Raw genomic sequence first — 115,343 nt, 5'->3', positions numbered from 1 at the left:
GAACTTGGCAAACTTGATGACGCTGTTATCCTTGGTGGTATGAATTTACCAATGGCAATTACCTCAGCAGTTATGAAAGATATGCTTGAGGGTGATGCTTTTGTTCAAGCTGTTTTGCCAGAAGCTCAAGCAGCTCTTCAAGAATTCAAAATCGCTTCAGATGATGAAGAAGACGACATTTAATTAAAAAGGAGATTAACAATGACTGTTTCATTTGTACGTATTGACGACCGTATGATTCACGGACAAACCGTAACACGCTGGGCAAAAGAATACCCATGTGATGGTTTGATCGCTGTAAACGATGCTGCTGCAAGCAACAAAGTTTTGACACAAGCTTATAAAGGTGCTTCAGACAAGAAAACTTTTGTTTGGACAGTAGATGCCTTTGGTAAAAAATCACAAAAAGTTTTGGATTCAGATACAAAATATTTTGTGATTACTAAAAACCCAATTGACATGAAAAAACTTTTAGTTGACCAAGGTTTCGTTCCTAGCGACGTTAAGGAAATCATCGTTGGCCCATGCAACGACCGTCCAGGTGCTGTCAAACTTGGTAACAACCAATCAATCACACAAGAAGAAGCTGATGCAATTGAAGCAATCGAAAAAGCAGGTTACAAAGTTAAATTCCAACTTCTACCTGACGTTTCAATTGGTTACTGGTCAGATTTCAAATCTAAATTTGGTTATTAATAGTGACAGTTTATCCAGAAGCCAAGGTTTCTGATGACTTAATAAATTTTTTTAATAATATAGGAGAAGAAGTATTATGACAATTTCTTGGTTTCAAGCGGCCTTGTTAGGTTTGTTTGCATGTTTGTCTTCAATGCCAGGACTTGGTGGTACAACTATTGGTAACTATACTCTTGGTCGTCCTCTTGTCGGTGGTCTTGTCTGTGGTCTTATCCTTGGTGACATCAAAACAGGTGTTATTTGTGGTGTGGCCATGCAATTGGTTTACATTGCTCTTGTCACACCAGGTGGTACTGTTTCAGCCGATGTACGTGCAGTATCTTATATTGGTATCCCTTTGGCAATGGTAGCCATCCATTCACAAGGTTTGTCAGCTGACTCAGCTGATGCGGCTAATTTGGCTAAATCAATGGGGACTCTTGTTGGTACTGTTGGTACAGTGCTTTTCTACGGAACAGCAACAATGAACCTTGTTTGGCAACATATTGGTTGGCGTGCTGTTGAAAAAGGAAACTTTAAACAACTTTACAAAGTTGACTGGTTGTACCCATGGGTATCACACATTGTCTTTTCATTTGTACCAACATTAATCATGTGTAAACTTGGTGCAACTGCTGTTACTGCAATGAAAGATGCTCTTCCAATGGATGGTATCCCAATGAAAACCCTCTTCACAGTCGGTGCTTTGTTACCATGTGTCGGAATTGCCATTCTTTTGAAACAAATTGTTGAAAAAGTGACTGACTTTATTCCATTCTTTGTTGGCTTCACTTTAGCAGCTTCACTTGGTTTGAACTTGGTATCATGTGCAGTGATTTCATTAATCTTTGCCGTATTATTCTACGAACTTGAAATGGCTAAAACTGTAAGAGCAACAGCCACAGCAGCTGATGATTTTGATGACGATGATGAGGAGGATATCTAAAATGGCTCAAAAGAAATTAACAAAGAAAACCTTGATGAAATCTTTCCATCATTGGTATTATGGTAACCTTACTTGCTTCTCACAAGAGCATATGCAAACCTTTGGTTACTTGACATCAATGCTTCCAATCGTGGAAGAATTGTATGATAAAAAAGAAGACCAAGCACGTTCAATGCAAACCTATACAGCTTTCTTTAATACTGAACCTCAACTTGGTGCTCTTATCGTTGGTATCACAGCAGGGCTTGAAGAAGCGCGTGCTAATGGTTCAGAAGAAGTTGATGATGAAACAATCAATGGCCTTCGTGCAGGGCTTATGGGACCTGTGGCTGGTATCGGTGACTCTCTTGTTGTTGGTACATTGATTCCAGTTATCTTGGGTATCGCTCTTGGGCTTTCAACTGGCGGATCGCCAATCGGTGCTATCTTCTATATTCTTGTGTGGAACTTGCTAGCCTATTTTGGCATGAAATTTGCCTATTTCAAAGGTTATGAACTAGGTGATAAAGCTGTTGAATTCCTTGTCGGTGCCCAAGGTCAAGCTATTCGTAAAGCCGTGTCAATCGTCGGTGGTATGGTTGTTGGTGGTGTTGCCGCAACTTGGGTATCTGTTAAAACATCATTCCAACTTGGTAGTGCTAAAAACCCCTATTTGGTTCTCCAAGATAAATTGGATGCTGTTTATCCAGGTTTCCTTACAGCCTTATTTATTGTCTTTTGCTGGTGGTTGATGGCTAAGAAAAACATCTCACCAATTAAAGTAATGCTTTTGCTTGTTGTAATTGCTTTTGTTGGTGTTCTTGTTGGCTTCTTCAACCCTGGTCTATCTTACTAATATTCTTTGAAAATCACATTGTAACTAAGACATATTCCATTTCCAAAACGATAGAGGTTCCCCAAACCTTTAAAATGCTAATTTGTTTAGATGTGATTTTCACTGGGTAAAGATTTCAATGGGAAGGAAAAAATCATGACAAAATCAGAACTTATCAGAGGTTATGAAACTGAAATAGCGTATCAAAAACATATGCTAGAAAATTTAGGTCGTTGGATGACCTTGCTTCTAGCCGTAGCTAGTCTGGGATTTGTACTTATTTACTTTTTCCACAATACAAATATCATTTTGCTAATTATTGGTTTTGTCTTGATGATTTCTGGAAGCCTTGGAATGCTGCTATTTGGTTATGGCATTTACCGTGGTAGGAAAAATATTGCAAAAGTCATCAACGACTTTGAATTAAAACTCCAATCATTTTAAATTTAATGTGTAAACTCTTTTTAAATACTACTCTAAAATAACAATACAAAAAAATTACAATACTTACTCAAATATTCAATAAAAAGCTTCTAGTAGATAATCTCCTTACTAGGAGTTTTTTTTTATCTGTTTTTTCAGAATTTTAAAAAGATATTGACAAATAAAAAGAATAAGAGTAGACTAGTTTACAATCAAAAACAATTGATGCAAGTCAATACCTAGCACTCATTGATTTGTAAATCTTAACAGGAGAAGATAGTATGCTTAAAAACACGTCTATAACGACTGAAAAACTGAATCGATACTATTACTTTAGTTTCTTTAGATAGACGTTTGTAGCCAATCATGGATGCAAGCGTCACTCACGTTTGTATCTATGAAGCTAAAGCATTTTGACTGTTTTGAAAAAGCCGATTAGATACTCAAAAATCTAACTGGCTATCAAGTATTTCTACTTTTTTGCATACGCATAAAAACCAGTTAGTTTTTTGAACTAGCTGGTTTTTATTGTGATTGACTTAGGGATGCTCCCTAGTAGCGACATATTGTTATCTTGTTTTGTAGGTGTTACGGACAAGTAGGTAAAAAGTAGAGGTAGGTAAATTATGAAAAAACGTTTAACGGCTTTGATGGCTGTGATGTTAGCCGCACTCACCTTGGTTGGGTGTTCATCAGGGAAAAATGCAAATAAAGATGTTGTTCATCTTGGAATTCTTCAATACGTCGAACATCCGTCTTTGACGGCTGCACGCAAAGGTTTTGTAGATGAATTAAAAAAAGAAGGTTATGTTGATGGTAAGAATCTTAAGTTAGATTATGAAAATGCTCAAGGTGACCAGTCTAACCTTCAAACCATTTCAACTAACTTGATTTCTAACAATGATTTGGTTCTAGGGATTGCCACTCCAGCAGCTCAGACTTTGTCAAATCTATCAACAGATGTTCCAGTAGTCTTTACAGCTGTTACAGATCCTGTATCAGCTAAACTAGTAGATACTATGGAAACTCCTAACGGCATTGCGACTGGAACGAGCGATATGTCTCCTATCTCAAAACAGGTAGAATTGTTGCAAAAAGTTATGCCTGATGTGAAAAAAGTTGGGATTATGTACACAACTAATGAACGTAATTCAGAAGTTCAAGTTGAAGAAGCGCAGAAAGAATTTGCTAAAGCAGGCATTAATGTCATTACCAAAGGGATTTCATCAACTAATGATGTTCAAGACACTGCTAAAAGCTTAATGAGTCAAACACAAGTTCTTTTCATCCCAACAGATAATATGATTGTCAGCGCCATTTCATTACTTACAGAACTATCAAAAGAAATGAAAGTTCCAGTTGTTGGTGGTTCTGCAGACGTGGTTGACCAAGGTGTTCTTTTTACTTATGGTGCAAATTATGAAGCACTTGGTCGTCAAACGGCTAAGTTAGCTGTTCGTATTATTAAAGGTGAAGATGTAAGTAAGGTTGCTGCAGAATATCCTAAAGCTCTCAATGTTGTTGCTAATGATGATATGGCTAAAACGCTTGGTATTGATTTAAGTAGCATTGAAAATGAAACAACCGATGCTTCTTCTGAAGAGACAACAAAGACAAGTGCATCAACTGGCAGTCAAGAGAAATCTGCTGCTAACCAATCAAGCAAATCTGATAAATCAAGCTCAAATGCTTGGATTGATATCATTTTAACAGCTATTTCACAAGGTCTCTTGTGGGCTATCATGGCTATCGGTGTGTTTATTACTTTCCGTATTTTGGACATTGCAGATCTTTCTGCTGAAGGTTCATTCCCACTTGGTGCAGCTTCAACAGCTATTATGATTGTTAATGGCATTAATCCATTGCTTGCGACAATTGGTGGTTTTGTGGCTGGTATGTTAGCCGGTGCAGTTGCTGGCTTCTTGCACACCAAGATGAAAATTCCAGCGCTCTTAACAGGGATTATCGTGTTAACAGCTCTTTATTCTGTTAACCTTTTGGTTTTGGGTAGTGCCAATGTGTCACTAGCTGGTCAAGAAACTCTTGTAACAGTGATGACGTCAGCTCTCAGCCTTTCAAAACTTTACGCCGTGATTTTGATTGGTGTTATCTTTGTAGCTTTGGTCATTCTATTACTTGTGGTCTTGTTGAACACACAAATGGGACTTGCTCTTCGTGCGACAGGTGATAACCTTGCTATGGGTGAAGCTAACGGGATTAAAGTTGACCGTATGAAGATTCTAGGTTACATGATTTCAAATGGTTTGATTGCTCTTGCTGGTTCACTCTTAGCGCAAAATAACGGCTACGCTGATATGAATATGGGAACAGGAACAATCGTTAATGGCTTGGCTTCAATTATTTTGGCTGAAGTGATTGTCAAATACTTGCCACTTGGTAAACGCCTCTGGTCAATTGTTCTTGGATCAATTCTATACCGCTTGGTACTTGTTATTATCCTAGCCATGAATGTGGATGCCCAAATGCTTAAATTGGCCTCAGCAGTTCTTCTTGCTTTGATTCTCTATGTTCCAGAAATTCGCAATAAACTACACATTAAACCCTCAAAAACATTGACTCCAGGAGGTAACGACTAATGGCACTTTTAAGCTTATCAAATATTCATAAAACCTTTGAAAAAGGGACAGTTAACGAAAATCACGTTTTACGTGGCTTAAACTTGGACATCGAACAAGGTGATTTTATCTCAGTTATCGGGGGAAATGGTGCTGGTAAATCTACCTTGATGAACTCTATCGCAGGTGTGGTTGAGATTGACGAAGGAGATATTGTCCTAGATGGTCAATCCATTCGCAAAGCATCAGTTGCCGCACGTTCAAAAGACATTAGCCGTGTTTTCCAGGACCCACGAATGGGAACGGCAACTAATCTAACCATTGAAGAAAATATGGCCATTGCTTACCGTCGTGGCAAAAAGCGTAGCTTTTTCAAAAAATCAGTTACAGAAGCAGAACGTCAACTTTTCAAAGAGAAATTGGCTGAGCTAGGATTGGGACTAGAAAACCGTATGAAAACCGATGCAGCTTTCCTATCAGGTGGTCAACGCCAAGCGCTCACACTTGCCATGGCAACTTTAGTACGACCAAAAGTCTTGCTTCTTGACGAACACACAGCTGCTCTCGATCCCAAAACGAGTGATATGGTGATGCAACTGACTAAGAAAGTCGTTGAAGAGCAAGAACTCACAACCTTGATGATTACCCACAATATGGAACACGCTATTGAGTATGGTAACCGTTTGGTTATGCTTTACCACGGTAAAATCGTCGTTGACGTTCGTGGCGAAGAAAAGAAAAATTTAACTGTTGCTCAACTCATGGACCTCTTCCATAAAAATAGTGGTCAAGTCCTAAATGACGATGCCCTAGTGTTGGGGTAAAAAAGTGATTTACTCGAGGAAAAATCGTAAATGCAGGAGTGAAAACTCCTGTATTTTCTTTTGTTAGAAATAGTGTTTTTTTCTTGACTATTTCTGACCAAGTGTTAGAATAGTTTTTGTAGATATTAGCACTCTAACACAAGGAGTGCTAATCATAATAAAAATATTGGAGGCAAAAGCATGTTGAAACCATTAGGTGACCGTGTGGTCTTGAAAGTTGAAGAAGAAAAAGAACAAACAGTTGGTGGTTTTGTCCTTGCTGGCGCAGGCAAAGAAAGAACTCAAACAGCAACTGTTGTAGCTGTTGGTACTGGTGCCCGTACATTGACAGGTGAATTGGTAGCACCAAGTGTTGCAGCTGGAGATAAAGTTATTATTGAAACTGGTGCAGGTGTCGAAGTGAAAGATGGTGACGATACTGTTACTATCGTTCGTGAAGCTGAAATTTTAGCCGTATTGGCGTAAGATAGATTAATAAAATAGTATATTAATAGAAATCAAACAGAGGAATAGATATGGCAAAAGATATTAAATTTTCATCAGATGCACGCGCAAGTATGATGCGTGGGGTAGATATTTTAGCAGATACAGTTAAAGTAACCTTAGGCCCTAAAGGTCGTAACGTTGTTCTTGAAAAATCATTTGGTTCACCACTTATTACAAATGATGGTGTGACAATTGCCAAAGAAATCGAACTAGAAGACCACTTTGAAAACATGGGAGCTAAACTTGTTTCAGAAGTTGCCTCAAAAACAAATGACATCGCTGGTGACGGTACAACAACTGCTACAGTATTGACACAAGCTATCGTTCGTGAAGGTCTTAAAAATGTAACTGCGGGTGCTAACCCAATTGGTATCCGTCGTGGTATTGAATCAGCTGTTGCTGTCGCAGTTAACGAATTGAAAGAAATTGCTCAACCAGTTGCTAATAAAGAAGCGATTGCTCAAGTTGCTGCCGTTTCATCACGTTCTGAAAAAGTTGGTGAATACATTTCAGAAGCGATGGAAAAAGTTGGTAACGATGGTGTTATCACTATTGAAGAATCACGTGGTATGGAAACAGAACTTGACGTTGTTGAAGGTATGCAATTTGATCGTGGTTACCTTTCACAATACATGGTTACTGACAATGAAAAAATGGTAGCCAATCTTGAAAATCCATACATCTTGATTACAGATAAGAAAATCTCAAACATCCAAGATATCTTGCCACTTCTTGAAGAAGTGCTTAAAACAAGCCGTCCACTTCTCATCATCGCTGATGACGTTGATGGCGAAGCTCTTCCAACACTTGTTCTTAACAAAATCCGTGGTACTTTCAATGTTGTAGCTGTTAAAGCTCCAGGATTTGGTGACCGTCGTAAAGCAATGCTTGAAGATATCGCTATTTTGACTGGTGCTACAGTGATTACAGAAGATCTTGGTCTTGAGTTGAAAGATGCTAACATGGCAGCTCTTGGTCAAGCAGCTAAAGTAACTGTTGATAAAGACAGCACAGTTATCGTTGAAGGTGCTGGTGATGCAGATGCTATCGCTAACCGTGTCAACGTGATTAAATCACAACTTGTTTCAACAACATCAGAATTTGACCGCGAAAAACTTCAAGAACGTTTGGCTAAATTAGCTGGTGGTGTTGCTGTTATCAAAGTTGGTGCGGCTACAGAAACAGCTCTTAAAGAAATGAAATTGCGTATTGAAGATGCCCTTAATGCGACACGCGCTGCTGTTGAAGAAGGTATTGTTGCTGGTGGTGGTACAGCCCTTGTTAACGTCATTTCAAAAGTGGCTGAACTAGATCTTGAAGGCGATGAAGCAACTGGACGTAACATTGTCCTTCGTGCCCTTGAAGAACCAGTTCGCCAAATTGCTTTCAACGCTGGTTATGAAGGTTCAGTTATCATTGAACGTTTGAAAAACTCAGAAGTTGGTACAGGATTTAACGCTGCTAACGGTGAATGGGTTGACATGGTAGAAGCTGGTATCATTGACCCAGTTAAAGTTACACGTTCAGCTCTTCAAAACGCTGCTTCAGTAGCAAGCCTTATCTTGACAACAGAAGCAGTTGTTGCTAACCATCCAGAACCTGCTTCATCAACTCCAGCAGCTCCAGGTATGGATCCATCAATGATGGGTGGCTTCTAAACCAAAAGCTAAATAGATTAAAAAAACACCTCATTTGAGGTGTTTTTTTGTGATGTTATGAATTTCTAATATTCAGAAGTAATTTGATATAATGAAGAAGATATAAATTCTGATTAGGAAGAGGGTGTGTTATAGTGGACGAGAAAGAAATGATGAGTTTGGGTGAGTTGTATCGTGAGTTGCGCATGGCGCGTGGATTAAAACTAAAAGATGTTGCTGGCGAAAATTTATCAATTTCCCAGTTATCGAAATTTGAGAATGGGCAAACGATGCTTACTGCAGATAAGCTTCTAGTAGCTATCTCAGCTATCCACATGAGTTTTTCAGAATTTGGACATGCCCTTAATCACTATCAAGAAAGTAGTTATTTTAAGCTTGGTAATCAATTGGCTAATTTACAGGTTGCGGGTGATATCGATGGTTTAAAGGAGGTGCTTAAAAATTTTGAAGCTGATGAAAATTTTGACACCTATAATCGTTTGACACGGATTGATATTATTAGTGCTATTTATTCTCTTGATTCAAGTTATGAAATCAGTGAAGATGATAAGCAGTTTTTGACACATTATCTTTACAGTATTGAGCAGTGGACAGAGTATGAACTTTATCTTTTTAGTAATACTATGTCTATTTTATCTGATGCTGATCTGATTTTCTTAGGAAGAGCATTTGCTGAACGTAATGAATTTTATTTGTCTCTTTCTCAACATAAAAAGGCAGCGCAATTGACTTTTATTAACATTATTTTGGTTTTAATAGAACATCAGCAACTTTATTATACGAATTATTTTATGAATAAATTGGAAAGTATGATTAATTATCAAGATATGTTTACAGTGGTATTTTTAACCTTTTTAAGAAATACTTTGGCTTATTTGAAAGGTGATACTGATGATATTCAGCCAGTGAGAGATTGTATTGAAATGGTTGAAAAGCTTGGAAATCCCACGATGGCAAATCTCTTGGAAAAACATCTAGAACAATTTATCCAGCTATATAAAAAATAAAAACCAAGGGATTAAATCCCTTGGTTTTTAATTAGAAAGAACAAATTTTTGGTTAGGTTAAAAAGGCCAAATTCTAAGAGTAAGAAGAAGCGCTGTTAGTACGATAAGTTTCTTATACATTCTAATGACCTCCTATTACCTTTATTTTATCGTAAAAAACAGGGAAAACTTAAAATTATCATATATGAAAAAACAAAAATTGAATTTTCATATTTGCGAATTTTCTAAAAAGCTTTTTTTCCGTGGTATATTATACGTGTAAGTATTTTAAGTAGTGCTTACGGAGCAATATTATTCTTGGTTAGGCAAGATGTTTGACATATGAAGGGATCAATTGATTGGGAGCTTTTGATTTTTGGAAGTCATATGTTATAACGAGTATTGCTTCAAGGGAATGGATTTATATCCAGGAGAGTTAGCAATATGCTAATCTTGACACCTGAATTATTTGATTGAGGTGTATAAGTCATATCTTTTTTTCTTATTGAGCGACACCGTCTGTAGTATTAGTAGTATTATACGTTCAATTCAAAATTAGTACATTTCCGAGAGATATGACATGAGATAGGGTTTATTGAGAATGCCTAAGCTCTTTGATTGTTCACACATTAAAATCTTGGTATTCTTATAGACTTATTTATTTTGACATCGTATTTTCAGTTGGGGGCAGCTGAAAATATGCTGGTGCAGCTTGACTGTATAACTTTCTGAAAAGACTGACAGCTACACTAAAAAAACTTAAAGGAAAAACGAACTCTTTTGATTTGGTGGAGTTCGTTTTTTCTTTTTCTGAAAAAAGCAAATGCTGAAAAGATAAAAATAATCGTAAAAAAGCTGTGTCTGTAGTATACTAAGGTTAGAAAATGCTGGTTTAGTTTTATATATGCTTACTGGATGAAGGGAGTAGGCTTATGATGTTTTGGTTAGGTGTTACAGGTGCGGTTTTAGGTGCGATTTATCTTGTTATCATTGATAACAAAGATGATTTCTGAATAGTAAAAGGTGGTTTTTTAGAGCCGCCTTTTTTAGTTGTAATATGGTGTGATTTTTCTGTAATAGGTGTTTAAAAAGTTTTTGGTATAATGATAATTCAAGATTCGTTAAGATAGGGAGACTTAAAATGAAAAAGTTTAAACACACGTTAAAACGTAAAAAAATTTGGATTCCTAGTTTGATTTCAGCAACATTGCTAATCGTTTTTGTGGTGTGGGGAAGTTTTCACTATTCCAAAAAACAAGTGATTCGAGATTATGTCTCAGCGTATCAAAAATCTGGAGATACTTTTGATAATATCAAGGGCTATATTGTCTGGGCAGATAATGATGAAAAGGTGACAACTGATGAGGCTAAGTATGCCACATTTAGTAAACTTTCAAAAACAGAAGCTGACAAGCTAAGTAGTGAGTTGAAGAAAGCTGATGCTTCTGATGATGCTTATGTGAAAAAAATCGGTCATAAGTTTTTGATTTTCCCAAATTATCGCATTGCCTTGAAACCTTTGAATTTGACCATTAAGACTAATGTCAACAAGGTTGATGTTTTGCTAAATAAAAAGAAAGTTGCAATAAGTGATTCAGATGACTATCAAGTCAATCTTGAGCGTTTACCTATTGCAGATTATACCGCAAGTATTTCAGGTAAATACAATGGCAAGCCAGTTAAACTTAGCAAAGCCTATGATGGCAAGAATACTTTGCTAGATTTGTCAGTTAGTTTTAAGAACTTTAAAGTAACTAGTAATTTAGTAGATGGCGACCTTTATTTTGATGACACGCGCGTAGGTACTTTGGAAAATGGTGAGTACGAGGTTAGCGATTATCCATTAACCGATTCTGCACAAGCTTATGTTAAGAAAAAATTCTCAGACGGGGATTTAAAATCGCAAAAGCAAGCTCTTTCAAGTATTTCTGATGGGGATACGGTGGCTTTAAATGTCGATAATCTTTTAGATAATGAAACTGCTGGTAAAGTATTGGTATCTGCTTTTGATCAAATGATTCTCTATTTGAACGCTGGTCAGGATTCGCCAACAGTATCCACTGTTTTTGAAGATGGTGGGAACAATGAGTTTTATAAAGGGTTAAAAGAAAGTATCAAGGCTAAGATGCAAACAGACAGCCGCAAGGCAACAAGTCTAACAGTGCCTAATATTACATTGACTAGTCTTTCTCAAGTTGGTAAAGAAACTTATGTCGCAGGCTTTACAGCAACTTATGATTTCCATTACGATAAATCAACAGATCCTGAAAAGCAAACTTCTGGTGAAGTAATCCAAACGCTAGAAGGAAAATTGACCTTGAAAAAAGAAGGAACAAGCTATGTGGTTGCTAACTCAGGACAAAAGAGCATCACTGTGACCAATGAAGATAATCAAATTAAAGTCGATTCTCTCTTCCCAGAAGCCATGCTAGGAACATGGAAAGTGGATGATAAAAATGATACCTCATTTACTTTTGATGCTGATGGTACAGTCACTCAAACAACTAAAAATAATAAGAAACAAACTAAGATTACTGCTATCGAAGATAAAGGAAATAATGTTTATCACTTTGTTTATGGAGACGATGCTGATACAAGCGTCTTTGTAGTAAGTGGTTTAGGTGGTGTAGGTGTTAAGTATACATTTGGCATTAAGGTAGATGGTAACAAGCTTACTCTAGTGGTATGGCAAGCCAATAAAGATGCTGATTTTGATTATAGTAAACCAATGCTTGGAAAAACTTTAAGTAAGAAATAAAGTAAAAGTCTGAGACAAAAGTACCCAGCTTCTTTGTTTACATAGTTATTATTACAAGATGCAGTAGTTGAGTGGGTTCTAATACGCTGATAAATCAGCTTTTACAACCCTACTCAACCTTGCGGGGGTGAGACGACGAAATCAAGTTTCTGCGAAACTACTGATTTCTGTCTCACTCCCTTTTAATGTAATCCAGCTTCAAATGTTTTTGATTTTGCTTCAACGCTGATTTTTTCAAGAGTAAATGGGTGTGTGAAGCTGAGTTTATGCGCGTGGAGCATGAGGCGCTTAGCAGGAATATTACTGTATAATGGATCACCGATGATGGCATGGCCATGTGCGGATAAATGTACGCGAATTTGATGTGTGCGTCCTGTTTTTAGGCGGCATTTGACCAGCGACCCTTTTGGAAAGACCTTGAGGCGGTCTACAATAGTTAAGGCTGTTTGGCCATTTCTGCGGTCCACAACACGTTTTCTGCGATCATGTCGATCACGTCCAATTTTATCTTGGAAAACTTGATGTTTTGGCTCAAATTTTCCTTGAGCTAGTGCCCAGTATTCACGTGAAATGTCTTTATTTTCTAGCAGACGATTGAGAATTGGCAGAACAAAGGGGTTTTTAGCAAACATAACTGCTCCGCTAGTTTCCATATCTAAACGGTGGATGACGTAGCAAGTTTGTCCAACATAGGCTGAGACGTGGTTGAGCAGAGCAATTTCATTTGGCTCATTACCGTGCGTTTTCATGCCTTCTGGCTTGTTAACGATAATGAGATGTTCATCTTGGTAAAGACAATCAACCAAGTCGGCTTGTCCGAAAGGAATTTCTTTTTGGGGATAATCTTCGTCATCAAAAATTAAATGAATCTTGTCGCCGGTTTTCACCAGACTTTGCCAATTGATGGTTTCGCCGTTGATTAGTAAGTGTTTTTTTGTGCGCAAAAAGTGGCGAATTTTTCGTGGAATAAGCAAATGCTCTTCTAATAGTTCCTTAACGGTACAATCTGGGTAAGGATTTTTAAGCGTAAATGATAAAGTCATAATGTTATTATAGCATGAGTGCAAGTAAAAACGCACCATATCAGGCGCGTTAGTGGTTTATTTTTGATCGTTTTCGTGTAACCAATCATGGTATTTTTCTAAAAGGTTAACTGCCATTTGTGTCGCGACAGCCATTGAATAAGCTTCTGTGCCTTCAGCTTCACTTTCAGAAACTTCGAGTTTGGTTTCATCATAAACTGCTTTTAAACTATCGTGTGACAATGTTTTTTTGAATGCTTCAAATCCTTTATTCATGGTAAAATCCTTTCTAATACTCAAAACGAGTATCGTGGACAAGAGTAACAACCAGATTAGTTGTGAACGTTTTATTGATACTTTTATTTTACCATAAAAGAGATGAAAACGTTGTATCCAAGATGAAATCCCTTTTCATCTGACGATTTTAAAAAGAACTGTTATAATGTGGGTATGACAAAATTTAAAATGATTAAAGAAAAAGTTCTTTCTTTTTTAAATCAAGTAAAGAAAGAACTGCCTTTCAAAAATCACACCAGCCAGGACAGTGAAAAAGAAGATAGTTTGGATGATTATCTGGCTGATGATTTAAGTGACTTTGAAACTGAAAACATTGAAGAGCCTAAAGCTCCAACTTACCAACGCAGTAAAGGATATCATGAGAAAGCAAAGAAACAGCCAGCTTGGATGCAAAAAATTTCTCGCTTTATGCCATCGCCAAAGAATCCCATTAGACGTTTTTGGCGTCGTTACCGAGTTGGAAAAATCCTACTAATCTTAGTTGGAATTACAGTTCTAGCAATTGGTTCTTATCTATTTGCGGTTGCCAAATCAACCAATGTCTCGGATTTGCAGGACGCTTTGAAAGCTACAACAGTTATCTATGACAAAGATGAGAATCAAGTCGGTTCCCTTTCAGGGCAAAAAGGAACTTACGTTGAGTTAAATGCTATCAGCGATAACATGAAAAATGCAGTTATTGCTACAGAAGACCGTTCATTTTATAAAAATGGCGGGATTAATTACTCTCGTTTCTTCTTGGCTTTGTTTACCATGGGACATTTTGGTGGTGGGTCAACCATCACACAACAATTAGCTAAAAATGCTTATTTGACTCAAGAACAAACCATCACACGTAAGGCAAAAGAATTTTTCCTAGCGATTGAATTGACCAAAAAATACAGTAAAGATGATATCTTGACCATGTATTTGAACAATGCTTATTTTGGAAATTCTGTTTGGGGTGTCCAAGATGCCAGTCGTAAATATTTCGGAACAGATGCTGCAAATCTGACAGTTGAACAATCAGCCATCTTAGCGGGGATGCTAAAAGGACCTGAAATTTACAATCCTTATTATTCTATAGAAAATGCGACTAACCGTCGCAATACCGTCTTAAGTGTTATGGTGGATGCTGGCAAGATTACACAAGCAGAAGCTGATCAGGCTAAGCAAGTCAATATTGCTAATGAGTTGAATGATACTTATACTGGTAACTCAGATGATTATCAATATGGTTCTTATTTTGATGCGGTGATTCAGGAAGCTGAGAAAAAATATGGTTTATCTGAAAATGATATTGTCAATAATGGTTATAAGATTTACACAGAGTTAGACCAAAACTACCAAGCTAACATGCAAGCTGTTTTTGATAATACGGCTTATTTCCCAGTGTCTGATTATGACGGTCAAACTGCTCAAGGTGCTAGTGTGGCGATGGATCCATCGACTGGTGCGGTACGTGGTTTGGTGGGTCGTGTTAGTCCAAGTTCAGCAACTTTCCGTAGCTTTAACTATGCGACACAAGCTTCACGTAGCCCAGGTTCAACTATTAAGCCTCTGGTAGTTTATTCACCAGCTGTTGCTTCAGGCTATGCTATTACGACTGATTTGCCAAATACTCCTAGAGATTATGATGGTTATTCACCAACTAACTATGCAGGTATTGAAACAGCAGACCTTCCAATGTATCAAGCTTTAGCAAATTCATACAACATTCCAGCCGTTTATTTGCTTCATAAAATCGGTGTAAGCAAGGGAATGAGTTATGGTCAGAAATTTGGTCTTAACATGAAAAATGTTAAGGAAGAATTGGGTGTGGCCCTCGGTGGTGGAGTGACAACCAATCCACTTGAAATGGCTCAAGCTTACGCAACATTTGCTAATGGTGGCGTAATGCCTAAAGGACATTTGATTTCTAAGATTGAAAATGCCAGCGGCGATGTGATTGCAGAGTTTAAATCATCAACGAAGCGCGTGATTAGTAAGTCTGTTTCTGATAAGATGACAAGTATGATGCTTGGAACTTTCTCAAATGGTTCAGCTGTTAATGCCAATGCTTATGGTTACACTATTGCTGGTAAGACAGGTACTGTGGAAGCCAACTTTAATGCGGATTTGACGAGTGACCAATGGGTTATTGGTTATACGCCAGATGTGGTAATCGCACAATGGATTGGTTATGATTCGACAGATGAAAACCACTACTTGACTGATGCAAGTTCAGGTACAGCTTCGACAATCTTTAGCGCCGTAGCAAGTAGCATTCTGCCATACACTGCAGGAACTGAATTTACCGTTGAAAATGCTTATAGCCAAAATGGTTATGACTTGGTTTATAGCGCAAATGGTCAAACAAGTACAAGTCAATCCTCAAGTTCTGATAACATTCTTGATAAAGTTCAAGAATCAGCTCAAGATGCAGGAGATAAGATTGGACGTGCGGTAAAAGATGCTTGGGATAGCTTCTCAAGTTGGTTCAATAAGCAGACTAACTAAGCCACTTGCCAAGTTACGAAAAACATGATAAAATAAGGTCTCGGAGGAATTATGGCACAGAAAAAAGCAAGTTTAGCTTGTACAGAATGTGGAAGCCGTAACTACTCTATCGGAGTTAGTAGCAACCCCAAACCTGTACGACTAGAAGTTAATAAATATTGTAAACATTGTAAAAAATACACGCTACACAAAGAAACACGATAATTGGTAGCAGTCATTCTCAGCTTTAGAGTAATGAGCGAGATGATAGAATAAGGAGGAGTCGCCTGTGGCATTCATTAAGGGAGTTTTTACGATTTTAAGTGAAACAACTTGGCCAAATCGTAAACAACGTTGGAAAGATTATATCTCTGTACTTGAATATACAGCATTCTTTACCATTGTTATTTTCATTTTCGATAAATTGCTCTCACTGGGAGTGATGGACTTATTAAATCGATTTTAAAATGTAACCGTAGCCTAAAGCTACGGTTTTTTATTTTTGCAGCCAAGTCATATAATGGTAGTGAAATAACAAGTAGAATTATGGGGTATTGGTGATGAGCATGGTAGAATTTTTTATGATTTTTCCGGCATTATTTATGATACATGAAATGGAAGAATTGATTTTTATGCCTAAATTTGTTTCAAGTTTACCGACCTCTAAGAAAACTAAAAAAATTCGAGAATATTGTAAACCGCTGATTTTTAATCTTACGGTCTTTGAGCAACTGCTGCTTTTGTTGTTAATTTTAGGGATTAGCTATTATAGTAATCGCTTTGGATTTTATGTGACGGCTATTATTGCTTATATTTACCATATTATTGGGCATATTGCGCAAAGTCTAGTGTTGAGGAGATATGTTCCAGGGCTAGTTGGGGGCGTTATTAGTGGTTTAATCTGCTTCGTTTTTCTTTTGTATTTTGGCTTAGATGATTATTACTTATATCTTTATGCATTGGTGACCTTAGTTATTATCTTTGGTAATATTCTTTTGTTTTTTAGACTCTTAAACAAGCTTCTTTAGCAGCAATTCGTTGACAGCGCCAGCTATTTTTCCTATAATAAAATAAAGAAAAACACCTAAAGAGCCCTCGGAGGGCTTTTTTATAATGGAGGAAATTATGTTAGATTCTTTTGATAAAGGTTGGTTTGTCCTACAGACTTACTCTGGTTACGAAAACAAAGTTAAAGAAACATTGTTGCAACGTGCACAAACTTATAACATGTTGGATAACATCTTGCGTGTCGAAATTCCAACACAAACAGTTAACGTTGAAAAAAATGGTAAAGTCAAAGAAGTTGAAGAAAATCGCTTCCCAGGTTATGTTTTGGTTGAAATGGTTATGACAGACGAAGCTTGGTTTGTTGTTCGTAATACACCAAACGTTACTGGATTCGTTGGTTCACATGGTAACCGTTCAAAACCAACACCACTTTTGGAAGAAGAAATCCGCGCAATCCTTATTTCAATGGGACAAACTGTTGATGTTGTTGATACAAACATCAAACCAGGTGATGTGGTTCAAATCATCGATGGTGCTTTTGTTGGTCAAGAAGGACGTGTTGTTGAAATCGAAAATAATAAAGTTAAATTGATGATTAACATGTTCGGAACTGAAACACAAGCTGAATTGGAACTTTACCAAATCGCTGAATTGTAATAATCAAAACAAGCTGAACCTCTTTAAAGAAGTTCAGCTTTTTGATTATTTTAGTGTCTACGACGGCGTTTTTGCTCTTCAATTTCTTCAAGGTAACCAGCTGTCATGATGCTGACAGGAAGTGCGATGATAGCAACGCCAAGAATTGATGAAATCATGGTGATTAATTTACCGATAGCTGATACGGCGTAAATATCTCCGTAACCAACGGTTGTTAAAGAAATGGTTGCCCAGTACAGAGCATCAAAAAAGGTATTAAAAGTTGTCGGCTCGACGTTGAAGATAATCAAAGCAGAGATAAAAATATAAGTGATGACCAAGGCTCCGACAATCAGCAAAGATTCTTTTTGCTTTTTAAGTACATGGAGGAGAAGATTAAGGCTTCTAGAGTATCGAAAGAGTTTAAAGACTCGAATGGTACGAACCATGCGAATAATTTTTAGCAGACGAAAAGTATTATTCCAAAAGAGAAGTGATGACAAGATGGCTAGCAAGTCAGTCATTGCTAGAAAAGTAAAAGGGTATTTGACAAATGACCATTTTCCTTGTTTTAGTTTAAAGTCAGCGGTTATTAGACGCAAGACATAATCGACAATAAAAATAATAGTTGTTATATTTTCTAGATGCGCATAAAAAGTGGAATGCGTTTTGATGGTTAAAGGCAACAAACTTGCAATAATCACGATAACCATGAAAACATCATAGATTTTTTCGACAGTGGTTAGATTTTTGTTTGGCTCGATGATATTATAGATTTTCTTTCTCATAAATGGCTCCTTGGTCTTGTTAGAACCATTATAACATAGCAGAAACGCTCTAAATAGCTTGTTTTTTGGTATAATAAGTAACAAAATTAGAAAGAACGGAGGAAGAGAATGTCTGTTGGTTTAGTATTAGAAGGCGGTGGCATGCGTGGCTTGTATACGGCAGGAGTGCTAGATGCTTTTTTAGATGCTGGTATCAAGGTTGACGGTATTGTTTCGGTATCTGCAGGTGCTTTATTTGGTGTTAATTTTCTATCAAAACAAAGAGGTCGTGCTATTCGATACAATAAAAAATATGCTTCTTATCCTAATTATATGGGACTTCGTTCATGGCTAAAGACGGGAAACGTGGTTAATAAAGACTTTGCTTACTACAAAGTCCCCATGGAACTAGATGTTTTTGATGAAAAAGTCTTTGAAGAATCAGGCATTCCTTTTTATGCAACGGTAACGAATTTAGCAACAGGAAAACCTGAATATCATAAAGTTGATAATGTCTTTGAGCAAATGGAGTTGCTTCGAGCAAGCTCAGCTCTGCCATTAGCTTCAAAAATTGTAGAATGGAATGGCCAAAAATATCTTGACGGTGGTCTTTCAGATAGTATCCCAGTAGATTTTGCAAGAAGTTTAGGATTTGATAAATTGATTGTTGTCTTAACACGTCCAATTGATTACCGCAAAAAACCAAGCAGCGGTCGTCTTTATAGACTTTTTTATAGAAAATATCCTAGATTCGTAGAAGTCGCTTCAAAGCGTTATGAGCATTACAATGCGACCGTTGAGCACATCATTGACTTGGAAAATAAAGGCGAACTCTTTGCCATTCGTCCAAGCCAAAATTTAGAAATCGGACGTCTTGAAACAAATCCTGAAAAATACGAAGAAATTTACCAAGTCGGCTTAGCAGATGCCAAAGAAGATATGACAAAATTGAAGGAATATTTAGCAAAATAATGAGCGAAGATTTGATTTGATATCAAACTTGTCTCATCAACTAACAAAAGGTATGAAATCCCCCGTGATTTCGCCTTTTTTCTTTATTCTTTTCGTGGTATAATAGTAACCAATACTAAGAACATGGAGAAATGACATGGCAACTTATAATCACAAAGAGATTGAGAAAAAATGGCAGGCCTTTTGGGCTGATAACCATACTTTTAAAACAGGGACAGATGCGGATAAACCAAACTTCTACGCATTAGACATGTTCCCATACCCATCTGGTGCTGGTCTTCACGTAGGACACCCAGAAGGATACACTGCGACTGATATTCTTAGCCGTTTCAAACGTGCTCAAGGTTATAACGTTCTTCACCCAATGGGTTGGGATGCTTTTGGTCTTCCAGCAGAACAATACGCGATGGATACAGGTAATGACCCAGCTGAATTTACAGCTAAAAATATCGCTAACTTCAAACGTCAAATCAACTCACTTGGTTTCTCATATGACTGGGACCGCGAAGTGAACACTACTGACCCTAACTACTACAAATGGACTCAGTGGATTTTCACAAAATTGTATGAAAAAGGTTTGGCATACGAAGCTGAAGTACCAGTTAACTGGGTTGAAGAATTAGGTACAGCTATCGCCAACGAAGAAGTGCTTCCGGACGGAACATCTGAACGTGGTGGTTACCCAGTTGTTCGTAAACCAATGCGTCAATGGATGCTTAAAATCACAGCTTACGCAGAACGTTTGCTTGAAGACTTGGATGACCTTGATTGGCCAGAATCAATCAAAGACATGCAACGTAACTGGATTGGTAAATCAACTGGTGCCAATGTTACTTTCAAAGTAAAAGATACTGATAAAGATTTCACTGTCTTTACAACTCGCCCAGATACACTATTTGGTGCAACTTACGCTGTTTTAGCTCCTGAACACCCACTTGTTGAAGCTATTACAACACCAGAACAAGCTCAAGCAGTTGCTGACTACAGACACCAAGCAAGCCTTAAATCTGACCTTGCTCGTACAGACCTTGCTAAAGAAAAAACAGGTGTTTGGACTGGTAGCTATGCAATCAACCCAGTAAACGGTAAAGAAATGCCAATCTGGATTGCTGACTATGTTCTTGTTAGCTACGGTACTGGTGCTATCATGGCTGTTCCTGCTCACGATACACGTGACTGGGAATTTGCAAAACAATTTAACCTAGAAATCATTCCAGTTCTTGAAGGTGGAAATGTTGAAGAAGAAGCTTACACAGAAGATGGACTTCACATCAACTCTGGTTTCCTAGATGGTCTTGATAAAGCGCAAGCTATTGACAAAATGGTCGAATGGCTTGAAGCAGAAGGTGTTGGTAATAAGAAAGTAACTTACCGTCTTCGTGACTGGCTCTTCTCACGTCAACGTTATTGGGGTGAACCAATCCCAATCATCCACTGGGAAGATGGTACAACAACAGCTGTTCCAGAAGATCAACTTCCACTTGTATTGCCAGTAACAAAAGATATCAAACCTTCAGGTACAGGTGAATCACCACTTGCTAACTTGACTGATTGGCTTGAAGTGACACGTGAAGACGGTGTTAAAGGTCGTCGTGAAACAAATACAATGCCTCAATGGGCTGGTTCAAGCTGGTACTTCCTACGTTACATTGATCCACACAACGATGAAAAATTGGCTGATGAAGAGCTTCTAAAAGCTTGGTTGCCAGTTGATATCTACATCGGTGGTGCTGAGCACGCTGTGCTTCACCTTCTCTACGCTCGTTTCTGGCACAAATTCCTTTATGATTTAGGTGTTGTTCCAACCAAAGAACCATTCCAAAAACTCTTCAACCAAGGTATGATTTTGGGAACAAGCTACCGCGATCACCGCGGTGCCCTTGTAGCAACTGACAAAGTTGAAAAACGTGATGGTTCATTCTTCCATATTGAAACTGGTGAAGAACTTGAACAAGCACCAGCGAAAATGTCTAAATCACTTAAAAACGTTGTTAACCCTGATGATGTGGTTGAGCGTTATGGTGCTGATACTCTTCGTGTCTATGAAATGTTCATGGGACCACTTGATGCTTCAATCGCTTGGTCTGAAGAAGGTCTTGAAGGTTCACGTAAATTCCTCGACCGCGTTTACCGCTTGTTGACAACAAAAGAAGTTGTAGCTGAAAACAACGGTAACTTGGATAAAGTTTACAACGAAACTGTCAAAGCTGTTACTGAACAACTTGAAGCCATGAAATTCAACACAGCTATTGCTCAATTGATGGTCTTTGTCAATGCTGCTAATAAAGAAGACAAACTCTTTGCTGATTACGCTAAAGGATTTGTACAATTGCTAGCTCCATTTGCACCACACCTTTCTGAAGAATTGTGGCAAGAATTGACACAATCAGGTGAATCAATTTCATACGTTGCATGGCCAACATGGGACGAATCAAAACTCGTTGAAAACGACGTTGAAATTGTTATCCAAATCAAAGGTAAAGTTCGTGCAAAACTTGTTGTACCAAAAGATTCAAGTCGAGAAGAACTTGGAAAACTTGCTCTTGCAAACGAAAAAATTCAAGCTGAAATCGCTGGTAAAGACATTATCAAAGTGATTGCGGTACCTAATAAACTTGTAAATATCGTTGTGAAATAATTTTGGATACAAGTTTATTAGTTTTATCTCCAACCTCAAAACCTCTCCCAGAGATTTTGAGTGGTACCTAATAAACTTGTAAACATTGTTGTAAAATAAGTTTATCGATAAATTTAACTCCTGTCCGTTAGGGCAGGAGTTTTTTGTAGTAAAAATAGTATTTAGTAAAACCTCGGTAAAATAACAAGGTAAACGTTTACATATCTTTTTCTAAAGAGTAAAATAAAGACAAGACCTAAGAAAGAGGGAGAAAAATGAAAGTAGCACAAGAAGTTATTGCTAATATTGATGGGAAAGATATTGAAAAATACACGATTATCAATGATAATGATGTCCAAGTTGGTTTACTAACCTTGGGGGGAACTTGGCAAGAATTTTTAGTTCCAGATGGAAAAGGTGGACATAAAAATATTATCATTGGTTTTGATGACCCAGCCGAGTACGGTAAAAATACTTTGTGTGCGGGACAATCCATTGGACGTGTTGCAGGTCGTATTGGAGCTGGAAAATGTAGCATTGATGGAGAAGATATTCGATTGCCACAAAATGAAAATGGCAGTACGCTTCATGGTGGCCCTCAAGGTTTTCATAAGCAACTTTGGAAAGCCAGCGTTGAAACTAAGTGTAATCAGGCAAGTGTAGAGATGGCTTATAATGCCAAAGAAAGCATTGATGGATTTCCGGGAGATATGCTTGTTAAAGTGCGCTTTACCCTAGATAATAACAATCGCTTTACGATTATCTACACTGGTAAAAACGGTGGTCAAGCGACTTTCTTTAACCCAACGAATCATGTTTACTTCAATCTTGGTGAAAGACAGGATTTGAGCCGTCATACCTTTACACTAGCAGCTAACCACTATTTGGAAACACACGATAACCTTATTCCAACGGGTAATCTTATTGATGTGACTGATACAGCTTACGATTTTAGAAATGGTCAAAACTTAGGAGATGCTATTAATGCGACAGGTGGTTTTGATGATGCCTTTCTTGTGGCTCCATCACTTGACAAAGCTTGCGGCGAATTAAAGGATGAAGAAAGTGGTGATGCTGTTCGACTTTATTCAGACCGTAACGCCTGGGTAGCCTACAGTATGGTTGGTATTCCTGATGGGATTTACCCAGCGCGTGATAAAGGAAAAATGGCAAAAGAATTTGAAGCGATAGCACTCGAAGCCCAATTCTTACCAGATGCTATTAACCATAAGGAATTTGGGGATATTGTCTTACAGGCTAATGAAGAAAAAAGTTATGTCATTGCTTTTGAGTATCATAACGGAGATTAAAAATAGCACCCTTTTTGGGGTGCTGTTTTTGTTAAAGGTCAATCTTATTCAAAAAATTTTGGCGATCTTGTGCTGTGCTTTTATCGATATTTCCCATGTTTTGCCAAGTGATATGGTTAATGCCAAGTTGTTTCAAGGTAGCATTGATAAAGACTTTCTTAATAGCGTTACTACAGAAAAGTTTTAAATACCAAGTAGGTGAAGTAGAGGTGGTCAGAATAGTAGCTTTTTCGATATGCGTGAGGTGCCCGACAACCCCGGTTTTTCCGACTTCATAGGCGAATTTCTTTTTCATGACTTTATCGATAAATCCTTTTATCATTGCTGGTGTATCATTCCACCAAATAGGAAAGATAAAAATGACATGATTCGCATTGGTGAGGAATTTTTGATATTGAACGACAAGCGGATCAGTAGTTCCACCATCCTTGAATAATGCCAATTCTTCAGATGTATAGGCTGGATTAAAATGATCTTTGTATAAGTCGACAAGGTTAAAATGTTGTTCTTTTTGCATCAACTCCCCTTCGACATTTTCTAAAATAGCATGGTTGAAACTTTTGTCATAAGGATGTGAGTAAATAATGAGAGTGTCCATTGCTTAACCTCCATGAACAATTTTTCACCTACATTCTAGCATAAAGTAATTAAAAAAGAGAATAAAAGCTTTTTTTGTCAGTCTGACAAGTTATTTATTGGTGAAGTATGATTTGATTAGGAGAAATTATGATAAAATAAATTCATCCGAAACATTATTGTTTACATCTCCATTGGCACTGGGGACAGTGCCGTTTTTGATGGTATAAGATGGTAGGATTGTTTTGGATGAGTGATACTATAATACATTTTTGTTGGTTCTCTTTTTTGTGTTGTTTTGACTGACATGGTCAGAATTTACACTGTGACAATCTTTATATTAAAAGCTAATGTTGTTGAGAGAAGGAAATGTGATACAATAGTATTAATCCTTTAAAACTTTTCTTTTTTTTCAATAACTATAAAAGCACGCTGTTTTTGGCGTGCTTTTTGATTGTGAGAATTTATTTGAGAAAAGAAAAAACCTTGATTTAACAAGGTTTCAGGTATGTGGGAAAATCCTCCCTATAGGGCTCGAACCTATGACCCATGGATTAAGAGTCCACTGCTCTACCAACTGAGCTAAGGAAGGATGAGAAGCTGTATTGGCACCGTGATCCACGATTTGTATTGAACCCGCGATCTACAAGCAGGTGGGCAACTCGCTTCTCCTTAGTCGCTTCCGCGTGTGACGGCTTGCATACTGGAGAAAGACTACTGTTTCCCGAAATACAAATATTTAGTCGGTCAACACATTGATGTGAATTCGTATGCCACAGCAATTAACTTATGTAATTATGATACCACTTTAAAAAATTTTTTCAAGAGGGAAGCCTGAATTTTTAGAAAGCGTTTTTTGAAAAATTCTCAGAAAACTTACGGAAAAAGCATTTGAACTATTTTGATAGATGGTCGATTCGATCTTTGTTGGCACCTAGGGCGCGTTCATATTTACCAGTTTGATTAGGTTCAAAATAATTTTTGCCGACCAATTTATCTGGTAAGTACTGTTGTTTAACCCATTTTTCAGGATAGTTGTGAGGGTATTTGTAGCCTTGGGCATTTCCGAGTTCTTTGCTACCGGCATAGTGCCCATCACGTAAATGGCGTGGAATTGGCAGTGTGCCATTTTTGTGAAGATCAGCGATAGCTTGATCGATAGCGGTATAAGCAGAATTTGATTTTGGTGATAATGCTAAATCGATAACAACATTAGCAATCAAGATACGGGCTTCAGGAAAGCCGATTTTTTGCGCAGCATCAAGGGCTGTAACGGTATGAATCTGAGCATCAGGGTTAGCAAGACCGATGTCTTCATAGGCGATTACAGTGAGTCTTCGAGCAAGACTTGGTAAATCACCAGCTTCAATCAAACGAGCGGCATAGTGAAGACTGGCATTGACGTCAGAACCACGGATGGATTTTTGAAGAGCTGAGAGGACATCGTAATGTCCATCGCCATCCTTGTCCATTGTGATGTAGCTACGTTGCAAACTATTTTCTACGGTATCAAGACTGATGTGGCGAAGACCTTTATCATCTGGTTTAGTTGACATGACTGCTAGGTCAAGTGAATTAAAGGCTGAACGAAGGTCCCCGTTGGTTGCTGTTGCGATAAAGTCGATAGCATCATCATCGATAGAAACATCAAAATCAAACCCACGTTCTTTGTCAGACAATGCTGTTTGTAAAGCGAATTTGATATCGTCCGTTGATAGAGGTTCTAGTTCGAAAATTTGTACTCTTGAGCGAATGGCTGGAGTAACTGAGAAAAATGGATTTTCAGTGGTTGCTCCAATCATGATAATATTACCATTTTCAAGCAAAGGTAATAGAAAGTCTTGTTTCGTTTTATCTAGGCGATGAATTTCATCGAGTAGTAACACTAAACCACCAGAGAATTTTGCTTCATCAGCAATTTCTTGTAGGCGTTTTTTGCTATCGGTTGTCGCGTTGAACGTACGAAAGGCGTACTTGGTTGTTCCTGCGATAGCACTAGCAATTGAGGTCTTTCCGATTCCAGGAGGACCGTAAAGAATCATGGATGAAAGCATATTAGCTTCTACCATGCGGCGAATGATTTTTCCTTCGCCTACCAGATGCTTTTGTCCAATGACTTGATCGATATTTTTAGGACGCATCCGTAAAGCGAGATTATTTGGCATGTATTTCCTCCAAGTAATAACTGTACATGAGGTCGTCGACGTAAGTACCGTTTAGATAGAATTGATTTTTAAGGGTAGCTTCGAGAGTGAAGCCGATATTTTCATAGAATGAACAGGCTCTTTCATTTGATGAGAGTACATGAATGACAATTTTTTTATAATTATCAGCTTTAGCCATGGCAAAGAAAGATCGGATAAGAGAATGCCCGATACCCTGACCTTGTGTATCTTTGTCGACTGCGACAATGAAGGTTACCACGTGATGTGCGCTAGGGAAAGGATAGTAGGCATGATAATCAAGAACACCCAAAATAATCCCATTTTCTTCAGCAACGAGATAGTGGGAATGATTCTGGAAAGCTTGAATGATTTTATGTTTATTTGCGGCTGGTAAGCTAGCTGGTGTATTAAAGTTATCCCATGTTCGATTCTCCAATGCAACAACTTGGTCAATGTCCTCTAGCTTCATTGGTCGTATTTGCATGTCATTTCCCCTTAAGTATGATAAAATAATTGTAACACAAAAGAAGATTGGAAGAAATTTTTAATGGCTAAATTTGGCTTTTTATCAGTATTAGAAGAAGAATTAGACAAGCACTTCACGTTTGATTATGCAATTGATTGGAACAAAAAAAATCATGCTGTTGAAGTGACTTTTATTTTGGAAGCACAAAACCAATCAGCTGTTGAAACAGTTGATGATCAAGGTGAAGTTAGCAGCGAAGATATTGTCTTTGAAGACTACGTGCTATTTTACAACCAAGCAAAATCTAAAGTAAATGAAGAGGATTACTTAGTTACTATTCCTTTTGATGCTAAAAAAGGTTTTTCACGTGAATTCTTGGCGTATTTTGCTGAAACTTTAAATGATGTAGCAACTAAAGGGCTTGATGATTTGATGGATTTCCTAGCAGACGAAAATGCTACAGACTTTGCCCTCGAATGGGACGCTGAAAGCTTTGAAAAAGGAAAAGCAGAATTGAAAGAAGCAGAATTCTTTGCTTATCCGAGGTATTAAGGAGTATTAAAGTTAGTTCTAGAGAGAAGAATTTATTAAAAGAAAGGAAAAAAGGATAAGTGTTCAGTTTTGAACACGGCCGGAAAACTCGGGAAAAAGATAAGCTTGACTAGTGTCTGTCGACACGTCATCAAGCTTCCTAATTTTTCAGTCGTTTTCTGGTCGTCCTTTGTATCAGAATTTATGGACAAGTGGAAAGAGTTAACTGTTGAGGTTTTACGTGATGCAGAAGAAGCTGCATCCAATATTTTGATTGAATTAGGTAGTCAAGGTGTGGCTATTGATGATAGTGCGGACTATCTTGGACATGTGGGCAAATATGGCGAAGTTTTCCCAGAAATCAAACAGGTAGAGACTGTTAAAATTACAGCTTACTACCCAGAACACATCGATATTGAAGCTGTCGAAAAAGAAGTGGCCAAACGTTTGGCCGAATTGACAAATTTTGGAGTTGATGCTGGTGATGTTCACTACGCAACGCAAGAATTAGCGGAGCAAGATTGGGCAGAAAACTGGAAAAAATATTATGAACCAACTCGTATCAGTCACGATTTAACAATTGTGCCTAGCTGGACAGATTACGAAGCTAGTGAAGGTGAAAAAACAATTCGTCTTGACCCTGGTATGGCATTTGGTACAGGTACTCACCCAACAACAAAAATGAGTCTTTTTGCCCTCGAACAAGTGCTTCGTGGTGGTGAAACAGTGATTGATGTGGGTACTGGTTCTGGTGTGCTTTCAATTGCAAGTTCACTTCTTGGTGCAAAAGACATTTATGCTTATGACCTTGATGAAGTGGCTGTGCGCGTGGCACAAGAAAATATTGACTTGAATGCTAACACTGAAAACATCCACGTGGCTACTGGTAACCTTTTGCAAGGTGTTGATGTTAAAGCTGACGTTATTGTGGCAAATATCCTTGCTGATATTTTGGTTAACATGACCGAAGATGCTTATCGTCTTGTGAAAGATGAAGGTTACCTTATTATGTCAGGTATTATTTCTGACAAATGGGAAATGGTTCGTAAATCAGCTGAGGATGCTGGATTCTTCCTTGAAACACACATGGTTCAAGGAGAATGGAATGCATGTGTCTTCAAAAAAACAGATGATATTTCAGGTGTAATTGGAGGGTAAATGCAACAATATTTTGTAGCAGGACAAGCTCAAGACGTCGTTACTATCACAGATAAGGATACGATTAAACACATGTTTAACGTTATGCGTTTGACAGAGGATGAAGAAGTCGTTCTTGTTTTTGATGATCATGTAAAACGTTTGGCAAAAGTTATTGATAGTGTTGAGCATCGTTTTGAGATTATTGAAGAACTGGATAGCAATGTTGAAATGCCAGTTGAAGTGACAATTGCTGCGGGGTTCCCAAAAGGTGATAAATTGGAATTCCTTGCCCAAAAGGGAACGGAACTTGGCATGGCAAATCTTTGGGCTTTTCCAGCAGATTGGTCAGTAGTTAAATGGGATGGCAAAAAGTTAGCTAAAAAAGCAGATAAATTGGCGAAAATTGTGCTTGGTGCTGCTGAGCAAAGCAAGCGTAATGTGATTCCTCAAGTGACTCTTTTTGATAAAAAAGCTGCTTTTATGACTGAACTTCAGCAGTTTGATAGGATTTTCATTGCCTATGAAGAATCAGCTAAGGAAGGGGAAACAGCTGTTTTAGCGCGTGAATTGTCACAAGTTAAAGCAGGAGAGAAAATTCTCTTTATCTTTGGCCCAGAAGGTGGCATTTCTCCAGATGAGATTACTGCATTTGAAGAAAAAGGTGGCTTAAAAGTTGGTTTAGGTCCTCGTATCATGCGTGCAGAAACGGCTCCTTTGTACGCATTATCAAGTGTTAGTTATGCTTTGGAATTATTAAAGTAAAAGGCTGAGACAAAAGTGCTCAGCTTCTTTTTTATATTTTTTGATTGACAGCGCTTTAAAAAATTCTTATGCTAGAGGTAAGAATTTTCAAAGTAAGGGTAAAAAAGATGGCAACGATAAAGGATGTAGCCAGGATTGCTGGAGTATCTGCTTCAACAGCATCGAGGGCATTACATGATAGTGACATGATTAGCGAAGCAACAAAAGAGCGAGTTAGGCGTGCGATGGAAGAACTGGATTATTCGCCAAATTATTCTGCGCAAAATTTGGTTAATCGTACAACTAATACCATTGGGATTGTTCTACCTGTCCGAGAAAGTCAAGATTCTCTTGGAAATAACCCCTTTTTTATGCAAATCATTCAGGGAATTTCAAGTGTGTGTAGTGAGAATGATTACATGGTTAACTTGGCAAGTGGACGTACAGATGATGAATTGCGCAAAAATTGTCAGGCATTGATACGCAGTGGCAATATTAGCAAATTCATCTTTTTGTATTCTCGAAAAGATGATCCTGTATTTGATTTTGTTAAAAAGCAGAAAAAGGTTTCTTGTGTTGTTGTTGGAAGTTCCTATGAAAAAAAGACTCAGAAATCAGTTCAGTTTGTGGATAATGATAACTATCAGGCAGGGCGAGATGTTGCTGACTTTATGTTAAAAAAAGGGTATGAGCATTTGGTATTTGCCTATACTGACATGAATGAATTGGTGCAGACAGAGCGCTATCAAGGTTGTAGCGACTATTTAAAAGAACAGCAAAAAGAAGGTTTGTCCCTTTCTTTTTCAAGGGTCAAAGAAGAGGAAAATATTCTTAAGTTGCAAACTTTTTTAGCTAATCACCCTAAAACACAAGCTTTTATTGCTTGTGACGACATTATGGCTATTCGTCTGCAACGTTTGTTCAAGAATAGCCGTTTGCATAAAAATTATGCGGTCATCAGCTTTAATAATTCTTTGATTACTGAGATTGCAAATCCTGCATTGACGTCAGTAGATATTTTTCCTTATCAGTTAGGTGAAAAAGCTGCGCAGCTGTTACTAGAAAAAAGCAAAAAATCGAAAGTTCAAAAAGTGATTATTCCGCATAAAATTATCGAAAGAGAATCAACAAAAATTGATGAACTCTAATGCTTGATAACACTAGAAAAGAACGGGGCAAAGCTCAGATTTTCTAAAGGAAAATTTCTCCTTTGTTCTTTTTGTTTTTTAAAATTTTTTTCGAAAACGCTTTACAAAATAAAAATACGTGCTATAATAAAATCATCAAAACAACGCAAACGTTTGCGTAAAATTAAAATAATGCTCAAACCTAAAACTTTAATAAATCAAGTAATATAAGTGGCATTCTTGCTTGATCATTAAAGCAAATGGTTTCCTGCAGAAAGGTTTAAGGAGTTGTTTCATGAAGAAGGCATTTAAAAAATTGACCAGCTTCGAATTTTGGCAAAAATTCGGTAAATGCTTGATGGTTGTTATTGCTGTTATGCCAGCAGCAGGGTTGATGGTTAGTATTGGTAACTCACTTCCACTAATCAATGCAGATTCAGCTATTCTTGCTACAGTTGGTAATGTTATTGCACAAATTGGTTGGGGGATTATTAACAACCTTCACATCTTGTTCGCTCTTGCTATTGGTGGTAGCTGGGCAAAAGAACGTGCTGGTGGTGCATTTGCCGCTGGTATCGCATTTATTCTTATCAACTTGATCACTGGTCACGTTTACGGTGTATCACTTGATATGATTGCTGATAGTAAAAGTGTTGTTCACAATGTTCTCGGTGGCAAGATGCTTGTCTCTGACTACTTTGTCAATGTGCTTGGTCAACCAGCGCTTAACATGGGTGTCTTTGTAGGTATTATCTCAGGTTTTGTTGGGGCAACAGCTTACAATAAATACTATAACTACCGCAAATTGCCTGATGTTCTTTCATTCTTCAATGGTAAACGTTTCGTACCATTCGTTGTTATCTATCGTTCAGTTCTTGTTGGTTTGTTTATGGCACTTGTTTGGCCAATCATCCAATCAGGAATTAATGGATTTGGTATGTGGATCGCATCATCACAAAACTCAGCTCCATTCTTGGCACCATTCTTGTATGGTACTTTGGAACGTTTGCTTCTTCCATTTGGTCTTCACCACATGATTACTATCCCAATGAATTACACTTCACTTGGTGGTACTTATGAAATCTTGACTGGTGCTCAAAAAGGTACTGAAGTCTTCGGTCAAGACCCACTTTGGTTGGCTTGGGTAACAGACCTTATCAATCTTAAAGGTTCAAATGCTTCAGCTTACCATGATCTTATGACAAATGTGACACCAGCCCGCTTTAAAGTTGGACAAATGATTGGTGCAACTGGTACTCTTATGGGACTTAGTCTTGCTATGTACCGTAACGTTGATCCTGATAAGAAGAAAAAATATACTGCTATGTTTATTTCAACAGCAGCAGCTACATTCTTGACAGGTGTTACAGAACCAATCGAATACATGTTTATGTTTGTTGCAATGCCACTTTACGTTGTATACGCAGTTGTTCAAGGGGTGACATTTGCTTTAGCTGATTTAGTTAACCTTCGTCTCCATTCATTTGGTAATATCGAACTTTTGACACGTACACCAATGGCTCTTAAAGCAGGTCTTGGTGGTGACTTAATTAACTTTGTTATTTGCTGTATCTTATCAGGTGTTGTGATGTACTTCATCGCAGACTTCATGATTAAGAAATTTAACTTTGCTACTCCAGGTCGTAACGGTAATTACGACGATATGGATGATGACGCTGCTGCATCAACAACTGGTGCGACAGTATCTGCAAATTCTCAAATCGTTCAAATCATTAATCTCCTTGGTGGACGCGATAACATTGAAGATGTTGATGCTTGTATGACACGACTTCGTGTAACCGTCAAAGATGTCGCACGAGTTGGTGATGAAGAAACTTGGAAAAAAGCAGGTGCTATGGGTCTTATCATCAAAGGCTCAGGTGTTCAAGCTGTTTATGGACCAAAAGCAGATATCTTGAAATCTGATATTCAAGACCTTCTTGATTCAGGTGCTGAAATCCCAACAATCGATTTAGCAGAAGTTAAAGGAAATGATGCTACAAAAGTTTCATATAAAGGTGTGACAGAAGAAGTTCTTTCTGTTGCTGATGGTGAAGTTAAACCTATCACTGAAGTGAAAGATCCAGTCTTCTCAGCTAAAATGATGGGTGATGGATTTGCTGTTGAACCTGAAAATGGTAATGTCTACGCACCAGTTTCAGGTATTGTGACAAGCGTCTTCCCTACAAAACATGCCTTTGGATTGTTGACAGATAGCGGTCTTGAAGTTCTTGTTCACATTGGACTTGATACAGTTGCTCTTAACGGTGTGCCGTTCTCTGTTAAGGTAACAGAAGGTCAACGTGTTCAAGCAGGTGATCTTTTGGTGGTAGCTGATTTGGCAGCTATCAGTTCAGCAGGACGTGAAACAACAATTATCGTTGCCTTCACAAATACAGCAGAAATTAAAGCAGTCAATTTAACACAAACAGGAAACGTCTCTGCTAAAACCCCTGTTGCAAAAGTAGAACTTTAAGCATATATTACTATTAGTGATATAGAGATTTAGGTTAAAACTAAATAGAAGGGGGTCCGAGGTAGGCATCTCGGACTCTCCTTTAACTTGAAGGGAAGAGATATGGCAAAATTTTTAACACTTAATACGCATTCTTGGTTAGAGGCAAATTCGTTAAAAAAATTATTCGATTTAGCTGAAACGATTTATAGTGAAAATTATGACATTATTTGCCTTCAAGAAATCAACCAAGATATTCGTGGGTTAGTAACTAAAGAAGTTGAAGGGTATGAAAAATTACCTGGAAGTCCTGAATTACACCGTGATAATTACGCTCTTCAATTGGTTAACTATCTTAAAAGTCAAGGAAGACATTATTACTGGTCTTGGGCTTATAACCATATTGGTTATGATAAATATAATGAAGGTGTCGTTATTCTATCTAAAAATCCAATCAAAGTTCACGACATCTTAGTATCCGAAGTGGATGATGAACATGATTATCATACGAGACGTGTCTTAGTGGCTGAGACAGAAGTTGATGGCAAGCCAATTACGGTGGTGAGCCTTCACATGTCTTGGTTTGGGAAGGGATTTGAAAGTGAATGGCAAAAGTTGGAGTCAGCTTTGCTTAACTATCCAAAACCTTTGGTATTAATGGGAGACTTTAATAATCCTACTGACACTGCTGGTTATGATATGATTTTGAAGAGCCCGCTTCATTTACAAGATAGCCATAAAGTGGCTCAAAACATTCAAGGTGATCATACTATTATTGAAGATATTGATGGCTGGGAAGGCAATAAACAGTCACTCAAGGTTGATCACGTTTTTACAAGTAAAGAAATTGAGATTCAATCCTCAACCGTTGTCTTTGATGGCGGTGAATCTCCAATCGTCAGTGACCATTTTGGTCTTGCTGTCGACCTTAACTACTAATTAATTCTACCTCCTAATTATTTGTTTGTTTTTTAAAGCGCCCTTGTCCTGGGGCGCTTTTGATGTGTGAAAAAAACACCTTGGTAAAAGGCGTTTTAAAATATAAACAAATCTAAGATTAGTTATTTACTATAATTTGATTTTAGAAATATTGCGAGCTTTGCTCTCGATAGAGTGATACTTTCCACCGTGGTGAAAGTGGCTGAAATAATGATAAATCAGCCACCGGGAAGTTTTGAGACTTTAGGCTCAAAACTTAGGCATGGAATTTCGAAGGAATTCGCTGCCGACCATACCACCTAAGGGAAGTATCAGAAAAAAGATTTTGTTATATATTTTTATTCCACAATTGGGCTTTTTAGGTAAGCGTCAACAAGGCGTTCTGTTGCTTGGACAGAGTCGATGTGTGTGCGTTCGTATGAGTGGCTTGATTCGATGCCTGCGCCAAAGAGGGCGTGTTTGACTTCGGCACCTGCACGAAGGGCAGCAGAGGCATCACTACCATAGTATGGGTAGATGTCCAATTTGTATGGGATTTTATTTTCTTCAGATAGGGCAACAAGGTGTTGGCGGAGTTCGTAGTTATAAGGTCCAGAACCGTCTTTGACACAGATTGAAACGCTGTATTCATCTGTTTGTTGGTCGTCACCCATAGCCCCCATGTCAACTGAAAGGTATTCGACTGTTGCAGCTGGAATGCTTGAGTTAGCACCGTGACCGAGTTCTTCGAAAGCTGAGAAGTAGAAGTGAGTTGTGTATGGCAAAGTGATATTTTGAGCTTTGTATTCTTTGAGCAATTCAATGAGAATGGCTGCTGATACTTTGTCATCCAAGTGACGTGATTTGATGAAACCTGATTCGGTAACAACCACGCGTGGATCAAATGAGATAAAGTCCCCAACTTCGATACCAAGGGCGCGTGTTTCTTTTTCGTTGGTCACTTTTTCGTCCAGACGAACTTCCATGTTAGCTTGATTGCGTTCAGCAGTTCCAGCATCTTTGTAGACATGAACAGAAGTTTGGTGCATAAGGATTGTACCACTAATTTTTTTACCATTTTTGGCAACGTGGATGGTACAATTTTCACCTTCGATAGCGTTGTAGACAAAGCCACCGATAAGGTCCATTTTAAGGCGACCGTCTGGTTTGACAGCTCGCACCATAGCACCAAGGGTATCAAGGTGAGCTGTGACCACGCGGTGTTTGCTGTCGTCTTTACCAGTGACAGTGACCATAACGCCACCTTTATTTGTGCGGACAGGAGCGTAGCCGAAACTTTCAAGCTCAGCAATCACATAATTTATGATGTGGCTTGTGTATCCAGTAGGTGAAGGGATATTTGCAAGTTTTGTAATGTAATCAACTGTTGTTTTCATTGTCTCTCCAATACAATCTAGTCATTTGTCGGACATTTCCGACAGTCTAATGTCATTATAACATTTATTTGCGACTTTGTTTCTGACGAAGAAAAAAAGTCATTTTGACTGAGGCGTAAGTTTTTGAAAATGGTCTACGATAACTTCTGCCAGACGTTCAATGTCTGAGCTAGTGCCGCGGAGCTCAAAGTCTCCAAGCATGGGAAATCCAAAGCGGTTGGCGTATTGTTTGGCTGTTAAGCAGTACTGTTCATTGAAATTGCGGTTGCCTGAGCCGATAATACCAAAACACTGTTTGTCATTATCATGGGCAGCAATGAAATCTCCAAGTGGGGTGGTCAAAATCTCAACATCACCAGAATCAATGCCATTTCCTCCTTCAAGGTAGGTTGGCAAAATAGCCACAAAAGGTGAGGCTACAGGAAAGGTTTCGTGGTTAAGATCTTTGATATTGATGGCTTTACTAGAGAGTTGATAATGGTTCTGAAGATATTCTCCTAAACGTTTCACAAAGCTCTGGACATTGCCACTTAAGCTAATGTAGACGATGGTTAGTGTTTTTTCTGTCATAAGACACCTCATGTGAATAGTATTTTTAGTCAATTTACCATAATGAAAGGGCAGAGACAAATGATTAGCTTGGAGAAATTAGTTGGATTTCAAATGTGATTTTTTTAAAAAGTTTGTTCTTTTAAAATAAAAGACTAGACTTATTAAAATACCTGTGATATACTTTTGGTAAAGATGTTGGGGAGTGAAAACATCTTTAGCTAATATTTATATTCAAAAAGGGAGAATGCCCATGTCAAAAGCATTAATTATTTGTGTTGCTGGAATGTCATCATCACTTATGGCTCAAAAAACAACAGAATTCTTCAAAAATCAAGGTAAAGACATTACTGTTGAAGCGATTAGCTCTAACGAAGGTGAGCGCGTGATTACGGATGCTACTTATGATGTGTATCTTGTTAGCCCGCAAGCAACTATGTACTACAACCAATTTGCGACTGCTGGTGAAAAATCAGGACGACCAGTCGTTAAAGTGCCACCACAAGCTTATGTTCCAATTCCAATGGGAGTTGAAAAAATGGCTAACTTAATTTTAGAAAGCATTTAATGAGGGATTGCAAGATATGACAGAAGAAGAATTACAATTAGCCGCTTTTGAGATTATTTTACACAGTGGAACAGCTAGAACTTACGTTCATGAAGCGTTTGATGCCATGAAAGAAAGTAAATTTGAAGTGGTGGAAGAAAAATTAGCTGCTGCTGACGAAGAATTATTACAGGCTCACCATGCTCAAACAGATTTGTTGCAGAAATATGCAAGCGGTACCGAAATTAAAATTGAAATTATCATGGTACATGCCCAAGATCATTTGATGACAACAATGACTTTGAAAGAAGTTGCTATCGAGATGATGGGAATGTATCAAAGATTTGCACTTAAATAACTGAAATTAGATGAGCGAGTGACAAACTCGCTCTTTTTATCATCATCAAAAACTCCCTTCCTTGGTTAGAGGAAGGGAGCTTTTTGTTTGAATTAATAAAAGGATAGAAGTTTTGATTACCGAGGATGGGTGATAATCATAAATATTAATTTTAATTGGAGGATTGAAATATAGGATTAGGAGGGATTAATCGGTAAAACCATTATCGATAGTGACTTGTTTGAACCATTCACCTGATTTTTTAATGGTTTTGATTTGAGTGTGGATGTTATTTGAGATGAATCCGTAGCGGTTACGGTAAGCATTCATCCAAGACCAGCAGTCAATTGGTGTCCAAAGATGGTAACCAAAGCAATTTGAACCTTCTTGGATACCACGGTGAAGGCAAGCAAGGTGTTCTTTGATGAAATCAATGCGGTAGTCGTCTTGGACTTGACCGTTTTCATCCATGAAGCGTTCCTCGCGAGAGACTCCCATACCATTTTCAGAGACGAACCAAGGAATATTATTGTAGTTGTCGCGGATGTTAATGGCGATATCATAAATAGCTTCTGGGTAAATTTCCCAGCCTTTATCAATATTCATGCGACGTCCTGGCATATGGTATTCGTCATAATAACGATTTGGCATCCAAGCTCCGACAGAATTTGGTGCGATGTCTGGTGCTTTTACACGATTTGGGTGATAGAAGTTAACACCTAAGAAATCAATGGTATTTTCTTTAAGAATTTGAGCATCTTCAGGTTCTGTTTGCCAGATGACACCATCTTTTTTGAGAACTTCTTCAAGTTCTTCTGGGAAATGTCCATTGATAGCCGGTTCAAGGAACATTTTGTTATTCCAAAGTTCAGCAAAGTGTGCAGCAGCTTGGTCTTCTTTAGAATCAGAAGCAGCATAAGTTGGTGTTAAGTTTAAAACTGTACCAATGCGACCACCGTCTTTGTCTAAGCCAAGTTCTCTGAATTTAGCGATGGCTTTTGCGGATGCGATATTCAAGTTGTAAGCGACTTGGACAGCTTTTTTACCATCAACTAATTTTGGATAGTGGAATTGATATAGGTATTCACCGTCGACAACGACCATTGGTTCGTTATGAGTGGTCCAATCTTTAACACGGTCACCGAAAGCCTTGAAAGCTTGTTCAGCAAAACCAACATAAAGGTCAACCACATGACGTGACTCCCAACCACCATATTTATGATAAAGTTCGACTGGTAAGTCGAAGTGGTGTAGGTTCATGATTGGACGAATACCATTTTCGATAAAGCAATCAATGACTTTATTGTAGAAGTCTACTGCATCTTGGTTGACAGTGTTTTTTTCAAGGTCATCGATCAAACGTGTCCATTGAATAGAAGTACGGACACTATTTAAACCGACTTTTTTCATTAGAGCAATATCTTCTTTATAACTATTGTAGAAGTTAGAGGCTGTGTCTGGTCCAACTTGGTTGTAAAAAGCTTCAGGTTCAATTTCATACCAATAATCAAACATATTAGCATGTTTCTTATTGAAACGTCCTTCACTTTGAGGTCCAGATGTCGCAGCTCCCCACCAGAAATCTTCTGGAAAAGTGTAAGTTGCCATAGGATTCTCCTTAATAAGTTTTGGTTTTACAAGTACAATTATACACTTTTAAAATTAAAAGACAATATTTTTATATAAAAAGACTAGACTTTTATGAAAAATAAGTTATAATGATAATGTAAAAACAAATAAATGGAAAGAGGAGTGTTTATGAACAAGTTTCTAGATGCTATCAGTGACAAACTTTTGCCTTTGGCAAACAAGCTCGCTTCAAATCGTTATTTATCGATTTTGCGTGATGCCTTTATGCTTGCCTTCCCCTTGACCATGTTTGGGTCAATTGTCGTGGTTATTTGTAACCTTCCTTTTTTAAACGATGGCACGAAAGCGCTTTTAAACGACCTGCTTGGTAGTGGTCAAAGTGCTACCATGTCGATTATGACAGTCTTCGTTACTTTTGGTATTGGTTATTATCTTTCTAAATCTTACGATGTTGAAGGTATTTTTGGGGGTGCTATTTCATTTGCAAGTTTCCTTATTTTGACACCGTTTTTCACAACAAGTGATGGTGGCGAAAAAGTTTCAAGTGTTTTGAGTCTTGATCGCCTTGGTGCAAAAGGAATGTTTCTTGGGATGATTGTTGCTTTTCTTGCTGCTGAAATTTACAGTCGCACGAGCAAAAAAGGATGGCAAATTAAAATGCCTGACAGTGTACCGCCTGCAGTTGCTAAGTCTTTTGCAGCTTTGATTCCAGCTATTTTGACCCTATCTGTCTTTACAGCGATTAATGCTGTTGTGACAGTTGGTTTCAAAACAAATCTTCACGATGTGATTTATAACGTTATTCAAGTTCCGCTTGTTGGTCTTGGAAGTAGTATCTGGGCAACTTTGGTTGCAATCTTCTTTATTCAATTCCTATGGTTCTTTGGTCTTCACGGTCAAATTCTTGTAAATTCAGTCATGGACCCTGTTTGGAATACTTTGATGTTTGAAAACTTGGAAGCTTACAAGGCAGGTGAACACCTTCCTCATATTATTTCAAAACCATTCATGGAAACATTTACTGTTGGTCTTGGTGGTTCAGGAATGACGCTTGCAGTTGTTATTATCATGGCCTTTATCATGAAGAAAAAACAATATCGTGATGTTGGTCGTTTGGCACTTGGGGCTGGTATCTTTAACGTTAATGAGCCTGTTATCTTTGGGTTGCCAATCGTTTTGAATGCTACAATTCTTATTCCATGGGTCATCTCACCAATTATTGTCACAGCCCTTAACTACTTTGTGATGTCAATTGGTCTTGTTCCTGCACCAACAGGGGTTTCAGTTCCTTGGACTGTTCCAGTCTTCTTTAGTGGAATGATTGCGACAAACTCACTTGCTGGTGGACTTCTTCAAATTGTTGACTGCTTGATTGTTGGCTGTATTTGGTTACCATTCTTGCATATGCTGGACAAACAACCTGACTCTGCGCTATAATATGACTATAGTTTAAAAATATTAGTCTATACAAGTAGAGTGGGAGCGATCTATGTCAAAATATGAAGAGATTGCAGGGATTATTCGAGCTAGAATTTCAGATGGAACGTATCCGATTGATTCCATGTTGCCGATTCAGTCTGATTTGGCAAAGGAATTTGGCGTTAGTCGAATGACGGTGAAAAAAGCTATTGAGATGTTAACCATCGAAGGTTTGGTCATTTCAAAACAAGGAAATGGCACCAAGGTTTTGAATTCCTCATTTTGGGACAAAGAGGATTCAAAATTTCGATTGAACAACTACAATGGTTTAAGTAACGATTTGAAGGATGACCCTCGACAATTAACGAGTCAAATTATTGAGTTTACGGTTGAATTTCCCAATGCGGAAATTGCAGAACGTCTTCAGGTAGATCAGACAACACCAGTTTATAAAATTATTCGTTTACGTCTCCTAGATGGTAAGCCATATGCGCTTGAGCATACTTACATGGCTTGCGATTTAGTTCCAGGTCTGGATGATAGTATTTTATTAGCATCCGTTTATGATTACCTTTGGAATACTTTGGAACTTAAATTTGCTGGGTCTTATCGTCATATTACGGCTGAAAAGCCTGACCACTATGACAAAGATTACCTTACTTGCAAGGATGATGACCCGATTTTGCAAGTTGAGCAAGTGGTTTATTTGGAAAATGGTAGACCGATTGAGTATTCACGTACGCGAAATCGTTATGATGTCCGCGGGTATTCATTGCTAGATGTTAAAAATAGTTAAGAGTCGATAGGGTAACGGTTAAGTCTGGAGAAAAGTCTCCAGGCTTAACTGCTGAACGGGGAAATCCCCCGAAAGAAAGGATAAATTATGGCAGAACCATTATTTTTAAAAGCGCAAATGTACGATAAAATTTGGGGTGGAACTAAGCTTCGTGATGAGTTTGGTTACGATATTCCAACAGAAACGACTGGTGAATACTGGGCAATCTCAGCTCATCCAAATGGTGTGTCGATTGTGGATAATGGGACTTATAAAGGACAAGGCTTAGATAAACTTTATCGTGAGCACAAAGAGCTTTTTGGCAATCCAAAATCAGAAGTCTTTCCATTGTTAACTAAAATTTTGGATGCCAACGATTGGCTTAGTGTCCAAGTTCACCCAGATGATGCTTACGCTCTTGAGCATGAAGGAGAACTTGGGAAAACAGAATGCTGGTATGTCATTGCTGCGGATGAAGATTCTGAGATTATCTATGGTCATAACGCTAAGTCAAAAGAAGAACTTCGTCAGATGATTGAGTCAGGTGACTGGGATGACTTGTTGACAAAAGTTCCAGTTAAAGCTGGTGATTTCTTCTACGTACCAAGTGGCACAATGCATGCCATTGGTAAAGGCATTTTGATTTTGGAAACACAGCAATCAAGTGATACAACTTATCGTGTCTACGATTTTGACCGTCGAGATGCTGCTGGAAATCTTCGTGATCTTCATATCAAACAATCCATCGATGTCTTGACCATTGGTGAGCCAGCTAACAGCACCCCTGTGACTATAGGTGTGGATAACTTGACTTCAAGCCTTTTGGTGTCAAATGAATTCTTTGCGGTTTATAAATGGGTGGTGTCTGGTGAGGTTGCTTTTAGTCAAACAGCTCCATATCTTTTGGTTAGTGTTTTGTCTGGTCAAGGTAGTCTGACGGTGGATAACTGTGTTTATAATGTCAAAAAGGGAGATCATTTCATTCTTCCCAATGACGTTAAAACATGGAAGTTTGATGGTAATCTAGAAATTATCGCTAGTCATCCAAATGAAAAATAATAAGTAAGTATAAATAAAAAGAAATCCGATATTTTCGGATTTCTTTTTATTTTTCAACTTCAAGGTCATACAAACGCCCAGCTTTTTCATAGTGTGTGAAGCGCGTGAGTTGATTTTTTTCATTAACGAAGACAACACGCGGTTTATGCGTTTTAGCTTCTTCTGGCGTAAGGTCAGCGTATGACATGATGATAACGTGGTCGCCAACGTTAACGAGTTTTGCTGCTGCACCATTTAGGCAAATTTCGCCTTTACCAGGTTCGCCAGCGATGATGTAAGTTTCTAAGCGGCTACCTGTTTCGACATCAGCAATTTGAACTTTTTCGTATTCTACCATTCCAGCTGTTTCAAATAATTCTGGGTCAACGGTGATACTTCCAACATAATCCACTTCAGCACCTGTAACCACAGCGCGGTGGATTTTTGATTTTAGCATTTGAATGTGCACGTTTTTTCTCCCTTACTCGTAAATGTGATTGTCGATTAAGCGTGTTTTGCCGATATAGACAGCGATAGCATTGAGAACAGGACGTTCAATTTCGCTGACAGGTTCAAGCGTCTTCCAGTCGACAAATTCTACATAATCGATTTTAGCCAAAGGTTCTTTTTCGATGAAAGTTGTCATGGCTTGTTTTAATTTGTTAGTGTCTTTTTCACCGTCATTAATCATTTTTTCAGCGAGTGCCAAACTTTGTGAGAGAACTAGCGCAGCTTTTCGTTCATCAGCTGAGAGATAAGTATTACGAGAACTTTTAGCCAGACCATCAGCCTCACGGACAATTGGACAGCCAACGATTTCAAGGTTGAAGTTTAAATCTTCAACCATGTGTTTGATAACAGCGAGTTGCTGCGCATCTTTTTGACCAAAGTAAGCTTTATTTGGCTCGACAATATTGAAGAGTTTTCCAACAACGGTACAAACGCCACGAAAGTGAATTGGACGTGTTTTCCCGCAAAGACCTTTTGTCAATGTTGACATGTCAATGAAACTTGAAAAAGTAGGAGAGTACATGTCGCTAGGTTCTGGATTGAAAATCAGGCTAGCACCAGCTGCTTCACAGAGTTTAGCATCTTGCTCTAAATCACGTGGGTAGCTTTCAAGATCTTCAGTCGGAGCAAATTGAATGGGATTGACAAAAACGCTGACAACAACGTGGTCGTTTTCGGCAACAGCTTTGTCAATCAAGCTCTTATGTCCTTCGTGTAGGTAACCCATGGTAGGAACAAGTCCAATAGTTTTTCCCTCTGCTTTCCAAGCTTGAACAGCTTTTCTAACGTCTTCAACAGTGTGAACGATTTTCATGTAATGTCATGCCTCTTTTCTAATTAGTAGAGTTTTTCAATAATACTGTCATCAATGTGATATTCATTATCAGGTGTTGGAAATTTTTGATTGGCTACATCTTCGATATAAGATGTAACGGCATCTGAAATGAGTGCACCAATATTAGCGTAGCGTTTGACGAATTTTGGTGTGAAATCAGAGAATAATCCTAATAAATCAGCATAAACTAGCACTTGACCATCTGTTTGATTGCCAGCGCCGATTCCGATTGTCGGGATATTGAGCTGCTTAGTAACAAGTTGAGCTAGCTTAGCGGGGATAGCTTCAAGAACCACTGCAAAAGCACCAGCTTCTTGAACGGCTTTAGCATCTTCTAAAAGTTGTTTGGCAGCATCTTCGGTTTTAGCTTGAACTTTAAAACCACCAAAAGCATTGATGTGCTGAGGGGTTAGACCAAGGTGAGCACAAACTGGGATTCCTGCATCAACCATCGCTTTAATTTGTGGGCAGACACTTTTGCCGCCTTCTAATTTGACTGCTTGGCAGTGAGTCTCTTTCATCAAACGCCCAGCATTTTCCACAGCTTTCTCAACAGAAACTTGATAAGACATAAATGGCATGTCTACGATGACCAAAGCATTTTTAGCGCCGCGGCATACAGCCTTACCATGGTGAATCATATCTTCCATAGTGACTGAAATGGTATCATCGTACCCTAACATGACATTCCCAAGAGAGTCGCCAACAAGAATGCTGTTGACACCAGTGCTATCGATTAACTTTGCTGTTGAGTAGTCGTAGGCGGTTAACATGGTTAACTTTTTACCGTCTGCTTTAGCTTTTTGAAAGCTCAATACGGTATTTTTCATGAGAGTCTCCTTTCACCAAAAGCCACAAAAACTTTTAGAATAAAACATGTCTAGCTAACATTATATCAAATATTCAGAAAATTTTAAATTCTATGTCAAAAATAAATAGTCGAGGAAGCAAGCTTTCTCACACGTTAAAATATAAGAGCCTGAAGTTTTTGCCTCAGGCTCTTAATGTGGGTAGTATTAGCTAATGCATGATTTAGTCAAAAATGCTACAAGATTTTGACGTATTTTTGATACCATTTTGGTCGTTAAGAATAGCATTACCTTGTTCGGTTAATTGTGTGCCAGCCCAGTCTTGAACCATATCGAGGTAAGCAAGCTCGCTGCTATTTCCTTTCCAAGACCAGCCTAGATAGCCGACACCTTTGGCTTGAGAGTAGCTCATGATAGTCTTGTAATCGATAGGACCATTAGTGTGTTTGATACCAAATTCACCGATACAAAGTGGTGCACCAACGGCTAATGATGAGTCAATATTGTTTTGTACAGCACCGTAGGCACCAGCGTATTCGTACATATGGATTGAGAAAATAAGGTTGTGTTCTGAATCGGATTGGACGACGCTTTGGCCAGCATCTGCGATTGATTTTGGATATTGTCCCCAGCCAGCACAATCAACCATGATAGTGTTTTTAATACCAGCGTTACGAAGTTTTGGGATAACTTGTTGATAACCTGCTGCCCAAGTAGAACTATCCCAAGAACCAGCCCATTCATTAGCAATGTTCAAAATAACATTTGCTTCGTTTCCAATGAGGGCGTTTTTCATTTCAATCCAATAATTTGCCGCATTTTCCAAATCTTGGATGTTATCAGAACCCGTAGCATCGTGTGCTTCAACGATTGCAATCAAGTGGTTGTCTTTACAAAGTTGCAATAATTTTTGAATTTCAGCAAGTGATGTTTTGCTGTATTGTTGCCCGTCACCCATGACGATGCGAATACAGTTGGCACCTGTTCTTGCGATTGCAGGGATAGCAGTATCTTCTTGTCCTTTATACCAAGCATATGGGTAGTTGATACCACGCATGATAAATGGATTTCCTTTGGCATCGTAAAGTGTTGTGCCACTAGTGTGGAAACCAGTTGTCGTAGTAGGTGTTGTGTCAGAAGGGTTAGTATTTCCACCATCATTTACTTTTGTGAATTCCCATTTTTGGTTTGTGCCATTGGTGTCTGACCACTGTTGGACATTAGCGCCTGCATTTGTCGCACCGTAAGCGACGTCAAGAACTTTTCCGCTAACTGCTGAGACTAACTTGTAAGAGCCATCACCATTATCAACGATTTTCCATTTTTGGTAAGTTCCGTTAGTATCATCCCATTGCTGAACATTTGCACCATCGTAAGTTGCTGCAGAAGCGACGTCGAGAACTTTTCCGCTGTTCACTGATACCAATTTGTAATAACCGTCTCCTGTATCAACGACTGTCCATTTTTGATTGGTACCGTTAGTATCATCCCATTGTTGGACATTAGCGCCCGCATTTTTTGCCCCACGAGCAACATCTAGAACTTTTCCGCTATGTCTAGCTGTGATTTTATAAGTATTCCCTGAAACAATAGCATCAGCTTTTACCTCATGAGCTGACACAGCACCAGTAAGCAAAGCTAGCGCTGTTAATGATCCGACGAGTTTTTTATTCATTAGTTTTCTCCTCTCCCAAATGTTAAAACTAAGTGTTCAATTTAGACATTAATAGTGTTAGTTGTGTAAATCTCCTTTTTGTGACATGTGCTAGTAATTGTATACAAAAACATCAATAAAGTTTCAGGAAGCGCATCCAAAAAAAGTATAACATAATTCTTTATAAAAGTATATACTTTTATAAAATAAAATGATAAAATGAAGCTGTCAAAAGAAGGAGGAGGTGAATAGCTTATTAATTGACAAATTTATTATCCAGTAATTGAAGAATTTTATTAGTTAACCATAAAAATCAGAGCAACTTTTAAAATCTCCTGGGCTGTTTTGGTTTTTTATGGTTACATTTTATGGGAAAAAGTATCATTTACAAGAAATTATCAATTAACATTTGGAACTTTAGCTCTTCTAGTTTAAAATATAGATAATAATATGCATTAGTTTATATATTAGATTTAGAGGAGAAGTAATGGAAAAATATAACCTTATTGCAAATGATGTGCGTAAGAAAATTTTAGAAGGTGTTTATCAACCGAATGAACAGCTGCCTTTTGAAAAAGATTTTTGTCGCACGTACAAGGTTAGTAAGATGACGGTCAAAAAAGCTTTAGATATTCTCGTTACAGAAGGCTTGATTTACAAACGTCGTGGAGCAGGGACTTTTGTCATGGACCTGTCAGTTGAAAAAATGGAGAAAATGTTGATGGATATCCAAATGATGGGGACAACAGCGTTTTATCCAGACAAAAAAATTACAAGTCGCGTGATTGATTTTACGGTTGTGAAAGCAGACGCGGAAATTGCAGAAAAACTAAAAATTAAGGAAACAAGCTTCGTTTATAAAATTCATCGTGTCCGCTTAGTTGATGATAAACCAACGGTTATCGAAGAAACTTACATGCCAATCGATTTGATTACAGGTTTGAAAATCGAGCATGTGGAAAATTCGATTTATGACTACATTGAAAATGACCTTGGTTTAAAAATTCAATCAGGCCACCGTACGATTACTGTTCGACGTGCGACAGATGAAGAAGCTGACTACTTGGCACTTGAACAAGGTGATCCTGTAGCAGTAGCTGTTCAAACGGGGTATTTAACAAATGGTGCCGCATTTGAATATTCAATTAGTACACATCGTTATGATGAATTTTCATTGGAGATTGTTTTAACACACCGCTAGCAGTGATCTTGCTACGTAGAAATGGAGAAGAAAATGAATTTAGTCGTATTTGATATTGGTGGAACTTCTGTAAAATATGGCCGTTACCAAGACAGTGCCATTGATAAAAAAGGTTCCTTTCCAACTCCCAAAACTTGGGAAGAAATGAAAGAAAACTTGCATCGTGTCTTCACAGAGTTAGCGGATGCTGATACCAAAGGAGTTGCTATCTCTAGCCCTGGTGCTGTGGATACTGAAGAAGGTGTGATTAAAGGCTTCAGTGCTATCCCATACATTCATCATTTCAAGATTATTGATGAATTGGAAGCAATGTTTGGCCTTCCAGTAACTATTGAAAATGATGCTAACTGTGCAGGTCTTGCTGAAAGTCAATTTGGTATCGGAAAAGACAGTAAAAAATCAATTTACTTCATTCTTGGGACAGGTATTGGTGGTGCGGTTTGCCTTGATGGTAAATTGTACAAAGGAAGCAGTTTGTACGGCGGTGAATTTGGTTTCATGATTATCAAAGACGGCATTACGCTTAGTAATCTAGCTAGTCCCGTTGCCGTGGCTAAAAAATATGCTAAAGAACATGGCTTGACTGATTTTACTGGCAAAGATTTATTTGATTTGGCAGATGCTGGCAATAGCGATGCGAAGGCTGCCTTGTCAGAAATGTATGATGTCATTGCTATCGGCATTTTTAACTGCCTTGTCAGCATTAACCCTGATTTGGTCGGTATTGGTGGCGGTATTTCTGCGCGTGAAGATTTGGTGCCAGAACTTGAAAAACGTCTGCAAAAATTGGTCGAAAAAACCGATGCTCACGGATTAGAATACCAAGTGAAAACTTGCCAATTCCAAAATGACGCCAACCTTTTAGGAGCCGTTTCTAATTTCTTAAATAGCAAATAACAGTTTAAGGCTTGATGAATTTTCAAGCCTCTTTTTTATTTAGTAAACAAAGTCTTTAAAATGGATAAGGCATTGGTATTTTGGGGCGTTTAGTGTTAAAATAATATACAATATAAATCTGTATGCAAAGAAGAGGTCCTTATGGCAAAAATTGTGAATTTGACGGGTGAAGAGGTCGTTGCCCTAACGGCCCAATATATGAGCGAATCTGATGTAGCGATTGTTCAAAAAGCATTGGATTACGCAACAAAAGCACATATCTCACAAGTTAGGCAATCAGGCGAGCCTTATATCATCCATCCTATCCAAGTTGCGGGTATCTTAGCAGATCTTCATCTTGATGTGGTGACAGTGGCTTGTGGTTTTTTGCATGACGTTGTTGAAGATACTGATATCACTTTGGATGAGATTGAGGCGGAATTTGGTAAAGATGTCCGTATTATCGTAGATGGCGTTACAAAACTTGGTAAAGTTGAGTACAAATCACATGAAGAACAGCTTGCTGAAAATCACCGCAAAATGTTGATGGCTATGTCTAAGGATATCCGTGTGATTTTGGTAAAATTGGCAGACCGTCTCCACAATATGCGTACTTTGAAGCATCTTCGTAAGGACAAACAAGAACGCATTTCACGTGAAACCATGGAAATCTATGCTCCACTGGCTCATCGTTTGGGGATTAGCCGTATCAAATGGGAATTGGAAGACTTGTCTTTCCGTTACCTTAATGAAATTGAGTTCTATAAGATTTCTCACATGATGAATGAGAAACGTCGAGAACGTGAAGCTTTGGTTGATGAGATTGTTAAGAAAATCAAAGACTACACTGAAGAACAAGGTCTTTTCGGCGATGTTTATGGTCGACCAAAACACATTTATTCTATTTATCGCAAGATGCGTGATAAAAAGAAACGTTTTGACCAAATCTATGACTTGATTGCCATCCGTTGTATCATGGAGACACCTAGTGACGTTTATGCTATGGTTGGTTACATTCATGAGTTGTGGCGTCCAATGCCGGGCCGCTTTAAAGATTACATTGCCGCCCCTAAAGCTAATGGTTATCAGTCAATTCACACGACTGTGTATGGACCAAAAGGACCAATCGAAATTCAAATTCGTACCAAAGAAATGCACCAAGTTGCTGAATACGGGGTAGCCGCTCACTGGGCTTATAAAAAAGGAATTAAAGGCAAGGTAGACAGCCAAGAACAAGCTGTCGGTATGAGTTGGATAAAAGAGTTGGTTGAATTGCAAGACGCCTCAAATGGTGATGCGGTAGACTTTGTCGACTCAGTTAAACAAGATATCTTCTCAGAACGTATTTATGTCTTTACGCCAACAGGTGCTGTGCAAGAATTGCCAAAAGATTCAGGACCAATTGATTTTGCTTATGCTATCCACACTCAAGTTGGTGAAAAGGCCGTCGGTGCTAAAGTTAATGGCCGTATGGTACCACTAACAGCTAAACTAAAAACAGGTGATGTAGTCGAAATTGTGACTAATCCAAATTCATTTGGACCAAGCCGCGACTGGATTAAGATTGTTAAGACAAACAAAGCCCGTAACCGTATCCGTCAATTCTTGAAAAATCAAGATAAGGAATTGTCCGTCAACAAAGGTCGTGAACTTTTGGTGGATTATTTCCAAGATCAAGGCTATGTGGCTAATAAATACCTTGATAAAAAACACCTTGAAGCTATTTTGCCACGCTTTAGTGTCCGTAGTGAAGAAGCTCTTTATGCGGCCGTTGGATTTGGTGAAATTAGCGCAGCTGCTGTTTTCAACCGACTAACTGAAAAAGAACGCCGCGAAGAAGAACGTGCTAAAGCGAAAGCTGAAGCAGATGAATTGATGAACGGTGGCGAAATCAAGACAGAAAACAAAGATGTCTTAAAAGTTCGTAGTGAAAACGGCGTTATCATCCAAGGAGCTTCGGGTCTCTTGATGCGTATCGCCAAATGTTGTAACCCAGTTCCAGGTGATCCAATTGAAGGTTATATTACCAAAGGTCGTGGAGTTGCTATCCACCGTGCAGACTGCCATAATATCAAGAGTCAAGAAGGGTACGAACAACGTCTGATTGAAGTTGAATGGGATGATACTTCTTGCGCCAATAATGATTACATAGCTGAAATTGATATTTATGGTTTGAACCGTTCAGGGCTTCTAAACGATGTTCTTCAAGTCCTTTCAAATGTCACTAAGAATATTTCAACTGTCAATGCTCAGCCAAGTAAGGATATGAAGTTTGCTAATATCCACGTCAGCTTCACGATTCCTAACTTGACAGAATTAACAGCGGTTGTTGATAAAATTAAAATTATCCCAGACGTTTATTCCGTTAAACGTACCAATGGGTAGGAAATCATAAAAGGAAATCTAGGGTAAAAGTCCTGGATTTCCTTTTTTTATTTTTCTGAAAATGGTAAAATGACAGTAATGCAAGCGAATTTATTTTCAGAAAGGATTAGACATGAAAGTAGTCATTCAGCGTGTAAAAGAAGCGCAAGTTGTGATTGAGGATGAGCTTGTTGGAGATATCAATCAAGGATTATTATTGCTAGTTGGAGTAGGACCAGATGATACCCAAGAAGATCTTGATTATGCGGTGCGTAAAATCACTAATATGCGTATTTTTTCAGATGATATGGGCAAGATGAATTTGTCAGTTCAAGATATTAAGGGAAGTATCTTGTCAGTATCTCAATTTACTTTGTTTGCTGATACAAAAAAAGGAAACCGCCCTGCATTTACAGGAGCTGCTAAGCCTGATAAAGCATCAGCAATGTACGATACTTTCAATGAAGCTTTAGCCCAATTTGTTCCCGTTGAAACTGGTGTTTTTGGTGCAGATATGCAAGTTAGCCTTGTTAATGATGGACCTGTTACCATTATCTTGGATACACAATCGCGGTAAGTCTAGATTGGAGAAGAACGGAGGTGGAGTATGTCACTAGAGAGATTATTTCCAGAAGCTGTTGAAGCTGGAAAAGTTGAGCATTCAGAAGAATGGGTAGCTGTTGAAGAAAATGGTCAAACCTATTACCTTCCTTTAGCAAATCTTAGTGAGCGAGAAAAAGCTCTTTTGGCTTTGAAAAATGATGGCATCTTAGATGATAAGGTGACTGAAAATCCTTGGTATCGTTACTTAGTCCAAGATGATTTAAGCCTGGCACAAGATTACAAATCCCTTCAAATCATTTATATCGATCACAAGGAGGCCTTGCCAGAAGAGTTATTTGATTTTTTTACAACACTATTGCCAAATTTGCTTGCGCCTGTAGTGATTTCAAAGACTCGGACCTTGCTTATTCTGAATCAAGAAGAATTAATTGAAGCGGAAGAATTAATAAATGATGTGCTACCAACTTTGGAAAGTGACTTTGGGATTAAGTTGACGATTTTCTTTGGTAATGTGTGGTGTAAGTTTCAGGCAGATGATTTACCTGCCTTTTACAGAGAAGAAAGCCGCTTATTTGCCAATATGAGACATTATCGTGGTAATGAACGGACGATAAGTTTTTCACAAATGTTGCTTTTGGCCTATGCACATCAGCTTGATTTGCCAGCTATTAAGCATAAAATTCTACAAGCGATTGATGACAGTAAAGATATCAGAATGATTATTATGACCATGTGGCAAGAACAAGGAAATCTTGCTAAAACGGCGCAAAGTCTTTATATTCATCGTAATTCTCTCCACTATAAACTTGAAAAGTTTCGCCTATTATCTGGGCTAAATTTAAAGAATCTTAATGATTTGGCTTTTTCTTATTTGTTAATTATGGAAAATTAGATTTTGGGCACATTGCACAAAAAATCTTGTAACTCCTGACTATGGTTTGTAAGCGTTATCTTTGTTATAATGAAGCCACATAGATCAAAGGAGTTAAAAAATGGTAGAACTTAATCTTAATCATATTTACAAAAAATACCCAAATGCAAGCCACTATGCTGTTGAAGATTTCGATCTTGACATTAAAGATAAAGAATTTATCGTTTTCGTTGGACCTTCAGGTTGTGGTAAATCAACAACTCTTCGTATGGTAGCTGGTCTTGAAGATATCACAGAAGGTGAACTTAAAATTGATGGTGAAGTTGTTAATGACAAAGCACCAAAAGACCGTGACATCGCCATGGTTTTCCAAAACTATGCCCTTTATCCGCACATGACTGTTTATGATAACATGGCATTTGGTCTAAAACTTAGAAAATACAAAAAAGATGAAATCGATAAACGTGTTCGTGAAGCCGCACAAATTCTTGGCTTGACAGAATTCCTTCAACGTAAACCTGCTGACCTTTCAGGTGGTCAACGTCAACGTGTTGCCATGGGTCGTGCTATCGTGCGTGATGCCAAAGTATTCTTGATGGACGAACCTTTGTCAAACTTGGATGCCAAACTTCGTGTGTCAATGCGTGCTGAAATTGCTAAAATTCACCGTCGTATCGGTTCAACAACAATCTACGTTACTCACGACCAAACAGAAGCCATGACACTTGCTGACCGTATTGTTATCATGAGTTCTACTAAAAACCCTGACGGTTCAGGAACAATCGGTCGCGTTGAACAAATTGGTACACCACAAGAACTTTACAACCGTCCAGCTAACAAATTCGTTGCTGGTTTCATCGGAAGTCCAGCCATGAACTTCTTTGAAGGAACAGTCAAAGATAATACCTTGGTTAGCGACTCAGGTTTCACAATTACTTTGCCAGAAGGTCAAAAGAAATTACTTGAAACTAAAGGTTACAATGGTAAAAAAGTCATCTTCGGTATCCGTCCAGAAGATATCTCAAACAACCCACTTGCTCGTGAAACATACCCAGGAGCAACTCTTGAAGCTGAAGTTACTGTTTCTGAATTGCTCGGTGCTGAAACAATGCTTTACGTTAAAGTAGGTAACACTGAACTTGTTGCTCGTGCGGATGCGCGTGATGTTTACCAACCAGGTTCAAAAGTGGAATTGACATTGAATGTTGCTAAAGGTCACTTCTTTGACCCAGAAACGGAGGCAGCTATTCGCTAATTTAACGCTATCCAAAACAGAACTCTTCTAGAATACAACCCAAAAAGCCTTACGTCTAACGACGTAGGGCTTTTTTGGGTTTTCATCATAAAATAAAGTTACTTACCAAATGATAAGTAACTTTTTATTGTCTAAACTTATTCGTCAGCGACCATGATATCAGTTAATTGACCAAATTTTTCTTTAGCCTCTTCTGAAAGATCTGCATCAGTGACAAGGTGATCAATTTTGCTAATTTGGTAGAAATCATAAAAATCATACTTGTCAAATTTTTCATGGTCAACGAGTAAGAATTTTTTAAAGGCATTATCAAGCGCAATGCGTTGAATTTCGCCTTCGCTTTCGCTGTAAGTAGCGACAGAATCACCAAAGACACCGTTAGCACTGACAAAGGCTTTTGAGAATTTTAGGTTTTGCAAATAATTAGCAGTCAGTGAACCAACAAATGCGCCTGTAATATCGCGATATTCGCCACCGGTTAAGATTAAATCGGTGCTTTTATTTTGGTTCAAAATAGTGAACACAGGCAAACTATTTGTGACAACGCGAATGTTTTTAGCAACAAGTTCGTGAGCAAAATGTTCTAATGTTGTTCCAGGACCAATAAAGATAGTCTCGCCTTCTTGGATTAAAGTGCTTGCAAATTTAGCGATGGCACGTTTTTCTTCGATTTGTAATTCTTGTTTCTCTGTGTTTGATTTTTCGTATTTGGGTTTTACTTTTGGTGTATCAATACTTTGTGCGCCACCATGGATACGAATCAACAAACCTTCTTTGTCTAACTCGTCAAGGTCACGACGAACAGTCATATCAGAAACACCAAGCTCTTTAATGATGTCGTTAACTGTAATAACACCTTTGACGTTGATTTTTTCGAGAATCCACTGAAGGCGTTCTTTTTTCAGCATGTCAATCTCCTTTCTTTTCTTTTTTCCTTGTCACTATCATATCACAAACAAAGAACTAACTCAACAAATAAGAAAAAAAAGAAACATCTTGAAACACTTTTGTAACATAGCTGAAAATTACCGATTTCAAGGCTTTTCTGAAAGGTTTTAAAATGTAAAACAAACACAAAACAACAAACAATTTTAAAAATTATTAAACAAATGTGTTGACAAATGTTTGTTTAGGGTTTATTATATAAACATAAAAAAACGTTTTTAAAAATTATCTAGATAAAAAAGAAAAATTTGAGGTGTTAAAATGACAATTATTCTTGGTTCAGATGCTGCAGGTGAAACTTTAAAAAATATTATTAAGGATTACTTGCTTGAAAATGACTATGACATCAAGGACGTTTCAGATGTTGATAAAGATTTTGTAGACAATACACTTGCAGTTGCAGCAGGTGTCAATACCACTGAAGGTAATCTTGGCATTATGATTGATGCTTATGGTGCTGGAAGTTTTATGACAGCAACTAAGGTCAAAGGTATGATTTGTGCAGAAGTTTCTGATGAACGTTCTGCTTACATGACACGTGCCCACAATAATGCTCGTATGATTACAATGGGGTCAGAAATTGTGGGAGTTGGATTAGCTAAAAATATTGTCAAAGGATTTTTGGAAGGTCATTATGATGGTGGTCGTCACCAAATCCGTGTCGATATGTTGAATAAAATGTGTTAGGAACGAGGAAGATAAAATGAAAATTGCAATTGGATGTGACCATATCGTAACAACAGAAAAAATGGCAGTGTCAGATTTCTTGAAATCAAAAGGTTATGAGGTCATTGATTGTGGAACTTACGATCACACACGTACACACTACCCGATTTTTGGTAAAAAAGTCGGAGAAGCAGTGACAAGTGGACAAGCAGATTTAGGTGTTTGTATTTGCGGTACAGGTGTTGGCATTAACAACTCTGTTAACAAAGTTCCAGGTATTCGTTCAGCTTTGGTTCGTGATATGACAACAGCGATTTATGCTAAAGAAGAGTTAAATGCTAATGTCATCGGTTTTGGTGGTAAAATCACAGGCGAACTTCTCATGGGTGATATTATCGAAGCATTTATCAAAGCTGAATACAAACCAACGGCAGAAAATAAAGCATTGATTGAAAAAATTGCTCAAGTTGAAACAGTTAATGAAGAACAAAGTTCACCAGATTTCTTTGATGAATTTCTTGAAAAATGGAACCGTGGTGAATATCACGATTAGGAGATATTAGGATGATTCTTACAGTAACATTGAATCCGTCAATTGATATCTCTTATCCACTAGATGAATTGAAATTAGATACGGTAAATCGTGTCACTGAAGTTAAAAAAACAGCAGGTGGAAAAGGATTAAATGTCACTCGGGTCCTGTCAGAGATTGGGGATCATGTGACAGCAACTGGTCTTATTGGCGGAAATTTAGGTGATTTTTTGACGCAGCAACTTGATAAAAGTCAGATTAATCACCGTTTTTTCAAGATACATGGTGAAACTCGTAATTGTATTGCGATGTTGCATGAAGGCTTGCAGACAGAAATCTTGGAAGCAGGCCCAATGATTGACCAAGATGAGGCAGATGGTTTTCTTAATCATTTTCGTTACCTTTGCCCGTCTTATGATGTCATCACGATTTCAGGAAGTCTTCCAGTTGGTCTTGAAACGGATTATTATCAAAAAGTTATTGGACTTGCTAATTCGCAAGGCAAAAAAGTGGTGCTAGATTGTTCTGGTGAGGCTCTGGAAGCTGTTTTAACAGGTGATGACAAACCGTTTGTTATCAAGCCAAACACAGAAGAATTATCACAACTTGTTGGAAGAGAAGTGAGCGATGATGTGAATGAATTAAAAGAAATCTTGCAAGCTGATTTATTTGCAGGAATTGATTGGGTGGTTGTTTCACTAGGCAGCAAAGGAGCTTTTGCGAAACACGGTGACCACTATTACCGCGTTACCATTCCAAAAATCGATGTGGTCAATCCTGTTGGTTCTGGTGATTCAACGGTGGCTGGTATTGCGTCAGCGATTATCCATAACCTTTCCGACAAAGACTTCTTACGTCATGCGAATGCCCTTGGTATGTTAAACGCTCAAGAAAAAATGACAGGTCATGTCAATATGACAAATTACGAAAACTTATTTAATCAAATTCAGGTAGAAGAGGTATAAGAAAAATGGTATTAACACAAGAAAAACGCAGATTACTTGAGAAGCTTAGCCGTGATGGCGTGATTTCTGCTTTGGCATTTGACCAACGTGGAGCACTTAAACGCATGATGGCAAACTATCAAACAGAAGAACCAAGTGTTGAACAAATCGAACAATTGAAAGCCTTGGTTTCAGAAGAATTGACACCGTATGCGTCATCTATTCTTCTTGACCCTGAGTATGGTTTGCCAGCAAGTAAGGTTCGTGATGCGAATGCTGGACTTTTGCTTGCTTATGAAAAAACAGGTTATGATGCGACAACGACTAGCCGCTTGCCAGATTGCTTAGTCGAATGGTCTGCTAAACGTCTTAAAGAAGAAGGAGCTGATGCAGTGAAATTCTTGCTTTATTATGACGTTGATGGTGATGAATACGTTAATCTTCAAAAACAAGCTTATATCGAACGCATTGGTGCCGAATGTAAAGCTGAAGATATGCCATTCTTCCTTGAGATTTTGACTTATGATGAAAACATCACTGACAATACAAGCGCAGTATTTGCCAAAGCAAAACCTCACAAAGTTAACGAAGCCATGAAAGTTTTTTCTGACGACCGCTTTGGTATTGATGTGCTCAAGGTTGAAGTCCCTGTCAACATGAAATATGTTGAAGGTTTTGCGGACGGTGAAGTGGTTTACACTAAAGAAGAAGCTGCTAAAGCTTTCAAAGACCAAGAAGCAGCAAGTCATTTGCCATATATCTATCTTAGCGCAGGTGTTTCAGCAAAGCTTTTCCAAGAAACGTTGGTATTTGCGGCTGAATCAGGTGCTAAATTCAACGGTGTCCTTTGCGGACGTGCTACTTGGGCTGGCTCTGTACAAGTGTATATCGAAGAAGGCGAAGCCGCAGCGCGTGAATGGCTAAGAACACAAGGACGCAAGAATATCGAAGAACTCAACGCAGTCCTTACCAAAACAGCCAGCTCATGGAGTGAGAAAGTGTAAGAAGGTGATGAAATTTTACTACTTTATAAAGCGGATCGTAACTATTTGATTAGGCGAAACTGCAAAACAAGAGACTATCAAACACTACAACAATGTAATGGTCTCTTTTTGCACTCCAATATACTTTTAATGACGAAAATTTATAAGAATAGGAAGGAGTTATTAGAATGAATAAAGAAGAAGTAACTATGTTAGGTTTTGAAATTGTAGCACTAGCTGGCGACGCACGTTCAAAAATGCTAGATGCATTAAAACTTGCTGAAGAAAGTAGGTTTGATGAAGCAGAAGAAATGATTGAAGAAGCTAATAAAGTTCTTGTGGCTGCTCATAATAGTCAGACAGACATGTTGGCAAAAGAGGCTTCGGGTGAAGATATTGCTTTGGGGCTGATTATGATGCACGGGCAAGATCATCTTATGACAACGGTCTTACTTAAAGACTTAATTCATCATTTAATTAATATTTATAAAAAAGATTAGGAGAGAAGGCTCATGAATGGCTTGGTTAATCAAATCGAAAAAATGAAACCATTCTTTGAAAAGGTTTCCAGGAACAAATATTTACGGGCAATTAAAGATGGTTTTATTGCGGGTATGCCGATTATAATCTTTTCAAGTATCTTTATGCTTATTGCCTATGTTCCTAATATTTGGGGGTTTTACTGGAGTGATGAAGTGACTGCACTTATTGTTAAGCCCTATAATTATTCAATGGGAATTTTGGGAATGCTAGTAGCTGGAACGACGGCTAAAAATCTAACGGATTCTTTTAACCGTGATCTACCAGCAACAAACCAAATCAATAATATTGCAACATTGATTACAGCAATTGTTGGTTTCCTACTTCTTTCTTCGGATTCTATAGACGGTGGTTTTGGAAGTAGCTATTTAGGAACGTCTGGTTTGCTTTCGGCGTTTGTTGCAGCCTTTATCACTGTTAATGTTTATAATTTCTTTATTAAACGTAATATCACAATAAAAATGCCATCGGAAGTCCCACCGAATATTGCACAAACTTTCAAAGATATTTTCCCTCTTTCAGCAGCTATCCTTATCATGTATGCTATTGATTTAGTGATTCGTCAAGTTGTTGGTATTAACTTTGCACAGGCAGTTATTCAATTATTCCAACCACTATTTACTGCTGCGGATGGTTATCTTGGTATTGCTATTATCTATGGTGCTATGGCAATGTTCTGGTTTATCGGAATCCATGGTCCTTCTATTGTAGAACCAGCAATATCTGCTATTGCACTTATCAACATTGATAAAAACTTGGCACTTCTTGATGCAGGACAACAGGCTACTAATATCATCACACCAGGTTTGCAATATTTTGTAGCAACGATGGGTGGTACTGGTGCAACTTTAGTTGTTCCATATATGTTTATGCTTTTAGCGAAGTCAAAACAAAATAAAGCTATAGGGCGTGCGGCAGTTGTGCCTACTTCCTTTGGTGTTAATGAACCAATTTTGTTTGGTGCACCACTCGTTTTGAACCCAGTATTCTTTGTTCCATTTATTGCTGCACCTATTCTCAATGTTTGGATTTTCAAATTCTTTGTTGAAGTTTTGGGGATGAATAGTTTCTCTTATGTTCTGCCGTGGACGACACCAGGTCCTCTAGGTCTAATTCTAGGAACAGGCTTTGCAGGAATGTCATTTGTTTTAGCAGTAGTTTTGATTGTGGTAGACACTCTTGTTTATTATCCATTCTTTAAAGTATATGACAATCAAATTTTGGCTCAAGAAGCGGCAGCTGATGCTCAAGCAGTATCGGATACTAAAACACAAACAACTGTAGAACCAGTTGTTGAAAAAGCTATAGAAGTGGAAGAAGAACCAGTCGTATCAGAGACGATTCAAACTTCAGATAAGTTTAGCAAGAAAGTTCTTGTTCTTTGTGCTGGTGGTGGTACTAGTGGTTTGCTCTCAAATGCTTTAAACAAGGCTGCGAAAGAATATAATGTTGATATTTCATCAGCGGCGGGAGCTTACGGTGCTCATCAAGATATGTTAAAAGACTATGACTTGGTTATTCTTGCGCCACAAGTTGCTTCAAACTACCAAGATATTAAGAAAGATACAGATCGTCTTGGTATTAAATTGACTAAGACTGAAGGTATGGAATACATCAATTTGACTCGTGATCCGAAAGGTTCTCTTGAGTATGTCATGAAACAATTTGAAGATTAGAAGGTCTTATTATGAAACAGTTACCAGAAAATTTTATTTTAGGAGGAGCTACGGCTGCTTATCAAGCCGAAGGAGCTACCCAAGAAGATGGTAAAGGTCGTGTAGCCTGGGATACCTATTTAGCAAAAGAAGGTCACTATTCTGGTGATCCCGCTAGCGATTTTTATCATAAATATCCTATTGATTTAGAATTATCGGAGCGCTTTGGATTAAACGGTATTCGGATTTCGATTGCTTGGTCACGTATCTTTCCAAAAGGTTTTGGCGAAATTAATCCAAAGGGTGTTGCTTTTTACCATGATTTAATTGCAGAGTGTCACAAGCATCATGTTGAACCATTCGTCACTCTTCATCATTTTGATACACCAGAAGTTTTGTTTGATAATGGAGATTTTTTAAACCGAGAAAACATCGATCATTTCGTCAATTTTGCTAAATTCTGTTTTGAAGAGTATGGAAACGAAGTCAACTATTGGATTACATTTAACGAGATTCTATCCGTAGCTGCGGGACAGTATTTACTTGGCAAGTTTCCACCAAATGAGCGTTTTGAAAATGGCAAGATGGTGCAATCTATGCACAATATGATGGTAGCACATGCGCGTGCTGTTCTTGAATATAAAAAGATGAATTTAAATGGTGAAATTGGCATTATTCACATTTTAGAACAACGCTATCCATATAATCCAGAAGATGAAAGGGATAGATTGGCTGCCAAAAAAGATGATACAATGTCAAATCGCTTCTTGCTAGACAGAACATTCTTGGGAGAATTATCACCAGAAACAGATGAAATTGTAACATCTGTTCTGTCTCAAAATAATAAAACTTACACCGTTTATGATGGAGATCTTGAAGAATTAAAAGCAGCAGCGCCTTTACTTGATTTCTTAGGAATCAACTACTATCAGAGTACCTTTGTTGAGTATTATGAAGGTGAAAACGACATCAACCTTAACGGTACTGGTGAAAAGGGAACATCTTTATATGCTTTCAAAGGTATTGGAGAGTATAAATTTGATATGGATATTCCAAGAACCGACTGGGATTGGCTAATCTATCCGCAGGGACTTTATGATATGATTATGCGCATCGTGCGAGATTATCCGAATTATAAAAAACTTTATATTACGGAGAATGGCATGGGCTATAAAGATGATTTCGTTGATGGAACGATTGATGATCAGCCGCGTATTGAATATATCAAAGGACATTTAGAAGCCGTTGCACAGACTATTGAAGAAGGGGCTAACGTTCAAGGATACTTCCTTTGGTCATTGATGGACGTTTTCTCATGGGCTAACGGCTATAATAAACGCTACGGTTTGTTTTATGTTGATTTTGATACTCAACAACGTTACCCAAAGAAGAGTGCATATTGGTATAAGCAACTATCGGAAACTAGACTAATTAGATAATATCATTAGCATTTTTACATCTAATCTAACTCACTAAAACTTCTTTTATTATTTTGTTTTTACGCGTGATGAGAATGGCAGTTATGAGGCTGTTCATTCTCATTTTATTTAGGAGAAAATAATGGTTATTGAATTAAAAAATGATTTCTTAACAGTTCAGTTTAAGGAATTTGGTGGCGCTTTGTCATCCATAAAAGATAAAGACGGCGTCGAATATTTGTGGCAAGGAAATCCAGAGTATTGGAGTTCACAAGCACCAGTATTATTTCCGATTTGTGGGAGCTTACGTGATGATGAAGCTATTTATCGTCCTAGTAGCCGTCCCCATTTTACAGGTGTGATACCGCGACATGGTTTGGTGCGTAAGAAGACTTTTACTTATGAACCATTATCTGAAAATAGCTTTGCTTTTTCAATCACCCCTGATGCGGAAATGTTGGCCAATTATCCTTATGATTTTGAGTTGAAAATCATTTACACTTTGATTGGAAAGACGATTAAAACAAGTTACCAAGTGACAAATCGAGAGACAGAAAAGGTCATGCCTTACTTTATTGGTGGGCACCCTGGGTTTAATTGCCCATTGCTTGCTGATGAGTGTTATGAAGATTATTATCTCGAATTTGAAAAAGAGGAAACTTGTACTGTTCCAGAATCTTTTCCAGAAACAGGGCTTCTTGATGTGAATAAGCGTACGCCATTTTTAGAAAAGCAAAATATTCTAAATTTGGATTATGCTTTGTTTGCCAAAGATGCCATTACTTTGGATAAATTAGCTTCACGCAGCGTTTCTTTGAAATCTCATAAACATGATAAAGGATTGCGTTTGGATTTTGAAGATTTTCCAAATTTGATTTTATGGTCAACCGTCAATAAGAGCCCTTTTATTGCTCTAGAGCCGTGGAGCGGATTGTCAACGTCGCTTGATGAAAGTGATATTTTAGAAGATAAACGTCAAGTAACCTTTGTGGCGAGTGGGGAAACGAGTAAAAAATCCTTCGATATTACGATTTTTTGAATTTGTTTAAAAATAAACAAAAAAAATCAAAAAAATACAAAGAAAGGGTTTACAAAGTTAAAATTGTGTGTTATATTATAACCGTAGAAATTAATAGAGTGGATTGTAACTAAGACATTAGGCAAGACCGCAAATGACCTAGAAGGGAGGATTCTAGTTTGTTTGTGGTTTTTTATTTGTCTAGGAACCACGTGAGGAGAGTAGAATGTTTCGGATTGTACAAGCGCTCAACAATAATGTCGCTCTGGTAAAAAATGAGCAGGATGAACAAGCCGTTGTCATGGGGCTAGGGATAGTCTTTCAAAAGAAAAAAGGTGATTTAATCACTCCAAGCAAAGTCGAGAAAGTTTTTCTTTTGAAAACAGAGGAATCCAAAGAAAACTTTTTAACCCTTTTGAAAAATATTCCGCTTGATATTCTAACGGTGACTTATAACATGATTGATGATTTGGTAGCCAAATATCATTTTCCTGTTCAGGAATACCTATATGTAACCCTTACCGACCACGTTTATTCGGTATATCAAAAGCTTTTAAAGGGAGCTTATCAGGAAAATCATTTACCAGATATTTCAGCGGCGTATGTTACGGAGTTTCAAATGGGGCAAGAAGCTGTTGCTATTTTAAGTCAAAAGTTGACAGTAACTTTTCCAGATGATGAAGTCGGACGAATGGCTCTGCATTTCATTAATGCCAAAGGTGATTACGAAGTTTCTGATAATAGCAAAGAGGATGCAACTAAAAAAGTGCTAGCTTTGATTGAGAACGAATTGGCTAAAAATAACATCAAGCGGAGTGCAGAAAACAGTAATCTTTACGACCGTTTGATGATTCATTTAACCTACCTCATTAATCGATTGCAGATGAACCAGCAAGACAATGCATCGTTGATTAATTTGGAAGAATATGTGAAATCAGATTATCCGAAAGCCTATCAAATTGGGCAGGCCATTTATGATTTGATTGAACAAGAATTAAAAATAGATTTATCGCGTAGTGAACGTGTTTACCTTGTGATTCACATTCAACGCTTATTGAAATAAGGAGAAAATTATGTATCAATTACCAGAAGATTTTATTTTTGGTGGTGCAACAGCAGCCTACCAAGTTGAAGGAGCTACTAAAGAAGGCGGTAAAGGTCCAGTAGCTTGGGATGATTTCCTAGCTGAACAAGGACGTTTCAGTCCAAATCCAGCCAGCGATTTTTATCACCAATACCCAACAGATATTGAGCTTTGTGAAAAATTTGGTGTTAATGGACTCCGTTTATCGATTGCTTGGAGTCGTATTTTCCCAAATGGTAGAGGTGAGGTTAACCAAGAAGGAGTTGATTTTTACCACAAAGTTTTTGCAGAATGTGAAAAACGTGGAATCACAACTTTTGTAACGCTTCATCATTTTGATACGCCAAAAGTTTTGTTTGATAATGGTGATTTTCTAAACCGTGACACGATTGAGGCTTTTGTTGATTACGCTAAATTCTGTTTTGAAGAATTCACAGAAGTTCGTCACTGGAGTACGTTTAATGAAATCTATCCAGTTGCAACTAACCAATATTTGCTTGGTATTTTCCCACCAGGAATCAAATACGATCTTTCAAAAGTTATCCAATGTTTGCACAATATGATGTATGCACATGCGCGTGTGGTTAATTTGTTCAAAGACGGTGGCTACCAAGGTGAAATTGGTGTGGTTCATTCTCTTGAAACCAAATACCCTGCAACTGATAGTGAAGAAGATAAACATGCCGCTTTCCTAGATGATGCGTTATCAATTCGTTTCTTACTTGATGCAACTTATCTAGGTTATTATTCAAACGAAACAATGAAAGCGCTTAAAGAAATCTGCGCTGCTAACAATGCAAGCTACGAATTTCTTGATAGTGACTTTGAGGAAATGAAAAAAGCTAGTCACCGTAATGACTACCTTGGTATCAATCATTACCAATGTCACTTTGTTAAAGCCTACAATGGTGAAAATGCTATCCATCACAACGGTACAGGTGATAAAGGAACATCAGTTTACAAAGTGAAAGGTATCGGGGAACGTATTTACAAAGAAGGAATTCCAAGAACAGATTGGGACTGGATTATCTATCCTGAAGGTTTGTATGATTTGCTCCTTCGCATTAAAGCGGATTACCCACATTACAACAAAATCTACATCACAGAAAATGGTATGGGGTACAAAGATAACTTTGATGATGGTATCATCATGGACCAACCGCGTATCGATTACTTGAAAGTTTACCTTCAATCACTTGCCAAAGCAATTGATGCTGGGGTTAATGTTAAGGGATATTTCCTATGGTCATTGATGGATTGTTTCTCATGGTCAAATGGCTATAATAAACGCTACGGTTTGTTCTATGTGGATTTTGAAACACAAAAACGTTATCCAAAAGCGTCAGCATATTGGTACAAACACATTAGCAATACAAAAATTGTAGAATAGGGGATTTTGAAAATGGATAAAAAAGAATTACAAATGTTAGGTTTTGAAATTGTGGCTTACTCAGGTGATGCAAGAAGTACACTTCTTCAATTGCTAAAAGAAGTGCGTTCTGGCAACTTTGACAATATCGATAAAGCGCTCAAAGACGCTGATGACAATTTGGCTAAAGCCCACAATGCACAAACTGCTCTGTTAGCCCAAGAAGCAGGCGGTGAAGATTTGGAACTTGGTTTTATCTTCGTTCACGGTCAAGACCACTTGATGACAACTTTGTTGTTGCGTGATATCATTTCGGATTTTATTGAATTATATAAAAATCGTTAATTTTTGAAAAAGAAAGGAAGAAAACCGTGGCTTGGTAATTGTATAATCTCCTCTCATTTGCCAAGCCTAGGTTTTGGGGGAGTTGTATCATGAACAAACTCATTCAACAAATTGAAAAAGGGAAACCTTTTTTTGAAAAAGTGTCTCGAAACATTTATCTAGGTGCCATTCGTGATGGTTTCCTAGCAGCTATGCCAGCTATACTCTTTTCTAGTATCTTCATCTTGATTGCATCTATTCCTGATGTTCTTGGTGTCAAATTACCAGAAGACTTTTCAAACTGGCTCTGGAAAATTTACAACTATTCAATGGGTGTGGTTGCCCTTCTTGTTTCATCAACAACTGCACGTTGCTTAGCTGAATCTGTTAACCGTAAGATGCCTGGCAATAAAAAAATCAATGCTGTATCTGTCATGCTTGCTTCAATCGTCAGCTTCTTGATGTTGAGTGCTGATGAAATCGAAGGTGGTCTTGTTACTGGATACATGGGGACAAAAGGTATCCTAGCAGCCTTTGTAGCAGCTTTCATCACTGTCAATGTTTATAAATTCTGTGTGCTTCGTGACATCACCATCAAGATGCCAAAAGAAGTACCTGGTACTATTTCTCAAACATTCCGTGACATTTTCCCATTCTCATTTGCCGTGTTTGCTGCGGTAATTATTGATACAGTTATCCGTCATTTCTTTGGCACATCATTTGCCGAAGCTGTTATCACGCTTCTTCAACCATTGTTCACAGTAGCTGATGGTTACCTTGGAATTGCCATTATCTGGGGAGCTATGGCATTGTTCTGGTTCGTTGGCGTGCATGGTCCATCAATCGTAGAACCAGCCATTGCGGCTATTATCTATGCTAATGTTGAAACTAACCTTCAATTGTTTAAAGCTGGTGAACATGCTTCAAACGTATTGACTGTTGGTCTTGGTAACTTCGTTGGTACTATGGGTGGTACTGGTGCCACACTTGTTGTGCCATTCTTATTCTTACTATTTGCAAAATCAGAACAATTGAAAGCCGTTGGTAAAGCCTCATTTATTCCAGTCAGCTTTGCGGTAAATGAACCTTTGCTTTTTGCTACACCAATTATTCTTAACCCTTACTTCTTTATTCCATTCCTTTTGGCACCGATTGCCAACGTTTGGATTTTCAAATTCTTCGTTGACGTGCTTAAGATGAACAGCTTTATGTACGTTCTTCCTTGGGCAACTCCAGCTCCAATCGGACTTGTTCTTGGTACAGGTATTAGCCTTCTAGCTGTTGTTCTTGTCTTTGTTCTTATCGCTGTTGATGCGGTTATCTACTTCCCATTCATCAAAGCTTACGACGCATCTCTTCTCGAAGAAGAAGCTGCCAATGCTGCGCAAGAAACTGCCGGAGAAAGTGAAGCTCCTGTTAAACCAGTCAAAGCTGTAGAAGAAGTTGCTGACGCTAAACCAGCTGTAACAGTCACAACTGATAAACCAATTAACGTCTTGGTCCTTTGTGCTGGTGCTGGTACAAGTGCTATGCTTGCCAACGCTCTTACTGAAGGAGCAGCAGCCACAGGTGCAAATATCACAGCTTCAGCTGGTGCTTATGGCTCACACTATGAAATCATGAAAAACTTCGATATGATTATCCTTGCTCCACAAGTTAACTCATTCTACGAAGATATCAAGCAAGATACTGATGCCCTTGGTATCAAACTAGCTGCCACAAAAGGTGCTGAATACATTAAATTAACGCGTGACCCTGAAGGTGCTGTAGCCTTCGTAATGTCTTACTTTAACTAATGATAGTCACCAAAAGCTAGGAATAAGATTATGAAAAAAACTAAAGAAGATTCTCATGACCTGTGCCGCAGTTATTGGTATGTCACTTGTTGGAAATAGCCTTGCTAAAGCTGATGACTTTATCAATGGAGCGGATATTTCCATTCTTGATGAAATGGAACAAAGCAGAGCTATTTACAAAATTAATGGTAAACAACAAGATCCGCTGACCATTTTAAAAGATAATGGTGTCAACTATGTTCGCTTACGCTTCTGGGTTGACCCTGGAAAACAAAATCTTCCCAAAGCTTGGCAGAATCAATCCTTTGAACAATTAAATTCAACAGTGTATTCTTACACAGCTGATGTTCTCAATCAGATGAAAGCAAAAGGTATTTACCCTGATATGGTTCAAATTGGTAACGTATAGCCTTACGGGAAAAGCTGGGGTGGTGTGGAAAGGAATTCACTCGCCTAGCGACTTTCTTAAAATCTGGTGTTCAAGCTGTGAAAGACACGCAGCAAAGCCCCCAAAAATTATGCTTCATTTAGCAGACGGCGCTGACAAATCAGCTTTTCAATGGTGGTTAGACGAAATCACTAAGCAATCCGTTGATTTTGATATTGTCGGTATTTCTTATTACCCATATTGGTACGGTAAATTGGCGGAACTCTCTGAAAATATGGATAATATCAGCGAACGCTACAACAAAAAAGTTGTTGTGGTTGAAACAGCTTATGCCAATACTCTTGACAATCTTGACCAAAAGACAAATGCTGTCACAGCAACAGAAGAAGCAGCAGCTGGTTACAAAGCTAGCCAAGATGGTCAGTAAGAATTTTTGACAGACTTGGTTGATGAGATTAAAGACGTCAAAAACAACAATGGACTTGGTTTCTTCTATTGGGAACCACTCTGGTATAATGGCAACGTCTCATGGGCAACGCAAGCGGGCATGTCATATCTTGGCGTTTCAGATGTGACAGGTAACGAATGGGAAAATCAAGCGGTTTTTGATTTCCAAGGAAATGCTCTACGTGGCATCAAAGCCTTTAATTACTCTAATCTAACGAATCTCCTTCAAAACAATAGCTTTGAATGGGACGGTTATACCGAAAGTCCATCAGCTTGGAACAAATGGACCAATAGTCAAAATGCAGGTATCAAGACAGAAGTTTATGATAATACACGTCATAAAGTCAGCTTCTGGTCAGATAAAGCATTTGAAAGTTCTATTTACCAAACAGTAGGTAATCTCAGTTCAGGTACTTATAAATTAAGTATTGATGCTATGGGTGATACAAGTCTTGAAAATGCAGAACTTTATCTCAAAAACTACGGTGGCAACGAACAAAAAATCTCTCTCAAAGATTCAAATACTTGGAAAACCTATACCATTGACAACATTCAAATCACAAACGGACAGTGTGAAGTTGGCGTTTACGTCAAATTATCTGCCAACAAATGGTTAAACATTGATAACGTCCGACTTGTTAAAGTTGATTAAAAAAAACTCCCCCAAGAACTTAGTTCTGGGGGAGTTTTTTTGTTTTATTTTTTCAGCGCTTTTCGGTAATTGCTTGGGCTTTGTCCGAAATGTTTTTTGAAAGCCTTGCTGAAGGCGAGAGCGTCTGGAAAGCCTACAGCGTTTGCGATTTCTGATATGTGAAAAGTCGTACTGGTAAGCAAATCAGCACTTTTTTCCATGCGGATTTGGATGAGATAATCCTTGAGAGAATAACCTGTTTCTTCTTTGAAAATCTTGTACAAGTAGGAGCGATTTAGATTGAGCTTTTTGGCAATCTCACTGATTTTTAAAGGATTTCCATATTGTGTGTGAATGATTTTTTTAGCTTGCTTGATGTAATTTTGAATCAAAATACTGCTATCAGACATTGCTTTGCTTGGAAATGCTTCTATTAGAAATGCTAGCAATTTGTAAAGTTCAGCAATCAGCTGAAGCTCTGTAATATCGTCGAGTTTTTGGTCACGGAATTGTGTTAATTTGACTAGCTGATCGAGGATTTTAGAGTTGAGCGTTGAATGACAAAAATAGTGTTCAAGAAGTTGTGTTTTATTTAAGATGCTTTCAGCTTTTGAGCCACTAAATCCAACCCAAAGATAAGTCCAAGGGTGCTTGCTATCAGCTTGGTAGAAGGTCACTTTTCCTTTTGGCAAAATGAACATATCACCTGTTTTAAGTTCGGTCGTTGTGCCATCAATTTTGAAAGTTCCCTTGCCATCAACAATGAAATGAAGGACGTAGTTATCCCTAACAGTAGGTCCAAAAGAGTAGTTTTTATCACAAATCTCAGCACCATAATGGTCGACGTTCAGGTCAAAATTATTCGTGTCAAATTCGTTGTAGGTATTTAGAACATTCAAAGTATCAACTCCTTTATAAACAACATTTTACCATATTTGCCCAACATGATACCATTCAAGAGGTAAATAAATGATGGTAAAATTTTAGTAAACAAAGGGGGATTATCATGGGAATTCGCATCGAAGGGAATCTTTTTTACATTCAAAGTAAAGAAATGTCAATGATTATCGAAAATAAAGAAGGTGATTTGCTCCTTCGTCATATTGGAGGCAAAATCGCCAAATATCACGGCTCAAACGCTATTTTGGAGAAGGACCACGCTTTTTCAGGAAATCCAACTCCAGATAACCGCACCTTTAGTTATGATACCCAACGCCAAGTTTTTGGCGTTCACGGGTTCGGAGATTTTCGACAACCATCTCTAAAAATAGCACACACTAACAACGAATTGACACAATTTAAGTTAACATCTAGTGAGATTTTACATGGTGCAAAAGAAGCAACAAGATTACCTAATCCACATACGACAGAAGATGCCGAAACTTTAGTTTTGACACTTGAAGACAAAGTCGCTGCGCTAGAATTAAAACTTTACTACACTGCTTATGCTGATTGCAACACTATTTCAACTCATGCTGAGGTTCGAAATTTATCAGATAAAGCAGTTGTTATCAATCGTGCTTTGTCAACCATGCTTGATGTACCAGCTGGCAATTATGATATGGTTACTTTGCAAGGTGCTTATGCGCGTGAAAAAACGGTTCGTCGTCAAAAAGTTGAACAAGGTATTTTTACGGTTGCTTCAAATCGTGGAGCTTCAGGCCATGCTCAGACACCAGCTATGATTTTGTGTGATAGCACAGCGACAGAAGATGCTGGTAGTGCTCTTGCTTTACAGCTACTTTATAGTGGTAATTTCCAAGCCTTTGTTCAAAAAAATCAATTGAACGAAGTTCGTTTAGGTATCGGAATCAACGATGATAATTTTGCTTGGCAACTATCAGCTGGCGATAGCTTTGAAACACCAGTGGCTTTGATGACCTTTTCAAATCAAGGCCTTGGAAAACTTACTCAAGAAAGTCAATTGTTCATTCAAGATCACATCATGCCAAAACAATTTGCACATGCTGAACGTCCAATTCTCATTAACAATTGGGAAGCGACTTATTTTGATTTTAAAAAAGAAAAATTGCTTGATTTAGCTGACGAAGCAAGCAAACTTGGTATCGAGCTTTTTGTTCTTGATGACGGATGGTTTGGTAATCGATTTGATGATAATCGTGCGCTTGGTGACTGGGTTGTCAACGAAGAAAAAATCGGTGGACCTTTGAATGACTTGATTGCCGAAGTGCATGCCAAAGGTTTGAAATTTGGTTTGTGGTTTGAACCAGAAATGATTTCTGTTGATAGTGACCTTTATCGTGCGCATCCAGATTGGGCTATTCAAGCTGAAGGTCGTGGTCATACTTATTCTCGTAATCAATTGGTGCTCAACCTTGCAAATCCTGATGTCGTAGCCTACATCAAGGCAGCTATTGATAAGATTTTGACAGAAAATGCTATTGATTATGTTAAATGGGATTATAACCGTAACATCACAAATATCGGAAATGGTGATACTTATCTTGCGACCCAAATGCAATCTCATGCTTACATGCTAGGTTTGTATGATTTGGTGTCTTATTTGACAGAAAAGCATAGTAACATTCTCTTTGAATCTTGCTCAGGTGGAGGCGGTCGCAATGACCTTGGCATGATGCGTTACTTCCCACAAGTTTGGGCAAGTGATAATACGGATGCCATTTCTCGTTTGCCAATTCAATATGGTTCAAGCTATCTTTTCCCAACTATTTCAATGGGCTCTCACGTATCAGCAAGTCCTAATCACCAAATGGGACGCACAACACCGATTGAAACACGTGGTAATGTCGCTATGATGGGAAATCTTGGTTATGAACTTGATTTGACAAGCCTACCAGAAAACGACAAAGAAGTGATTGCTGCTCAGGTTGCTCACTACAAAGACATTCGTCCAGTTATTCAATTTGGTAAACATTATCGTCTTATTAATCCAGAACAAGGTTCAAATGAAGCGGCGGTAGAATTTGTTCATGAAGATAAGGTTGTTGTGACTTACGTTCGTACCCTCTCAACGATTGAAACAATTGAAACCACTTTGAAATTGAAAGGTTTGGAAGAAGAATCACTTTATCGTCTGCAAGAAACAGGTCAAGTCTTTTCAGGTGCTGAACTGATGTATGCAGGATTGACAGTCGTTCTTCCTCAAGGAGATTATCTCAGCAAGCAATACTATTTCGTGAAGCAATAAGGAGGTTTCCCATGAAATGGCGTAAACGATTGATAACTGCTAGTGTGGCAGCTTTGGCTGCAGCTGCTGGCTTGATATTAACAGCATGTTCAAAACAAGACAATACTTCAGCTAGTGGCAAAGTGACGATTGAGTATTTTAACCAAAAGACAGAAATGGTTGATACTTTAAAAGAAATGATTAAGGATTTTGAAAAAGAAAATCCAAGTATCCACGTTAAGATGACAAGTGTTCCAAGTGCTGGAACGGTTCTAAAAACACGTATGCTTGCAGGAGATGCCCCAGATGTCATTAACATTTATCCCCAGAATGTTGATTTCAAAGAGTGGGCAAAAGCTGGCTATTTTGAAGATATGACAGGTAAGTCTTATCTTGAGAACATCAAAAATAACTATGCAGAAAACTATGCAGTAAATGGAAAAATTTATAGCGTGCCTTTATCAGCCAATGTTTCAGGAATTTACTTTAATAAGACAAAATTTGATGAATTAGGACTCAAAGTTCCAGAAACTTGGGATGAATTTGAAACTTTGGTAAAACAAATCAAGGCTGACGGTGAAACACCATTTGCGCTTGCTGGTAGTGAAGGGTGGACCTTAAATGGTTATCATCAACTAGCTTATATTAGTGTGGCAGGCAGTGGTGATAAGGCAAATGATTACCTTCGTTTTTCACCGGTCAATTCCATTTCAACAAAGGATAAAGAAGTTAAAGAAGTTTTGACTCGTTTGGATTTGCTTGCTGGTAAAGGCAATCAACAAACTAACTGGGAAGGTGCTTCTTATAATGACTCTGTTGTGGCCTTTGCGACAGAAAAAGCCTTGATGTTGCCGGGTGGTTCATGGGTATTAGCAGCGATTAAACAACAAGATCCTGATTTTGAAATTTCAACATTTGCCTTTCCTGGTGAAAAAACTGGTCAAGAAGTTACAGTTGGAGCGGGAGATTTGGCGCTATCAATTTCATCATCAACAAAGCACAAAAAAGAATGTGAACAGTTCATTTCTTATATGGCTTCAGCTAAAGCTATGCAAAAATATTATGATGTTGATGGTTCACCAGTGTCTGTAGAGGGTGTGGTTGAAGATGACAATTCTCCACTTGCTCCGCTTTATCAGCTAGCCTTTACAGATAAACACTATGTTTGGCTTGGTGAAAATTGGACAAGCGAAGAAGATTTCTTTAGCTTGACAGCAAATTATCTTTTGAATCAAGATGCTAATCAATACGTTAGTGAAATGAATGCCTTTTTCAACCCAATGAAAGCTGACGTAGATAAATAGGAGGAAAGTAGGATGCGAAAATTTTTAAATAAGTATTGGGGCTGGGTGTTCTTGATTGTTCCCTTGATTTTACAAGCAATTTTCTTCTATTTCCCAATGATTCAAGGTGCTTTTTACAGTTTTACAAACTGGACTGGATTGACTTACAATTTTGATTTTGTTGGTGTCAACAATTATAAAATTTTGCTAACAGATACTAAATTCTTTAAGGCTCTTGGTTTTACTTTGATTTTGACCATTGCGTTAATTGTCGGTGAAATTGTGATTGGTATCTGGGTGGCGCGTGCTTTGAATGCTAAAATCAAAGGTCAAACGTTCTTTAGAGCTTGGTTCTTTTTCCCAGCTGTTTTATCAGGGTTAACAGTATCTTTGATTTTCAAACAAGTCTTTAACTACGGTTTGCCTGCCATTGGTGAAGCTTTGGACATTGAATTTTTGAAAACAAGTCTTCTAGGGACATCTGGCGGCGCCATTTTTGCAGCAATTTTTGTCATGCTATGGCAAGGTGTCGCAATGCCGATTATTCTTTTCCTCTCAGGGCTTCAAACTATCCCAAGTGAAATCACAGAAGCAGCAGCAATTGATGGCGCAAATAGCAAACAAACGTTCTGGAACATTGAATTACCATATCTGTTACCAAGTATTTCTATGGTCTTTATCATGGCACTAAAAGGTGGCTTAACAGCTTTTGACCAGATCTTTGCTTTGACTGGTGGTGGACCAAGCAATTCAACAACTTCAATTGGGCTTTTGGTTTACAATTACGCCTTTTCAAGTAACCAATATGGTTATGCTAACGCCATTGCCTTGATTCTCTTTGCTATCATTGTTTTGGTATCAATGTTGCAATTGAAATTATCAAGTCGTTTCGAAGTATAAATGGAGTGAAATATGAAAAAAGAAGAACGTTATCATACTTTTTGGAAATATGTGCTCTTAGTTGCGGGATCAATTTTGATTTTGATTCCATTGCTAGCAACTGTCTTTAGTTCATTTAAGACGACTAAAGATATCATGCAACATTTCTTTGCCTTTCCAAATCCTGTCACCTTGAGTAACTACACACGCTTGTTGGCTGACGGTATTGGACATTATTTCTGGAATTCAACGATTATTACAGTTGTTTCGGTGATTTTGGTAACCCTATTTATTCCTGCGGCAGCCTATTCAATTGCGCGTAACATGAGTAAAAAACGTGCGTTTAATATCATGTATAGTTTGCTGATTTTGGGGATTTTTGTACCATTCCAAGTTATCATGATTCCAATCACAGTGATGATGAGCCGACTTGGTTTGACAAATATTTGGGGCTTGATTATCTTGTATCTGACTTATGCTGTGCCTCAAACTCTATTCTTATACGTTGGTTACATCAAATTGAGTGTTCCTGATAGTCTTGATGAAGCAGCAGAAATTGACGGAGCTGATAAATTTACAACATACCGTAAAGTCGTCTTTCCAATGCTAAAACCAATGCATGCTACAACATTGATTATCAATGCACTTTGGTTCTGGAATGACTTTATGTTGCCTCTCTTAATGTTGAATAAATCATCAGATTCATGGTCATTGCCACTTTTCCAATATAACTACACAGGTCAATACCTCAGCGATTACGGACCAAGTTTCGCTTCATATGTCGTTGGGATTATCACAATTACCATCGTCTACCTCATTTTCCAAAAACATATCATTTCAGGAATGAGTAATGGCGCAGTGAAGTAAGGATACAGAGGGCGTATAGCGGGCACAGTGAAAATAGGGAAGTGACGCAGTGTCATTAAGACACAAGGAGGCTCATCTTTTTCACCAAGCCCGTAGCCCGAGTTCGACTTAACTTGGTAGAGTTGATGGTTGCTAAAGCAACTCATCACCTAACGCTAACCGCTATTGCGGCTTAGCTAACCATCTTACTAGCTCGAAAACAAAATATTATCGATTTTGTTTTCTCACGTCGTAATATATAAGGCGCATAGCGGGCGTAGAAAAATTATCTTTTGTGCTCAGCTCGCAGGTCGTGTAAAGCTAATTTACAACATAGTAAAAAGGAATCATTATGGGAATTCAAAATAAAACAATGTTAATCACTTACTCGGATAGTCTGGGTAAAAATCTAAAAGAACTTAAGCAAAATCTTGATAACTATTTCAAAGAAGCAGTTGGTGGTATCCATCTCTTGCCGTTTTTTCCATCAACAGGTGACCGTGGATTTGCTCCAATTAATTATGACGAGGTTGATTCTGCATTTGGTGACTGGGATGATGTGAAAAAACTGGGCGAAAAGTATTATCTTATGTTTGACTTCATGATTAATCATATCTCTCGTCAATCAAAATATTATAAAGATTACCAAGAAAAGCATGAGGACAGTGCTTATAAAGATTTATTCCTTAATTGGGATAAATTCTGGCCAGAAAATCGTCCAACACAAGCTGATGTGGATTTGATTTACAAGCGTAAAGACCGCGCACCAAAACAAGAAATTCATTTTGCGGATGGTTCAGTTGAGCATCTTTGGAACACTTTCGGTGAGGAACAAATTGACCTTGATGTGACAAAAGAAGTGACCATGGATTTCATTCGAAAGACTATCAAACATTTAGCAGAAAATGGCTGTGATCTCATTCGCTTAGATGCTTTTGCTTATGCGGTTAAGAAATTGGATACTAATGATTTCTTTGTAGAACCGGATATCTGGGGTTTGCTAGATAAAGTACGTAGCATTGCTGCGGAATCTGGTACAGAGTTACTTCCAGAAATTCATGAGCATTATTCGATTCAGTTTAAAATTGCTGAACATGACTACTACGTTTACGATTTTGCTCTTCCAATGGTGACACTTTATAGTTTATACAGCGGAAAAGTTGAACGCTTGGCAAAATGGTTGAAAATGTCTCCAATGAAACAATTTACAACACTGGATACGCACGATGGGATTGGTGTGGTTGATGTCAAAGATATTTTGAGTGATGAAGAAATTGATTATACTTCAGATGAGCTCTATAAAGTTGGTGCTAATGTGAAACGTAAATATTCATCAGCAGAGTACAACAATCTTGATATTTATCAAATCAATTCGACCTACTATTCTGCACTTGGTGATGATGAGAAGAAGTATTTCTTAGCACGCCTGATTCAGGCTTTCGCACCAGGTATTCCACAGGTCTATTATGTCGGATTTTTAGCAGGTAAAAATGATCTAGAGTTGTTAGAAAAAACAAAAGAAGGACGCAATATCAATCGTCATTATTATACGAGTGAAGAAATTGCTGAAGAGGTTAAGCGTCCGGTAGTTCAAGCCTTGCTTAAGCTCTTTACCTTCCGAAATCAATCAGCAGCTTTTGACCTCAAAGGCAGTATAGATGTTGAAGTATTAGATGAAAATACTCTTGTAATTACTCGATGTAATCAAGATAGTAGTGTCGTTGCAGAAGCTACAATTAACCTAAAAGACTTAACTTATACAGTTAAAGAAAACGGACAAGAGATTACATTTCTATAGTTTAATAGAAGCGGGACGATGTCTTAGCTTCTGTTATTTTTAATAACGCAAACGATTGCACAAATTACAAGAAAAAGATAAAATAGAAACAAAGAATTGCAAGAAAAGAGGGACGTCATGGAAAAACATTGGTGGCATAAAGCAACGATTTATCAGATTTACCCAAAATCATTTATGGATTCAAATGGTGATGGAATTGGTGACTTGCAAGGGATTATCAGTAAACTCGATTACCTGAAAAAGCTTGGGATTACAGCGATTTGGTTGTCTCCGGTTTATCAATCACCGATGGATGATAATGGCTACGATATTTCAGATTATGAGGCAATTGCTGATATCTTTGGCGATATGACTGATATGGAAGAATTGCTAGAAGAGGCAAAAGCCCGTGATATTCGCATTATCATGGACTTGGTGGTTAACCATACCTCAGATGAACACGCGTGGTTTGTAGAAGCGCGTGAAAATCCTGATAGTCAGTATCGTGATTTTTACATTTGGCGTGATGAAGCTAATGAGCTTGATTCTATTTTTGGCGGCTCTGCTTGGGAATACGATGATAAGTCAGGTCAATATTATTTGCACTTTTTCAGCAAGAAACAGCCTGATTTGAATTGGGAAAATCCTGTATTGCGCAAATCGGTTTACGACATGATGAACCGTTGGATTGACAAAGGTATTTCTGGTTTTCGTATGGATGTGATTGACATGATTGGGAAAATTCCTGACAAACTCATCGCAAATAATGGTCCAAAGCTACACGATTACCTCAAAGAAATGCACCAAGAAACTTTAGCTGGAAAAGATTTGCTTACTGTTGGTGAAACATGGGGAGCAACACCAGAAATCGCTAAACAGTACTCATCACCAGACGAAAAAGAGTTATCAATGGTTTTTCAATTTGAGCATATCGGTCTCCAACATAAGCCAGGCGCTTCAAAATGGGAATACGAAGAAGAGCTAAATGTCCCTGCTCTCAAAGCGATTTTTAACAAATGGCAGACAGAGCTTGAGCTTGGTCAGGGCTGGAATTCCCTTTTTTGGGACAATCATGATTTACCACGTGTCTTATCTATCTGGGGGAACACAGAAACTTATCGTGAAAAATCAGCCAAAGCGCTAGCTATTTCCTTACACTTAATGCGTGGAACGCCTTATATTTATCAAGGTGAAGAAATTGGAATGACCAATTATCCTTTCAAAGATTTGGGAGAAATTGACGATATTGAGTCACTTAATTTTGCTAAAGAAGCTCTTGAGAATGGTAAGACGCAAGAAGAAATCATGGATAGCATTCGTATGATTGGACGTGATAATGCTAGAACGCCAATGCAGTGGGATGCTAGCCAGAATGCTGGATTTTCAACAGCAGATAAGACGTGGTTGCCAGTTAATCCAAACTATCAGGATATCAATGTTCAAGATGCTCTAGAAAATCCAGATTCTATTTTCTACACTTACCAAAAACTCATTAAACTTCGTAAAGAGAATGATTGGCTGATTGATGCGGATTTTGAACTTTTGAAAACAGCAGACAAAGTTTTTGCTTATTTTAGAAAAACAGCAGAAGAAACTTACCTAGTGGTCGCAAACTTATCCGATCAAGCTCAGGCCTTTGAAACAAACTTCGCTTACCAAAAAACAATCATCAGTAATACCACTGAACTCACTGACTTTGAAAACCACCAACTCCAACCATGGGATGCCTTCTGCGTGAAAGTAGGGTGAGAATAATAAAAAAGTCCGAATATTATTCGGACTTTTTTATTTTGTACTTTCACGAAGGGTTAATGTTGTGGCCAGTCTTGTCATTGTTGGGACGGTATGGTGTTTAATAAGTTGGTGATTTAGGATATCAACAGCAGTGCGTCCCATTTCTTCGGTATAAACGGTGATACTTGAAAGAGCAGGAAAGACTTGTTTAGTCAAGGCAGTATCATTGAAAGAAATGAGGCTGACGCGGTCAGGCACGGCGATGTTAGCTTCTTGAAGGGCACGAAGGGCACCAATGGCTAAAGTGTCGTTGGCAACAAAGAAAGCTTGTGGGAGGTCATCACCTAGTTCAGTGATGGATTTTTTCATTAAGGCATATCCTGAAGGCGCTGAAAAATCTCCTACAAAGACATAATCAGGGTTGTAGAGGTTATTTTCGTAAGCGTAGTTTTTAAAAGTACGTAAGCGTTGGTCAACAATGAGTTCTTTTTGGTCAGTTGTACGTTCTTCACCAGCAATCATTCCAATTTTAGTAAATCCTTTTTGCATGAAGTAATCAAGAACCTTCACAACGGCATTATCAAAATCAGTTGTAACGCAAGGGTGGCCAGCGTTTAAAGTGTCACTGTCAACGAAAACTAGGTTTTTTGAAAGATTTTCGAGGCGGTTAATTTGTTCACTTGAAAATTTACCAATGGCAATAATGCCACTGACATTTTCTGAAATTGTCAAAATATCATTGTTAAAGTAACGCACGACATCATAGCCTAATTCTTGGGCGCGTTTTTCAAGACCGATACGAATACTATAGTAGTAAAGGTCGTTTAGTTCTTCTTGTTCGCTATACCATTGAACGATAGCAATCTTTTGACGTTCTTGCATAGCGTTGGTGCTGCGTTTGTGTTTTTCGTAACCCAACTCTTCAGCAACGGTCAAAATACGGTGTCTTGTTTCCTCACCGACTGAGAGGGTTTTATCTTTATTAAGTACTCGTGAGACAGTTGCGGATGAAACATTTGCTAGCTTTGCGATATCTTTTAATGTAGCCATAGGTCTTCCCTTCTTTCTTGATAGTATTATATCACATCATTTGGAAAAATAAAACTTTTAAGTAAAACTTTAGTAAATATCATTGACTTATTTTAACTAAGGCAGTAAAATGAAACCGTAATCATAATAAAGCAAGAAAAAAGGAGACCCTCATGAATACGAATGAACTTAATCAAGCTTTTACTAATGTTTTTGGCACAGAAGCAGATGCCACATTCTTCTCACCAGGTCGTATTAATCTAATTGGTGAACATACGGACTACAATGGTGGTCATGTTTTCCCGGCTGCTATCACTCTTGGAACATATGGTGCTGCTCGAAAACGTGATGATAAAATCCTTCGTTTTTATTCAGCAAATTTTGATGAATTAGGTATTATTGATGTGGATCTTGATCATCTTGTCTTTGATAAAAAAGATAGTTGGACAAATTATCCAAAAGGTGTCATTAAATTCTTGAAAGAAGCTGGGCATGTTATTGATAGTGGATTTGAACTTTATGTTAATGGTAATATTCCAAATGGTTCAGGCTTGTCATCATCAGCTTCGCTTGAACTTTTGGTAGGAATTGTCGCTGAAGAATTATTTGACCTAACATTAGACCGTCTTGACTTAGTAAAAATTGGTAAACAAACTGAAAATGACTTCATCGGTGTGAATTCAGGAATCATGGACCAATTTGCTATTGGCATGGGAGCTGAAAAGCAAGCCATCTACCTTGATACCAATACTCTAGAATATGACCTTGTTCCTTTGGACCTTGGTGACAATGTCATTGTGATTATGAATACGAACAAACGTCGTGAATTGACTGATTCAAAATACAACGAACGACGTGCTGAATGTGAAAAAGCTGTTGAAGAATTGAATCAAGTGCTTGATATCAAGACACTTGGTGAACTTGATTTGCAATCTTTTGATGAGTACAGTTATCTCATTAAAGATGAAAATCGTCTCAAACGTGCTCGTCACGCAGTTTGGGAAAATCAACGTACCCTTCAAGCTAAAGAAGCTTTGATGGCAGGTGAACTTGAAAAATTTGGTCGTTTGGTTAATGCGTCTCACGTCTCACTTGAACATGACTACGAAGTAACTGGTATCGAACTTGATACCCTTGCTCACACAGCTTGGCAACAAGAAGGTGTTCTCGGAGCTCGCATGACAGGAGCGGGCTTTGGTGGTTGTGGTATTGCTATTGTTGCTAAAGACAAAGTAGATGAATTTACTAAAACTGTTGGACAAGTTTACACTGAAACCATTGGATATGCACCAGCCTTTTACATCGCTGAAATTGCTGGTGGTTCACGTGTCCTTTCACGAAAATAAAGAATAAAAAGAAGATGAAATCATGAAACTTTTAGATACTTTTGTCGCGAAAGTAATTGAAGCTAGCGACTATACTGAAGATGATATGTTTTACTTGCGTAACCGAATCCTTGCCCTTGTGGGCGAGGAAGGTGCAGAGCAAGAAACTAAAGAAACGACATTAATTGCTCTCAAAGAAGAATTGGTTAACCTAGCTGTGAAAAATGGCAAGGTTGGTGACTTAATGGCTGAAAGAGATTGCTTGGGTGCTGAATTGATGAACTTTATCACTCCTGTCCCAAGTCAGGTGAATCGCAATTTCTGGGATATATATGCTCAATCTCCTCAACAAGCTGTCGCAGATTTTTACGAACTCAGCAAACGAAATGACTACATTAAAGTAGCCGCAATCGCTAAAAATATCGCTTTTACTGTGTCATCACAATATGGTGATATTCAGATTACCATTAATTTATCAAAACCTGAAAAAGATCCCAAGGCCATTGCTGCAGCTAAGTTAGCCAAGGCATCTTCTTACCCAAAATGTCAGTTATGTATGGAAAACGAAGGTTATCAAGGACGCCTTAATCACCCAGCGCGTGCTAATCACCGTATCATTCGCTTAAATCTAGGTGATGAAAAATGGGGCTTCCAATATTCGCCTTACGCTTACTTTAATGAACATTGTATTATTCTAAATACTGATCATGTGCCGATGGTTATTAGCAAGCAAACTTTTGAACAGCTGCTAGATATTGTTGATATTTTCCCAGGTTATTTTGCAGGTTCTAACTCTGATTTACCGATTGTTGGTGGGTCAATTTTAACTCACAACCACTATCAAGGTGGACGACATGTCTTTCCGATGGAAATAGCAGAGCTGGACAAAGAGTTTCATTTTAAAGGCTTTTCAGATGTGACAGCTGGTATTGTCAAATGGCCAATGTCTGTTATTCGTCTTCGCAGTAAAGACAAAAGTCGTTTAGTTGAATTGGCTGAAAAAATTCGTTTAGCTTGGCGAGAGTATTCGGATGCCAGTGTTGATATTGTAGCTCATACAGGAGAAACGCCGCATCATACCGTCACACCAATTGCTCGCAAACGTAATGGGCAATTTGAATTAGATATCGTTCTTCGTGATAACCACACAACAGCTGAATTTCCAGATGGGGTTTATCATCCACATGCTGATGTCCAACACATTAAAAAGGAAAATATTGGACTTATTGAAGTTATGGGCTTAGCTATTTTACCGCCACGTCTTAAAAATGAACTGCTAGAAGTTGAAAAATATCTTTTGAACCAGTATAATGAAATCGCTGCCTATCACAAAGAATGGGCAGATGAGATTAAAAAACGTTCGGATATTACTGCTGATACGGTACATGATATCGTGCAAGAAGAAGTCGGAAACGTTTTTGTTCGTGTTTTAGAAGATGCAGGTGTTTACAATCGTGATGAAAAGGGGAAAGAAGCTTTCATGCGCTTTGTGAACAGCGTGGGGTTAGAATAGGAGAAAAGGAATCATGTCAATTTTAGTGCTTGGTGGGGCTGGCTATATCGGTTCTCACATGGTTGATCGTTTAATTGAAAAAGGTGAAGAAAAGGTTGTTGTTGTCGATAGTTTGGTAACAGGGCACCGTGCAGCGGTTCATCCTGATGCAACATTCTATCAAGGTGATCTTGCTGATCAAGATTTTATGCGTAAAGTTTTCACAGAAAATCCAGATATCGATGCTGTGATTCACTTTGCCGCTTACTCATTGGTTGCCGAATCAATGGAAAAACCATTGAAATACTTTGATAACAACACTGCAGGAATGATTAAATTACTTGAAGTGATGAATGAATTTGGTGTTAAATACATTGTTTTCTCATCAACAGCTGCAACTTATGGTATTCCAGATGAACTTCCAATTAAAGAAACAACACCACAACGTCCAATCAATCCGTATGGTGAAAGCAAACTCATGATGGAAACAATCATGAAATGGTCTGACCAAGCCTATGGCATCAAATTTGTACCGCTTCGTTACTTCAACGTTGCTGGTGCTAAACCAGATGGTTCTATCGGTGAAGATCATGGACCAGAAACACACCTGTTGCCAATTATCTTGCAAGTGGCACAAGGTGTTCGTGAAAAAATCATGATTTTTGGTAATGACTACAACACACCAGATGGTACAAATGTCCGTGACTATGTCCACCCATTTGACCTAGCAGATGCTCATTTGCTTGCGGTTAAATATCTTCGCGAAGGAAACCCATCAACTGCCTTTAACCTTGGCTCTTCAACAGGCTTCTCAAACCTTCAAATTCTTGAAGCAGCTCGCAAAGTAACAGGAAAAGAAATTCCAGCAGAACTTGCTGATCGCCGTCCTGGTGACCCAGATACTCTTATTGCGTCATCAGATAAAGCGCGTGAAATTCTTGGTTGGAAACCACAATTTGATGATATTGAAAAAATCATTGCTTCTGCTTGGGCATGGCATTCAAGTCATCCAAACGGATACAATGACCGTTAATAAATGATTATAGTCTGAGGCAAGTGCCTCAGGTTTTTTGTGCATCATGAGGATGTGCTAGAAAAAGGAAAAAGATGATGTCAATAATTAAGACACCTTGTTTAGATAAAGAGCAAAAATTACAGATAGAAGCATTAATCAAAGAAGTTCAGACTTTTGATGGGACTCACCGCATCCCGTATTTATCGAATAATCTCAATTTTGATCAGGAGATGCCAGCTTTCTTTTTAGCTTATGAGAAGAATCAACTTGTGGGGGTGTTGACAGTCTATGCTGATGAGCCAGACGAGGCAGAACTTGCTATTTTGGTTCACCCAAACTATCGCCGTCTAGGATATGCTAAGCAATTATTTCGTGTTTTCCGTGAAACCATGAAAGAGTATCAGTTGAGTTTTACAGTAATGTCGGAGCAATCTTTCTTAGCAAAACACCCAGATGTGCTGGCTAATCTTGGCATGACTTTAGAAGATGATTTTGAGTATTGGCTTAATCGACAACGAAAAGCCTATTTGCTTGAAAAGCGTGACGATTTGTCGGTCATCAAAGCTAGTAGAGAACACCTTGAAGCGATTGCAGACTTTCAAGCAAAAGCTTTTGGAGATCCTTATGAGGTTGCACTGCGCTATGCCAAAGAAGCTCTAGTTGATGAGACTGAAAAACTTTATATTGTGATGAAAGATGACAAAGTTGTTGCTTCTTGCACGGTGGATTTTAGCACGACTTACAATTACCTTTATGGCTTAGTAGTTGCCGAAGGCTACCGTGGTCAAGGGATTGGGACTTATTTTATGAAAGTGCTTATCAATAGCCTGTTAGCTGAAAATGAGAAGGCCTTTCAAATTGCGGTTGAATCAGATAATCTAGCGGCTAAAAGGCTCTATGAAAGTTTAGGTTTTGAAGAACAAACGCAGGTTGTTTACGCTAAGGTGACTGACGCTAGTAAACTTTGGGAGTTTTAACGGTCATTTCTTGCGTTGTTAAATGTAATTTGGTATAGTTGTCATTAAGCTTATATTTATGGAGGATTCTTATGCCAACAGTTATTATGTTGCTCGTTATGGTTGGTTTGATTTGGTTCATGCAACGTTCTCAAAAGAAACAAGCACAAGCCCGTCAAGATCAACTTAAAGCATTGCAAAAAGGTGATGAAATCGTAACAATCGGTGGTCTTTATGGTGTTGTTGATGAAGTTGACACAGCTAACCAAAAAATGGTTTTGGACATCGATGGTGTTTATTTAACATTTGAATTAGGTGCTTTGAAACGTGTTGTTAACAGAGCTGAACAAGAAGTTGTTGAAACTGCTCTTGTTGAAGAAGCTGTTGAAGATAACCAAGAAACAGCCGAAGACACAGCTGTTGAAAGCAAAGATTAATAATAGGAATGACCAGATGAGAAATCATCTGGCTTTTTTATGCCAATATTCCCTAAAAGCCACTAATTAAGTAGAGAAAAAATGGCTATTTTATGGTAAAATATTATGATGAGTATGCTTTTAAGGAAATTGTATGTTTAAATTTAAATTTAGAAAAAAAGAAAAGGCTGTCAGCCTAGACAAAATTCCTAATCATATTGGAATTATTATGGATGGTAATGGTCGTTGGGCCAAAAAGCGCATGCAACCACGTGTCATGGGACACAAGGCTGGTATGGATGCTTTGCAAGACGTGACGATTGCCTGTTCAGAACTTGGTGTTAAAGTTTTGACTGTTTACGCTTTCTCAACAGAAAACTGGTCACGACCCGAGGACGAAGTCAAGTTCATCATGAACTTGCCGGTTGAGTTTTTCGATAAATATGTCCCTGAATTGGATGCAAATAATGTCAAAGTTCAAGTAATCGGTGAAACACATCGTCTACCGAAGGCTACTTTTGATGCCATGAAACGTGCTTGTGATCAAACTAAGCATAATTCTGGACTTATTTTGAATTTTGCATTGAACTATGGTGGCCGTTTAGAAATCACAGAAGCGGTTAAAAATATTGCACAAGAAGTGCTTGAAGCTAAAATTAGCCCAGATGATATTACAGAAGATGTGATTTCAAATCACTTGATGACTAATCATTTGCCGTATTTGTATCGTGATCCGGATTTGATTATTCGTACAAGTGGAGAACTTCGTCTTAGTAATTTTCTACCATGGCAATCAGCATACAGTGAATTCTATTTCACGCCTGTTTTATGGCCTGATTTCAAAAAAGACGAGTTAATTAAGGCGATTGCCGAGTACAATCGACGTCATCGCCGTTTTGGTGGAATCTAGAAAGGAAATATCATGAAACAACGTGTGATTTGGGGGGCAATTGCCTTATTGATTATGCTGCCGTTTCTATTGCATGGAGGCCTAGCATTTCAAATTTTTGTAGGCTTTTTAGCAATGATTGGTATGGCAGAAATGTTACGCATGAAACATCTTGAATTTTTCTCAATTGAAGGTGTTTTATCAATGCTCGGTGCTTTTGTTTTGACAGTGCCTTTGGATAACTACTTTACATCATTACCATTAGATTCTAATTTTGCTGTCTATGGTTTGCTAGTTTTCTTGCTTTTGGCAGGAACAGTTATCAATAGTGATGAGTATTCATTTGATGATGTCTCTTATCCAATTGCTGCTAGCCTTTATGTTGGTATTGGTTTCCAAAATCTGGTCAATGCTCGTATGGGTGGCTTAGATAAAGTGCTCTTTGCTTTATTCATCGTATGGGCGACTGATATTGGCGCTTATATGGTTGGTCGTCAATTTGGTCAACGTAAGTTAATGCCGAAGGTTTCCCCAAATAAAACAATCGAAGGTAGCTTGGGTGGTATTGCTTGTGCAGTTGTCGTTTCACTAATTTTTATGTTAATTGACAAAGCTGTATATGCACCGCACAATCTATTTGCTATGTTGATTTACGTTATCTTGTTTAGTATTTTTGGTCAATTCGGTGATTTGGTTGAAAGTGCTATTAAACGTCACTTTGGCGTTAAAGATTCTGGAAAACTTATTCCTGGTCATGGTGGTATCTTAGATCGCTTTGATTCAATGATTTTTGTTTTCCCAATTATGCATCTATTTGGTCTTTTCTAATTAAGTTGGTTGGCACTTGCCACAAACTTTTGGAGTTTGCTTACTAGTGAATGGTTATTAGGATAATAATGTTACTGGTATAGAGAGGAGCAAAATGCTCGGAATTTTAACCTTTATTATTGTTTTTGGAATTTTAGTTATTGTCCATGAATTTGGTCACTTGTATTTTGCTAAAAAAGCAGGAATCTTGGTGAGAGAATTCTCCATCGGAATGGGCCCGAAAATCTTTTCACATTTTGACAAAGAGGGCACAGCTTATACTTTCCGTATCTTGCCCTTGGGCGGATATGTGCGAATGGCTGGTTGGGGTGATGATACCACTGAAATCAAGACAGGTACACCAGCTAGCTTGAGTTTGAACAAAGACGGACTTGTGACACGTATTAATCTATCACATAAACAGTTGGATAATACAGCTCTTCCTATGAATGTGACTTCTTATGATTTGGAAGATAAACTTGAAATCACAGGCTTAGTTCTGGATGAGCAAAAGACATATGTTGTTCATCATGATGCAACAATTGTTGAGGAAGATGGTACAGAAATTCGCATTGCGCCTCTTGATGTGCAGTATCAAAATGCTACTGTCTGGGGGCGTTTAATGACAAACTTTGCTGGTCCTATGAATAATTTTATTCTGGGAACCTTAGCCTTTATCTTACTTGTCTTTATGCAAGGAGGTGTCCCGAATACGGCGACAAATGCTATCCGCGTAACCGACGGTGGCGCTATGCAGGCTGCAGGGGTAAAAGATGGAGACAAGGTTTTAGCTGTTGGAAATTACAAAGTCTCAAATTGGTCAGAATTGACTGAGGCTGTTGCCAAATCAACTAAGAACATTTCAAGAGACGATACCATTTCAGTTACGGTAAAAGATACATCAGGAAAAACGAAAACACTAGATGTTAAGCCAGTAAAAAACAATGGTAGTTACCTCATTGGTGTTTCTACGTATTTGAAAACAGGCTTTTGGGACAAAATTACTGGTGGTTTCCAGATGTCTTGGCAAAGTACTATGTTGATTTTGAATGCTTTAAAAGGTATTGTATCAAACTTTAGCTTGGATAAACTTGGTGGTCCTGTTGCCATGTACCAAGCCTCAAGTCAAGCAGCTTCTTACGGATTGACATCGGTGATTAATTTGCTTGCTGTTTTGTCAATCAACCTTGGAATTGTGAACTTAATTCCAATTCCGGCTTTGGATGGCGGAAAAATCTTGATGAACCTTATTGAGATTGTACGTCGCAAACCACTCAAACAAGAAACCGAAACATATATTACTCTAGTTGGGGTTGTCATCATGATTATTTTGATGGTAGCTGTGACTTGGAATGATATTATGCGAGTTTTCTTCTAAATTTAATTCATTTAGTACATCATTTTAAAAATAAATACACATTTTTTAGAAAGGAATTGACACGGTCTTTCCTAAATTATGAGCATAAGTGAGCTACTTGTTTTAAAAGCAGCTTACTTATTTTCATGATTTGACCGCAATATTTTATTATGAAACAATCACAAATGCTTATTCCAACGCTTCGCGAAATGCCAAGCGACGCTCAAGTTATCAGTCATGCTCTTATGGTTCGTGCAGGTTATGTCCGCCAAGTGTCTGCAGGTATCTATGCTTACCTACCACTTGCTAACCGTACGATTGAAAAATTCAAAAAAATCATGCGTGAAGAGTTTGAAAAAATTGGTGCCGTTGAAATGCTTGCACCAGCACTTTTGAACGCTGACCTTTGGCGTGAATCAGGTCGTTACGAAACTTACGGTGAAGACCTTTATAAACTTAAAAACCGCGATAAATCAGACTTTATCCTTGGTCCAACACACGAAGAAACATTTACAAGCCTTGTTCGTGATGCGGTTAAATCATACAAACAATTGCCATTAAACCTTTACCAAATTCAATCTAAATACCGTGATGAAAAACGTCCTCGTAATGGGCTTCTTCGTACACGTGAATTTATCATGAAAGATGGTTACAGTTTCCACGCAGACTACGAAGGATTGGACGAAACTTACGAACAATACCGCAAAGCCTATGAAGCAGTCTTCACACGTGCAGGACTTGATTTCAAAGGTATCATCGGAGATGGTGGTGCTATGGGTGGTAAAGACTCTCAAGAGTTTATGGCTATCACTCCAGACCGTACAGATCTTGATCGTTGGGTTGTTCTTGATAAATCAATCGCATCAATCGATGAAATCCCAGCTGATGTTTTAGAAGACATCAAAAAAGAATTGTCATCATGGTTGGTTTCAGGTGAAGATACAGTTGCTTACTCAACAGAGTCAAGTTACGCTGCTAACCTTGAAATGGCAAGTAATGAATACAAACCAACAACAAAAGTTGTGGCTCAAGAAGATGTTAAACGTGTAGAAACACCTAACTGTAAATCAATCGATGAAGTGGCAGCTTTCTTGAATGTTGATGAAGAACAAACAATTAAAACACTTCTTTTCATCGCTGATAAAGAACCAGTTGTTGCTCTTCTTGTCGGAAATGATCAAGTTAACGATGTTAAATTGAAAAACTATCTTGGTGCAGACTTCCTTGATCCAGCAACTGAAGAAGATGCTGTTAAAGTCTTTGGGGCAAACTTCGGTTCACTTGGCCCAGTTAACCTTCCTGAAAATGTTCGTATCATTGCTGACCGCAAAGTTCAAGACGTTGCTAACGCTGTTGTAGGTGCTAACGAAGATGGTTACCACTTGACTGGTGTTAACCCAGGTCGTGACTTCGAAGCAGAATACGTTGATATTCGTGAAGTTAAAGAAGGTGAAATTTCACCAGATGGTAAAGGTGTTCTTAAATTCGCTCGTGGTATCGAAATCGGACACATCTTCAAACTTGGTACTCGCTACTCAGAAAGTATGGGAGCAACAATCCTTGACCAAAACGGTCGTGCTGTGCCAATCATCATGGGATGCTACGGTATCGGTGTTAGCCGTATCTTGTCTGCTGTTATTGAACAACATGCTCGTCTCTTTGTTTCTAAAACACCAAAAGGTGCTTACCGTTTTGCATGGGGTATTAATTTCCCTAAAGAATTGGCTCCATTTGATGTTCACGTCATCACAGTTAACGTTAAAGACGAAGAAGCACAAGCTTTGACAGCTAAAGTTGAAGCAGAATTGGTTGAAAAAGGTTATGAAGTATTGGTTGACGACCGTAATGAACGTGTCGGATCTAAATTCTCAGATAGCGACCTTATCGGACTTCCAATTCGTGTGACAGTTGGTAAAAAAGCTGCTGATGGTATCGTAGAAGTTAAAATTAAAGCAACTGGCGATACAATCGAAGTGAACGCTGAAAACCTTATTGAAACACTTGAAATTTTGACAAAAGAAAACTAATTATAATGAGGTCGGGCACATAGCCCCGGCCTTTTTGTTTTGTCTCGAAAAAAGCTCACTTTTATGATAAAATTGAAAGACGATATTGATAGATATAAGAAGTGAAAAAGTGACACTGATCTCTTTTTTACTAAGTATAAAAGATTAGATTTTGGAATTGAGGTAATTGACGTCTTATGTCAGAGTTATTTAAAAAATTGATGGAGCAAATCGATATGCCGCTTGAAATGCGACAATCTTCTGCTTTTTCATCTGCAGATATTCGTGAAGTTAAAGTACACTCAGTATCCCGCCTTTGGGAATTCCATTTTTCATTTGCAGAGGTTTTGCCGATTGAGATTTATCGGGAGTTAGCTTATCGTTTGGTTAATACCTTTAAGCAAGCAGACATTACAGCGACTTTTGACATCAAGGCAGAAAAAATTGATTTCTCACAGCCGCTTTTACAGGATTATTATGAGGAAGCGTTTGAACACTCACCGTGTAATAGTGCTAGTTTTAAAGCGTCATTTAGTAAACTTCAAGTATCGTACGATGGTCATAAATTATTGATTGAAGCGCCAGCTTTTGTTAATAATGAGCATTTCCGAAAAAATCATTTGCCTAATCTTGCACGTCAATTTGAGGCCTTTGGTTTCGGAAACTTGATGATTGATATGGTTTCAGATGAAGCTATGACCCAAGCGCTTCGAGAAGATTTTACAACTAATCGTGAAGCCATGGTGGAAAGAGCTGTTCAAGAAAATCGTGAAGCGGTTAAATCTCTTGAAGCCTCAATGCCTCCGGTTGAAGAAACACCAAAACCAAAATTTGATTTCAAAGAACGTGCCAAACAACGCCGTGCTGGTTTTGAAAATGCTGAAATCACTCCGATGGTTGAAATCACAACAGAAGAAAATCGCATTGTCTTTGAAGGAATGGTTTTTGATGTTGAGAAGAAAACAACTCGTACAGGTCGTCACATCATCAATTTCAAAATGACGGACTATACATCAAGTTTTGCTATGCAAAAATGGGCAAAAGATGATGAAGAGTTGAAAAAATACGACATGATTGCTAAAGGCTCATGGCTTCGTGTTCGAGGGAACATTGAAAATAATAATTTCACGCATGCACTGACAATGAATGTGCAAGATGTTAAAGAAATTGTTCACCATGACCGCAAGGATTTGATGCCAGAAGACCAGAAACGTGTGGAATTCCATGCGCATACGAACATGTCAACCATGGATGCTTTGCCAACGGTTGAGGAGCTGATTGATACAGCTGCTAAATGGGGGCATAAGGCGGTTGCTATTACTGACCATGGAAATGTTCAAAGTTTCCCTCATGGTTACCATAGAGCACGTAAAGACGGTATTAAAGCCATTTTTGGTCTGGAAGCCAATATTGTTGAAGACAAGGTTCCTATTGCTTACAATCCTGAAGATTTAGAGCTAAATGAAGCAACTTATGTTGTATTTGACGTGGAAACAACAGGGCTTTCTGCTGTTAATAATGATTTGATTCAGATTGCGGCTTCAAAAATGTATAAAGGTAATATTGTTGAGCAATTTGATGAATTCATTAATCCAGGTCACCATTTGTCAGCTTTTACGACAGAATTGACAGGGATTACGGATAATCATGTTCGCAATGCAAAACCAATCGAACAAGTGCTTCAAATGTTCCAAGATTTCTGTAAAGATACTGTACTTGTTGCCCACAATGCGACCTTTGACGTTGGCTTTATGAATGCTAATTACAAACGTCATGGCATGCCAACCATCACGCAGCCAGTTATTGATACCCTTGAATTGGCACGGAATCTTTATCCAGAATACAAACGTCATGGTTTGGGACCATTGACCAAACGTTTCCAAGTATCGCTAGAACACCACCACATGGCCAACTACGATGCCGAAGCAACTGGTCGCTTGCTCTTTATTTTCTTAAAAGAAGCGCGTGAAAATCATGGCCTTACAAACATGATGGACTTGAACACAAAATTGGTGGCTGAAGATTCTTATAAGAAAGCTCGTGTAAAACATGCAACAATCTATGTTCAAAACCAGACAGGGTTGAAAAATATCTTCAAGCTTGTCAGTCTTTCAAATGTTAAATATTTTGAAGGTGTGGCTCGTATTCCAAGAACAGTTCTTGATGCTCATCGCAAAGGACTCTTGCTAGGAACAGCATGTTCTGAGGGTGAAGTCTTTGATGCAGTTTTGACCTCAGGTGTGGATAAAGCTGTTGAAGTGGCTAAATACTATGATTTCATCGAAGTCATGCCACCAGCTATTTATGCTCCGCTATTAGCACAAGGAACGATTAAAGACGAAGAGGGTATTCGACAAGCTATTCGAGATTTGATTGAAGTAGGTCGTCGTCTTAATAAGCCTGTGCTTGCGACTGGTAATGTTCATTACATTGAACCAGAAGATGAGATTTATCGAGAAATCATTGTACGTAGTTTAGGACAAGGGGCACCGATTAACCGTCCAATTGGTCGTGGTGAGGATGCTCAACCAGCTCCGCTACCAAAAGCCCATTTCCGTACAACTAATGAAATGCTAGATGAATTTGCTTTTCTTGGTGAAGATCTTGCTTATGAAATTGTTGTCAAAAATACTAATGATTTCGCAGAGCGTTTCGAAGAAATCGAAGTTGTTAAAAAAGATTTGTACACGCCTTTCCTTGAAAAATCAGAAGAGCGCGTTGCAGAGATGACCTATCAAAAAGCCTTTGAAATCTATGGTAACCCACTACCAGATATTGTCGACCGACGTATCGAAAAAGAATTGACTTCGATTTTGGGGAATGGATTTGCCGTGATTTACCTGGCGTCTCAGATGTTGGTTATTCGTTCTAATAAACGTGGTTACTTGGTTGGTTCACGTGGGTCTGTTGGATCAAGTTTTGTGGCGACTATGATTGGGATTACTGAAGTTAACCCAATGCCACCACATTATGTCTGTCCAAATTGTCAGCATTCAGAATTTATCACTGATGGTTCTGTTGGTTCAGGTTATGACCTTCCTGACAAGGATTGTCCAAAATGTGGCACACGTTATAAGAAAGATGGACATGATATTCCGTTTGAAACCTTCCTTGGATTTGATGGGGATAAGGTTCCCGATATCGATTTGAACTTCTCTGGTGATGACCAACCCTCAGCTCATTTGGATGTTCGTGATATTTTCGGTGAACAATACGCTTTCCGTGCTGGAACCGTTGGTACGGTTGCTGACCGTACGGCTTATGGATTTGTCAAAGGTTACGAACGTGACTATGGTAAGATGTATCCAGAAGCTGAAGTCGAACGATTGGCACAAGGTGCTGCAGGGGTGAAACGTACAACTGGACAACACCCGGGTGGTATCGTTGTTATTCCAAACTACATGGATGTTTATGACTTTACACCAGTTCAATACCCAGCTGATGATCTTTCTGCTGAATGGCAAACCACTCACTTTAACTTCCACGATATCGATGAAAACGTCTTGAAACTTGATATCCTCGGTCATGATGATCCGACGATGATTCGTAAGTTGCAAGACTTGTCTGGTATTGATCCCAAAGATATTCCTGCGGATGACCCAGATGTTATGGCACTCTTCTCAGGCACAGAAGTCCTTGGCGTTACGCCTGAGCAAATTGGAACACCGACAGGGATGCTTGGTATCCCAGAATTCGGAACCAACTTTGTTCGTGGAATGGTTGAGGAAACACACCCAACAACCTTCGCAGAATTGCTACAGTTGTCAGGGTTGTCACACGGTACTGATGTTTGGTTGGGAAATGCCCAAGACTTGATTAAAGAGGGGATTGCTACCCTAAAAACCGTTATCGGTTGTCGTGACGATATCATGGTTTATCTTATGCACGCAGGTCTTGAACCCAAAATGGCTTTTACCATTATGGAACGTGTGCGTAAGGGAATGTGGCTTAAAATCTCTGATGAGGAACGTAATGGATACATTGAAGCTATGCGAGAAAATAATGTGCCCGACTGGTACATTGAATCCTGTGGTAAAATCAAGTACATGTTCCCCAAAGCCCATGCGGCAGCCTACGTTTTAATGGCGCTTCGTGTAGCTTACTTTAAAGTACATTATCCGATTTACTATTACTGTGCTTATTTCTCAATCCGTGCTAAGGCCTTTGACATTAAGACAATGAGTGCTGGGCTTGATGCGGTGAAAGAACGCATGGCTGATATTTCTAATAAGCGTAAGAATAACGAAGCTTCAAATGTTGAAATTGATTTATACACCACACTTGAAATTGTCAATGAAATGCTCGAACGTGGTTATAAATTTGGTCAACTTGACCTTTACCGTAGTGATGCAACCGAGTTTATCATCGACGGTGATACACTTATTCCACCATTTGTAGCTATGGATGGTCTCGGAGAAAACGTTGCAAAACAAATCGTTAAAGCGCGTGAAGAAGGTGAATTCCTATCTAAAATGGAACTTCGCAAACGCGGCGGTGTTTCAGCAACATTGGTTGATAAAATGGATGAAATGGGAATCCTAGGCAACATGCCAGAAGATAACCAATTAAGCCTATTTGACGATTTCTTTTAATAAGCCAATTTTAGAGAAGCTCTCAAAGTGAGGGCTTCTTTTTTGAGCTCTGCTATTTGTAAAAGATACTAGTTAGTGATACTATGTAAAAAAAGACAGAAAGGAGTAGCAATGAGCGACTTCAAAAATAAAGCTGTTAAGGCTATGGTTGTTTTGCGAAAAGCTTTTAGAACTATCGATGCTAAAACATCAGAGTCTTTCAAGGAAGATGATTTAACACAAACACAATTTGCAGTTTTGGACGTTCTTTATAGCAAAGGAGCGATGAAGGTTGGCCAATTAATTGATAGTATCCTAGCGACTTCGGGGAATATGACGGTGGTTATCCGTAATATGGAGAAAAAAGGCTGGGTAGTACGCCAAGCTTGTCCGGGTGATAAGCGTGCTTATCTGGTTAGTTTGACTGATGTAGGTCGTCAAGTCATTGAGCATGCTTTGCCACTTCACATGGCAAAAATTGAAGAGACTTTTTCAGTTTTAACTGAGGAAGAACAAGATCAATTAATACGACTTCTGAAAAAATTTAAACCGCGTGAGCAAAATAATTTACAAAAGTAAAAATAAAGTATAAAATGACAACATAACAATAAATCACTAATTAGTGATAAATGATTTTTGATTATAAAAATACTAATATCTTTTTGTTAGGAGAAATATCATGAAAAAAATACTATTTGTTGTCGGTTCATTACGTGAAGGTTCTTTCAATGCTCAAATGGCAAAAAATGCTGAAAAAGCACTTGAGGGAAAAGCACAGGTCTCTTACCTTGATTGGTCAGAAGTTCCAGTCTTTTCACAAGATTTAGAAGCTAACACACCAGCAGCTGTTCAAGCTGCACGCGATGCTGTACTTGCTGCTGATGCTGTATGGTTCTTCACACCAGTTTATAATGCTAACATCCCTGGTCCAGTGAAAAACTTGATTGATTGGTTGAGTCGTGCCCTTGATCTTTCAGATCCATCAGGCGCATCAGCTATCAATGAAAAAGTTACAACTGTTACAATTACATCTGCGGCTCACCATGAAAAAGCAGCTGACCAATACCGTGCATTGTTGCCATTTATTCGTACTAACTTTGTTGACGAATTGACTCTTGCGACAATTAATGGTTCTGCTTGGGCAGATGGTAAATATGTGGCTGAAGAAGCTGATCTAGCACAATTGGACAAACAAATTGCCGCTGTTCTTGCAGCTATCAACTAATTTTATAGCTTGGTAAAATTCTGTTTAGAAAAGCAGTTTTTCTCAAGTCGTCTTAATTGACTTTAAGATTGGCTGATGCTATCATCAGTTCAGAGATAGTGCTTATAGCTATCGTTTTAATTATAATGATTTGAAAAGGATTATATATCATGAAAAAAATTCTATTTGTTGTCGGTTCATTACGTGAGGGATCTTTTGATCAACAATTTGCTCAAAACGCTGAAAAAGCACTTGAAGGCAAAGCAGAAGTATCATACCTAGACTGGTCACAGGTTCCGGTCTTTTCACAAGATTTGGAAGCTAACACACCAGCTGCTGTGCAAGCTGCACGTGACGCTGTCTTGGCAGCTGATGCTATCTGGTTCTTCTCACCAGTTTATAACTTTGCGATTCCTGGTTCAGTGAAGAACTTGCTTGACTGGTTGAGCCGTGCGCTTGATCTTTCAGATCCAACAGGTCCATCAGCGCTTAATGAAAAAGTCACAACTGTTTCTATCCTTGCAAATGGTGGACACGAACCAGTGGCAGATGCTTACCGCGCATTATTCCCGTTCATTCGTACACAATTTGTTGATGAAATTACTACAACACAAGTGAATGACTCAGCATGGGTTGACGGTAAGTTTGTGGCGACTGATGATGTTCTTGCCAACCTTGATAAACAAGCTCAAGCACTTCTTGCTGCAATTGATTAATGATTAATCTAAGATTTTTAAACATTTAACAAATCCGTGAGTGAGCTTTCCTATTTTGGCTTAACTCACTATCTTCACAGTAATATTGGTTTAGCCTTTCAATATAACGCTGTGACTAAATAAAAAGAGGTTGGGATAAAAGTTCCCAGCCTCTTTATTTATATAGTTATAATAAACAAACCACAGTGTCAAAAACGGTTTGAGAATAGACCGTTTTAGGTCAGCAACAAGAAATTGAGATTTGCTGAGAAATCAAGTTTCTATGAAACTACTGATTCGCTTTTTAGTTTTTATTTGTCCCACTCTCGCTTGTTATATACAAAAAACTGAGGAAATGTCCTCAGTTTCTCTATGTATTATTCGACAATTAGCATACCATCTTTAACAGCAAATGGGTTCTTTTCGTTGATGCGGTCGTAGAACATGATACCGTTTGTGTGGTCAATTTCGTGTTGAACGACGATTGAGTTGTAACCTTTAAGTTTGATGCGGTGTTTTTCACCGTTTTTATCGAAGTATTCAACAGTAACACGAGAATGACGAACAACGTATCCTTCAACGACACGGTCAACAGACAAGCAACCTTCACCGTCAGCAAGTGCTGCATCTTGAACTGAGTGTGCAACAACTTTTGGATTGTACATTACTTCTTGTAAGCTGTAAGCTTCTTTTGGTGGATTGCCATCTTTATCTTCCATATTTGGTACAAGAACGGCAATGATTCGTTTTGAAACATTCAATTGTGGTGCTGCAAGTCCAACACCACCGCGCAAGCCCATTTTTTCAGCTGTCACAGGATCTTGAGAATTTTTCAAGAACTGCATCATTTTTTCACCTAAAATGATTTCTTCATCAGATAATGGGAATGTGACATCATCACAAATCTTACGCAAAGTTGGATGACCTTCGCGAATAATATCGTTCATATTGATTAAATGACTTGGTTTAGCTAATTTTTCAATAACTGACATATTTTCTCCTCAAATTATTCTATATAACACTATAGCATAAAAATGCTGAACGAGAAAGCTAAAGGCTCAGTTAGTAATCTTCAAGTCAATGAGTTGCGCCATATCTTTGATATAATAGTTAGGGCGACGTTTTTCAATAATTCCTAAATCGATAAATTCATGAATGACACGAAGTAAATGTCGGTAGCTGACACTGAAGGAATCAGCAAGATTAGTTAATTCTAGTTTGAAGACACCTTTATCTTCGATAGCCAAGATATGAGTAGCTAGGCGTTCTTTAAGTGTGTAATTCAAATTCGTTGAGGCATGGATGTTTTGCTCATAAAGTGACTGAGCTAGGCCTCTGCTAAGATTTAGGAGTAAATCATTATCAGCTAATAATTCTTTGCGAATCCCAGTCAAGGGAAGTTGGATAACCAGAGTATCTTCAAGTGCAATAACTGAAGAAACGATAGGTTGATCGGTTAATAATTCAATATCACCAATCAGAGTTGGTTTTTCTTTAATATCTAGAATATGTTCTTTACCGTTAAATAAACGACGAACAATTTTTAATTTTCCTTTAGCGAAAAAAGAGAGTGCAGTTAAAGCTTCTCCTTGGTGACAAATAGCATCTCCGGCTACTAATTCACGAACTTGTAATTTATCAAAATAATGTTTAGGAAAGATTTTTTCAAGCTGATAGTCTTGAATATATTGTTCTAAAGACACACAGACCTCCTTTGTGACAAAAGTCATATTTTTATGCGCTAACTTTGATTATACTGGAAATGATGAAAAAAACAAGTAAGGAGTTTCTATGAAAACATTTTTGGAGAAATTTAGTCTCCTATCTTTATCTTTGATGCTGGTCTCGACCTTATCACCGTCGACAGCATTACCCCAAATGATTACAACATTTCATCAGCAAGGATACGCTGCTAGTCAGGTAGAATTTCTATTTTCACTATCATCTTTTGCGATTCTTGCCATGTTGTTACTAAATCCAATTACCGAACGTCTAATCTCTGAACGTCTCAGCATTATTCTTGGACTTTTATTAATTGCCTTTGGTGGTAGTATGCCTGTAATGTTGCAGAGCTACTCATTAGTTGTGGTCTCACGTGTTTTACTTGGTATTGGAATTGGTTTTATTAACTCACGTGCGATTAGTATCATCAGTGAAACTTATGCTGGTAGAGAACAAGCTCAAATGCTCGGTCTTCGTGGATCGTTTGAAATTATTGGTAACGCCTTGTTGACCATGATTGTTGGTTTTCTTGTTGTTCTAGGCTGGTCATGGACATTTAGTGTTTATTTATTTGCTTTACCAATCCTCGTGTTCTATCTTCTTTTTGCACCAAAAGCTAAGGTAGAAGTTAAAGATACCCCAAAAGAATCACGTGCTAAGTTTACGAAAGCTGATATCTTATATATTGTTGGTCTATCGTTATTAGCAGGTTTTGTGATTAATATCAATAGTGCAAATAGTCTTCGAATCCCAGTTATTGTTGACCAATTGCATCTTGGAAGTCCACGTCAAGCAAGTCTTATCTTGAGTGGTATGATGCTTATGGGAATTCTCTCAGGAATCTGTTTTGAAGCTTTGTTGGTTCGTTTTAACAAAAATTTGATCACTGTTTCATTGCTTCCGTTTGCTCTTGGGGTGTTTATGCTTGGTGTGGCGCACAATCTCTGGTTAATGCTTATCGGAGCAATGCTTTCAGGGTTTTGGTACAGCATTGTGGTTACAAGCGTATTTAGCAATGTGTCAAATAAAATATCGCCACAATTGATTGGACATGCGACAACTTTGGTTCTGCTATTTTGTAATTTTGGCGGAGCTAGCGCAGCCATTGTCCTCAGTCTTTTTTCAAAAATCAATCCACAACCTGGTTTTGCCTTTGTGATTTATGCTATTATTAGCCTAATAATCAGCCTTGTCTTGATGTTAAAAACACGCTTTTTAAGCCAAAAATGATACAATAAACCTATGAAAATGATACAAAGGTTACAATTACTAGAACACCTAACACCGACAGAACAGATTTTAGTGGATTATTTAAAAGAAAATCCAGAAGAATTTATTGGCTTAAAGCCAAGAGAAGTCTCAGATAAACTTTTTATTTCTGTTTCGACCATTTACCGCTTGATTAATAAGCTGGGATTGCGCGGGGTCAATGACTTGAAATTACTTTTGCGAACAGATCTCCAACAAGGTCAAAATCACCAAGTCTCAGATATTGATTTTCCAATTTTAGAAACGGATACGCATTATGAAGTGATGTTGCGTTTAAAAGAAGTTTATGAGCGAACAATTGAGGATACCTTGGGTTTAGCAGACCCAGAAACGTTGGTTTCTGCTGTTGAAAAAATGTCAAAAGCAAACATCATCGACATTTATACTTCATCAGCGAATCTGTATTTTGCGGAGAATTTTCAATTTCAAATGCAGGAGATTAATCAGCTGGTGACGGTACCAAAAGACGACTATATCAAGAGTTTGACAGCGACAAATAGCGATAGTAGTCACTTGGCTTTCGTGATTTCGTTTGGTGGTCGCGGCTCTTCAATGGAGGCCTTTTGCAAGATATTGAAGAAAAATCAGGTACCTATTATTCTCTTGACATCAACACAAGGAAATCCCTTGACAGCTTATGCTGACGATATTATTTACATGGCTTCTTCTGAAAATCACTACAATAAGATGTCGTCATTTTCGACACGAATGACCTTACTTTATTTGTTAGATAGTTTGTACTCTTTGTATTTCCAATTAAATTACGACCAAAATTTGGCATTCAAATTGAAAGCTTACGAGCGAATGGCCAAAACAAAAAAAGAATAAAAAACTTGGTAACTACTCCTAATACCTATCTGATTAGGATTTAGCCCAAGTTTTTTGTTTGCTATAAGTGAGATTCGCAAATGCTGGATAGGTAATCTTCCCATAGCAAAGCCTATTAAACAGTCAATTCTAAACGATTTCCTTCGGGGTCACAAACGACGGATTCGTAGTAACCGTCACCAGTTGTTCGGGGGTGACCTAAAACATGATAGCCATCGTTTTCAAGCTGTGCCGTTAACTGATCAACGGCTTCTTTACTACCAAGTGAGATGGCTAAATGAGCAAAGCCAAGACTCTCATTAACACCTTCAGAAATGTCCTCGCGATGACACAATTCCAATCGAGCAGCATTGTCAGGGAAGCTTAAAAAGTAGGAAGAAAAACCTGTTCGTGGATTGTGATAACGTTCAGAAGCCATTGTTTGAAAGTATTTAGCAAAAAACTCTTTCATCGTTTCTAAATCATGTACCCAAACACCAATGTGTTCAATTTTTATCATTTTTATCTCCCGTTTAATCAAATGTTAAAGTAATCTCGTAACGTTTCAGCGATACCGTCCTCGTCGTTAGAAAGGGTAATAATATCGGCAATGTCTTTCAATTCTTGCACAGCATTTGCCATTGCCACCGCAGTCCCAGAATAAGTCAGCATACTAGCATCGTTTTGTCCGTCACCAAAAGCAATCATATCCTCTGGTTGATAATCAAGCGGTGCTAAAACAGTATCCAAGGCTTTTGCCTTGTCGATTCCTTGAGCAGTAAATTCATAATAAAAATCTGCCGTAAACATTGAACTGAGTTTGCCTTCAAATGGTGCAGCAATTTCTTTGTAATGTGCAGCAAGATAATCGCTACTGCCAGCCAATAAGATTTTATTGAGCGGGAAATCAGCAAAGGCAGCCAAATCACGCTTTTCAGCTAGCAAATATTTACCGCCACGTGATTCGTATTCAATGATATTAATGTCTAGATTCTTTTTCTCCCAGTGAATCATGTTGTTATAGACATCGTTGACGTACATATAATCCCCTTTGCTAATCATTGGGATGACATCAAATTGTTTCACGTGTTCAAGAACTGCTTGTCCTTCTTCAACCGTCATGGCCTGATTGAAAAGAATATCGCCAGATTCACAATCTACTACCACAGCGCCATTATAAGCCACTAAAAGCCCGTGGTGCTTGTCCATTGCTAATTCTTTAGCAAAATCCTGCATACCACTTACAGGACGACCAGAAGCCAAGATGAGACGTGCTCCTTGTTCTTGAGCGGCTAAAAGAGCTTCTTTTGTTTTAGGAGTGATTTTTTTCTCGCTGTTTGTCAATGTTCCGTCAATATCCATGATAATTAAAGATTTTGTCATAAGAGTTCTCACTTTCTTGTTGTTTGATTTCAGTATAGTTGATTTTGGAAAAGATGAAAATAGCTGAGCGTTGTTTAGAATGTTCTTGTCATTTTTTCTGATTTTCTTGATAAATTTTTGAAAAAAGTTTTTCAAACGGACGACTTCCAAATAACTTTTAGATGACCTTAGCTAAAAACATTAAAAACCTTTGACAAAAGCAGCAGTAATCTGCTACAATAAGGACTGTCGTATGACAAGTAACTTTTTCTTGGTTGTAGGAAACGCCAAAAACCTACGACTCGGATGAAGCAATATAAAGGAGAAAAATATTATGGCAATCTCAAAAGAGAAAAAAAATGAAATCATTGCTCAATACGCACGTCACGAAGGTGACACAGGTTCAGTTGAAGTTCAAGTAGCTGTTCTTACTTGGGAAATCAACCACCTTAACGAGCACATTAAACAACACAAAAAAGACCACGCAACTTACCGTGGATTGATGAAAAAAATCGGTCACCGTCGTAACTTGTTGGCATACCTTCGCCGTACAGATGTTAACCGTTACCGCGAATTGATCGCATCACTTGGTCTTCGTCGTTAATCTGACGTTAGGTCAAGTAAAAGCTTCTTGGATTTTCCAAGAAGCTTTTTTTGTGTGCAAATGCTTCGTTTGATTAACAAAATTAATCAACCTCCCATTGGGTGTATTTTAATGAAAATGAGGTTTTATATAGCATTAAAATGTCAAAAGTGACAAAAGTATTAATATAAAAGGAAAAACGCAAGTATAATTTGTATCCCCTTACATTGCCTTTACAATAAAAATGAAAAAGCTTACAAAAAACACTTGACCTTTTTTTGAAAAAGGGTTAATATAATTGGTGAAGAATATCACAATGATATGATGATTAAAGAATTTAACTGTTGATTTTGTGTAGTTTTTATAGTGAAGAGAACCTCAAGTAGTGACGTTGAGTTTTGAAATTCCAGACTATACGGTCTTGTTTTTATTTTAGTATCAATCATTAATATAGTTCTTCTCAAAAAATGAGGCACTTATTTTTAAGGGTACTTATAAGGAGGTTTTCTTAATGGCTAAAGCAACAAATGCAGATGTAAAGAATAACGAGTTGAGCGCTGAAGAGTTGGCTCAACAGTACACTGGAGCTCTTGTCGAAAAAGCTCTTGAAGCTGAACGTATTTATGCAACTTATTCACAAGAACAAGTTGATAATATCGTAGCAGCGATGGCTCTTGCAGGTTCAGAAGCTTCACTTGAATTAGCAAAAGAGGCTCATGTAGAAACTGGTCGTGGTGTCGTTGAGGATAAGGATATTAAGAACCACTTCGCTACTGAGTACGTTTATGAACGTATTAAAAATGAAAAAACAGTAGGTATCATTGGTGAAGATAAGGTTTCAGGAAGTATCCAAATTGCTGCACCTCTTGGTGTTTTGGCTGGTATTGTTCCAACAACAAACCCAACATCAACAACCATGTTCAAAATTTTGGTAGCTCTTAAAACACGCAATGCGATTGTTTTTGCCTTCCACCCACAAGCACAAAAATGTTCAGCACATGCAGCTCAAATTCTTTACGATGCTGCTATTAAAGCTGGTGCTCCAGAAAACATTGTTCAATGGATTGAAACACCATCTCTTGCAAACACATCAGCGCTTATCCAAAATCCGAAAATTGCTTCTATTTTGGCAACTGGTGGACCTGGTATGGTAAATGCCGCTCTTAAATCAGGTAACCCATCAATGGGTGTTGGTGCTGGTAACGGTGCTATCTACGTTGATGCAACTGCCCATGTTGATCGTGCTGTAGAAGATTTGTTGCTATCAAAACGTTTTGATAACGGTATGATTTGTGCAACTGAAAACTCAGCAGTTGTTGAAGCACCAATCTATGATGAATGGCTTCAAAAAATGCAAGATAAGGGTGCCTACCTTGTACCTAAGAAGGACTATAAGAAAATTGAAGACTTTGTCTTTAATGATAGACACGGAGTTAACGGTCCAGTTGCCGGAATGCCTGCCACTTGGATTTGTGAACAAGCCGGTGTCAAATTACCAGAAGGTAAAGATGTTCTCTTGTTTGAACTTGATAAGAAAAACATTGGTGAAAAACTATCTTCTGAAAAACTTTCTCCACTCCTTTCAGTTTATAAAGCTAAAGACCGTAAAGAAGGTGTTGAAATTGTTGAAGCACTTCTTGACTACCAAGGTGCAGGACACAATGCTGGTATTCAAATTGGTTCACAAGCAGACCCATTTGTTGCTGAATATGGTGATGCTGTGAAAGCATCTCGTGTCTTGGTTAACCAACCAGATTCAGTCGGAGGTATCGGTGATGTCTACACAGACGCACTTAAAGCTAGCTTAACACTTGGAACAGGATCATGGGGGAAAAATTCATTGTCACACAATCTTTCAACTGGCGATCTCTTAAATGTTAAGACAGTTGCTAAACGTCGCAACCGTCCTCAATGGATTCGCCTACCAGAAAAAACATACTACGAAAAAAATGCTATCTCTTATTTGCAAGACGAATACGAATCAATGCAACGTGCTTTGATTGTTGCTGACCCAGGTATGGTTCAATTTGGTTTTGTTGATACTGTCCTTGCTCAATTGGCATTGCGTGATGAAAAAGTTGCGACATCAATTTACGGCACTATCAAACCAGACCCAACACTTGGTCAAACAATTGAAATCGCAAAACAAATGCGTGATTTCAAACCAGATACAGTTATTGCAGTCGGTGGTGGTTCAGCACTTGATGCGGCTAAAATTGCACGTTACATCTATGAATACTCACTTGATCAAGAAGCTGATTTTCTTGATAGCTACGAAAACGTCAGCGAACTCTTCTTACGTTTGCAACAAAAATTCATTGATATCCGTAAACGTATCGTAAAATTCAAACATCAAACAGCAACTCGTCTCTTCTGTATCCCAACAACATCTGGTACAGGTTCAGAAGTAACACCTTACGCTGTTATTACTGATGATCATACTCACGTTAAATATCCATTGACTGACTATGAATTGACACCACAAGTTGCTATTGTTGACCCAGAATTTGTTATGACAGTGCCAAAACGTACCGTTGCTCTTTCTGGTTTGGATACTTTGTCACATGCCCTTGAAGCTTATGTTTCAGTTATGGCATCTGATTTGACTCGTCCATGGTCTCTTGAAGCTATTAAATTAGTTATCGAAAACTTGGAAGATTCTTATAACTATGATCCTAAGAATCCTACACTTCGTGGCGAACAAGCACGTGAAAATATGCACTATGCTGCAACACTTGCAGGTATGGCCTTCTCAAATGCCTTCCTAGGTATTAATCACTCAATCGCACACAAAACTGGTGGTGAATTTGGTCTTCCTCACGGTCTAGCTATTTCAATCGCTATGCAACATGTTATTCGTTACAATGGTGTTGCAGGAAATGTGAAACGTTCAGTCTTCCCACGTTATGAAGAATATCGTGCACAACGTGATTACGCTGATATTGCTCGTAGCCTTGGTCTTCAAGGTAAAGATGATGCAGCATTAGTAGAAGCACTTTGCCAACGTATTGATGCTTTGATGAAAGCAGTTGATGTTGATCCACGTCTTTCTGCAAATGGTGTTACAAAAGAAGCCTTTGATGCAGCAGTTGATAAATTAGCATCACTTGCTTACGATGACCAATGTACACCTGCTAACCCTCGTCAACCATATATTGCTGAGTTGAAACAATTGTTGATTGACATGTTCTAATATTGCATTGTTCAATGCTTAAAAACCTCCTGAAAAGGAGGTTTTTGTGTTTTTAATTTAAGAAAAGTAGTCTTTTAAATGGTGCTTGCTTTTTAATTTTCGCACACGAGAAATTATGATAGAATGGTGGTGTAAAAAAGCAGATTTTTTAAATAAAGGCATAAAAAGGAGAATGTTATGATTGGGTCATTAATTGTTGGTGCGCTTATTGGGATAATAGCAGGAGCTATTACGAAAAAAGGTGAATCAATGGGATGTATTTATAATATTTTTGCAGGACTTGTTGGTTCATTTGTTGGTCAAACTTTATTTGGTTCTTGGGGGCCAAGTTTGGCAGGTATGGCGATTTTACCATCTATTCTTGGTGCGATTATTGTCATTGCTGTGGTGGATTTATTATTTAGATGATAGATGTCAAAAGATATAACAGAGTAGCTATTTCGAGATAGCTACTTTTTTTGCGCTTTCGGTCTTAGAGCTCTGCCATTTCCTCTAAAATGTGATAAAATAATGGAGATACGTGGTTTTATGCAAAGACGAGTTTATAAGTCTTTTACAGATTGGTTTTTGTAGAAAACAGACGTATCAAAAAAATTGTTAGAGGAATAAAAATGTTAAAACAAACTTTTGAAACAACCTTTGCTGGTCGACCACTTGTTGTTGAAATTGGTCAAGTTGCTAAACAAGCTAATGGCGCTGCAGTAATTCGCTACGGTGAATCAACAGTTCTTAGTGCGGCTGTAATGTCTAAAAAGATGTCTACAGGTGACTTCTTCCCACTTCAAGTTAACTACGAAGAAAAAATGTACGCCGCTGGAAAATTCCCAGGTGGTTTCAACAAACGTGAAGGACGTCCAACAACTGATGCGACATTGACAGCTCGCTTGATTGACCGTCCAATTCGTCCAATGTTTGCAGAAGGTTTCCGTAATGAAGTTCAAGTGATTAACACTGTTCTTTCTTATGACGAAGATGCTAGTGCACCAATGGCAGCTATGTTTGGTAGCTCATTAGCCTTGTCTATTTCAGATATTCCATTCAATGGACCAATCGCAGGGGTTCAAGTGGCTTATATCGATGGTGAATTTATCATCAACCCATCAGCAGAACAAAAAGAAGCTTCACTTCTTGAATTGACTGTTGCTGGTACAAAAGAAGCAATCAACATGGTTGAATCTGGTGCCAAAGAATTGTCAGAAGATATCATGCTTGAAGCTCTTCTTAAAGGTCATGAAGCTGTCAAAGAATTGATTGCTTTCCAAGAAGAAATCGTCGCAGCTGTTGGTAAAGAAAAAGCAGAAGTTGAATTACTTCAAGTTGATCCAGTATTGCAAGCTGAAATTATCGCAGCCTACAACGCAGATCTTCAAAAAGCTGTTCAAGTTGAAGAGAAAAAAGCGCGTGAAGCAGCAACAGAAGCTGTTAAAGAAGAAGTCACTGCTGTCTATGAAGAACGTTACGCTGATGACGAAAACTACGAAACAATTATGCGTGATGTTGCTGAAATTCTGGAACAAATGGAACATGCTGAAGTTCGTCGTTTGATTACAGAAGATAAGATTCGTCCTGATGGTCGTCGTGTTGATGAAATTCGCCCATTGGATGCTGAAATCGACTACCTTCCAAAAGTTCACGGTTCTGGTTTGTTCACACGTGGACAAACACAAGCCTTGTCAGTATTAACACTTGCTCCGATGGGAGAAACACAAATCGTTGACGGTCTTGGGGCTGAATACAAAAAACGTTTCTTGCATCACTATAATTTCCCACAATTCTCTGTTGGTGAAACTGGACGTTATGGTGCACCTGGTCGTCGTGAAATTGGTCACGGTGCTCTTGGAGAACGTGCCCTTGCTCAAGTTTTACCAAGTCTTGAAGAATTCCCATATGCTATCCGCCTTGTAGCTGAAGTTTTGGAATCAAATGGTTCATCTTCACAAGCTTCAATCTGTGCAGGTACTCTTGCCCTTATGGCTGGTGGTGTTCCAATTAAAGCACCAGTAGCTGGTATCGCCATGGGATTGATTTCAGATGGTAGCAACTACACAATCTTGACAGATATTCAAGGTCTTGAAGATCACTTTGGTGATATGGACTTTAAAGTTGCTGGTACACGTGAAGGTATTACGGCACTTCAAATGGATATCAAGATTGAAGGTATCACTCCTCAAATCTTGAAAGAAGCTCTTGCCCAAGCTAAGAAAGCTCGTTTTGAAATCCTTGATTTGATTGAAGCAACTATCCCAGCACCACGTACACACTTGGCACCAACAGCACCAAAAATTGACACTATCAAAATTGATGTTGATAAAATCAAAGTGGTCATTGGTAAAGGTGGCGAAACAATCGATAAAATCATCGAAGAAACTGGCGTTAAGATTGATATTGATGATGAAGGAAATGTATCAATTTACTCATCTAATCAAGCGGCTATTGATCGTGCTAAAGAAATCATCGCTGGTTTGGTTCGCGAAGCAAAAGTTGGTGAAGTTTATCATGCAAAAGTTGTTCGTATTGAAAAATTCGGTGCTTTTGTCAATCTCTTTGATAAAACAGATGCTCTTGTTCATATTTCAGAAATTGCTTGGACACGTACAGCAAATGTTTCAGATGTACTTGAAGTTGGCGATGAAGTTGATGTCAAAGTTATCAAAGTTGACGATAAAGGTCGTGTGGACGCTTCAATGAAAGCTTTGCTACCACGTCCACCAAGAGCTGAAAAAAATGAACACAAAAAACATTCACCATTTGGTGGACACCTACGTGATCACAAAGAAAAACACGATAGTATCGACTAAGATTTTTTCTGATTGATTATCTCTTATATTGTGGAGTTTAACGATGACAAATTTAAATGAACTTGATATTCGTTTGCGTGCCTTTGTTAACGCACCAGACAACTTTTTAGATAGTATTGCTCTTGTCAATGCTTTACATAACATTCCAGTTTTGGCTAGTGATCAACCGTATGCTCTTGATATTGAAGGGCAAAAGGTGACTCCTGTCTTTTCTGACAAAGAAGATCTTGAAAACTTCAAAGAAGAGCAAGAGAGCGCTAAAACTCAAAATTGGGTAGAACGTCCAACACTGGATGTTTTGAAAGAAGTCATTGAAAAAGGATTAACAGGGATTGTCTTTAACCTTAAGAAAACAGGTGATTTTGGCAATTCTACAATTTTCAAAAGTAGTGAATTGATCCAATTTTTGAATGCTTACACAACTATTTTGAACAAACTTATGGGTGAAGAAAACCTTGCTGCAGATACTTTGGATAAATACTATCTAGTTCCTGCATTTGTTCACCCACGTGATGATAAAAGCTTTGACCGCATGTTCCCAACAATGTCTACCCCAGAAGGTAAAAGCTATGTTCCAGCCTTTTCAAATCTTCAAAGTTTTGCGAAATGGTATAACCACAATGAATTTGGTGCACCTTTCCGTAAAGCGCAAGGAAGTATTTTAACATGGCGCTTAGCAGATATTTATCAACCAGGACATGGTGAAAATGATATTGATGAAACGGTCGGAGTTGCAATTAACCCGTTTGATGACCAACAAATTTTAGTTGATTGGTCTGAAATCGACGAAGATGACTAAAAAGAAAGGAGAAGATATGGGTTGGTGGAAAGAAAGCATAGATATCGTAAAGAAAAATGATCCAGCGGCTCGTAGCTCTCTGGAGATTATACTAACTTATCCTGGTGTCAAAGCTTTGGCCGCGCATCGTATTTCACATTTCTTATGGAAACATGGTTTGAAACTATTAGCGCGTATGCACAGTCAATTCTGGCGCTTTTGGACACAAATTGAAATTCACCCAGGGGCTGAAATTGCTGAAGGCGTCTTTATTGATCATGGTTCAGGTCTTGTTATTGGTGAAACAGCAATTGTAGAAAAAGGAGTTATGCTTTATCATGGTGTGACTCTGGGCGGAACTGGTAAGGATGTTGGAAAACGTCACCCAACTGTACGTGAAGGAGCGCTTGTTTCTGCCCACGCACAAGTTATTGGACCTATCGAAATCGGTAAAAATTCTAAAGTAGGTGCAGCAGCTGTTGTTGTTTCAGATGTTCCTGCAGATGTAACAGTAGTCGGAGTGCCAGCGAAAGTTGTTCGTGTTCATGGTAAAAAAGATGAAAATGCTATTCATGACCTCGAAGAACATCGTGAGTATTACACATCAAAATTGGAAGAAGCACGCTATCAAAGTTTACATTCATCAAAACTTTAATGGAAAGATAAATGGAGATTGGAGGAAGGAACATGACAATTAAGATTTATGATACAATGACTCGAAGTCTTCGTGACTTTGTCCCAATTACTGAAAATACAGTTAACATGTACGTCTGCGGGCCAACAGTTTACAATTATATCCATATCGGAAATGCTCGTAGTGTTGTTGCTTTTGACACGATTCGCCGCTACTTTGAATACCGTGGTTACAAAGTTAATTACATCTCTAACTTTACTGATGTTGATGATAAAATCATCAAAGGTGCAGCAGAAGCTGGTATGGATACGAAAGCTTTCTCAGATAAATATATCGCAGCTTTCATGGAAGATGTTAAACAACTTGGTGTGAAACCAGCAACTAAAAATCCTCGTGTCATTGACTATATGGATGAAATTATTGACTTTGTAAAAGTCTTAGTGGACAAAGGTTTTGCTTACGAAGCAAACGGAGACGTATATTTCCGTGTCGCTAAAAGCAAAAACTATGCTAAGTTAGCCAATAAAACTCTAGAAGATCTTGAAGTAGGGGCTAGTGGTCGCGTGGATGGTGAAGGTGACATTAAGGAAAATCCTTTGGATTTTGCACTATGGAAAGCTGCTAAACCTGGTGAAGTTTCTTGGCAAAGTCCATGGGGACAAGGTCGTCCAGGCTGGCACATTGAATGTTCAGTAATGGCGACAAGTATCTTGGGTGATACCATTGATATTCACGGTGGTGGTGCTGACTTAGAATTCCCTCACCATACGAATGAAATTGCTCAATCAGAAGCTAAAACTGGTAAGACATTTGCAAACTATTGGATGCACAATGGTTTTGTTAACGTGGACAATGAAAAAATGTCAAAATCACTTGGAAACTTCGTAACAGTTCATGATATGTTAAAAACTGTCGATGGCCAAGTGCTACGTTTCTTCCTTGCGACACAACAATACCGCAAACCAGTGAACTTTACTGAAAAAGCAGTTCATGATGCATCGGTTAACCTTAAATATTTGAAAAATACCTTTACCTTGCCGCTTGGAGAAGCTGTTGATTCAGCTGAACTTGCAAAATTCAAAGCTGATTTTGAAGCAGCAATGGACGATGACTTTAATACAGCAAACGGTATTACAGTTGTCTTTGATATGGCAAAATGGATTAATTCAGGAAACTACGATCAAGCAACTAAAGATACTTTTGCTAAAATGTTAGCTGTTTTTGGTATTGTTTTTGAAGAAGAAGTGCTTGATGCTGATATTGAAGCTTTGATTGAAAAACGCCAAGAAGCGCGTGCAAACAAAGATTTTGCAACAGCTGATGCCATTCGTGATCAATTAGCGGCACAAGGTATTAAACTTCTTGATACCAAAGATGGTGTGAGGTGGACACGTGACTAAGGTAGATGTCAATCTGATTAATGGTATTGCTCTTGCGTTTGAAGGCGATGCGGTTTATTCTATGTATGTTCGTAAACACTTGATTTTTCAAGGCTTAACGAAACCTAATCAATTACACCGTAAAGCTACAAGATACGTCTCAGCCAAAGCTCAAGCCATGTTGATTAATCTAATGCTTGAAGAAAAGCTCTTGTCTGAAAAAGAAGAAGAAATCTACAAACGTGGTCGTAACACCAACAGTCACACCAAAGCCAAAAATGCTGATGTCGTGACTTATCGCATGTCAACAGGGTTTGAAGCGGTGATGGGTTACCTTCATATGACAGATCAAATTGATCGTCTGGAAGAACTTATCGATTGGTGTATTCAAGCTGTTGAAAAAATTGAAGATTAAGCAAAAAATAAAAATAGCCGGTTCTCGCATGAGAGCTGGTTTTCATGTTATAATAACACTATGAAGAACAAAGATTTTAATGAAGCAAACGACATCGTTTACGGTGTCCATGCAGTAACGGAAAGTTTAACGGCTAATACAGGAAATAAACTCTACATTCAAGATGATTTACGTGGAAAAAACGTTGATCGAATTAAAAGTCTAGCAGCTGAAAAGAAAGTTTCTATCTCTTGGACGCCTAAGAAGACACTTAGTGAGATGACTAATGGGGCTGTTCACCAAGGTTTTGTTTTACGCGTTTCAGAATTTGCTTATGCTGAATTAGATAGCATTTTAGAAAAAGCTGCGCAAGAAGAAAATCCACTTATCCTTATCTTGGATGGGCTTAATGACCCACATAATTTTGGCTCAATCTTGCGAACAGCTGATGCTACAAATGTTACTGGTGTAATTATTCCAAAACATCGTGCAGTAGGTGTAACTCCAGTAGTATCTAAAACATCAACAGGTGCTGTTGAGCATGTGCCAATCGCACGTGTAACAAACCTTAGCCAAACACTTGATAAGTTAAAAGAACAAGGCTTCTGGGTGTTTGGTACAGATATGAACGGAACACCATCTCACAAATGGAATACTTCAGGGAAATTAGCATTGATCATTGGCAACGAAGGTAAAGGAATCTCACCAAATATCAAAAAACAAGTCGATGAGATGATTACGATTCCGATGAACGGTCATGTTCAAAGTTTGAATGCTAGTGTCGCTGCAGCAGTATTAATGTATGAAGTTTTCCGTCATAAAGTAGACTAAGATTCTTGTAAAGTCAAAAACTAGCCATCCATGAAAGGAATAAAAAATGAAGAAAAGAGTCCTCTTAGTTGATGGTTATAACATGATTGCCTTTTGGCAGGAAACGCGTCAACTGTTTAAGACAAATCGATTAGATGAAGCGCGAAATCTTTTGCTACGCAAGCTCAATAATTACGCCCATTTTGAAAATCTTGATATCATTTGTGTCTTTGATGCGCAATATGTTCCAGGTGTTCGTCAACGTTACGATGAATATAAAATTCAAGTCATTTTTACAGAAGAGGATGAAACGGCTGACTCATATATTGAGCGCACAGCTGCTGAGTTAAATACTCCACGTCACCTTGTAGAAGTGGCTACCAGTGACTTAAATGAACAATGGACCATTTTTTCACAAGGAGCTCTTCGTGTCTCAGCACGTGAGTTGGAACAACGTGTTAACACTGTTAAGTCAGATTTAGATAAAATGTCAAAACATATCGATTTAACCACCCCAAAGCTTCGCCCATGGAATGACGGACAAATGGATCAATTAAAACAGTTACTTGATGATATTTAAACTAGTAAACTTTTTAAAGGAGCTCGCTAAATGCGGGCTTTTTTGTTATAATAAAAAATAAATCATTTGATAATCAAAGTATTTTTGGTGAATGATTGTTATTTTAGACAATATGTTAGTTAAGAAAATAGTTTTAAGTATTAAAAAGGGAGAATTATGACTTTTAAATTAATAACAGATTCAACGGCAGATTTAGATGAGAATTGGGCGAATGATCATGATGTTGAAATTTTAGGCTTAACAGTTCAGCTTGATGGGGAAATTTATGAAACAGTAGGTCCTAATCGTTTGACTAGTGAGAAATTGCTTGAAAGTATGAAAAATGGTGGAAAACCAACAACCAGTCAAGTCAATGTAGGTCAATTTGAAGAATCTTTTCGTCGTCACGCTGAAAATGGCGATAAAGTCCTTTATTTAGCATTCTCTTCTGTGCTTTCTGGGACTTATCAAAGTTCAATGATTGCGCGTGATTTAGTGTTAGAAGAATATCCAGATGCTACGATTGAGATTGTTGATACGTTAGCTGCTGCAGGTGGTGAAGGGTATTTGTCTATTCTTGCAGCTGCAGCGCGTGATGAAGGTAAGACACTTGAAGAAACAAAAGCGATGATTGTCGATATTTTGCCACGTCTACGAACATATTTCTTGGTTGACGATCTTTACCATTTGATGCGTGGTGGACGTCTTTCAAAAACGTCAGCCATCATGGGCAGTTTAGCTAATATTAAGCCACTTTTGTGGATTGAAGCTTCTGGTAAATTAGTTCCTTTGGCTAAAATTCGTGGACGTAAAAAAGCATTGAGAGAAGTGGTTTCACAAGCGACACAAGCATTAGCTCACAGGACAGCTGTGGTTGCCTACGCCAATGACATTGAAGGGGCTGAAACGCTTAAAAAATCATTGTTAGAACACGAAGATATTGACAATGTTCTTATTATGCCATTAGGCCCAATCATTTCAGCACACGTCGGACCAGGGACATTGGCTGTCTTTACTATCGGAAAAGACGCACGATAAAATCAAAAAAGTGGACTTAGTCTGCTTTTTTTGTAAAACATAATGACGGTGATATTTAATATTTGAATTGGAGTGAGGGAAGATGGTTGTAGCTATTGAGACGGTTGGTTTGTGTCTGTTCTTTTTTATCTTGTGCTTTTTAGGGACAGGAACTGATGATAAAAATTTAAAAAGTTTTTCATCGTATCCAGATGAAGTTCAGACTTTGATAAGAAATAATGAGGATTATCGAGCAAAAGTTAAAACAACTAATAAGTGTGTGGCATTCTTGCTAAATTTTTTAATCTTTTTGGTAATATTATTTATTTTGGGAATAGCTATTAGAAAGCCAAACTTTTTACACAATTTCATTTGTTTAAGCATTATAGGACAAGGATTGAATTTGTTTGATTTACTTGTGATTGATTTAATTTGGTGGAGACGTATAAAACGCATTCGTTTTACAAAAATCCCTGAAAAGAACTTGTATCAGAATCCTAGAAAACATATAGAATCATTTTTAAGAGCTTTTGTGATGTATCTTCTGATTGCTGCAATAGATGGTTATTTGTTGCAATTTTTGTAACGTCAAATTGATGAATGGGCTGTGTCAAAGGAGTTTTGCTATGATGTCAAAAGGTATTTGCTAGTATTCAAATGAAAAAAAGAGGATAATTTTGGTGAAAGGCGGGAAAAGAATGAACATCAGTGAATTACGAAAACAAGAAAAATTGAGTCAGGATGATTTTGCTAATATTTTTCATGTCTCAAGACAGACTGTATCAAATTGGGAAAATGGGAAAAACTATCCAGATGTAGAAATGCTGGTTAAAATTAGTGATTATTTTGGCATCTCTGTTGACCAATTAATTAAAAAAGAAACTATACCAAGTGTAGCAAAAAATTCTGATAAGCAGAAGAAGCTGTGGCCAATGCTTGCTGTAATTGCCACAGTGGTTTGCCTTATCGGAGCATTCTTTTTGTATAACTATAATGAAGAACACTCAGTCAAGTTTTCAATGAAAAAAGATAAGACTTATGGTCAAAGTGCAACTAGCCAAAAAACTTTAGAAATTGCTAAAGGTTATTTCACATTACCAGAAGATGAAAAGTTGAATCTTAAAGTAAATGGGATGACAGACGATGGAGATTTACATTTAAGTATTGTTGATGAAAATAACAAGTGTTGCTATCAACTTGATGGCGATGAATTAAAAGATAGCCAAAAACTTTACTTTAAAAAAGGGTCTTATAAAGTTCAAATCACTGCTGACAATTATCACGAGAAGGTTGTTAGTCTGGACTATGATGTTCGTGTTAAAGGGTGAAATTCATAATAGTTATAACCAGCAATAAAAAAATCAATACCCTCAACCTGCTTTATTTCTTGAGAGAAGTGATATAATTTTAAAAAATCAAGGGAGGTAGATTGATGACTTTAACGTATGCAGTACTTGGAAGTGGTGCAATGGGATTACGATTTGGACTATTGCTGAAGGAACATTTGGGAGCTCAAGTAGACTTTATTGATACTTGGCAGGAACAAGTTGATACAATTCAAAAACAAGGAGGGGTTTATCAGTCACGAGATGGCGAAAACCGCCACTTGGTTCCGATTGATATTTACCTACCAGAAAACTACCATGGAAAACCAGATGTCTTGATTATTTTTGATAAACAGATGCATCTACAAAAATTATTAGAGCGAAGTAAACATTTCTTCAATAGTAATCAATACGTTTTTACTGGCATGAATGGCATGGGGCACATTGAAAAGATTAATCACTATTTTGTTCCTGAAAAAGTTTTGGCAGGGACTTGTTTAATTGGAACAGTTTTAAAAGCTGCAGGAGATGTCGATTTCATCGGAAAGGCTGGCGCAGGTTCAATTAATTTAGCTGCACAGTCCGGTCATGTCGATAGCGTTCAAAAGCAGATTATTGCTGATTTTAGTGCATCAAATCTTAATCCAAATCTGACAGATAATTTTTTAGGAACACTTTATACAAAGGTTGTTTTTAATTCAGTTATTAATACGATTTGCACACTTTTTGAAATCCGCATGGGCCAATATATTGATTATGAAGGTGCAGAAGCTTTAGGAAAACAATTAATTGATGAAGCCTATGATGTTGCAGAGTTGGCTGGAATAAAACCACTTGGCAGTCGTGAGCAAGAATGGGAGACTATTCGATATGTTAGTGCAGAAACAAGTCCGCTTCACTACCCATCAATGTATCAAGATATGAGTAAAGGCAGGGAGACAGAAGTTGACTATATCAATGGTTATATTTACGATTTAGGTGTAGCCAATGGTTATCAAGCTAAGACTCACGACTTCTTACGTCACTTGGTTCATTTGGCTGAAAATACTCGGAAATTCCGCTAACCGCTTTCGCCAAAAAGTGCAGAAAAAAGCTAAAAAAACTTAGAAAAGATGGTTCGTAAGTGTTGACTTACTACCACTTTTTTTGGTATTATAATAAACGGTATTGTTTACCCCATTTGTAAGGCCCCGGAACCTTTCAAATAACTCGTGGACCGGAACATCCACATTTTGTAAACAAAAACGAATTCGTATAGGAGAACTCATGAACAAAACAACATTCATGGCTAAACCAGGCCAAGTTGAACGTAAATGGTACGTTGTTGACGCAACAGATGTACCTCTTGGACGTCTTTCTGCAGTAGTTGCTAGCGTACTTCGCGGAAAAAACAAACCAACATTTACACCACACACTGATACAGGTGACTTCGTTATCGTTATCAATGCTGAAAAAGTTAAATTAACTGGTAAAAAAGCAACTGATAAAATCTACTACACTCACTCAATGTATCCAGGTGGATTGAAACAAATCTCAGCAGGTGAACTTCGTTCTAAAAATGCTGTTCGCTTGATTGAAAAATCAGTTAAAGGCATGCTTCCACACAACACTCTTGGACGTGCACAAGGTATGAAATTGAAAGTCTTCGTTGGTGCTGAACACACACATGCTGCTCAACAACCAGAAGTACTTGATATCAAAGGACTTATCTAAGAGAGAAAGGAGCATCAATTAAATGGCACAAGCACAATACACAGGTACTGGTCGTCGTAAAAACGCTGTTGCACGCGTACGTTTGGTTCCAGGTACTGGTAAAATCACTGTTAACAAAAAAGATGTAGAAGAATACATCCCACATGCTGACCTTCGTCTTGTTATCAACCAACCATTTGCAGTTACTTCAACTGTAGGTTCATACGACGTTTTCGTTAACGTTGTAGGTGGTGGATACGCAGGTCAATCAGGAGCTATCCGTCACGGTATCGCTCGCGCATTGCTTCAAGTAGACCCAGATTTCCGTGATTCATTAAAACGCGCTGGTCTTCTTACACGTGATGCACGTATGGTTGAACGTAAAAAACCAGGTCTTAAAAAAGCTCGTAAAGCTTCACAATTCTCAAAACGTTAATCAATACGATTATATCAACGTTTCAAGACATTCAAGATTTTTATCTTGGGTGTCTTTTTTTGCTTTTAAAAGCTAAATAGCTATCGCATTTGCTGAAAATCTGCGATATAAGGCTCTTTTAGAGCATAATAAACGTATGATAAGAAAAAACTAAGCATGAAAAACAGAACTGCTTTTAAGGGCTTAAAATAACTTTCAGGATTGATGCTAATGCTGTAAAAAACTATCAAAAAAGTGTTGACAGTGTAAATTAAGTTTAGTATACTAAATAAGCTGTTGTTTGAAGCAGCTAACATTTCAAACAGCTTTGAAAAAACTTAAAAAAGTTCTTGACAAAGCGAGTTAGAAATGCTAAACTAATATAGCTGTTGTCCGAGAGGGTAGCGGTAACAGATTTGAAACAAGTTTGAAAAAACCTTGAAAAAGGTATTGACAGCGAGTTTTAAATTTGATAGAATATAGAAGTTGTCTCTG

105 protein-coding genes, 1 tRNA gene, 1 other RNA gene and 1 pseudogene (1 of these 108 running past the window's edge) are annotated in these 115,343 nt (G+C 38.1%); 86 read left to right on the top strand and 22 right to left on the bottom strand.

All coding sequences use genetic code 11. The features are described 5' to 3' along the window. From JG537_RS07495 to JG537_RS07445, 11 genes are all read left to right on the top strand, one after another. Window positions 1–183 carry the end of a PTS sugar transporter subunit IIA gene (locus JG537_RS07495; RefSeq protein ID WP_003067864.1) on the top strand. 246 nt of this gene lie to the left of the window's left edge, so the window shows 183 of its 429 coding nt (coding positions 247–429); its start codon lies beyond the left edge, outside the window; it ends in the stop codon at window positions 181–183. An 18-nt stretch (window positions 184–201) separates the two neighbouring features. Next, window positions 202–696: a PTS sugar transporter subunit IIB gene (locus JG537_RS07490; protein WP_009853259.1), complete on the top strand. Its 495-nt coding sequence runs from the start codon at window positions 202–204 to the stop codon at window positions 694–696. A gap of 76 nt (window positions 697–772) precedes the next feature. Then, window positions 773–1,621: a PTS mannose/fructose/sorbose/N-acetylgalactosamine transporter subunit IIC gene (locus JG537_RS07485; RefSeq protein ID WP_199544688.1), complete on the top strand. Its 849-nt coding sequence runs from the start codon at window positions 773–775 to the stop codon at window positions 1,619–1,621. Window position 1,622: 1 nt separating this feature from the next. Continuing rightward, window positions 1,623–2,456 carry a PTS system mannose/fructose/sorbose family transporter subunit IID gene (locus JG537_RS07480; RefSeq protein ID WP_132868832.1) on the top strand — a complete coding sequence of 278 codons (834 nt, stop codon included), beginning with the start codon at window positions 1,623–1,625 and terminating at the stop codon, window positions 2,454–2,456. Between the two features lie 135 nt (window positions 2,457–2,591). Beyond that, on the top strand, window positions 2,592–2,879 hold the full coding sequence (locus tag JG537_RS07475; protein WP_199544687.1) for a PTS fructose transporter subunit IA: 288 nt from the start codon (window positions 2,592–2,594) through the stop codon (window positions 2,877–2,879). A 605-nt stretch (window positions 2,880–3,484) separates the two neighbouring features. After that, a complete protein-coding gene (locus JG537_RS07470) occupies window positions 3,485–5,455 on the top strand; it encodes an ABC transporter substrate binding protein (RefSeq protein ID WP_199544686.1) in 1,971 nt (656 codons plus the stop codon). Then, complete coding sequence (locus tag JG537_RS07465) at window positions 5,455–6,258, top strand: ABC transporter ATP-binding protein (protein WP_074869749.1); 804 nt, start codon at window positions 5,455–5,457, stop codon at window positions 6,256–6,258. The genes JG537_RS07470 and JG537_RS07465 overlap by 1 nt, the downstream gene beginning before the upstream one ends. A gap of 180 nt (window positions 6,259–6,438) precedes the next feature. Then, the gene (groES, locus tag JG537_RS07460; RefSeq protein ID WP_199544685.1) at window positions 6,439–6,723 is read left to right on the top strand and encodes a co-chaperone GroES; all 285 of its coding nucleotides are present in this window, start codon (window positions 6,439–6,441) and stop codon (window positions 6,721–6,723) included. 50 nt (window positions 6,724–6,773) lie between these two features. Further along, a complete protein-coding gene (gene groL, locus JG537_RS07455; protein WP_199544684.1) occupies window positions 6,774–8,402 on the top strand; it encodes a chaperonin GroEL in 1,629 nt (542 codons plus the stop codon). A gap of 149 nt (window positions 8,403–8,551) precedes the next feature. Further along, entirely contained in the window at window positions 8,552–9,409 is an 858-nt protein-coding gene (locus JG537_RS07450; protein WP_199544741.1) for a helix-turn-helix domain-containing protein, read from the top strand. Window positions 9,410–10,529: 1,120 nt separating this feature from the next. Then, complete coding sequence (locus JG537_RS07445) at window positions 10,530–12,146, top strand: zinc ribbon domain-containing protein (RefSeq protein ID WP_199544683.1); 1,617 nt, start codon at window positions 10,530–10,532, stop codon at window positions 12,144–12,146. 182 nt (window positions 12,147–12,328) lie between these two features. Here JG537_RS07445 and JG537_RS07440 read toward each other — a convergent pair whose 3' ends face one another. Together JG537_RS07440 and JG537_RS07435 are read right to left on the bottom strand one after the other, a co-directional pair. Beyond that, window positions 12,329–13,189, bottom strand: coding sequence for an RluA family pseudouridine synthase (locus JG537_RS07440; protein WP_199544682.1), 861 nt, complete (start codon window positions 13,187–13,189; stop codon window positions 12,329–12,331). Window positions 13,190–13,246: 57 nt separating this feature from the next. Then, a complete protein-coding gene (locus tag JG537_RS07435) occupies window positions 13,247–13,444 on the bottom strand; it encodes a hypothetical protein (protein WP_074482713.1) in 198 nt (65 codons plus the stop codon). 174 nt (window positions 13,445–13,618) lie between these two features. On the opposite strand from JG537_RS07435, the gene pbp2a reads away from it, so the two are divergent. From pbp2a to nusG, 5 genes are all read left to right on the top strand, one after another. Beyond that, a complete protein-coding gene (gene pbp2a, locus JG537_RS07430) occupies window positions 13,619–15,943 on the top strand; it encodes a penicillin-binding protein PBP2A (RefSeq protein WP_199544681.1) in 2,325 nt (774 codons plus the stop codon). Between the two features lie 51 nt (window positions 15,944–15,994). Continuing rightward, complete coding sequence (gene rpmG / locus JG537_RS07425; protein WP_003067827.1) at window positions 15,995–16,147, top strand: 50S ribosomal protein L33; 153 nt, start codon at window positions 15,995–15,997, stop codon at window positions 16,145–16,147. 64 nt (window positions 16,148–16,211) lie between these two features. Next, on the top strand, window positions 16,212–16,388 hold the full coding sequence (secE, locus tag JG537_RS07420) for a preprotein translocase subunit SecE (protein WP_074482712.1): 177 nt from the start codon (window positions 16,212–16,214) through the stop codon (window positions 16,386–16,388). 94 nt (window positions 16,389–16,482) lie between these two features. After that, entirely contained in the window at window positions 16,483–16,950 is a 468-nt protein-coding gene (locus tag JG537_RS07415; protein WP_199544680.1) for an HXXEE domain-containing protein, read from the top strand. Between the two features lie 97 nt (window positions 16,951–17,047). Continuing rightward, window positions 17,048–17,587, top strand: a complete 540-nt coding sequence (nusG, locus tag JG537_RS07410) for a transcription termination/antitermination protein NusG (protein WP_074482854.1) — start codon at window positions 17,048–17,050, stop codon at window positions 17,585–17,587. A 50-nt stretch (window positions 17,588–17,637) separates the two neighbouring features. Here nusG and JG537_RS07405 read toward each other — a convergent pair whose 3' ends face one another. Further along, entirely contained in the window at window positions 17,638–18,354 is a 717-nt protein-coding gene (locus JG537_RS07405) for an ion transporter (RefSeq protein ID WP_199544679.1), read from the bottom strand. Window positions 18,355–18,462: 108 nt separating this feature from the next. On the opposite strand from JG537_RS07405, the gene JG537_RS07400 reads away from it, so the two are divergent. The 3 genes from JG537_RS07400 to JG537_RS07390 all read left to right on the top strand — a co-directional run bounded on the left by JG537_RS07400 (window position 18,463) and on the right by JG537_RS07390 (window position 23,232). Further along, complete coding sequence (locus tag JG537_RS07400; RefSeq protein ID WP_199544678.1) at window positions 18,463–19,305, top strand: patatin-like phospholipase family protein; 843 nt, start codon at window positions 18,463–18,465, stop codon at window positions 19,303–19,305. A gap of 136 nt (window positions 19,306–19,441) precedes the next feature. Beyond that, the gene (gene leuS, locus JG537_RS07395) at window positions 19,442–21,943 is read left to right on the top strand and encodes a leucine--tRNA ligase (RefSeq protein WP_199544676.1); all 2,502 of its coding nucleotides are present in this window, start codon (window positions 19,442–19,444) and stop codon (window positions 21,941–21,943) included. 254 nt (window positions 21,944–22,197) lie between these two features. Beyond that, on the top strand, window positions 22,198–23,232 hold the full coding sequence (locus tag JG537_RS07390) for an aldose epimerase family protein (protein ID WP_199544669.1): 1,035 nt from the start codon (window positions 22,198–22,200) through the stop codon (window positions 23,230–23,232). 31 nt (window positions 23,233–23,263) lie between these two features. Here JG537_RS07390 and JG537_RS07385 read toward each other — a convergent pair whose 3' ends face one another. The 5 genes from JG537_RS07385 to JG537_RS07365 form a co-directional block, all read right to left on the bottom strand. Beyond that, window positions 23,264–23,830, bottom strand: a complete 567-nt coding sequence (locus JG537_RS07385) for an NAD(P)H-dependent oxidoreductase (protein WP_199544667.1) — start codon at window positions 23,828–23,830, stop codon at window positions 23,264–23,266. Between the two features lie 497 nt (window positions 23,831–24,327). Beyond that, window positions 24,328–24,400, bottom strand: a tRNA-Lys gene (locus JG537_RS07380). A 1-nt stretch (window position 24,401) separates the two neighbouring features. Beyond that, a non-coding RNA gene (gene ssrS, locus JG537_RS07375) (6S RNA) lies at window positions 24,402–24,593 on the bottom strand. 111 nt (window positions 24,594–24,704) lie between these two features. Further along, window positions 24,705–25,973 (bottom strand): replication-associated recombination protein A, encoded by a 1,269-nt coding sequence (locus JG537_RS07370; protein WP_199544664.1) that lies wholly within the window; start codon window positions 25,971–25,973, stop codon window positions 24,705–24,707. Then, the gene (locus JG537_RS07365) at window positions 25,963–26,457 is read right to left on the bottom strand and encodes a GNAT family N-acetyltransferase (RefSeq protein WP_132869250.1); all 495 of its coding nucleotides are present in this window, start codon (window positions 26,455–26,457) and stop codon (window positions 25,963–25,965) included. Before JG537_RS07365 ends, JG537_RS07370 begins: the two co-directional genes overlap by 11 nt. 63 nt (window positions 26,458–26,520) lie before the next feature. Between JG537_RS07365 and JG537_RS07360 the strand changes: the two genes are divergently transcribed. The 6 genes from JG537_RS07360 (at window position 26,521) to JG537_RS07335 (ending at window position 33,372) form a co-directional block, all read left to right on the top strand. After that, window positions 26,521–26,991: a DUF3013 family protein gene (locus tag JG537_RS07360; protein WP_199544662.1), complete on the top strand. Its 471-nt coding sequence runs from the start codon at window positions 26,521–26,523 to the stop codon at window positions 26,989–26,991. 183 nt (window positions 26,992–27,174) lie between these two features. After that, window positions 27,175–28,128, top strand: a complete 954-nt coding sequence (gene prmA, locus JG537_RS07355) for a 50S ribosomal protein L11 methyltransferase (protein WP_199544660.1) — start codon at window positions 27,175–27,177, stop codon at window positions 28,126–28,128. Further along, the gene (locus JG537_RS07350) at window positions 28,129–28,872 is read left to right on the top strand and encodes a 16S rRNA (uracil(1498)-N(3))-methyltransferase (protein WP_199544659.1); all 744 of its coding nucleotides are present in this window, start codon (window positions 28,129–28,131) and stop codon (window positions 28,870–28,872) included. Between the two features lie 107 nt (window positions 28,873–28,979). Further along, window positions 28,980–29,999, top strand: coding sequence for a LacI family DNA-binding transcriptional regulator (locus tag JG537_RS07345; protein ID WP_132869246.1), 1,020 nt, complete (start codon window positions 28,980–28,982; stop codon window positions 29,997–29,999). Between the two features lie 274 nt (window positions 30,000–30,273). After that, a complete protein-coding gene (locus tag JG537_RS07340; RefSeq protein ID WP_132869245.1) occupies window positions 30,274–32,454 on the top strand; it encodes a PTS transporter subunit IIBC in 2,181 nt (726 codons plus the stop codon). Window positions 32,455–32,556: 102 nt separating this feature from the next. Continuing rightward, window positions 32,557–33,372, top strand: coding sequence for an endonuclease/exonuclease/phosphatase family protein (locus JG537_RS07335; RefSeq protein WP_199544658.1), 816 nt, complete (start codon window positions 32,557–32,559; stop codon window positions 33,370–33,372). A 338-nt stretch (window positions 33,373–33,710) separates the two neighbouring features. On the opposite strand, the gene JG537_RS07330 is transcribed toward JG537_RS07335, so the two are convergent. Together JG537_RS07330 and nrdI are read right to left on the bottom strand one after the other, a co-directional pair. Further along, window positions 33,711–34,748 carry a M42 family metallopeptidase gene (locus JG537_RS07330; protein ID WP_199544657.1) on the bottom strand — a complete coding sequence of 346 codons (1,038 nt, stop codon included), beginning with the start codon at window positions 34,746–34,748 and terminating at the stop codon, window positions 33,711–33,713. Window positions 34,749–34,847: 99 nt separating this feature from the next. Beyond that, window positions 34,848–35,318 carry a class Ib ribonucleoside-diphosphate reductase assembly flavoprotein NrdI gene (nrdI, locus tag JG537_RS07325; RefSeq protein WP_199544656.1) on the bottom strand — a complete coding sequence of 157 codons (471 nt, stop codon included), beginning with the start codon at window positions 35,316–35,318 and terminating at the stop codon, window positions 34,848–34,850. Between the two features lie 232 nt (window positions 35,319–35,550). Here nrdI and JG537_RS07320 point away from each other — a divergent pair, with 232 nt between their 5' ends. Both JG537_RS07320 and JG537_RS07315 read left to right on the top strand, forming a co-directional pair. Continuing rightward, entirely contained in the window at window positions 35,551–35,865 is a 315-nt protein-coding gene (locus JG537_RS07320; protein WP_132868993.1) for a PTS cellobiose transporter subunit IIB, read from the top strand. 16 nt (window positions 35,866–35,881) lie between these two features. Beyond that, window positions 35,882–36,202 (top strand): PTS cellobiose transporter subunit IIA, encoded by a 321-nt coding sequence (locus tag JG537_RS07315; protein WP_014334244.1) that lies wholly within the window; start codon window positions 35,882–35,884, stop codon window positions 36,200–36,202. A 186-nt stretch (window positions 36,203–36,388) separates the two neighbouring features. Here JG537_RS07315 and JG537_RS07310 read toward each other — a convergent pair whose 3' ends face one another. Next, window positions 36,389–37,789, bottom strand: coding sequence for a glycoside hydrolase family 1 protein (locus JG537_RS07310; RefSeq protein WP_132868995.1), 1,401 nt, complete (start codon window positions 37,787–37,789; stop codon window positions 36,389–36,391). A 150-nt stretch (window positions 37,790–37,939) separates the two neighbouring features. Between JG537_RS07310 and celB the strand changes: the two genes are divergently transcribed. From celB to manA, 3 genes are all read left to right on the top strand, one after another. Then, window positions 37,940–39,208, top strand: a complete 1,269-nt coding sequence (gene celB, locus JG537_RS07305; RefSeq protein WP_074564909.1) for a PTS cellobiose transporter subunit IIC — start codon at window positions 37,940–37,942, stop codon at window positions 39,206–39,208. Window positions 39,209–39,260: 52 nt separating this feature from the next. Continuing rightward, a complete protein-coding gene (locus JG537_RS07300; RefSeq protein ID WP_132868996.1) occupies window positions 39,261–39,986 on the top strand; it encodes a GntR family transcriptional regulator in 726 nt (241 codons plus the stop codon). A gap of 87 nt (window positions 39,987–40,073) precedes the next feature. Continuing rightward, window positions 40,074–41,024: a mannose-6-phosphate isomerase, class I gene (gene manA, locus JG537_RS07295; protein WP_199544655.1), complete on the top strand. Its 951-nt coding sequence runs from the start codon at window positions 40,074–40,076 to the stop codon at window positions 41,022–41,024. 46 nt (window positions 41,025–41,070) lie between these two features. On the opposite strand, the gene panD is transcribed toward manA, so the two are convergent. The 4 genes from panD to JG537_RS07275 all read right to left on the bottom strand — a co-directional run bounded on the left by panD (window position 41,071) and on the right by JG537_RS07275 (window position 44,832). Next, a complete protein-coding gene (gene panD, locus JG537_RS07290) occupies window positions 41,071–41,460 on the bottom strand; it encodes an aspartate 1-decarboxylase (protein WP_213085497.1) in 390 nt (129 codons plus the stop codon). 24 nt (window positions 41,461–41,484) lie between these two features. Continuing rightward, window positions 41,485–42,327 carry a pantoate--beta-alanine ligase gene (gene panC, locus JG537_RS07285; protein WP_199544648.1) on the bottom strand — a complete coding sequence of 281 codons (843 nt, stop codon included), beginning with the start codon at window positions 42,325–42,327 and terminating at the stop codon, window positions 41,485–41,487. 23 nt (window positions 42,328–42,350) lie between these two features. Beyond that, entirely contained in the window at window positions 42,351–43,178 is an 828-nt protein-coding gene (gene panB, locus JG537_RS07280; RefSeq protein ID WP_199544647.1) for a 3-methyl-2-oxobutanoate hydroxymethyltransferase, read from the bottom strand. Between the two features lie 202 nt (window positions 43,179–43,380). Continuing rightward, complete coding sequence (locus tag JG537_RS07275) at window positions 43,381–44,832, bottom strand: RICIN domain-containing protein (protein WP_132869964.1); 1,452 nt, start codon at window positions 44,830–44,832, stop codon at window positions 43,381–43,383. Between the two features lie 466 nt (window positions 44,833–45,298). Here JG537_RS07275 and JG537_RS07270 point away from each other — a divergent pair, with 466 nt between their 5' ends. From JG537_RS07270 to JG537_RS07245, 6 genes are all read left to right on the top strand, one after another. Further along, a complete protein-coding gene (locus JG537_RS07270) occupies window positions 45,299–46,012 on the top strand; it encodes a GntR family transcriptional regulator (RefSeq protein ID WP_074965328.1) in 714 nt (237 codons plus the stop codon). A gap of 33 nt (window positions 46,013–46,045) precedes the next feature. Continuing rightward, on the top strand, window positions 46,046–46,909 hold the full coding sequence (locus JG537_RS07265) for an ROK family protein (protein ID WP_199544646.1): 864 nt from the start codon (window positions 46,046–46,048) through the stop codon (window positions 46,907–46,909). A gap of 141 nt (window positions 46,910–47,050) precedes the next feature. Further along, window positions 47,051–49,273 (top strand): RelA/SpoT family protein, encoded by a 2,223-nt coding sequence (locus tag JG537_RS07260; protein ID WP_199544645.1) that lies wholly within the window; start codon window positions 47,051–47,053, stop codon window positions 49,271–49,273. A gap of 112 nt (window positions 49,274–49,385) precedes the next feature. Beyond that, complete coding sequence (gene dtd, locus JG537_RS07255) at window positions 49,386–49,829, top strand: D-aminoacyl-tRNA deacylase (RefSeq protein WP_199544643.1); 444 nt, start codon at window positions 49,386–49,388, stop codon at window positions 49,827–49,829. A 30-nt stretch (window positions 49,830–49,859) separates the two neighbouring features. Continuing rightward, a complete protein-coding gene (locus JG537_RS07250) occupies window positions 49,860–50,708 on the top strand; it encodes a helix-turn-helix domain-containing protein (protein ID WP_199544642.1) in 849 nt (282 codons plus the stop codon). A 100-nt stretch (window positions 50,709–50,808) separates the two neighbouring features. Next, the gene (locus JG537_RS07245; RefSeq protein WP_199544641.1) at window positions 50,809–51,942 is read left to right on the top strand and encodes an ABC transporter ATP-binding protein; all 1,134 of its coding nucleotides are present in this window, start codon (window positions 50,809–50,811) and stop codon (window positions 51,940–51,942) included. Window positions 51,943–52,079: 137 nt separating this feature from the next. Here the strand turns inward: JG537_RS07245 and JG537_RS07240 are convergent, their stop codons facing one another. Continuing rightward, window positions 52,080–52,850, bottom strand: a complete 771-nt coding sequence (locus JG537_RS07240) for a DeoR/GlpR family DNA-binding transcription regulator (RefSeq protein ID WP_132868887.1) — start codon at window positions 52,848–52,850, stop codon at window positions 52,080–52,082. A 298-nt stretch (window positions 52,851–53,148) separates the two neighbouring features. On the opposite strand from JG537_RS07240, the gene lacA reads away from it, so the two are divergent. From lacA to JG537_RS07175, 13 genes and pseudogenes are all read left to right on the top strand, one after another. Then, window positions 53,149–53,574, top strand: coding sequence for a galactose-6-phosphate isomerase subunit LacA (gene lacA, locus JG537_RS07235; protein ID WP_132868886.1), 426 nt, complete (start codon window positions 53,149–53,151; stop codon window positions 53,572–53,574). Window positions 53,575–53,590: 16 nt separating this feature from the next. Continuing rightward, window positions 53,591–54,106 carry a galactose-6-phosphate isomerase subunit LacB gene (gene lacB / locus JG537_RS07230; protein ID WP_132868885.1) on the top strand — a complete coding sequence of 172 codons (516 nt, stop codon included), beginning with the start codon at window positions 53,591–53,593 and terminating at the stop codon, window positions 54,104–54,106. A gap of 11 nt (window positions 54,107–54,117) precedes the next feature. Further along, complete coding sequence (locus JG537_RS07225; RefSeq protein ID WP_199544639.1) at window positions 54,118–55,050, top strand: tagatose-6-phosphate kinase; 933 nt, start codon at window positions 54,118–54,120, stop codon at window positions 55,048–55,050. A 5-nt stretch (window positions 55,051–55,055) separates the two neighbouring features. After that, the gene (lacD, locus tag JG537_RS07220; RefSeq protein ID WP_199544638.1) at window positions 55,056–56,033 is read left to right on the top strand and encodes a tagatose-bisphosphate aldolase; all 978 of its coding nucleotides are present in this window, start codon (window positions 55,056–55,058) and stop codon (window positions 56,031–56,033) included. A gap of 167 nt (window positions 56,034–56,200) precedes the next feature. Then, the gene (locus JG537_RS07215) at window positions 56,201–56,512 is read left to right on the top strand and encodes a PTS lactose/cellobiose transporter subunit IIA (RefSeq protein WP_199544637.1); all 312 of its coding nucleotides are present in this window, start codon (window positions 56,201–56,203) and stop codon (window positions 56,510–56,512) included. Between the two features lie 12 nt (window positions 56,513–56,524). Next, a complete protein-coding gene (locus tag JG537_RS07210; RefSeq protein WP_199544635.1) occupies window positions 56,525–58,228 on the top strand; it encodes a lactose-specific PTS transporter subunit EIIC in 1,704 nt (567 codons plus the stop codon). A gap of 11 nt (window positions 58,229–58,239) precedes the next feature. After that, complete coding sequence (gene lacG, locus JG537_RS07205; RefSeq protein WP_199544632.1) at window positions 58,240–59,646, top strand: 6-phospho-beta-galactosidase; 1,407 nt, start codon at window positions 58,240–58,242, stop codon at window positions 59,644–59,646. 121 nt (window positions 59,647–59,767) lie between these two features. Next, a complete protein-coding gene (locus tag JG537_RS07200; protein ID WP_199544631.1) occupies window positions 59,768–60,664 on the top strand; it encodes an aldose 1-epimerase family protein in 897 nt (298 codons plus the stop codon). 205 nt (window positions 60,665–60,869) lie between these two features. After that, on the top strand, window positions 60,870–61,706 hold the full coding sequence (locus JG537_RS07195) for a PRD domain-containing protein (protein ID WP_199544630.1): 837 nt from the start codon (window positions 60,870–60,872) through the stop codon (window positions 61,704–61,706). 10 nt (window positions 61,707–61,716) lie between these two features. After that, a complete protein-coding gene (lacG, locus tag JG537_RS07190; RefSeq protein WP_199544622.1) occupies window positions 61,717–63,117 on the top strand; it encodes a 6-phospho-beta-galactosidase in 1,401 nt (466 codons plus the stop codon). A gap of 12 nt (window positions 63,118–63,129) precedes the next feature. Next, window positions 63,130–63,441: a PTS sugar transporter subunit IIA gene (locus JG537_RS07185; protein ID WP_074965335.1), complete on the top strand. Its 312-nt coding sequence runs from the start codon at window positions 63,130–63,132 to the stop codon at window positions 63,439–63,441. A gap of 89 nt (window positions 63,442–63,530) precedes the next feature. After that, window positions 63,531–65,216, top strand: a complete 1,686-nt coding sequence (locus JG537_RS07180) for a PTS lactose transporter subunit IIBC (protein WP_199544621.1) — start codon at window positions 63,531–63,533, stop codon at window positions 65,214–65,216. 55 nt (window positions 65,217–65,271) lie between these two features. Next, window positions 65,272–66,703, top strand: a pseudogene (locus JG537_RS07175) (glycoside hydrolase family 53 protein). A gap of 44 nt (window positions 66,704–66,747) precedes the next feature. On the opposite strand, the gene JG537_RS07170 reads toward JG537_RS07175, so the two are convergent. Then, on the bottom strand, window positions 66,748–67,581 hold the full coding sequence (locus tag JG537_RS07170) for an AraC family transcriptional regulator (RefSeq protein ID WP_132868731.1): 834 nt from the start codon (window positions 67,579–67,581) through the stop codon (window positions 66,748–66,750). A 107-nt stretch (window positions 67,582–67,688) separates the two neighbouring features. Between JG537_RS07170 and JG537_RS07165 the strand changes: the two genes are divergently transcribed. From JG537_RS07165 to dexB, 6 genes are all read left to right on the top strand, one after another. Continuing rightward, window positions 67,689–69,851: an alpha-galactosidase gene (locus tag JG537_RS07165; protein ID WP_199544619.1), complete on the top strand. Its 2,163-nt coding sequence runs from the start codon at window positions 67,689–67,691 to the stop codon at window positions 69,849–69,851. A gap of 11 nt (window positions 69,852–69,862) precedes the next feature. Beyond that, on the top strand, window positions 69,863–71,134 hold the full coding sequence (locus JG537_RS07160; protein ID WP_132868729.1) for an extracellular solute-binding protein: 1,272 nt from the start codon (window positions 69,863–69,865) through the stop codon (window positions 71,132–71,134). Between the two features lie 12 nt (window positions 71,135–71,146). Next, window positions 71,147–72,013 carry a carbohydrate ABC transporter permease gene (locus tag JG537_RS07155; protein WP_199544618.1) on the top strand — a complete coding sequence of 289 codons (867 nt, stop codon included), beginning with the start codon at window positions 71,147–71,149 and terminating at the stop codon, window positions 72,011–72,013. Between the two features lie 12 nt (window positions 72,014–72,025). Next, window positions 72,026–72,859, top strand: coding sequence for a carbohydrate ABC transporter permease (locus JG537_RS07150; RefSeq protein WP_074582034.1), 834 nt, complete (start codon window positions 72,026–72,028; stop codon window positions 72,857–72,859). A 331-nt stretch (window positions 72,860–73,190) separates the two neighbouring features. Next, entirely contained in the window at window positions 73,191–74,636 is a 1,446-nt protein-coding gene (gtfA, locus tag JG537_RS07145) for a sucrose phosphorylase (protein WP_199544616.1), read from the top strand. A 117-nt stretch (window positions 74,637–74,753) separates the two neighbouring features. Next, window positions 74,754–76,364 (top strand): glucan 1,6-alpha-glucosidase DexB, encoded by a 1,611-nt coding sequence (gene dexB, locus JG537_RS07140; RefSeq protein WP_199544614.1) that lies wholly within the window; start codon window positions 74,754–74,756, stop codon window positions 76,362–76,364. A 36-nt stretch (window positions 76,365–76,400) separates the two neighbouring features. On the opposite strand, the gene JG537_RS07135 is transcribed toward dexB, so the two are convergent. Next, window positions 76,401–77,399: a LacI family DNA-binding transcriptional regulator gene (locus tag JG537_RS07135; protein ID WP_199544612.1), complete on the bottom strand. Its 999-nt coding sequence runs from the start codon at window positions 77,397–77,399 to the stop codon at window positions 76,401–76,403. A gap of 152 nt (window positions 77,400–77,551) precedes the next feature. On the opposite strand from JG537_RS07135, the gene JG537_RS07130 reads away from it, so the two are divergent. The 13 genes from JG537_RS07130 to JG537_RS07070 all read left to right on the top strand — a co-directional run bounded on the left by JG537_RS07130 (window position 77,552) and on the right by JG537_RS07070 (window position 94,132). After that, window positions 77,552–78,724: a galactokinase gene (locus tag JG537_RS07130; RefSeq protein WP_199544610.1), complete on the top strand. Its 1,173-nt coding sequence runs from the start codon at window positions 77,552–77,554 to the stop codon at window positions 78,722–78,724. Window positions 78,725–78,743: 19 nt separating this feature from the next. Next, window positions 78,744–80,216 carry a UDP-glucose--hexose-1-phosphate uridylyltransferase gene (galT, locus tag JG537_RS07125; protein WP_199544740.1) on the top strand — a complete coding sequence of 491 codons (1,473 nt, stop codon included), beginning with the start codon at window positions 78,744–78,746 and terminating at the stop codon, window positions 80,214–80,216. Between the two features lie 13 nt (window positions 80,217–80,229). Next, window positions 80,230–81,228: a UDP-glucose 4-epimerase GalE gene (galE, locus tag JG537_RS07120; protein ID WP_074482969.1), complete on the top strand. Its 999-nt coding sequence runs from the start codon at window positions 80,230–80,232 to the stop codon at window positions 81,226–81,228. A gap of 77 nt (window positions 81,229–81,305) precedes the next feature. Then, window positions 81,306–82,187: a GNAT family N-acetyltransferase gene (locus JG537_RS07115; protein WP_199544608.1), complete on the top strand. Its 882-nt coding sequence runs from the start codon at window positions 81,306–81,308 to the stop codon at window positions 82,185–82,187. Window positions 82,188–82,258: 71 nt separating this feature from the next. After that, entirely contained in the window at window positions 82,259–82,603 is a 345-nt protein-coding gene (yajC, locus tag JG537_RS07110; protein ID WP_074482967.1) for a preprotein translocase subunit YajC, read from the top strand. A 133-nt stretch (window positions 82,604–82,736) separates the two neighbouring features. Further along, window positions 82,737–83,492, top strand: a complete 756-nt coding sequence (gene uppS, locus JG537_RS07105; protein ID WP_199544606.1) for an undecaprenyl pyrophosphate synthase — start codon at window positions 82,737–82,739, stop codon at window positions 83,490–83,492. A 12-nt stretch (window positions 83,493–83,504) separates the two neighbouring features. Continuing rightward, on the top strand, window positions 83,505–84,299 hold the full coding sequence (locus tag JG537_RS07100) for a phosphatidate cytidylyltransferase (protein WP_132868719.1): 795 nt from the start codon (window positions 83,505–83,507) through the stop codon (window positions 84,297–84,299). 94 nt (window positions 84,300–84,393) lie between these two features. After that, window positions 84,394–85,656, top strand: coding sequence for an RIP metalloprotease RseP (gene rseP / locus JG537_RS07095; protein WP_199544603.1), 1,263 nt, complete (start codon window positions 84,394–84,396; stop codon window positions 85,654–85,656). Between the two features lie 149 nt (window positions 85,657–85,805). Next, window positions 85,806–87,662 carry a proline--tRNA ligase gene (locus tag JG537_RS07090; RefSeq protein WP_199544601.1) on the top strand — a complete coding sequence of 619 codons (1,857 nt, stop codon included), beginning with the start codon at window positions 85,806–85,808 and terminating at the stop codon, window positions 87,660–87,662. Window positions 87,663–87,838: 176 nt separating this feature from the next. Beyond that, window positions 87,839–92,233: a PolC-type DNA polymerase III gene (locus JG537_RS07085; RefSeq protein WP_199544600.1), complete on the top strand. Its 4,395-nt coding sequence runs from the start codon at window positions 87,839–87,841 to the stop codon at window positions 92,231–92,233. Between the two features lie 111 nt (window positions 92,234–92,344). Further along, window positions 92,345–92,791 carry a MarR family winged helix-turn-helix transcriptional regulator gene (locus JG537_RS07080; RefSeq protein ID WP_132868715.1) on the top strand — a complete coding sequence of 149 codons (447 nt, stop codon included), beginning with the start codon at window positions 92,345–92,347 and terminating at the stop codon, window positions 92,789–92,791. 100 nt (window positions 92,792–92,891) lie between these two features. Further along, entirely contained in the window at window positions 92,892–93,437 is a 546-nt protein-coding gene (locus JG537_RS07075) for an NADPH-dependent FMN reductase (protein ID WP_199544599.1), read from the top strand. Between the two features lie 149 nt (window positions 93,438–93,586). After that, a complete protein-coding gene (locus tag JG537_RS07070) occupies window positions 93,587–94,132 on the top strand; it encodes an NADPH-dependent FMN reductase (protein ID WP_132868713.1) in 546 nt (181 codons plus the stop codon). 356 nt (window positions 94,133–94,488) lie between these two features. On the opposite strand, the gene def is transcribed toward JG537_RS07070, so the two are convergent. Continuing rightward, window positions 94,489–95,103, bottom strand: coding sequence for a peptide deformylase (def, locus tag JG537_RS07065; protein ID WP_132869876.1), 615 nt, complete (start codon window positions 95,101–95,103; stop codon window positions 94,489–94,491). 66 nt (window positions 95,104–95,169) lie between these two features. Beyond that, on the bottom strand, window positions 95,170–95,841 hold the full coding sequence (locus tag JG537_RS07060; RefSeq protein ID WP_199544598.1) for a Crp/Fnr family transcriptional regulator: 672 nt from the start codon (window positions 95,839–95,841) through the stop codon (window positions 95,170–95,172). Window positions 95,842–95,902: 61 nt separating this feature from the next. Between JG537_RS07060 and JG537_RS07055 the strand changes: the two genes are divergently transcribed. Then, window positions 95,903–97,063, top strand: a complete 1,161-nt coding sequence (locus JG537_RS07055; protein WP_199544597.1) for an MFS transporter — start codon at window positions 95,903–95,905, stop codon at window positions 97,061–97,063. Between the two features lie 12 nt (window positions 97,064–97,075). Next, a complete protein-coding gene (locus JG537_RS07050) occupies window positions 97,076–97,930 on the top strand; it encodes a MurR/RpiR family transcriptional regulator (RefSeq protein WP_199544596.1) in 855 nt (284 codons plus the stop codon). Window positions 97,931–98,045: 115 nt separating this feature from the next. Here JG537_RS07050 and JG537_RS07045 read toward each other — a convergent pair whose 3' ends face one another. Next, window positions 98,046–98,429, bottom strand: coding sequence for a VOC family protein (locus tag JG537_RS07045; protein ID WP_199544595.1), 384 nt, complete (start codon window positions 98,427–98,429; stop codon window positions 98,046–98,048). Window positions 98,430–98,446: 17 nt separating this feature from the next. Then, on the bottom strand, window positions 98,447–99,292 hold the full coding sequence (locus JG537_RS07040; protein WP_199544588.1) for a Cof-type HAD-IIB family hydrolase: 846 nt from the start codon (window positions 99,290–99,292) through the stop codon (window positions 98,447–98,449). Between the two features lie 313 nt (window positions 99,293–99,605). Between JG537_RS07040 and rpsO the strand changes: the two genes are divergently transcribed. The 16 genes from rpsO (at window position 99,606) to rpsI (ending at window position 114,869) form a co-directional block, all read left to right on the top strand. Next, the gene (gene rpsO, locus JG537_RS07035; RefSeq protein WP_003063161.1) at window positions 99,606–99,875 is read left to right on the top strand and encodes a 30S ribosomal protein S15; all 270 of its coding nucleotides are present in this window, start codon (window positions 99,606–99,608) and stop codon (window positions 99,873–99,875) included. 490 nt (window positions 99,876–100,365) lie between these two features. Then, on the top strand, window positions 100,366–103,047 hold the full coding sequence (gene adhE, locus JG537_RS07030) for a bifunctional acetaldehyde-CoA/alcohol dehydrogenase (RefSeq protein ID WP_199544586.1): 2,682 nt from the start codon (window positions 100,366–100,368) through the stop codon (window positions 103,045–103,047). 177 nt (window positions 103,048–103,224) lie between these two features. Further along, window positions 103,225–103,455 carry a GlsB/YeaQ/YmgE family stress response membrane protein gene (locus tag JG537_RS07025; RefSeq protein ID WP_132869171.1) on the top strand — a complete coding sequence of 77 codons (231 nt, stop codon included), beginning with the start codon at window positions 103,225–103,227 and terminating at the stop codon, window positions 103,453–103,455. Window positions 103,456–103,658: 203 nt separating this feature from the next. Next, the gene (gene pnp, locus JG537_RS07020; RefSeq protein ID WP_199544584.1) at window positions 103,659–105,845 is read left to right on the top strand and encodes a polyribonucleotide nucleotidyltransferase; all 2,187 of its coding nucleotides are present in this window, start codon (window positions 103,659–103,661) and stop codon (window positions 105,843–105,845) included. A 43-nt stretch (window positions 105,846–105,888) separates the two neighbouring features. Continuing rightward, on the top strand, window positions 105,889–106,644 hold the full coding sequence (locus JG537_RS07015; RefSeq protein WP_199544576.1) for an SseB family protein: 756 nt from the start codon (window positions 105,889–105,891) through the stop codon (window positions 106,642–106,644). A 16-nt stretch (window positions 106,645–106,660) separates the two neighbouring features. After that, window positions 106,661–107,278: a serine O-acetyltransferase gene (cysE, locus tag JG537_RS07010; RefSeq protein WP_199544574.1), complete on the top strand. Its 618-nt coding sequence runs from the start codon at window positions 106,661–106,663 to the stop codon at window positions 107,276–107,278. A gap of 32 nt (window positions 107,279–107,310) precedes the next feature. After that, window positions 107,311–108,657 (top strand): cysteine--tRNA ligase, encoded by a 1,347-nt coding sequence (gene cysS, locus JG537_RS07005; RefSeq protein ID WP_199544572.1) that lies wholly within the window; start codon window positions 107,311–107,313, stop codon window positions 108,655–108,657. Further along, window positions 108,650–109,051, top strand: coding sequence for a Mini-ribonuclease 3 (locus tag JG537_RS07000; protein ID WP_074482951.1), 402 nt, complete (start codon window positions 108,650–108,652; stop codon window positions 109,049–109,051). The genes cysS and JG537_RS07000 overlap by 8 nt, the downstream gene beginning before the upstream one ends. A gap of 60 nt (window positions 109,052–109,111) precedes the next feature. Next, on the top strand, window positions 109,112–109,861 hold the full coding sequence (gene rlmB / locus JG537_RS06995; RefSeq protein ID WP_074482950.1) for a 23S rRNA (guanosine(2251)-2'-O)-methyltransferase RlmB: 750 nt from the start codon (window positions 109,112–109,114) through the stop codon (window positions 109,859–109,861). 46 nt (window positions 109,862–109,907) lie between these two features. Further along, window positions 109,908–110,420, top strand: a complete 513-nt coding sequence (locus JG537_RS06990; RefSeq protein WP_199544570.1) for an NYN domain-containing protein — start codon at window positions 109,908–109,910, stop codon at window positions 110,418–110,420. A gap of 156 nt (window positions 110,421–110,576) precedes the next feature. Beyond that, window positions 110,577–111,437 (top strand): DegV family protein, encoded by an 861-nt coding sequence (locus JG537_RS06985; protein ID WP_132870015.1) that lies wholly within the window; start codon window positions 110,577–110,579, stop codon window positions 111,435–111,437. Window positions 111,438–111,519: 82 nt separating this feature from the next. Then, entirely contained in the window at window positions 111,520–112,002 is a 483-nt protein-coding gene (locus tag JG537_RS06980) for an ABC transporter permease (RefSeq protein WP_199544569.1), read from the top strand. 112 nt (window positions 112,003–112,114) lie between these two features. Continuing rightward, window positions 112,115–112,744, top strand: coding sequence for a helix-turn-helix transcriptional regulator (locus tag JG537_RS06975; RefSeq protein ID WP_199544567.1), 630 nt, complete (start codon window positions 112,115–112,117; stop codon window positions 112,742–112,744). A 104-nt stretch (window positions 112,745–112,848) separates the two neighbouring features. Further along, complete coding sequence (locus JG537_RS06970; protein WP_199544565.1) at window positions 112,849–113,805, top strand: ketopantoate reductase family protein; 957 nt, start codon at window positions 112,849–112,851, stop codon at window positions 113,803–113,805. 202 nt (window positions 113,806–114,007) lie between these two features. Further along, on the top strand, window positions 114,008–114,454 hold the full coding sequence (gene rplM / locus JG537_RS06965; protein WP_074482944.1) for a 50S ribosomal protein L13: 447 nt from the start codon (window positions 114,008–114,010) through the stop codon (window positions 114,452–114,454). Between the two features lie 22 nt (window positions 114,455–114,476). Continuing rightward, entirely contained in the window at window positions 114,477–114,869 is a 393-nt protein-coding gene (gene rpsI, locus JG537_RS06960) for a 30S ribosomal protein S9 (RefSeq protein ID WP_003067667.1), read from the top strand. The last annotated feature ends 474 nt before the right edge of the window (window positions 114,870–115,343 follow it).

The sequence above is a fragment of the Streptococcus vicugnae genome (assembly GCF_016461705.1).
GTDB classification, from domain to species: domain Bacteria; phylum Bacillota; class Bacilli; order Lactobacillales; family Streptococcaceae; genus Streptococcus; species Streptococcus vicugnae.
Note: the sequence above shows the minus strand (reverse complement) of the source record. Positions and strands in the feature narration are given on the sequence as shown.

Excerpts from the sequence above, each read along its gene's own strand:
- JG537_RS07385 (WP_199544667.1), bottom strand. The coding sequence starts at position 23,830 with ATGGACACTCTCATTATTTACTCACATCCTTATGACAAAAGTTTCAAC.
- JG537_RS07060 (WP_199544598.1), bottom strand. The coding sequence starts at position 95,841 with ATGACTTTTGTCACAAAGGAGGTCTGTGTGTCTTTAGAACAATATATT.
- dexB (WP_199544614.1), top strand. The coding sequence starts at position 74,754 with ATGGAAAAACATTGGTGGCATAAAGCAACGATTTATCAGATTTACCCA.
- JG537_RS07470 (WP_199544686.1), top strand. The coding sequence starts at position 3,485 with ATGAAAAAACGTTTAACGGCTTTGATGGCTGTGATGTTAGCCGCACTC.
- JG537_RS07195 (WP_199544630.1), top strand. The coding sequence starts at position 60,870 with ATGTTTCGGATTGTACAAGCGCTCAACAATAATGTCGCTCTGGTAAAA.
- JG537_RS07360 (WP_199544662.1), top strand. The coding sequence starts at position 26,521 with ATGGCTAAATTTGGCTTTTTATCAGTATTAGAAGAAGAATTAGACAAG.
- JG537_RS07210 (WP_199544635.1), top strand. The coding sequence starts at position 56,525 with ATGAATGGCTTGGTTAATCAAATCGAAAAAATGAAACCATTCTTTGAA.
- JG537_RS07365 (WP_132869250.1), bottom strand. The coding sequence starts at position 26,457 with ATGCAAATACGACCAATGAAGCTAGAGGACATTGACCAAGTTGTTGCA.
- lacD (WP_199544638.1), top strand. The coding sequence starts at position 55,056 with ATGGTATTAACACAAGAAAAACGCAGATTACTTGAGAAGCTTAGCCGT.
- JG537_RS07165 (WP_199544619.1), top strand. The coding sequence starts at position 67,689 with ATGGGAATTCGCATCGAAGGGAATCTTTTTTACATTCAAAGTAAAGAA.
- rpsO (WP_003063161.1), top strand. The coding sequence starts at position 99,606 with ATGGCAATCTCAAAAGAGAAAAAAAATGAAATCATTGCTCAATACGCA.
- JG537_RS07025 (WP_132869171.1), top strand. The coding sequence starts at position 103,225 with ATGATTGGGTCATTAATTGTTGGTGCGCTTATTGGGATAATAGCAGGA.
- lacA (WP_132868886.1), top strand. The coding sequence starts at position 53,149 with ATGACAATTATTCTTGGTTCAGATGCTGCAGGTGAAACTTTAAAAAAT.
- JG537_RS07490 (WP_009853259.1), top strand. The coding sequence starts at position 202 with ATGACTGTTTCATTTGTACGTATTGACGACCGTATGATTCACGGACAA.
- JG537_RS07335 (WP_199544658.1), top strand. The coding sequence starts at position 32,557 with ATGGCAAAATTTTTAACACTTAATACGCATTCTTGGTTAGAGGCAAAT.
- JG537_RS07200 (WP_199544631.1), top strand. The coding sequence starts at position 59,768 with ATGGTTATTGAATTAAAAAATGATTTCTTAACAGTTCAGTTTAAGGAA.
- JG537_RS07040 (WP_199544588.1), bottom strand. The coding sequence starts at position 99,292 with ATGACAAAATCTTTAATTATCATGGATATTGACGGAACATTGACAAAC.
- JG537_RS07405 (WP_199544679.1), bottom strand. The coding sequence starts at position 18,354 with ATGAGAAAGAAAATCTATAATATCATCGAGCCAAACAAAAATCTAACC.
- JG537_RS07475 (WP_199544687.1), top strand. The coding sequence starts at position 2,592 with ATGACAAAATCAGAACTTATCAGAGGTTATGAAACTGAAATAGCGTAT.
- pnp (WP_199544584.1), top strand. The coding sequence starts at position 103,659 with ATGTTAAAACAAACTTTTGAAACAACCTTTGCTGGTCGACCACTTGTT.
- panD (WP_213085497.1), bottom strand. The coding sequence starts at position 41,460 with ATGCTAAAATCAAAAATCCACCGCGCTGTGGTTACAGGTGCTGAAGTG.
- JG537_RS07245 (WP_199544641.1), top strand. The coding sequence starts at position 50,809 with ATGGTAGAACTTAATCTTAATCATATTTACAAAAAATACCCAAATGCA.
- JG537_RS07070 (WP_132868713.1), top strand. The coding sequence starts at position 93,587 with ATGAAAAAAATTCTATTTGTTGTCGGTTCATTACGTGAGGGATCTTTT.
- rseP (WP_199544603.1), top strand. The coding sequence starts at position 84,394 with ATGCTCGGAATTTTAACCTTTATTATTGTTTTTGGAATTTTAGTTATT.
- JG537_RS07265 (WP_199544646.1), top strand. The coding sequence starts at position 46,046 with ATGAATTTAGTCGTATTTGATATTGGTGGAACTTCTGTAAAATATGGC.
- JG537_RS07270 (WP_074965328.1), top strand. The coding sequence starts at position 45,299 with ATGGAAAAATATAACCTTATTGCAAATGATGTGCGTAAGAAAATTTTA.
- JG537_RS07480 (WP_132868832.1), top strand. The coding sequence starts at position 1,623 with ATGGCTCAAAAGAAATTAACAAAGAAAACCTTGATGAAATCTTTCCAT.
- galE (WP_074482969.1), top strand. The coding sequence starts at position 80,230 with ATGTCAATTTTAGTGCTTGGTGGGGCTGGCTATATCGGTTCTCACATG.
- JG537_RS07345 (WP_132869246.1), top strand. The coding sequence starts at position 28,980 with ATGGCAACGATAAAGGATGTAGCCAGGATTGCTGGAGTATCTGCTTCA.
- JG537_RS06990 (WP_199544570.1), top strand. The coding sequence starts at position 109,908 with ATGAAGAAAAGAGTCCTCTTAGTTGATGGTTATAACATGATTGCCTTT.
- pbp2a (WP_199544681.1), top strand. The coding sequence starts at position 13,619 with ATGACAAAATTTAAAATGATTAAAGAAAAAGTTCTTTCTTTTTTAAAT.
- JG537_RS07130 (WP_199544610.1), top strand. The coding sequence starts at position 77,552 with ATGAATACGAATGAACTTAATCAAGCTTTTACTAATGTTTTTGGCACA.
- JG537_RS07050 (WP_199544596.1), top strand. The coding sequence starts at position 97,076 with ATGAAAATGATACAAAGGTTACAATTACTAGAACACCTAACACCGACA.
- panC (WP_199544648.1), bottom strand. The coding sequence starts at position 42,327 with ATGAAAATCGTTCACACTGTTGAAGACGTTAGAAAAGCTGTTCAAGCT.
- JG537_RS06985 (WP_132870015.1), top strand. The coding sequence starts at position 110,577 with ATGACTTTTAAATTAATAACAGATTCAACGGCAGATTTAGATGAGAAT.
- def (WP_132869876.1), bottom strand. The coding sequence starts at position 95,103 with ATGTCAGTTATTGAAAAATTAGCTAAACCAAGTCATTTAATCAATATG.
- JG537_RS07350 (WP_199544659.1), top strand. The coding sequence starts at position 28,129 with ATGCAACAATATTTTGTAGCAGGACAAGCTCAAGACGTCGTTACTATC.
- uppS (WP_199544606.1), top strand. The coding sequence starts at position 82,737 with ATGTTTAAATTTAAATTTAGAAAAAAAGAAAAGGCTGTCAGCCTAGAC.
- JG537_RS07330 (WP_199544657.1), bottom strand. The coding sequence starts at position 34,748 with ATGAAAACAACAGTTGATTACATTACAAAACTTGCAAATATCCCTTCA.
- JG537_RS07085 (WP_199544600.1), top strand. The coding sequence starts at position 87,839 with ATGTCAGAGTTATTTAAAAAATTGATGGAGCAAATCGATATGCCGCTT.
- cysS (WP_199544572.1), top strand. The coding sequence starts at position 107,311 with ATGACAATTAAGATTTATGATACAATGACTCGAAGTCTTCGTGACTTT.
- JG537_RS07225 (WP_199544639.1), top strand. The coding sequence starts at position 54,118 with ATGATTCTTACAGTAACATTGAATCCGTCAATTGATATCTCTTATCCA.
- JG537_RS07310 (WP_132868995.1), bottom strand. The coding sequence starts at position 37,789 with ATGGCAACTTACACTTTTCCAGAAGATTTCTGGTGGGGAGCTGCGACA.
- JG537_RS06975 (WP_199544567.1), top strand. The coding sequence starts at position 112,115 with ATGAACATCAGTGAATTACGAAAACAAGAAAAATTGAGTCAGGATGAT.
- prmA (WP_199544660.1), top strand. The coding sequence starts at position 27,175 with ATGGACAAGTGGAAAGAGTTAACTGTTGAGGTTTTACGTGATGCAGAA.
- JG537_RS07390 (WP_199544669.1), top strand. The coding sequence starts at position 22,198 with ATGAAAGTAGCACAAGAAGTTATTGCTAATATTGATGGGAAAGATATT.
- JG537_RS07100 (WP_132868719.1), top strand. The coding sequence starts at position 83,505 with ATGAAACAACGTGTGATTTGGGGGGCAATTGCCTTATTGATTATGCTG.
- JG537_RS07260 (WP_199544645.1), top strand. The coding sequence starts at position 47,051 with ATGGCAAAAATTGTGAATTTGACGGGTGAAGAGGTCGTTGCCCTAACG.
- JG537_RS06970 (WP_199544565.1), top strand. The coding sequence starts at position 112,849 with ATGACTTTAACGTATGCAGTACTTGGAAGTGGTGCAATGGGATTACGA.
- gtfA (WP_199544616.1), top strand. The coding sequence starts at position 73,191 with ATGGGAATTCAAAATAAAACAATGTTAATCACTTACTCGGATAGTCTG.
- leuS (WP_199544676.1), top strand. The coding sequence starts at position 19,442 with ATGGCAACTTATAATCACAAAGAGATTGAGAAAAAATGGCAGGCCTTT.
- lacG (WP_199544622.1), top strand. The coding sequence starts at position 61,717 with ATGTATCAATTACCAGAAGATTTTATTTTTGGTGGTGCAACAGCAGCC.
- JG537_RS07445 (WP_199544683.1), top strand. The coding sequence starts at position 10,530 with ATGAAAAAGTTTAAACACACGTTAAAACGTAAAAAAATTTGGATTCCT.
- JG537_RS07180 (WP_199544621.1), top strand. The coding sequence starts at position 63,531 with ATGAACAAACTCATTCAACAAATTGAAAAAGGGAAACCTTTTTTTGAA.
- nrdI (WP_199544656.1), bottom strand. The coding sequence starts at position 35,318 with ATGACAGAAAAAACACTAACCATCGTCTACATTAGCTTAAGTGGCAAT.
- rpmG (WP_003067827.1), top strand. The coding sequence starts at position 15,995 with ATGGCACAGAAAAAAGCAAGTTTAGCTTGTACAGAATGTGGAAGCCGT.
- rplM (WP_074482944.1), top strand. The coding sequence starts at position 114,008 with ATGAACAAAACAACATTCATGGCTAAACCAGGCCAAGTTGAACGTAAA.
- JG537_RS07155 (WP_199544618.1), top strand. The coding sequence starts at position 71,147 with ATGCGAAAATTTTTAAATAAGTATTGGGGCTGGGTGTTCTTGATTGTT.
- JG537_RS07370 (WP_199544664.1), bottom strand. The coding sequence starts at position 25,973 with ATGCCAAATAATCTCGCTTTACGGATGCGTCCTAAAAATATCGATCAA.
- JG537_RS07240 (WP_132868887.1), bottom strand. The coding sequence starts at position 52,850 with ATGCTGAAAAAAGAACGCCTTCAGTGGATTCTCGAAAAAATCAACGTC.
- lacB (WP_132868885.1), top strand. The coding sequence starts at position 53,591 with ATGAAAATTGCAATTGGATGTGACCATATCGTAACAACAGAAAAAATG.
- JG537_RS07215 (WP_199544637.1), top strand. The coding sequence starts at position 56,201 with ATGAATAAAGAAGAAGTAACTATGTTAGGTTTTGAAATTGTAGCACTA.
- JG537_RS07150 (WP_074582034.1), top strand. The coding sequence starts at position 72,026 with ATGAAAAAAGAAGAACGTTATCATACTTTTTGGAAATATGTGCTCTTA.
- JG537_RS07440 (WP_199544682.1), bottom strand. The coding sequence starts at position 13,189 with ATGACTTTATCATTTACGCTTAAAAATCCTTACCCAGATTGTACCGTT.
- JG537_RS07015 (WP_199544576.1), top strand. The coding sequence starts at position 105,889 with ATGACAAATTTAAATGAACTTGATATTCGTTTGCGTGCCTTTGTTAAC.
- lacG (WP_199544632.1), top strand. The coding sequence starts at position 58,240 with ATGAAACAGTTACCAGAAAATTTTATTTTAGGAGGAGCTACGGCTGCT.
- groL (WP_199544684.1), top strand. The coding sequence starts at position 6,774 with ATGGCAAAAGATATTAAATTTTCATCAGATGCACGCGCAAGTATGATG.
- JG537_RS07135 (WP_199544612.1), bottom strand. The coding sequence starts at position 77,399 with ATGGCTACATTAAAAGATATCGCAAAGCTAGCAAATGTTTCATCCGCA.
- yajC (WP_074482967.1), top strand. The coding sequence starts at position 82,259 with ATGCCAACAGTTATTATGTTGCTCGTTATGGTTGGTTTGATTTGGTTC.
- adhE (WP_199544586.1), top strand. The coding sequence starts at position 100,366 with ATGGCTAAAGCAACAAATGCAGATGTAAAGAATAACGAGTTGAGCGCT.
- groES (WP_199544685.1), top strand. The coding sequence starts at position 6,439 with ATGTTGAAACCATTAGGTGACCGTGTGGTCTTGAAAGTTGAAGAAGAA.
- JG537_RS07300 (WP_132868996.1), top strand. The coding sequence starts at position 39,261 with ATGTCAAAATATGAAGAGATTGCAGGGATTATTCGAGCTAGAATTTCA.
- rpsI (WP_003067667.1), top strand. The coding sequence starts at position 114,477 with ATGGCACAAGCACAATACACAGGTACTGGTCGTCGTAAAAACGCTGTT.
- dtd (WP_199544643.1), top strand. The coding sequence starts at position 49,386 with ATGAAAGTAGTCATTCAGCGTGTAAAAGAAGCGCAAGTTGTGATTGAG.
- JG537_RS07185 (WP_074965335.1), top strand. The coding sequence starts at position 63,130 with ATGGATAAAAAAGAATTACAAATGTTAGGTTTTGAAATTGTGGCTTAC.
- JG537_RS07315 (WP_014334244.1), top strand. The coding sequence starts at position 35,882 with ATGACAGAAGAAGAATTACAATTAGCCGCTTTTGAGATTATTTTACAC.
- JG537_RS07055 (WP_199544597.1), top strand. The coding sequence starts at position 95,903 with ATGAAAACATTTTTGGAGAAATTTAGTCTCCTATCTTTATCTTTGATG.
- JG537_RS07400 (WP_199544678.1), top strand. The coding sequence starts at position 18,463 with ATGTCTGTTGGTTTAGTATTAGAAGGCGGTGGCATGCGTGGCTTGTAT.
- JG537_RS06980 (WP_199544569.1), top strand. The coding sequence starts at position 111,520 with ATGGTTGTAGCTATTGAGACGGTTGGTTTGTGTCTGTTCTTTTTTATC.
- JG537_RS07075 (WP_199544599.1), top strand. The coding sequence starts at position 92,892 with ATGAAAAAAATACTATTTGTTGTCGGTTCATTACGTGAAGGTTCTTTC.
- JG537_RS07080 (WP_132868715.1), top strand. The coding sequence starts at position 92,345 with ATGAGCGACTTCAAAAATAAAGCTGTTAAGGCTATGGTTGTTTTGCGA.
- cysE (WP_199544574.1), top strand. The coding sequence starts at position 106,661 with ATGGGTTGGTGGAAAGAAAGCATAGATATCGTAAAGAAAAATGATCCA.
- JG537_RS07160 (WP_132868729.1), top strand. The coding sequence starts at position 69,863 with ATGAAATGGCGTAAACGATTGATAACTGCTAGTGTGGCAGCTTTGGCT.
- JG537_RS07435 (WP_074482713.1), bottom strand. The coding sequence starts at position 13,444 with ATGAATAAAGGATTTGAAGCATTCAAAAAAACATTGTCACACGATAGT.
- panB (WP_199544647.1), bottom strand. The coding sequence starts at position 43,178 with ATGAAAAATACCGTATTGAGCTTTCAAAAAGCTAAAGCAGACGGTAAA.
- JG537_RS07340 (WP_132869245.1), top strand. The coding sequence starts at position 30,274 with ATGAAGAAGGCATTTAAAAAATTGACCAGCTTCGAATTTTGGCAAAAA.
- JG537_RS07090 (WP_199544601.1), top strand. The coding sequence starts at position 85,806 with ATGAAACAATCACAAATGCTTATTCCAACGCTTCGCGAAATGCCAAGC.
- JG537_RS07415 (WP_199544680.1), top strand. The coding sequence starts at position 16,483 with ATGAGCATGGTAGAATTTTTTATGATTTTTCCGGCATTATTTATGATA.
- manA (WP_199544655.1), top strand. The coding sequence starts at position 40,074 with ATGGCAGAACCATTATTTTTAAAAGCGCAAATGTACGATAAAATTTGG.
- rlmB (WP_074482950.1), top strand. The coding sequence starts at position 109,112 with ATGAAGAACAAAGATTTTAATGAAGCAAACGACATCGTTTACGGTGTC.
- JG537_RS07275 (WP_132869964.1), bottom strand. The coding sequence starts at position 44,832 with ATGAATAAAAAACTCGTCGGATCATTAACAGCGCTAGCTTTGCTTACT.
- celB (WP_074564909.1), top strand. The coding sequence starts at position 37,940 with ATGAACAAGTTTCTAGATGCTATCAGTGACAAACTTTTGCCTTTGGCA.
- nusG (WP_074482854.1), top strand. The coding sequence starts at position 17,048 with ATGTTAGATTCTTTTGATAAAGGTTGGTTTGTCCTACAGACTTACTCT.
- JG537_RS07485 (WP_199544688.1), top strand. The coding sequence starts at position 773 with ATGACAATTTCTTGGTTTCAAGCGGCCTTGTTAGGTTTGTTTGCATGT.
- JG537_RS07045 (WP_199544595.1), bottom strand. The coding sequence starts at position 98,429 with ATGATAAAAATTGAACACATTGGTGTTTGGGTACATGATTTAGAAACG.
- JG537_RS07320 (WP_132868993.1), top strand. The coding sequence starts at position 35,551 with ATGTCAAAAGCATTAATTATTTGTGTTGCTGGAATGTCATCATCACTT.
- JG537_RS07250 (WP_199544642.1), top strand. The coding sequence starts at position 49,860 with ATGTCACTAGAGAGATTATTTCCAGAAGCTGTTGAAGCTGGAAAAGTT.
- JG537_RS07465 (WP_074869749.1), top strand. The coding sequence starts at position 5,455 with ATGGCACTTTTAAGCTTATCAAATATTCATAAAACCTTTGAAAAAGGG.
- JG537_RS07450 (WP_199544741.1), top strand. The coding sequence starts at position 8,552 with ATGATGAGTTTGGGTGAGTTGTATCGTGAGTTGCGCATGGCGCGTGGA.
- JG537_RS07115 (WP_199544608.1), top strand. The coding sequence starts at position 81,306 with ATGTCAATAATTAAGACACCTTGTTTAGATAAAGAGCAAAAATTACAG.